The following is an 80,934-nucleotide window of genomic DNA, read 5'->3' as shown; positions in this document are numbered from 1 at the left end:
CCGAAGGGCCTTACCGCTCGACTTGCATGTGTTAAGCACGCCGCCAGCGTTCGTCCTGAGCCAGGATCAAACTCTCCGTTGAAGACTCTCAACCACGCCCAAAAGGCGCAATCGGAAGTATCTCGAACCAGAGTCCGAAAACCTAACTATAAAAACGCCAGCCGGAAATTAGCTGACAAAAATGCCTGTCCCTCACACGGGGGTATGAGGAACAGAACCAAAAATATTTGGCACTGACATTCATCGACACACTATTGAGTTCTCAAAGAACACACGCACACACAATCTCCCAGGCTCTTCACCCGCTCGATCGTGAGGCAACTTTTCCAGCTTAGCTCAGCCCTGGACTCCGATCCAAATCGGGGTCTCGGTCGAGCCAGTGTGATCGTCAGGCGCCTATCGTACATCCTCGTGTCCCCGGCCTTTCGGCCCGGGTCGGTGTCCGTGTCGCTCTGACCTGGAATAAGTTACGTGCCAACCACTTTCGATGTCAAATCGCCTGGTCACACGCCCAATCGCGATCATGGCCGAGAATGGCGAAAGCCGGTCCGCCCGCGGCGAACCGGCTTCGGATTCGGATCAGCCGTTACAGGCCGAGTGGCTGATCACGGCGGGCCCCGATCCCTCGGAACTCAGCGACGGCGGGTGGCCCGGTCCGAGCGCCGCGATCGCGTTCCGCTCGGCCTCCGCTCGGGTCGCGCCCGTTCCCACAGCGTGAATGTCGTCGCGCCGGGAAATGGCGGCGCAGCCGTCGACCGCCCGCACCACGACCACACAGCGCGGCGCGCCCTCCTTCGCGCACTCGTCCCGCGCGTCCGCGTCCGCACTGGCCTGATCCGGGTAATTGAAGGCGGTGCCGATACTCCAGCCGTCCTCCATCGCACCCGACAACGCCATGGCGCCGTACAGGTGACCGTCCGGTCCCCGCTCCGCCTGAGCGGGCGCGGCGACGGAAACGAGAGCACCCGCGCACGCGACCACTCCCAGGGCAATCCTGCCCATCGAAAACATCGTGAAAACCCCTAACGATGGCCCCCGATTGAGGCCAACCGGCAATCATGCAGGACACGGCCGAAAATGTCCACCCCCCAAGGCATCTCGGGCTCACCCGGTGCGCCAGGCCACCTCCGGCCACTGCCCGCTCGGAACCGACTGACCGAGCAGGGCGCCCGCGAGGAACTCCGCTACCAGCGCGCACGTGATCTGGGCGGCCCGGGGCGCGGGGAGCGTGCCGCACAGGTCGGACTGACCGCCGAAGGCGCACAGGTCCGTGGGTGAGTAGTGGCCGCCCCCGCGCACGGTCGCCAGGCGGAACGGGCCGGTGGTTCGGGCGCGGAAGCCGATCCAGGAGGCGTGGACCATATCGCCGTAGGCGACGACCTCCACGGGCCGATCGACCCCCGCCTGCTCGACCGTCGAGCCGTCGTGCCAGCCCGCCGAGCCGTCCAACACCACGCCGGCGCGAATTCGGTTGTCCGCCACCATGGTTGCAATGGTGGTGTAGCCGCCGTAGGAGTGTCCGGCCATCGCCACCCGCCCGAGGTCGAGATGGTCTCCGACGACAGGCAGCGTGGCGAGGCGATCCAGGACCAACCGCGCGTCCGCGACGCGGGTGTCGAGTTCGGCCGCCATGTAGTCGTCGTTGTCGATATCGGGGGCGGTGCCCGTCACCACCCGGCCGTCGGGGAAGGCCACGGCGGGAGACTCCCCCGTGTGATCCATGACGATCGCGGCATACCCGCGGGAGGCCAGATCCGCGGCCAGCCCCGACATGATCCACCGCGGTGCGCCGAGGCCCGGCGAAATGAGCACGACCGGAAGGCGATTCGCGCCGCTGTCCACGGCGGCGGCCTCGATCGCGGCGGAGCGGGCGCCCAGCATGGCCGCGACCGCCGTGGGTGTGTGCAGCCAGTCGGCCGCTCGGGTCACGACCCGGAGCTGCACGTCCGAGGTGGTCGCCGGGACGTAGGCCGCGGGCGTGTCGTCCGCCTCGGAAGCGCCGGCCGCCGGATACCAGACCGACACCATCAGCGCTCGGCTCTCGTCCCCCACCTCGACATCGACCCGTCCTACCGCGTGCGGACCGACCGGGTCGGCCAACGGCGTGGCCCGTGTCGCCGGTAGGCGGCACGCCAGCGCGTCCGCGCCGCACAGCAGCGCGCCGTCGGCGAACGCGGGTTCGATGTGCCCGCCGCCGATCGCGAGCGCGGCGAGCACACTCACCGCCGCGACTCGGCGCGCGATCATCGGGCGGCTCCGAAAACCAAGCGCGCGAACGTGTTCGGCACGATTCATCTCCCCTGTCGACGGCCCACCGGGATCGAGGCCGACGGATGATCATCTCCGACCGCGTACGCGTTGTCCAGATGTGTTCTCGCCCAATCATTTCGGGGAGGTAAACACCGGAGGCCGGTCCACTCGAACGAGTGGACCGGCCTCCGGATCGAAAAGAGGTGCCGGGTGGCAGGACTCAGAAGTCCATGCCGCCCATGCCGCCGGTGGGATCGCCCGCGGGAGCGGCGGTCTTCTCCGGCTTGTCGGCGACGACCGCCTCGGTGGTGAGGAACAGGGCCGCGATGGACGCCGCGTTCTGCAGGGCGGAACGGGTGACCTTGACCGGGTCGGCGACGCCGGCGGCCAGCAGGTCCTCGTAGACGCCCGAGTCGGCGTTGAGGCCCTGGCCGGCGGGCAGGCCCGCGACCTTCTCGGCCACCACGCCGGGCTCCAGGCCCGCGTTGAAGGCGATCTGCTTCAGCGGGGCGGCCAGCGCGACCTTGACGATGTTCGCGCCGGTGGCCTCGTCACCCTCGAGCTTCAGATCCTCGAGCGCGGGGCCGGCCTGCAGCAGGGCCACACCGCCACCGGGGACGATGCCCTCCTCGACGGCGGCCTTGGCGTTGCGCACCGCGTCCTCGATGCGGTGCTTGCGCTCCTTGAGCTCCACCTCGGTGGCGGCGCCGGCCTTGATGACCGCGACACCGCCGGCCAGCTTGGCCAGGCGCTCCTGCAGCTTCTCGCGGTCGTAGTCCGAATCCGAGTTCTCGATCTCGGTGCGGATCTGCGCCACGCGACCCTGGATGGCGTCGGCATCGCCCGCGCCGTCGACGATCGTGGTCTCGTCCTTGGTGACGACCACCTTGCGGGCCTGGCCCAGCAGGTCCACGGTGGCGGTCTCCAGCGACAGGCCCAGCTCCTCGCTGATGACCTCGCCGCCGGTGAGGATGGCGATGTCGGCCAGCTGCGCCTTGCGCCGGTCGCCGAAGCCCGGGGCCTTGACGGCGACGGACTTGAAGGTGCCGCGAATCTTGTTGACCACCAGGGTCGACAGGGCCTCGCCCTCGACGTCCTCGGCGATGATCAGCAGCGGCTTACCGGCCTGGATGACCTTCTCCAGCAGCGGCAGCAGATCCTTGACGGTCGAGATCTTCGAGCCGACCAGCAGGATGTACGGATCCTCGAGGACCGCTTCCTGACGCTCCGGGTCGGTGACGAAGTAACCCGAGATGTAGCCCTTGTCGAAGCGCATGCCCTCGGTCAGCTCCAGCTGGAGGCCGAAGGTGTTGCTCTCCTCGACGGTGATGACGCCTTCCTTGCCGACCTTGTCCATGGCCTCGGCGATCAGCTCACCGATGGACGGGTCGCCCGCGGAGATCGCGGCGGTGGCGGCGATCTGCTCCTTGGTCTCGACCTCCTTGGCCGAGTCGAGCAGGCGCGCGGTGACGGCCTCGACGGCCTTCTCGATGCCGCGCTTCAGGCCCAGCGGGTTCGCGCCCGCGGCCACGTTGCGCAGGCCCTCGCGCACCAGCGCCTGGGCGAGCACGGTCGCGGTGGTGGTGCCGTCGCCCGCGACGTCGTCGGTCTTCTTGGCGACTTCCTTGACCAGCTCGGCGCCGATCTTCTCGTAGGGGTCCTCGAGCTCGATCTCCTTGGCGATGGACACGCCATCGTTGGTGATCGTGGGCGCGCCCCACTTCTTCTCCAGAACGACGTTGCGCCCCTTCGGGCCCAGCGTCACCTTGACAGCGTCGGCGAGGCTGTTCAGGCCCCGCTCGAGGCCGCGGCGGGCCTCTTCGTCGTACGCAATCGTCTTGGCCATTGCGTTGAGATCCTCCAGATCAGGGGATTTGACACGATCTGGCCAGGTTCGGTGCCCGCGACGGACGAGCAGGGTGTCGTGGATCCCGCTCTCACCATCCCGACCTGGCACTCACAGGTCGAGAGTGCCAGCTCCCTTTTTAGCACTCGCGTGTACCGAGTGCAAGGTTGGTCCAGGATCTCACGTATCGGTGACGCGCAGGGCGAGTGCCAGGAACGCGTCGGTGCGGCGTTCCTCCGGCGAGCGCGGTTCGCCGCGGTCGATGGTGACCTGCTCGGCGTCGTTGAGCAGCAGCTCGGCCTCGATGCGCATGATGGCACGGATGAAGGGCGGCGCCACCTCGGGCGGGAGGTCGCCGTTGACGATGTAGCTACCGTCCGGACCGGTCTCGGTCTGGACATATGTGAGCGCCCGCAGCAGGTCGGAGCGTAATTCCCCTGCTATTAGGTCGGAATCGCGATCATCCGCCATAGCGACATCGTATCCGGACAACGCTTGCAATCTCGCATCCGGGCAATACAGTACGTACGTACGGTTTGGTGAATGCGACCCTTTGGAGCCTCCGATGTGGGATCCCCAGCAGTATCTGGCCTTCGACGACCACCGTTCCCGCCCCTTCTTCGAGTTGCTCGCCCGGGTACGCGCCGAGCACCCTCGGCGTGTCGCGGATCTGGGCTGCGGCCCCGGCCACCTCACCGTGGCGCTGCGTGAGCGCTGGCCGGAGGCGGTGGTGGAGGCGTCGGACTCCTCGCCGCAGATGGTGGCCGCCGCCCGGGCGCGCGGGATCACCGCGGAATTGCTGGACGTGCGCGACTGGCGGCCCGAACCGGATACCGGTGTCGTGGTCTGCAACGCGGTCCTGCAATGGGTGACCGGGCATACCGCGCTGCTCACCGAGTGGGCGCGGGCGTTGCCCGCGGGCGCCTGGCTGGCGATCCAGGTGCCGGGCAACTTCGACGCGGCGTCGCACCGGTGCATCCGGGAGCTGGCGGGCGCGGACGCCTGGCGGGAACGGCTCGAACCGACCGGGGTGACCCAGGCGCGCAATGTGCTCGATCCGGAGGGGTACGCGAGCGTGCTCGCCGCCGCGGGATGTGCCGTAGACGCTTGGGAGACAACGTATTTGCAGCGCCTGACCGGTCCCGACCCGGTGCTGAAATGGGTTTCGGGCACCGCGCTGCGTCCGGTGCGGGCCGTGCTCGACGACACCGAATGGGAGCGGTTCACCGGGGAGCTGGGTGCCATGCTGCGGGCCGCCTACCCGCAACAGCCCGACGGGACGACCTGGCTGCCGTTCCGCCGGGTGTTCGCGGTCGCCCGAACCGCCGACTAGTCCGCCGATCCGGCGGGCGACTGATCGGCGACGAGCGACCGCAATTGCGCGGCGATGTCCCGTTCGAGGGTGTCGCGCACCAGGCCCAGACCGGACAGCGGGCCGGTGCCGTTCTCCAGTTCGAGCAGGGCCAGCAGGATGTGCTCGGTCCCGATGTAGTTGTGCCCCAAGCGAAGTGCCTCGCGGAAGGTGAGTTCGAGGGCCTTGCGGGACTGCGCGCTGTAGGGAATGAGCGCGGGCAGCTTCTCGGTGCTGGCGGGCGGCAGGGCCGCGGTGGCGACGCGACGCACGGCGTCCAGACTCACCCCGTGGGCGACGATCGCGTGCGCGGCGAGGGATTCCGGGCCGGCGATCAGGCCGAGGATCAGGTGTTCGGGATGGATCTCGGCGTGCTGCCGGTCGCGGGCCTCCTCCTGGGAGAGGACCACCACCTTGCGGGCGCGGGTGGTGAAGCGCGCGAATCCGGCGCTGGGGTCCATGGCCGCATCGGCCTTGGGCACGAAGCGTTTCTGCGCGGCCTGCTTGCTGACGCCCATGCTGCTGCCGATATCGGTCCAGGACGCGCCGGAGCGGCGGGCCTGGTCGACGAAGTGGCCGATCAGGTGATCGGCCACATCACCCAGATGTCCGGCGACGACCACGGCGTCGGACAGCTGCTCGAGCACATTGTCGGGACGGGCCTTCTTGATGCCATCGATCAGATCGTCGAGGCGGATGTTCTGCGTCATGCGTCAACTCTAAGTTGACAAACAGAGCTACGTCAACCAAAAGTTGACGACGGGTCGAGCCCTACCGCGCGGCGACCCCGATGGCGACGGCGACCGGCTTGTCGGCTTGACTCGACGCCAGGCACACCAGCTTCGCGGTGCCGAGGGCGAGGCTGGGGTTGCCGTCCAGTTTGGAACCCGGATTGTCGGCGAGGACCTGATCGATCACGGCCTTCTCCGATTCGGCGTCGAGGGTCTTGAACTGCGCGCAGGTCGTCTGCGAGCCGAGGCCCTGGGCGCTGTCCTTCGGCGCCTCGCTCGGCGGCTCGATCACCGTGAACGTGGTGGTGGGCGCGGCGGAGGTCGGCGCGGCGGCCGTGGTGGTCCCGTGCTGATGGTCGTGGCCGTCGTGACCGGACGAGTCGTTGCCGCCGCAGGCGCTCAGCGGCAGGGCCAGCGCGGCCACAACGGCGGCGGTCGCCGAAAGTCGTTTCATCACCGTCGATTCCCCATGGTCTCGAGCGCCCGGCGTGTCCGGCGCGCGTCGCAGAGTACCTCAGGGCTCGGTGAGCGCGGATCGCCGCCATTCGCTGGGTGACAGGCCGTACGCGGCGCGGAAGCGCCGGGCGAAATGCGAGGGATCGCGGAATCCGCAGATCCGCCCGACCGTGGCGATCGAGCGGTAGCCGATGTCGAGCCGGGCCAATTCGGCGCGGGCGCGTTCCAACCGCTTGCCGATGATCCACTGCTCGAGGCTGAATCCGCTTCGGCTGCACAGCTTGTAGAGGTGCCGCACCGAGATGTGCTGGGCGCGGGCGATGCGCTCGGGGCTCAGCTCGGCATCGGACAGATGCTCGAGGACATAGCGGCGGATCCGGGTGAGCAGAACCGTGTCGGGCAGCGACGCGCCGTCCGGTTCGGATCCGATCGCGGACAGCAGCAGGGCCCGCACCATTTCCGTACAGGCGTCGCCGAGGGCGGCCTGCGCGGGACCGACGGGCATGTCGTCCAGCGAATCCACCAGGGCCGCAAGGTAATCGGCGACCACCGAATGCAGCGGCGAGGACGGCACGCACAGCAGTGCCCGGCGCAATGTGTCCGACGGCAGGCACAGCGGTTCCACCGGAACCTGCAATGCCAGCGCGCGACAGTCACCGCCCCAATGAATCTGGTAGGGGTTGTTGAGGTCCACGACCACGAACCGGCCGGGATCGCCCACGCTCGGATTGCCGTGCTGTTCGTAGAAGCCGCGGCCCCGCTGTTGCAGGATCAGGGTCAGGACCGCGGCCGGGGAGTCCTTGACCTGCCGGGCCGTCCGCACGATGTGCATGTCGCGCAGCTGCGAGCGATAGACGGTGGCGTCCCCGAGTTGCCAGATCTCGTACCGCCCGCGCACCGATTCGGGATTGTCGAACCGGACGTGCGAGGGTGCGGAACTCTCCTCGGTGAGCGTGACCAGGGCGTCCACCCGGTCCCCGGGGTCGAGCGTGTCGGTATCGAGAACAATGGTCATCGCACCCTCCGGTGGAAACACCCGTACTCGAGGTTCGCTGGCGGTCGCGGTGCACGGACGGTCCACAGGCGTGCACGCACAGCCCATTGTGGGTCACCGTCGGGCCGTATGGTCCAAGAACCGGGAACGATCCTGGCAGATGTTCCGGTACTGACAGTCTGCTGCACGTTCGACGACACCACGTTCGTGCAGCAGACCCGGGCGGTCTCAGTGGATGTGCTCGCGCCAATCCGCCGGAACCCGCTCGCGCGGCCCCGGCACCGACTGCTCACGCGGATGATGGTGCGGCGGAGCGAGTTCCGGGCCGCCGGTGAGGGTCTCCTCGCGCCGGAAGTCCCAGAACCAGTCCTCACCCGGCTCGTAGCTCTGGATGAACGGGTGCCCGGTCGCGGCGAAGTGCCGGGAGGCGTGCTGGGCGGGCGAGCTGTCGCAGCAGCCCACGTGCCCGCACTGCGCGCAGCGCCGCAGATGCACCCACCAGCCTTGTGCCGCTTCGCATTCCACACAGCCGGGCCCGCTCGGCGGGACGGCCGGATCGATGCCCTCGATCGCTTCGGACATTACTCACCTCCGGTATCGGTATCGGTAACCGCTTGCGCCGCTTCGTTTTTCAGGGGCAGCCGGACGATGAACCTGGTGTCGCCCGGTACCGATTCCACCCGGATGTCGCCGCCGTGCTTGTTGGCCACGATCCGGAACGAGATGTCCAGGCCCAGGCCGGTGCCCTCGCCGACCGGTTTGGTGGTGAAGAACGGCTCGAAGATGCGGTGCCGCAGGTCTTCCGGGACGCCGGGCCCGGTGTCGCAGATCTCGACCGCGACGCAGTCGTTCTCGCGGTAGGTGCGGACGGTGAGGGTGCCGTGGCCGTCCATCGCGGCGACGGCGTTGTCGATCAGGTTGGTCCACACCTGGTTCAGTTCGGCCGCGTAGCACGGCACCGGGGGCAGCGTGCGGTCGAACTCCTTGACCACGGTGATGCCGTCGCCGATCTTGCGGGCCAGCATCACCAGCGTGGAGCCGAGCAGTTCGTGAATGTCGACCACCTGGAAGGGGGCCCGGTCCATCTGCGAGTACTGCTTGGCGGCGTTCACCAGTTTCGAGATGCGCGCGGTCGAGTCGGTGATCTCGTTCATCAGCAGCTCGGTCTCGACCGTGTAGTTGAGCCAGCGGATCGCGCCCTCGAACACCGAGGTCTCCGCGCCCTCCAGCGTGGCCGCGACCTTCTCCAGCCAGTCGATGTCGAAGCCCGCCTGCACGAAGGTCGGCGCGATGTCCCAGCCGTTGGCGATGCCGTGCCCGGACAGCCACTCGCCGAGCTCGTCCTCGCGGTCGGCGGCCTCGAGCGGGGTCAGGTCGGGGGCCTTGGCGACCTGGGTGGCCGCCTCCTCCTGGAGCTGGACCAGCGATTCGAGCGAGGCCGGATCGAATTTGCCGTGCGCGATCATCTTCAGCTTGTGCCGCATCCCGGCGACCCGATCGCGCAGCGACGAGGTGGCCCGCACGGCGGCCGCGGCCGGATTGTTGAGTTCGTGGGTCAGGCCCGCCGACAGCGAACCCAGCGCCAGCAGCCGCTCGCGCTGGCCGATGATCTCGTTGGCGTTGCGGTTGCCGAAGAAGATGCCCTCCAGCAGATGCAGGGCCATCGGGAACCATTCCTGCATCATGCGCGAGAAGGTGCCCGCGTCGAGGACGAAGAACCGCGACGGCTGGGTGACGTGGAACGAGCCGGTGTAGTTCTGGTCCCCGCGATCGCCCATATAGGCCGTCCACGCCCCGGCGTAGGAGCCGCGGTGGCTGGTGCGGACCAGCTCGATCTCCTCGCCGCCGGACCGCTTGGTGAGCACCACCTCGCCGTCGAGCAGGACGTAGAAGCAGGTGGCCGGGTCGCCCTCGCGGTAGACCAGGCCGGGTTCGAACTCCTCGACGCGGCCGTCACGGCACAGCCAGGCGAGCTGTTCGTCGTCGAGCTTCTCGAACAGGAACAGCGTGCGCAATTCGTCGGGGTCACAGACCAATCGGGTGCCCATCGGCACACCTCCTACTGCTTGGCGAGGTATCGGTGGACGAGCATGACGGCCATCGCGCCCTCGCCCACGGCGGACGCGACCCGTTTCGCCGACTCCGAGCGCACGTCGCCGGCCACGAAGACGCCCGGCACGCTCGTCTCCAGATGATGCGGGGGCCGCGGCAGTTCCCAGCCCGCCGGGCGGCTGCGGTCGACCATGAGGTCGGGCCCGGCGAGCACGTAACCCGCCTCGTCGCGCTCGACCAGTCCGTCCAGCCACTCAGTCTCCGGGGCGGCCCCGATGAACAGGAACAAACGCTCGGCGTCCACCTTTTCTTCCACGCCGGTGGCATTGTTGCGGAGCACGATCCGTTCGAGGTGGTCGTCGCCGTCGGCGGCCACCACCTCGGTGCAGGTGTGCACCCGGATGTTCGGGATCTCCTCGATCTGCCGGACCAGGTAGTGCGACATGGAGTTCTCCAGCGAATCCGACCGCACCAGAATGTGCACGGCCTTCGCGTTGCGGGAGAGGAACACCGCCGCCTGCCCGGCCGAGTTCGCGCCGCCGACGATGTAGACCTCGCGGCCCGCGCAGTCGGCCGCCTCGGTCATCGCCGAACCGTAGTAGACGCCGCGGCCGGTGAACTCGTCCACGCCCGGGGCCGGATGGTGGCGATAGTTCACGCCGGTCGCGATCAGCACCGAATGGGCCGAGACCGCGCTGCCGTCGTCGAAGCGCACCAGCCGCGCCGATCCGCACACCTCGAGCCCGACCACCTCGCGCGCGGTGATCAGCTCGGCGCCGAACTTGATCGCCTGCCGCCGCGCCCGGTCGGCCAGCTGCGCCCCGGACAGTCCGTCGGGGAAGCCGAGGTAGTTCTCGATGCGCGAACTCTGCCCCGCCTGCCCGCCGGTCGCGGTCCGTTCCACCAGTACCGTGCGCAGGCCCTCCGACGCGCCGTAGACCGCCGCGCCCAGCCCGGCCGGGCCGCCGCCGACCACGATGAGGTCGTAGAAGTCGCCGGTGGGGTCGGTGTTCAGGCCCACGCTCCCGGCCAGTTCGCTGTCGGTCGGAGAGAGCAGGGCCTGGCCCGTCGGATCGATCACGACCGGGCACTGATCCTCGGCCGCCCCGGCCGCCGCCAGCAGCCGCGCGCCCTCGGGCTCGTCGGCGAGATACCAGCGATACGGTAATTGGTTGCGCGCCAAGAACTCTCGGACCTGCGAGCAGCGGGCCGACCAGCGGTGGCCGATCACCTTGGTCTCGTGCACCGGACGGTGCTCGTCCCCGCGCCACGCCTCGAGCAGCGCGTCGACCACCGGATACAGCTTCTCCTCCGGCGGATCCCACGGCTTGAGCAGGTAGTGGTCGAGGTCGACCACGTTGATGGCCTCGATGGCCGCGTTGGTGTCGGCGTAGGCGGTCAGCAGCACCCGGCGCGCGTAGGGGTGCAGGTCCATCGCCTGTTCGAGGAATTCGATGCCGTCCATGCCCGGCATGCGGTAGTCGGCGATCAGCACCGCGACCGGCTGGCCGCGCAGTTTCATCTCACGCAAAGCGTCCAGCGCCGAGGGTCCCGATTCGGCGCGCAGGATGCGGTAGTCCGCGCCGTAGCGGCGGCGGAGGTCACGCACGACCGCTCGGGAGACGCCGGGATCGTCGTCGACGCTCAGAATCGCCGGTTTGGCGGGGGCTGGGGAACTCACATCGAAAGTATGGTCGGTTCGCGCCGAGCCGTCACAGTCGATGCCGTTCCAGCAGTTCGAGTTCGCCCGGGGTCGGCAGGCGTTCGAGCCGCTCGTCGCGGTCGTTCCGCTCGATGAGCGGCAGTCGCGGAACGTCGTGCGCGTGCCGCCGAGGGAGGAGTGAGCGCAAATTCACGATCGATCACCTCGCAGTGGACTCCAGTTGCCGAACCTGCCTGATCTATCACCGCTTTCGCACCCCGTATTACAGGGTAACGACCGGGATCACATCGTGCGATGATCGGGACGAACCACGGAAAATCGAGATCTGCGTCACACCCGCTCCGCGGGGACGGCGGCTAGGATTCCCGGTACCGACCGTCACATCTCTCGGAGGCAGTGTGCCGCAGCCCTTGGAAGCCAGTATCGATATCGCCGCGCCCCCGGACCGGGTCTGGGCCGTGCTGTCGGATCTGAAGCGGATGCCGGAGTTCAGCCCCAACACCGTGCGCATGGTCCCGCTGGGCACGCCGCGCGCAGGCACCTGGACGGTCAACCTCAATCGCGACGGCCGCAAGTACTACCCGACCACCTCGCGCATCGTCCGTTTCGAGCCCGGCCGCGAGTTCGCGTTCCGGATGAACGAGAACGCCACCATCTGGAGCTACACCCTGGAGGCGACCCCCACCGGCACCCGCCTCGTGGAACGCCGGGACGTGCCCAACGGCGTGCGCAAACCGGTCCGCATGATGGTCGAGGCCTTCCTCGGCGGCGAGGCGGCGTTCGAACAGAATCTGGTCGACGGCATGCACGCCACGCTGGCGAAGATCAAGGCCGCGGCGGAAGCGTGACGCACCGGATCATCGCGGCCGCAACGGTTTTCGCGGGTGCGGCCGCCCTGCTGACCGGGTGCGGGAACTCCGGCTCCGACACCGAACGCGAGGTCACGGTCGTCGGAACCGGTGAGGTGCGCGGCGCGCCCGACACCCTGAACGCCGATCTCGGGGTCGCGGTGACCGCGAGCGACGTCTCGACCGCGATCGATACCGCGAACACCCGCGTCCGGGCCGTGACCGACGCGGTGGTCGGGGCCGGGGCGAAGCGCGAGGACGTGCAGACCACCGATGTGACGGTGCAGCCGCAGTACGGCCCCGGCCGCACGATCTCCGGCTATCAGGCCACCAACTCCCTGCACGTGGTGGTGCGCGATCTGCCCAAGGCGTCGGCGGTCCTGGCCGCGGCGGCACAGGCGGGCGGCAACGAAACCCGGGTCCAGGGCGTGTCCTTCGCGCTCGACGACAATTCGAAGCTGCTCGCCGACGCCCGCGCCCGGGCCTTCGACGACGCCAAGGCCCGCGCCGAGCAGTACGCGAAGCTGGCCGGAGTGAAACTGGGCGCGGTCAAGACCGTCGACGAAACCTCCAGTGGCGCAACGCCGAAGCCCGCGCCCCGCTACAACCAGGCACCGGCCTCGGACGTTCCGCTGGAACCGGGCACCCAGACCGTGGGCTTCACGGTCACCGTCACCTGGTCGCTGGGCTGAATGTCATTGCCAGTTGGGCAGTTTCACGACCTGCGCGGCGTAGGACAGCCCGGCCCCGAACGCGACCAGCAGCGCGTCCGCGCCGGGTTTGGTGTCGCCCCGGCGTAACAGCGCCTCCATGGCCAGCGGCACCGAGGCGGCGGAGGTGTTGCCGGTCTCCTCGATGTCGTTGGCCAGGGCGCAGGATTCGGCGAGTTTCAGCTCCCGGGCCATGATGTCGAGGATGCGGCCGTTGGCCTGATGGGGGACGAAGGCGTCGATCTCGGCGGGGGTGAGCCCGGCGCGTTCGATGGCGTCCAGGCACACCTTCTTCAGCGAGTGCGCGGCCCAGCGGAACACGGTCGTGCCCTCCATGGCCAGATACGGCCGGACCGCGTCGGTGCCCCGCTCGTCGATCTCGCGGAAGAACTCCATCCAGTCCTTGTCCTGCCGGATGGCGTGGTGCTGATCGCCCTCCGACCCCCACACCGTGGGCCCGATGCCCGGCTCGTCCGACGGGCCGATCACGACCGCGCCCGCGCCGTCGGCGAACAGGAACGCCGTGCCGCGATCCGCCGGGTTGAACGTATCGGTGAGGCGTTCCACCCCGATCACCAGCGCGTGCCCGGCGGTACCCCCCTTGACGAGATCCGAGGCCAGGGCGACCGCGTGACAGAAGCCCGCGCACCCGGCCGAGATGTCGAACGCCGCCGGGGACTTCATGCCCAGTTCGGTGGCGATCTGGGGGGCGGAGGCGGGCGTGAGCAGCAGCCATGTCGAGGTCGCGACGATGACGCAGCCGATCTGATCGGCGCTCACGCCGGCGGCGTCGAGCGCGTCGCGCGCGGCCGCCGCGCCCATCGCCAGGATGGTCTCCGAGTCCGAGGCGAATCTCCTGGTCCGGATGCCCGAGCGGGTGCGAATCCACTCGTCGCTGGAATCGATCGGACCCGCGACCTCCTCGTTGGTGACGACCCGAGCGGGGCGGTACACGCCGAGCCCGAGCATTGCGGTGTGCTCTGCCCCTGTGACCTGGGCGAGTCGACCTACCATCGTGCTTCTCCTAGGTACCTGCCAAGCACTGAACGAACCTTCATCGGGCCCTCACCGGCTCCGCGAGCCGCAGACATGAGGCCCCCTCATATTAGCTCGGAAGGTTAATCGTATGGGCGGGTATTAGCACAATCGTTTCGGGTATTGCCGGTCTGCAAGCCGGTTGCTCGACGCGCTCGCGTGGCCGGTGCCAACCACTGTTCCAACGAGTGATTCGAGGACACACAATGCTCGGTCTCGGGATTATCGGCTGGATCATCATCGGCGGTCTCGCCGGATGGATCGCCAGCAAGTTCATGGGAACTGATGCGCAGCAGGGCATCTTCCTCAACATCGTCGTCGGCGTCATCGGCGGCCTGATCGGAGGTTTCCTGCTGAAGCTGTTCGGTGTCGACGTCGAGGGCGGTGGCCTGATCTTCAGCTTCCTCACCTGCCTGGGCGGCGCGGTGATCCTGCTGTTCCTGGTGGGTCTGGTCACCGGTCGCCGAAAAGTCGGCTGATCACGTGCCGGATCGCGATGGCCCGTCCCGGTGACGGGCCATCGTCGCGTCCGGCCCCGATCTCGGCCCACCCTCTCCGCGTGCGCTTCCCGTAAGGTGTGAGCGCGGTCCGACAACCGCTTCAGCACACCCCCGCGCACGAAAGAGGAGCTTGTGGCCCGCCGTCCCACCCCGCCCGGCACGCCCGACCGCACCGGGCTCGGTCATGTCGCCGACCTGGTCCGCGACGCGATTCCGCCGCTGCACCCCGCCGGTCTGCCGTTCGTCGCGGCGCCCCTGGCGGTCGCCGTGGCGGGCCGCAAACGCGCCTGGGTGCGTCGCGCCGGATTGACGGCCGCGGCGGCGTCGGCGGCGTTCTTCCGGCACCCGGACCGCGTGCCGCCGAACCGGCCCGGGGTCGTGGTGGCCGCCGCGGACGGGCGGATCGCGCTCGTGGACACGGCCGCCCCGCCCGCCGAGCTGAACCTCGGCCCGGCGGAACTGCCCCGGGTCAGCATCTTCCTGTCGGTGCTCGACGTGCACGTGCAGCGCACGCCCGTCTCCGGCGCCGTGCGTGAGATCGCTTATCGCCGTGGGCAATTCCGCTCCGCCGACCTGCCCGAGGCGAGCGACGCCAACGAGCGCAACTCGATGGTGCTCGAGACCGACGCCGGGCAGCTGGTCACCGTCGTGCAGATCGCCGGGCTGCTGGCGCGGCGCATCGTCTGCGACGCCGCGGTCGGCGACAAGCTGACGATCGGCGACACCTACGGCCTGATCCGCTTCGGTTCCCGCGTCGACACCTACTTTCCCGCCGGGACGCGGCTGCTCGTCGAACCCGGGCAGCGCACGATCGGCGGAGAGACGGTGCTGGCCGAACTGTCATGATCGAGGAAACCGTGCCCGGCACGGGCCGGCGTCGCCGGACGGTCCGCCTGCTGCCCAGCATCGTGACGATCCTCGCGCTGTGCGCGGGGCTGTCCGCGGTCAAGTTCACCCTGGACAATCAGCTCGACGTGGCCCTGGCGATGGTCGGCGCGGCCGCGGTGCTCGACACCCTGGACGGGCGGCTGGCCCGAATGTTGTCCGCCACCACCAAGATCGGGGCGGAGCTCGATTCGCTGTCCGACGCCATCTCCTTCGGCGTCGCGCCCGCGCTGGTGCTCTACATCGGCTTCCTGAAGTCCGACAGCGCGGGCTGGATCATCGCGCTCATCTTCACCGTGAGCGTGGTGCTGCGGCTGGCCCGGTTCAACACGCTGATCGACGACGACACCCGGCCGGACTGGCAGCGTGAGTACTTCGTCGGCGTCCCCGCGCCCGCGGCGGCGTTGATCGCGCTGCTGCCGGTCGCGCTGCTCGAACAGTTCGGCGACGGGTGGTGGACCGGCTTCCCGATGGTGGCGGCCTGGACCGTGCTGGCCGCGCTGCTGGCGGTGAGCACGATCCCGACGCTGGCGATGAAGTCGGTGTCGGTGGCCCCGCAGGCCGCGGCGCTGCTGCTGGTGCTGGTCGCCCTGGCGGCCGCCGCGCTGGTGACCTATCCGCTGATCCTGCTGATGGTGCTGGTGGCGCTGTATCTGGGCCACATCCCGTTCGCCTGGCGCTCGCAGCGCTGGGTGGCGGCGCGGCCCGAGGTCTGGCATCACAAGCCCGCCGAGCGCCGGGCCCAGCGCCGCGCGGCGCGGCGGCGTCCCGCCCTGCGCGTGTCGGTGAACTCGGCGCGGTTGCGGCTGCGCCGACCGGGGCGCTGACCGCCGCGCGGCAGAATGGCAGACGTGTCCCAGCTGTCCCTGACCGCGCGCCTGAATCCGTCCGCCGCCGATGCCCGGCGGGGGGTGGTGCGGTTGCATCCGGAAGCGTTGGCGGCGTTGGGTTTACGCGAATGGGACGGGATCGCGCTGATCGGTTCGCGCCGGACCGCGGCGGTGGTCGGCCTGTCGGCGGAGATCCCGGCCGGGACGGCCCTGCTCGACGACGTGACGCTGTCCAACGCCGGGGTCAAGGAGAACGCGACGGTCGTGATCACCGCCGCGACGGTGTACGGGGCGCGGCAACTGTCGGTCACCGGATCGCGGCAGGCGATGCGGACGATTCCGGAACAGACGCTGCGCCAGGCGTTGCTGGGCAAGGTGGTCACCGTGGGCGACACGGTCTCGCTGCTGCCCCGCGATCTCGGCCCCGGCACCAGCACCGCCGCGGCCTCGCAGGCGTTGTCGCGGGCGTTCGGCATCGCGTGGACCTCGGAACTGCTCACCGTCACCGCGACCGATCCGCTGGGCGATCCGGTGAGCGTGCAACCCAACAGCGCGGTGATCTGGGGCGCCGGGGTGCCCGACGTGGACTCCTCGCACGATCCGGGCGCCGGATCCGCGACCGCGACGGGTCTGCCCGGGACGCGGATGCGGGTGCGGGAGCGGCCGTCGGCGGTGCCGGTCGCCGAACTCGCCGGGGTGCGCGCCCCCGCCGCGAAACTGTCGGAGTGGCTGAGCCTCGCACTCGACGAACCCGAACTGCTCCGAACCCTCGGCGCCCCACCGCATCTCGGCGTGCTGATCACCGGGCCCGCCGGGGCGGGGAAGGCCACGCTGGCCCGCGCGGTGGCCACCCCGCGGCGCATCGTCGAACTCGACGGCCCGACCGTGGGCGCCACCGAGAGCGGCACCCGGCTGCGCGAGGTGAGCCTCGCGGTCGGCGAGATCTGTTCCGGCGCGGGCGGAGTGCTGCTGATCACCGATATCGACGCGCTGCTGCCCGCCGAGCCGGAACCGGTGGCGGCGCTGATCCTCGATCAGCTGCGCGCGGCGGTCGCCACGCCCGGGGTGGCCTTCCTGGCGACGACCGCCCATCCCACCGCCGTGGACAGCCGCGTGCGCGCCCCGGATCTGTGCGACCGCGAGGTCGCGCTCACCCTGCCCACCGCGGCCGTGCGCAAGGATCTGCTCGAACAGCTGCTGCGCAAGGTGCCGACCGAGCGACTCGCCCTCGACGAGATCGCCTCGCGCACACCGGGTTTCGTGGTGTCGGACCTGGCCGCGCTGTGCCGGGAGGCGGCGCTGCGGGCGGCCTCGCGCGCCAGCCGTGAACACACCGACCCGGTGCTCACGCAGGCGGATCTGATCGGCGCGCTCGGCGTCATCCGGCCGCTGTCGCGTTCGGGCACAGAGGAATTGGCGATCGGCAGTCTCAGCCTCGACGACGTCGGCGATATGGTCGAGACCAAACAGGCCCTCACCGAGGCGGTGCTGTGGCCACTGCGCCATCCCGACTCCTTCGCCCGCCTCGGCATCGATCCGCCGCGCGGCGTGCTGCTCTACGGACCGCCCGGCTGCGGGAAGACCTTCCTCGTGCGCGCCCTCGCCGGGAGCGGGCAGCTGAGCGTGCACGCGGTCAAGGGCGCCGAACTGCTGGACAAGTGGGTCGGCTCCTCCGAGCGCGCGGTGCGCGAATTGTTCCAGCGCGCACGCGATTCCGCGCCCTCGCTCATCTTCCTCGACGAGATCGACGCCCTGGCCCCGCGCCGCGGGCAGAGCACCGACTCCGGCGTGGGCGATCGGGTGGTGGCCGCGCTGCTCACCGAACTCGACGGCGTGGAACCGCTGCGCGACGTGGTCGTGGTCGGCGCGACCAACCGCCCCGACCTCATCGACCCCGCCCTCACCCGGCCCGGCCGGCTGGATCGGCTGGTGTTCGTGCCGCCGCCGGACGGACCCGCCCGCGCGGAGATCCTGCGCACCGCGGCGCGCTCGGTGCCGCTGGCCGCCGATGTGAACCTCGCGGAGCTGGCCGACGGGCTCGACGGCTATTCGGCAGCGGACTGCGCGGCGCTGCTGCGCGAGGCCGCGCTGGCGGCGATGCGCCGCGACGTCGAGGCCGCCGACATCACCGTCGCCGACGTGGCCGCGGCCCGCGCGGCCGTCCGGCCGTCGCTGGAAGCCGGGCAGGTCGAGTCGCTGCGGCGGTTCGCCGAGAATCGGGCAAATATCCGGTAAACGGCACGTCGGGCGCGAGCGTGATCACTTTCCCGGGTACCTTTGGCCGGGTGCGGAACCTCCGCGAAGTGGCCGAAACGGGCACGGCATTCCTGTCGACGCTGGTTGCGGGGATGTCGCTGACGCTGCCGATCAACTTCGCCTGGACCTCGGAATCGTCTGCGCTGCAACTGAACATGATGTCCTACAACCTGCCGCGCTCGATCGCGGCGGGCGTGATCATCGCCCTGATCGTGGCGGTCTTCGCGACGACGGTGAATCACGGTCTGGCGGCGTGGGGTTCGGCCCTGTTCGGCATCGCCATCACCTTCGTCAACCATGTGATGGGCCGCCACATCGGACCGTCGACCTCGCTGTCGACGCTGAACTTCATCGACGCCATCGGGGCCGGAATCCTGATCGGCGGCACCGCGGCCGCGATCCTGCACACCCGGCTGCAGGTGTTCGGCTGGACCCTGGGCGCGCTGTGCAGCATCGTGCTCGGCGCGGCCCTGCCCGGACCGCACGGCGAGACCCGCGCGACCGACTCCGGGCTGCCGGTGTACTCCCCGGCCTCGGACACCCCGCCGATGTGGCTGATCGTGGTGACGCTGTTCGCCATCGCCGTCGGCACTTTCGTCAACCGGCACCGCACCGGCATCGAACGCCGAACCTTCGAATTGCCGATGGCCCCGATCCTGGCCGGGACGCTGTTCGTCGGGGTCACCCTGTTCGGCAACGAGTGGCTCGGGCGGCACGAGGCGGGACTGCTCCAGATCGGGCTGGCCGTCGCGGCGACGATCGCGGCCGGGCTCGTCGCCACCGCGCTGCTGCCGCGCCGGGACGGGACGCTCGCGCTGTCGGCCATCGCGCTGGCCGCGGTCGGCGCGGCCCTGATTCCGACCCACATCCCGAGCTGGTCGGCGATACCGCTGATCGCCGCGATCGGGGCGGGCATCCTGCTGGGGTTCCGGCACCCCGCGCCGCTGATCGGGATGATCGCGCTGTGCGCGGTCGCGCTGGCCGGGGCCGAGACCACGGCCTACATCCACACGCCCCTGCACACCGCGGCGTTCGCGACCGCGCTGGCCGCGCTGACCGGCTTCAGCTTCAGCAGTGCCGCGCCGCGCTACAACCCGAGCCGGGTGCTGGGCCTGGCCATCGTGTTCATGCCGTCGGTGGTCGCCTCGCTGCGCGACCGCGCCGAGCACAGCGACTACCGGACCGTCACCGTGCAGGACGGCCGCTGGTCCTACGGGCCGATCCCGGCGCCGGACACCTCGACGCCGTACTGGACCGCCCTGGCGATCACGGTCGGCTGCCTGCTCGGGCTGCTGGCGTTGCGCCGCTGGCGGTCCCCGACGATTCCCGCGACGGGCCAGGCCCTCGCCGACCGATGATTGCGCCGACGTAGCGGTGACCCCGGCATGACGGACGCCATAGCGCCGCCGAACCGGGAATCGGGCGCGCCGCAAGTAGGATCGACACCGCAACACCCCGCCGACCCGACGGAGTGACGTTTGCTCGCAATCCTGTTCGCCCACGCCATCGCCGCCCTCATCGCGCCGGCGTGCGTGCGGACGATGGGCAGGCGGGCCTTCCTCGGACTCGCGCTCGTGCCCCTGGCCGGACTGTGCTGGGTGATCGCCGAATGGGACAGCGGGCGGCAACTGCGCATCGCGTGGGCGCCCGGCATCCACATGAACGTGGATCTGCGCTTCGACTCGCTCGCCTCGATCATGGCCGCGCTGGTGCTCGGCATCGGCGCGCTGATCCTCGTCTACTGCGCGCGCTACTTCGACGACGACGACCGGCAGCGGCTCGGCATCTTCGCCGGATATCTCGTCGGCTTCGCCGGGGCCATGTTCGGTCTGGTCGTCAGCGACAACATGCTGTTGTTGTACACCTTCTGGGAGATCACGACCGTCCTGTCGTTCCTGCTGGTCGGCCACCACGCCGACCGGATCGAGGGCCGTCGCGCGGCATTGCAGGCGCTGCTGGTGACCGGCGCGGGCGGGCTGACCATGCTGGTCGGGTTGATCATGCTCGGGCAGAGCAGCGGCAGCTATCTGCTGTCGGAGGCGATGCGGCGGGCCGATCCGCACAGCTGGTGGACCGGGGTGGCGATCGTGCTGATCCTGGTGGGCGCGTTGAGCAAATCGGCGATCGTGCCGCTGCACTTCTGGCTGCCCGGCGCGATGGCCGCCCCGACGCCGGTGAGCGCCTACCTGCACGCGGCGGCGATGGTGAAAGCCGGTGTGTACCTGGTGGCCCGGCTGTCCCCGGCCTTCGCGGTGGCCGCGCCCTGGCATCCGATCGTGCTCACCCTCGGGCTGTTGTCGATGCTGCTGGCCGGGCTGCGCGCCTTGCAGGTCTACGACCTGAAACTGGTGCTGGCCTTCGGCACGGTGAGCCAGCTCGGCTTCCTGGTGACCCTGCTCGGCCTCGGCACCCCCGACGCCACCCTGGCCGGGGAGACGCTGCTGGTCGCGCACGCCATGTTCAAGGCGTGCCTGTTCATGGTGGTCGGGGTCATCGATCACAGCGCGGGCACCCGGGATCTGCGCAGGCTGTCCGGCGTGGGCCGCCGCGCGCCCGTGCTCTGCGCGATCGCGACCCTGGCCGCGGCGAGCATGGCCGGGATTCCGCCGCTGCTCGGCTTCGTCGGCAAGGAGACCGCGCTCGGCGCGGTGCTGGACGCGGACAATCTCACGGCCCCGGTCAAGGCGGCCGTCACCGCGGGCGTGGTGCTCGGCTCCATGCTGACCGTCGGGTACAGCATCCGATTCGTCTGGGGCGCATTCGGTTCCAACGCCGTGCGGGTCGGCGCGCCCGAACCCGATACGCCCTGGCATCGCCCCGATCCGCTGTTCGTCGCCCCGCCCGCACTGCTCGCGCTGGCCGGCCTGGTCGCGGGATTCGGCGCGCCGCTGGTGGACGGGCTGCTCCGGCCCTACGCGGAAACCGTTGCGGGACAGCATCTCTCGCATCTGGCGCTGTGGCACGGCTGGGGCACGCCGTTGACGCTGACCCTGGTGGTGATCGCCGCCGGTGTGGCGCTGTTCGAGATCCGCGACCGGATCGGCGAATCCGCCCATCCCCGGCTGGGCAACGCCGACCGGGTCTACGACGCGACCCTGCGCGCGATGGACCAGCTGTCGCTGCGCATGACCGGCGCCATCCAGCGCGGGTCGCTGCCGCTCAACCAGGCGCTCATCCTGATCACCACGATCGTGCTGCCGCTGGCCATGCTGCTGACCGGCGCGCGCACCAATGCCCGGCTGCGCCTGTGGGATTCGCCGTTGCAGGCGCTGATCGGGGTGATCATGATGGCGATGGCGTTCGGCGCGACCGTGATGCGCAACCGGCTGGCCGGGGTGCTGCTGGTCGGGGTGACCGGCTACGGCTGCGGCGTGATCTTCGCCCTGCACGGCGCGCCCGATCTGGCGCTCACCCAGTTCCTGGTGGAGACGCTCACGCTGGTGATCTTCGTGCTCGTGCTGCGCAAGTTCCCCGCCGAGATCGAACCCGGGCGGCGCGCGGCGTTCAAGGTGCGCCGCGCGCTGCTGGCCACCGCCGTGGGCGCGACGGTCGCGGTGCTGGCCGCGTTCGCCGCCGCCGCGCGGAACAGCGACCCGATCTGGCGGCGAATCCCGCAGGCCGCCTACGAGTTCGGCGGCGGAAAGAACGCGGTGAACGTCCTGCTGGTCGACATCCGCGCCTGGGACACCCTCGGCGAGATCTCGGTCCTCGTCGTCGCCGCGACCGGGGTGGCCTCGCTGGTGTTCCGCAGCCGCCGCTTCGGCACCCTGCCCCGGGTGGCCGACGCGCCCGGCTACACGCCCGATCCGGATCGGTCCTACTGGCTGCCCGCCGCGCCGCTGCTCCCGCCGCGCGAACGGTCCATGGTGCTGGCCATGACCACCCGCCTGCTGTTCCCGACCATCATGATGCTGTCGGTCTACCTCTTCTTCGCCGGGCACAACGCGCCGGGCGGCGGCTTCGCGGGCGGGCTGACCGCCGGATTGGCCCTGGTGCTGCGCTATCTCGCGGGCGGGCGCTACGAACTGGCCGAGGCGCTGCCGGTGGACGCGGGCCATGTGCTCGGCGCGGGGCTCACCCTGTCGGCGGGCACGGCCACCGGCTCGCTGCTGCTCGGCGCGCCGCCGCTGTCCTCGGCCGTCATCGAGGTCACGCTGCCGGTGCTCGGGCACGTCAAATTCGTCACCGCCCTGCTGTTCGACCTGGGCGTGTATCTCATCGTGGTCGGCCTGGTCCTCGACGTGCTGCGCAGCCTCGGCGCGCGACTCGACGACGCGGAGAGCCTGCCGCCGCGCGGCGAGAAGGCAAGGGAGACACGATGACCGCGAACCTGACGCTGCTGATCCTCATCGCCGTCCTGGTGGCCTGCGGGGTGTACCTCGTGCTGGAGCGGACCGTGTCGAAGATGCTGCTGGGCCTGCTGCTGTTCAGCAACGCGGTGAATCTGCTCATCCTCACCGTCGCCGGGCCGGACGGGCGCGCGCCGATCCTCGGCGAATCCGATCGGGTGCACCACGACACCGCCGACCCGCTCGCCCAGGCCATGGTGCTCACCTCCATCGTGATCACCATGGGCATGGCCGCGTTCATCCTCGCGCTCGCCTACCGCGCCTACATCCTGACCCTGACCGAACAGGTCGAGAACGATCCCGAGGACGTGAAGGTCGCCACCCGCCGCGAGGGCGAGGACCCCGAACAATGACCCTCTTCCCCGCCCTCACCCCGCTGCCGGTGCTGATCCCACTGCTCACCGCGGCCGCGACCCTGATCGCGGGCCGCAGACCTCGTGTCCAGCAGGGCATTTCGATCGCGGCGCTGACGGCGGTCGTGGTCGTGGCGGGTCTGCTGCTGCATCAGGCGGACCGACACGCCATGGCCGCGGTGCAGGTCGGCGGGTGGGGCACCCCGATCGGCATCACGCTCGTGGTGGATCGGCTCTCGGCCGCGATGCTGCTGGTGTCGGCGATCGTGCTGCTGGCCGTGCTCGTCTTCGCCGTCGGGCAGGGTATCAGCGACGGCAGCGAACGCCAGCCCACCTCGATCTTCCAGCCCACGTATCTCGTGCTCTCCGCGGGGGTTTCGATCGCCTTCCTGGCGGGCGACCTGTTCAATCTGTTCGTCGGCTTCGAGGTGCTGCTGACCGCGTCGTTCGTGCTGCTGACCCTCGGCGCGAGCGCCGAACGGGTGCGGGCCGGGGTGTCCTACGTGATGGTCTCCATGGTGTCGTCGATGATCTTCCTCATCGGCATCGCGCTGGCCTACGCGGCGACCGGCACCCTGAACCTCGCGCAGATGGCGGAGCGCATGGGCACGGTGCCCACCGGAACTCGCGGCGGGATCTACGCGATGCTGCTGGTGGCGTTCGGCATCAAGGCGGCGGTGTTCCCGCTGTCGAACTGGCTGCCCGACTCGTATCCGACCGCGCCCGCGCCCGTGACGGCGGTGTTCGCCGGGTTGCTGACGAAAGTCGGTGTGTACGCGATCATCCGGATGCACACGCTGCTGTTCCCGTCCGGGCGCTTCGACCGCGTTCTGCTCATCTGCGGGCTGCTGACCATGCTGATCGGCATCCTGGGCGCGATCGCGCAGAGCGATATCAAGCGGCTGCTGTCGTTCACCCTCGTCAGCCACATCGGGTATCTGATGTTCGGGGTGGGTCTGAACTCTACCGCTGGGCTCACGGGCACCGTCTTCTACGTGGCCCACCACATTCTGGTGCAGACCACGCTGTTCCTGGTGGTGGGCCTGATCGAACGGCAGGCCGGGTCGGCGTCGCTGAGTCGGCTGGGCGGGCTGCTCGCCGCGAGTCCGGCGCTGGCGGTGCTGTTCGGCATCCCGGCGCTGAATCTCGGTGGCATACCGCCGCTTTCGGGGTTCATCGGCAAGGTGACGCTGTTGCAGGCCGGGGTGGCCGACGGCAGCGTGACGGCCTGGGTACTGGTCGCGGGCGCGGTGCTCACCAGCCTGCTCACGCTGTACGCGATGGCGCGGGTGTGGAGCAAGGCGTTCTGGCGCCCGCGCGTGCAGGCGCCACAGGGCGATCTGTCCGACGCCGCGCCCTCGGCGCTGATCGACGAGTCCACCGATGTCCTGTTCGACGAGCGGGCCGACGTCGGCCGGATGCCGCGGCTCATGCTCGCCCCGACCGTCGCCCTGCTCGCGGTGGGCCTGGCCATGACCGTGTTCGCCGGGCCCATCCTCGGCATCGCCGGGCGCGCGGCCACCGAACTGCGCGACCGGTCGGCGTATCTGGAAACCGTGCTGGGACCGCCGGATTCGCGAACGGGTGCGACCCGATGAACCGCGAACGGCTGGTCCGCGTCGGGGTGCTGCTGTGGCTGACGGTCGTCTACACCGCGCTGTGGGGCGATCTGTCGGTCGGCAACGTGCTCGCCGGACTGGTGATCGGCGCGCTGATCATGGTCGCGCTGCCGCTGCCCCGGGTGCCCATCCACGGGCGGCTGCATCCGCTGTCGCTGCTCGAATTGATCGCCGTCACAAGCTATTACGCGATCGAGTCGAGCCTGCAGATCGCCTGGTTCGCGGTGCGCCCGGCGGGCGCCCCCGTGTCGGGCGTGCTGCGGGTGCGCCTGGCGATCCGCTCCGATCTGGTGCTCGTGTTGTGCGCGAACGTACTCAATTTGATTCCCGGCACGATGGTCCTGGAGCTGGATCGGCAGACCCACACCGCGTGGGTGCACGTGCTCGACGTCGGCAGCGAGGCGGCGGTGGACAAGTTCTATCGCACCACCCGGCGCCTCGAGGGGTTGCTGATCCGTTCGTTCGAGCGTCCCGCCGAATGGCACGAGGAGGACAGATGACCGTCGTCGCGATCGTCGCCGCGGCCCTGTTGGGCGGCGCGGCCCTGTTGACGAGCTATCGAATCCTGGCCGGGCCCGACACCTTGGACCGGGTGGTCGGCATCGATTCGCTGGTCGCCGTCGCCGCCGCCGGACTGGCCGTGTGGGCCGCCTACAGCGACGACACCATGGTCCTGCCCGCCATCGTGGTGCTGGCCCTGGTCAGCTTCCTGGGCTCGGCCGCCGTCACCCGCTTCCGCGTTCGGGACGACCGATGAACACCGTATTGAACTGGATCTCCTACGTGAGCATCCTCTTCGGCGCGGGGCTCAATCTGACCGCCGCGATCGCGATGGTGCGCTTCCCCGACACCCTCACCCGCATGCACGCCGCCACCAAACCCCAAGTGGTCGGCCTGGTTCTGGTGCTCAGCGGGGCCGCGATCCCGCTGCGGGGCCATCCGAACATCTGGCTGCTGCCGCTGGTGGGCCTGTTCACCCTGCTCACCGCACCGGCCATCGCGCATCTGATCGGCCGCACCGCCTACCGCGAACAGCGTCACCGCGACGGACTGCTGGTGATCAACGAATTGGGCGACGACGTGGACTGATTCGGGAACCAGGTGGTGGCGAACGCGTACGCGTAGGCGCCGCACAGCCCGAGCAGCAGCACCCCCGCCGGGAACGGATGGGCCGCGAACCACACCGCCAGGAAGCGGTAGGACAGCAGCAGTCCCGCGAGCAGCGTCGCGCCGCCCGCGACCAGGCCGATTCGCGATGTGTCCCAACCACGTTCGGGGTCGCGCAGCGCCGACTCGACGGTCAGGCACAGCACCGCGCCCGCGAGCAGATCCGCGCCGTAGTGATAGCCGAAACCCAGTGTGGCCGTGACGGTCGCGAGCACCCAGAAGGCGCCGCCCCAGCGCAGCCAGCGCGGCGCGGGCGACCCGTCCGCCGCCCGGCGCGAATGCAGGAAAACCGCTGTGGCCCAGGCGGTGTGCATGGAGGGCATGCAGTTGCGCGGCGTCCCCCCGTCGAACGGCAGCGCGGCCGGGACGTGATCCAGCGGCGGAATCGTGTGCGGCCAGTAGTTCCCGATCTGCAATCCGTGCCCGTCCGGACCGAAGGCGAACATCGGCCCGACCACCGGGAACAGCACGTACACCACGGGACCGACCACGCCGAGCACCAGGAACGTCCGCACCAGATAGTGCCTCGGCCACACCCCCGACGACACCACGCGGCGCAGCTGCCAGACCGCGACAACCATTGCGGCTACCGGTAATTCGATGTACACCCAGTGCAGGATCCCGCTCGGCACCGGACCGAGCGCCGCCAGCGCCCGCCCCAGCAGCCAGGACGGTTCGCCGAGCGCGTGGTCGGCGAGCAGCACGTACCGGTCGAGCACGCTCGGCCCCGCCATGACGGTGACGTGCAACCACACGTCGCCGACCTTGGTCGCGAGGATCAGCAGTGCGCCGAGCGCGGCCGCGTGCAGGGCGTCGCGCCGGACCCGGCCCTCCCAGCCCAGCCACGCCACCAGCGCCAGCCCGGTCAGCGCGAGGACCGCGCCGTTGCCCAGCGCGGGCGCGCCGCCGCCCAGTACCCGGACGACGGAGACGATCGCATCGATGCCGACCGCGACCCCCAGCGTGACGAACCGCCGCCGCCACGACACCCCCACCAACGCCAGCGCCAGCCCGGCCCACGGCACCGACACCGACTTCGGCGTGCCCGCGTAGTCGTTCCACAGGCTGCGCAGCGGACCCTCGAAACCGTTGCGCCAGGCCACGATCTGTAAGGCCACCAACAACACCGGCACGGCCGCGATGCCCGCCCACACCGCGGCCCGGCGCATCGATATCCGCGACCGCAGGCGGTCCTCATCGTCATAACCGGAGCGCGGATCGTCGAGCAGCACGACGACCATAGTAAACAGACCGTGAACGCCACCCCGCTGACCAGCTGAACCGCAGGCTACCGAACGGCCGTGGTAGTCAGCCCTCGAGCTCCTTCACCAGGGCGTCGACGACGGCCACCAGATCGCCCTGCGCCGCGGCCGCGACCCGGCGCTGCCGCTGATAGGACGCCCCGCGCTCCGGGATCTCGGCCACCAGCGCGAGTTCGTTCTCGCAGCCGAGCAGTTTCGCGGTGGGCTCGAGCCGGTTCAGCAGATCGGTCAGATCGTCGGTGACCAGACGCTCGTTGCTGTCGGCGTCGGTGATGACGATGGCGTCGAGTCCGTAGCGGGCCGCGCGCCACTTGTTCTCCTGTACGTGCCACGGCGGAATCGTGGGCAGGGTCTCCCCCGCCTCCACCCGCCGATCCAGATCCACGATCAGGCAGTGGATGAGCGCCACCATCGCGGAAAGCTCCGGCCAGGAAGGGATTCCGTCGCACACCCGGACCTCGATGGTTCCCCACTTGGGCGCGGGGCGGATGTCCCAGTGCATCCCGCCGAGCTGTTCGAAGACCCCGGTCTTCATCTGGTCGTGCACGAACGCCTCGAACTGCGTCCAGTTCTCGAACTGGAACGGCAGCCCGGCGGTGGGCAACTGCTGGAACATCAGCGACCGGTTGCTGGCGTACCCGGTGTCGATGCCCGCCCACATCGGCGAGGACGCCGACAGCGCGAGCAGATGCGGATACGACAGCAGCATCGTGTTCAGGATCGGAAAGACCTTCTCCGGGTGCGAGATTCCCACGTGCACGTGCACGCCCCAGATCAGCATCTGCCGCCCCCACCACTGGGTGCGCTCGATCAGCTCGTCGTAATGCGCTGTGCGCGTGAGCTGTTGGGTCGACCACTGGGCGAACGGATGGGTGCCCGCGCAGAACAGATCGACTCCGACCGAATCGGCCGCGCGCCGGACCGCGTTCATGGTGCCGCGCAGATCGTCGACGATCTCGCCGACCGTGGTGTGCACGCCGCTGACGATCTCGACGGTGTTGCGCAGCAGCTCCTTCGTGATCTGCGGCGTGCCGTCGTGGGCGCGCAGATCACCGGCCGCGTCGAAGACCTCGGCGGCCTTGCTGGACAGATCGCGGGTCTGCTTGTCGACCAGCGCGATCTCCCATTCCACGCCCAGTGTCGGGCGGGGCGAGCTGTTCCAGTGGACGTTCCGAGTGCTTGCCCCACCCATGGCTGTCCGCCTTATCCGACCACGCCGCAGGCGATGCGGCCGCCCGCGTCACCGGTCGCCAGGGTCTCGGCGTCCGGCCCGGCGGTGCCGTTGGCCTGGGTGTACCGACTGGGAATGTTGCCGAAGTTGTCCGCCCCGGCGTGGATCATCAGGGCCTTGCCCTTCAGATCGTCGAGGGTGACCGAATCGGTGGTGGTCACCAGGTGCGCGGTGCCGTCCTGCCGGACCTGCAACGAGGACAGGTCGCCGCTGGAGGGATGCGCGTTCTGATCGCCGACCTGCAGATGCCCGCCCGCGGACAGGAAGTCGCCCGCCGGGCCGCCCGTGGGGGCGGTGGAATTGGCCTCGCACTTGCCGAACTGGTGGAAGTGCAGCCCGTGGAAGCCCGGCTTGATGCCGTGCACGTCGACGGTCAGCTCCAGGTGGTTGCCCGACTTGGCGATGGTCGCGGTCCCGACCTGAGCGCCCGCGGGATCCTTGAGCTGCACCGACACCGAGTCCCCGGCGGGCGCGCCGCCGTGTTCGGTGGAGGCGTGCTCGCTCCCGGTGCTCGGCGCCGCCGCGCCCGTCCACACCGGCGGGTTGGTCCCCTTGACGTCACTCGACTCCTGGCTGTTGGTGCAGCCCGCGAGGCCGAAGACCGCGAGCGCCAGCACCGGGGTCACAGTCCGCCAGGACGGGCGACGAATTGTGGACGGGGCCATCGGGGAACTCCTTTACGAGTACCGAGTTTACGAGTAATGCACGGTGGGCGGATTCGTTACCGGACACGATGATGCCAGAGCCGGTATACAGATCGGCGGTGGGGCTCAATTGCCTGTGACGATGACGATGATTCCGGGCGGTGCGTCCGCGATTCCGGCGAATCGGGGTTCGGCCGCGACACCGAGCTGCGTGGCGATCTCCCGGGCCGCCGCCTGTTCCTGCGGCGAATCCCCGTAGTACACGGTCGTTTTCGGGATGACACCGTTGGCGTAGTTGCCCGTCTCGGTGACATTCCAACCCTGCGAGGTCAATTGGCCGCCGGTGCGCGCGGCCAGCCCGGCGACGGTGCTGTTGTTCAGCACGCGCACCGGGATCGTCTTGTCCGGCCCCGCGGGCGGTGGGGGTGGGGGCGGGGTCGTAGGGGTTGTGGTCGTGGTGGTGGCGGGAGCCGTCGTGGTGGTGGTCGCGGGCGTCGCGACCGAGGTGGCCGCCGGTGCCGCCGCCGTGGTCGGCTTGGGAGCGGCCGTCGTCGTCGCCTGCGCCTGCGGGGTGGAACCCGAACTCTCCGAGTGGGAATTCGACAGCGACATCGCGCCCAGCCCGGCGAAGACGATGGCCAGCGCGATCAGCACCATCGCGAGCGCGCGCAGCGGCGGTCCGCCGGAGGGCGGATTCGGATTGCTCACCTCGTCGAGCCTAGTCACACGTTGAAGCCCAGCCGGCGCGCCGCCCGCGCCTTCTGCCGGCTGGCCCGCAGCCGCCGAAGTCGTTTCACCAGCATGGGATCCGCGGCCAGCGCCTCGGGCTTGTCGACGACGGCGTTGAGTACCTGGTAGTAGCGGGTCGCGGACATGTCGAACAGTTCGCGAATGGCGTCTTCCTTGGCGCCCGCGTACTTCCACCACTTGCGTTCGAAATCGAGGATGTCGAGTTCGCGCCGGGAGAGTCCGGCGGCGTCCGCCGGAGTCGTGCGGGCGGCGTCGGAAGTGCTGTCCTCGCTTGCGGATAGGTGCCGGGCCGCTGCGCTGTCCATATCGCTCCCTCGCCAGAGGTCAACACTGAGGTGCTCGTATACGTCGTCGCTCATTGAACCACGGATGCCCGGGTTGTCAGGTGCGTCGTTCGGCGTGTCGGCGGGGACCGGCAGCAGCGCGGCGCGGGGGTCCGGGCGGCCCCCAGTACAGTGTGTGACCATGGCGATTCTCCCGATCCGCATCGTCGGTGACCCGGTCCTGCACAACCCGACCGAACAGGTGACGAAGTCGCCGGAGGAGCTCGCCGAGTTGATCGGCGACATGTTCGACACGCTCGACGCGGCGCGCGGGGTGGGGCTGGCGGCCAATCAGGTCGGGGTGCCGCTGCGGCTGTTCGTCTACGACTGCCCCGACGTCGGCTCGGACGGCAAGGTCAGCCGCCGCCGCGGCGTGGTGGTCAACCCGGTCCTGGAGACCTCCGAGATCCCCGAGACCATGCCCGACCCCGACGATGACGAGGAGGGCTGCCTGTCGGTTCCCGGCGAGCAGTTCCCCACCGGCCGCGCGGACTGGGCCCGCGTCACCGGCACCGACGAGCGCGGCGAGCCGGTCGAGATCGAGGGCAAGGGCTTCTTCGCGCGGATGCTCCAGCACGAGGTGGGCCATCTGGACGGCTACCTCTACGTCGACGTGCTGATCGGCCGCAACGCGCGCGCGGCGAAGAAGGCCATCAAGCGAAACGGTTGGGGCAAGCCGGATCTCAGCTGGGTTCCGGGCACCGTGCCCGATCCGTTCGGTCACGACGACGAGGACTGAGTGCATCCCGAGATCCCCCTCGGCACGCGCGTGGTGATCCGCCACCGCCTGCCCGCCGACGAACCCCAGCAGTTCACCGACGTCATCGGCGAACTGCTCGCGTACGACCCGCTCACGATCCGCACCGCCGACGGCCGCACCGTGCAGGTCGCCGCGGACACCGTGGTCGCCCTGAAAGCCTTGGGTCCCAGGCCGATTCGCACCAGCGAGATCCGACGACTGGAGGCCGCGGCCTGCGACGGCTGGCCCGGCACCGAACGCGCCTGGATCGACGGCTGGCTGCTGTCGGCCGGGAACGGGTACAGCGGCCGCGCCAATGCCGCTGTGCCGGTAGGCAGTTCGGCCGAACCCGCCGGTCTCGACGAGCGCACGCTGGCCCGCGTAGTCGACTGGTACGTCCAGCGCGGCCTGCCGCCCCGGCTGCGGCTGCCCGACCGGCTGGCCCCGGTCCCCGCCGGGTGGCGCACCTGGAACGAGACCGCCGTCCTGGCCATCGACACCGACAATTTCGTTCTCCCGCAAGGCCCTTCGATGGTGCGCGTGGAACCGAAGCCGTCCCCAGCGTGGCTGGAACTGCACCGCTTCCGCGGCGAGGACGCGATCGATGTCGCCCCGCCCGTCCCGGACGTCTCGGTGCTGACCGCCGTCCGGGAAGGCGAATTGGGTTTCGCCACACTGGGTCTGCCCGACCCCCTGGCCATCGGCCGCGGCGCCCTCACCACCGCCCCCGACGGCCTGCGCTGGATCGGCGTGACCTGCGTGGCCGTCGCGGCCCCCCACCGCCGCCACGGGCTGGGCACCCTGGTCTGCGCGGAGCTGATCCGCTGGGGTCACCGGCACGGCGCCACACACGCGTATGTCCAAGTGGAGCTGGACAATCCGAGCGCGCTGGCGATGTACCGGGAGATGGGCTTCATCGACCATCACCACTACCGCTACGCCGCGCCGGAGTGAGAGGAGTACGCCCGTGCGCCTGGCCACCTGGAACGTGAACTCGATCCGCTCCCGGCTGGACCGAGTGCTGTCCTGGCTCGACCGCGCCGGCATCGACGTGCTCGCGCTACAGGAGACCAAGTGCCGCGACGACCAGTTCCCCTCGGAGGCGTTCGAGCAGGCGGGTTACGAGGTCGCGCACACCGGCTTCAGCCAGTGGAACGGCGTGGCGATCGCTTCCCGTATCGGCATGGACGACGTGGAGATCGCCTTCCCCGGCCAACCCGGCTTCGACAAGGATGCACAGAGCTCGCTGTTGCCCGCGCCTGTCGTGGAGGCGCGCGCTTTGGGCGCCACCTGCGCGGGGACTCGGGTGTGGAGCCTGTACGTTCCCAACGGCCGTTCCCTGCGTGATCCGCACTACGAGTACAAACTGGAATGGCTTGCCGCGCTGCGTGATTCGGGGGCGCGGTGGCTGGCTGAGGATCCGGCCGCGCGGATCGCGCTGTGTGGCGATTGGAATATCGCGCCGACCGATGACGATGTGTGGTCGGTTGATTTCTTCCGGGGCCGCACCCATGTTTCGGAACCGGAGCGAAACGCGTTCCGGGCCATAGTGGATGCGGGCTACACCGATGTCCTCCGCCGCTTCGCTCCCGGGCCGGGCGTGTACACGTACTGGGACTACACCCAACTGCGCTTCCCGCGTCGGGAGGGCATGAAGATCGATTTCGTGCTTGCCTCCCCGGCCCTCAATGCCTTGGCGAAGGACGCGATGGTCGATCGTCAGGAGCGAAAGGGCAAGGGGGCCAGTGATCATGCGCCGGTGATCGTGGACATCGCCGACTGACGCCTGCTACACAGCGACGAGGTTGAGGAACGGCTCCAGACCCGTGAAGTCATCCGGGTTGCGCGTATAAAGCGGTAGCCCGTTGGCGACAGCCGTGGCCGCAATCAGCAGATCGCCGAACCGCTTTCGCGGCTTGCGCCCCATCCCTTCGACCAGCAGTGCGAGCGACCCATAAGCACGAGCCGCGTCGGCATCCAGAGGCAACGGCTCCAAGGCGGCTTCCACCCAGCGCAGCCTGAACTGACGTCGCGCTTGCTCCACCGGATCTTTGGTCGCATGCACCCCGGCTCCGAGTTCGGCAAGAGTGATCACGCTGATGGCCGCCTCTCCAGCGAGTTCCTTGCCTACTACCTCGAAGTCGATGATCACCGAGGTGTCGAGCAGGATCCGCTGACCGCCGACAGGCTCACTCATCGTGAGGATCCTGGTCGATCATGGCATCCAGATCGGCGCGGAATGTGGTGTAGTCGACCGGCGGCAGATGTGCGGCCGTCCGGAGCAGTTCGGCGATGGGCACGAACGCACGACGACCCACCGGCCGGAGTTCGCCGACAGGCTTGCCGTTGCGGCTGATGGTGTAAATCTCCCCGGCCTCGACGGCGTCGAGGATTTTGCCACTGTCATTGCGCAAGTCACGCTGGCTGATCGTCTTCATGTACTCAAGTGTAGCGAACCGCTACACTTGGGTACCGAATGCTACACAGGCAATGTAGCAACTGTTGCTGGGACTACACCCAGCTGCGCTTCCGCGCCGGGAGGGGCATGAGGATCGTTTCGTGCTCGCCTCCCCTGCCCCTCAACGCCTGGCGAAGGACGCGATGGTCGGGCACCAGGAGGGCAAGGGCGCCAGCGATCATGCGTCGGTGGTGGTGGGGTTCGGCGACCAGATAGTCCACATCGAAGAACACATCGGCGACCTCTACCTCGAACGAGCCCAAGAGATTGCCCGCTACAAAACCGCCATCACCGAACCTCGGCAGTGCCCTTGGGCCTTCGACCCTGCTGAAACGAAAGCCCCAGTCGAAGCTGGAGCTTGCGGGCACACGTGCGCTTGTGAACGAGAAGGCTCGCGCGACATTACGTTTCGCGTCGAACTCGCAGCTCAGACACCCCGGCAATGAACGCCGCACCCCTCGGAATGCCCCGAGCCGCAACGGGATTTCGTGCCATCTCTCATCTTGATGTCTCGATGCCGGATCGAACTGCGCGATCGAAAGCCCTTCGATGTTTCTGTTGCAGCGATCCGTTCGAGCGGACCTATCCGAACACGCCGGGAAATCGTTCGCGGAATTCGACATCGGCGGCCAGGTCCTCGACGTCGGCGCGGGTGAAGCGTCCGAGGAGGTTGGGCCGGATCCGTTCGGTGTACACCGCAATCAGCAGCTGCCCGCCGGTCCAGCCGAGGACCTCGCAGGCCTCGTTCTCGCTGAGAGTGTCGACCACCTTGGTCACCCGCGCGATGAGGGCCGCCTCGGCGGCGGCGACCTCGATCCGGTCGACTTGGGCGGGGGCGAACATCGCGTGGGCCTCCCAACGGCTGTCGGGTGGAGTGAAGGTACCGACGACGTCGAGGTGGCCGCGTTCGGCGAGAACACGGATGTCGTCGGGATGCACACGGCGGCCGAGGCGGTCGGCGAGCCGGTCGGCGCAGAATGTCGCCCCGCGCGGCTTCTCGGCACCGAACCGTTGGCGGATCCGCGGCGCCAGGGCGCGGGCCTGCTGAGCCTGTTCGGCGGTCCAGCCCTGTTCGTGCTCCGGGGGTGGCAGCATTCCCACGAACTCGGCGGCGTCGATCTGCCACTGGTACAGCCCGGTCTCCTGCGTCAGCGCGGCCCGGTCTCGATAGGCGGTCATGGTTCCTCCCTGCTGCACGAGCTCCCCTGATGGCTCGCAGTATGCGCCGCCCCTCCGACACGGTGTGGTGCGCAGGAGCAGCGTCGCGCGGTCGAACAGGTTGCGCGGCAAGGCTGTTGGAGCGGCGGCGCGTTCGGGAAATCCGTCGACCGCAGGCGAGGAGACCGGCGGCCAAGCCGCTGCCGCCCGCGGCGGCGGGCAGGAGGTATTTGGTCGGGTAAACGTACCCGTGGACGAGGAGGAGTCCGGCGAGGACGCAGAAGATGTTCGTGGCGGCCGCACGGCTGGTGGCTATCAGTGTCACGAGGCGATCGATCAGGTCGCAGACGCCGGTCGGGGGGTCTCGGCGCGCAGTACGACGGGGCGTTCGGGGTCGGTGTGGTGTCGTTGGGCCGGGCACCAAGGTGATGGTGTAGTTCGCGGCGCGGCAGGTCGCGTAGTCGGCGCCGGTGAGGACCGCGATCCGGCACTACGGCCGAGGTGAACCCTCTAAACGAGCACATCCGCCTGCTGTCCAGGGGAAGGGTTCAAAATATACGTGCCGTCGTCCTGTTGAATCGAGCGCGCACGAATCTCTTCCGCGACGAGGCCCCAACCGGTTTTCGACGACCACTTCACCACCAATAAGTGGTCGAATTCCGGTAGGTCCGCGCCGCTCAGGTCCGCACCGCGCAAGTCCGCGACATGCAAGACAGCGCCGTGCAAGACCGCGCTGCGCAGGTCCGCGTCGCGCAGGTCTGCGGTGCGCAGGTCCGCCTCGATCAGGTCCGCGCCGCTCAGATTCGAGCCGCTCAGGTCCCCGCCACGCAGGTCCACGGACATCAGGTTCGCATCGCGCAGGTCCGCGCCGCTCAAGTCCGCAGCGCGCAGGTCCGCGCCGCTCAAGTCCGCACCGCGCAGGTCCGCGTCACGCAGGTCCGCACCGTTCAGGTCCGCGAAGCGCAGGTTCACGCCGCTCAGGTCCGCGCCGCTCATCGCGCCCTGGCGGATGGCGACCACCAGTTCACCAACGGTGTCGAACCGAGCAGCGGCGGAGTTGCTTTCCGCAACCCGGCGCTGTGTTTCGCGATAGTGTCGGTACTCGTCGGGGTGTCCCGGAGTGAAGGCTGGAGTGGTCCCGGCCAACGCCGCCAGGAATCGCCGCGCGACGGGTGTTTCCTCCGTCGCGATCGGAGTGAAGGCGGGGGTGGATCCGGCCAGCGCCGCCAGCAGGTCACGGCCGAAACGAAAGACGCTCATGACACGGCCCCCGGGCCGCCGCGGTTCCTCTTACCGGTGTCGTCGTCGGATTCGTCCTGTCCGGGCACGAGTGTTTCCACGTACTGGCTGATCTTCTTCACCACCACCGGTGTGGCCGTGCCGATTCCGAATGCCAAGCCGTTCGCGGCGACGGTGGTGACGATCAGCCCGCTGTCGAGCACCGCCGCGGCGGTCGCGGCACCGATACCCCACTGCACCAGAACCGACACCGCGTACGGGCCTGCCCCCGGTCCTTTGGGCCGAGGCCACGGCCACCCCTTGACTCTCTTGGTCGCCTCGAGGAACACCACCCCGCAGTTGACGGCCGCGCCCACGCACCCCCACACGGCATACAGCCACATACCTGAAACGATAAGCCGCTAGGACCGAACACATTGTCGGACGGCGTAATGCACACCAACCGCACCGCGCGGCGCTCCGACTCCGGATCAGAAGGTTGAGAGTCCGGGCCGTCGGCCCAGGGCAATCACCCCTCCACGAACAACTCCGAGGGCAGATCCAATCGCGCCTTGATGTGTACTTCACGGCCGTCGATGCCACGATGACGCATTTCAGGCTGAACATGCGTGTCATCTCCTGCTGCCGGCGAAGCCGCCCTCGCATGGCAGCGGCAACAGCTGGAACTCGCGAAACAGCGCGGCTACGCTCCCGAGCTGCGAGCAATCATGGAGTTGATGAACAAGGGCAGACCCGCCCCCGGCATAGCGCTCCAGGCCCCGGAGGTCGTCCGAGACGGGCGCGAAACAGCAGGCCCTCGAACTCGAGCGCAAGCGTGGCCTCGGCTCAATTGCTGTGTCGACCACAAACATTGGTAGCGGCGTGGCGGGCGGAACTGCCCTCGGTTGATTCGATCTCGCGTGATGGTCGCGTGCCTTCGTCGGAACCTGAAATTGTCACGTCGCCGAGGAGAAGGCGTCGGGGTGGCGCTGTCGGTACTCGGCGGCGACGGTGACGAGCATGGGTATCGGTTCGGGCTTTACGTCGGGGAGTTGTTCGGCCCAATGGGTGAGTAGGTCGGGGTCTACGAGGAGGCGCTGGGCTGCGGTGACGCTGCGGGGGCGAGGTTTGGCGATGACGACGGGGCCCGAGTCGGCCGGTGTTCCGCGGGTGGAGAAGTTGTGGGTGACCTCGGTGACGGTGAGATACAGTTCGAGCTCGTCGCGGGCGTCGAAGTAGAGTTCTTCACCGACGCGGGGGAGGTAGGGGCTGGTCACTTCGAGCGCGAACAGTGCGGTGGACTTGTCGTAGAGGTAGAGGTCCGGTGATGGCATCTCCACGATTACTCGGTACCGGCCGGCGGCTGGCGGGTGCCCTTGGTGGGCTTGCTCGGTGGTGTGCACTGCGCCAGTATCGGGCTCGTCGATGGGTGAGGGCATCGTCTTCGGCGAATCGGGTTACGCACACCCATCGGCCGAGAGCGGCCATACGTTCGGATGGACGGTAGGGGCGACTACGCGACGAGCTCAACCGGCTCTGTTCAGTCGGGTGGTCACACTGACGGTCGGACGAGCAGAGTTGGTCGAAAGTGATTGAAATACTGGGTGAGTGGCTGCAAAGATGCAGGTCAAGAAGTGTGCTCCCCGCACGCGCGGGGATGAGCCGGCACCGGTGAGGGGCTGGCGCTGTGTCTCGTGGTGCTCCCCGCACGCGCGGGGATGAGCTAGTGGCGCCCGCGGACACAGAGATACAAGTGAAGCGCCACAGGCGAAGTAGTCGATGCAGCCGACCAACGACACATGCTGACCGAACACGCGGTACCACAACCGATTTCGTACCTCCGCACCCCCACCCGACAACTACACCGGCCGAGTCTTGATCGCATCCCGAGAGATGAACACGTCATAAGTCCCCGGCACCGAAATCACAGCGTTCCCATAAGCCGACCGCACGAACGGCCTAGTCGTCCAATCCTGCTTCCGCATGTCCTCGAAGAAGTCCTGATCACTCCCATTGAGCAAAAACTGGTTCTGCTTGACCGCCACCCCGTCCAACCGCTGCCCGTAGATCCGGGTGACCTTGTACCCCGAGTGGAACCCCAGCGCGTTCACCCACGGCTCGAGCTCGACGATGTTCGCTTGCAGCACCCACATATCCCCCTCGATCCGGTACGTCTGATGCTGCTCCGCGTGGTTGCCGTCGCCGAACAGGGTCAGCTCGACGTCGAGCGTATGTGGGCTGTCCGCAACGGATTTGGCGACGACGTGGGCTGCCTTCACCTCGCCGGTCAACCCCAGGAAGCTCTGGAGGAGGGTGGTTACCCACAGGACCAGGACCGCTACCAGCAGGACCGACGCGGCGCCAGCGCCGCGGCCGATCATCGCGCGCATCCCCACCCTGCGCGCCTTGAGCAGCGCCGTCACGAGGAGGGCGATGCCGATCACGAACAATACGACGATCAGCGTTTGCAGCCAACCGAAGTCCACCGGGAAGACCATGCGGTAGTTGTACCCCTATTCCGCCCGGTCATCCCGGTGATTGGGGGGACACGGAGGCCGCCACGCCCAACCCGTTCAACCGCACGAGGACGGGACACTGGAATCCCGCCACGCTCAACCGTTTCCAGCGCACCCGCCACGCCCAACCGGCTACACCGACTGTGGACGCTAGAACGCCCCCTCATCCAACTGCATGATGTCGATGTCCAAGTTCTCCAACACCGCCCGCACCGACGTCAACAACGGCAACTGATTCTTCGCGAACCACGAAGCCACCCCGACCTTCCCGGTGTAGAACAGCCGATCCCGCTCCGACGGCTGCCCCTCCAGCGCGCCGAGCGCGATCGCGGCCTGTTCCAACAACCGCCAGCCGATCACGAGATCCCCTGCGGCGTGCAGGAATCGGACCGAGCCGAGACCCACCTTGTAGATCTCCTCCGGCGTCTGCTGCGACGCCCCGAGGTATCCGCCCAACGCGGTCGCCATCGCCTGCACATCGGCCAGCGCGGTGCCCAGCAGCGCCCGCTCGGTCTTGAGGCGGCTCTCGTCGGTGTCGACGAAGCGCTGGATCAGCCCGGCCACGTGGCCGAGCGCCACGCCCTGATCGCGAACGATCTTGCGGAAGAAGAAGTCCTGCGCCTGGATGGCGGTGGTGCCCTCGTAGAGCGAGTCGATCTTGACGTCGCGGATGTACTGCTCGATCGGATAGTCCTGGAGATACCCGGAACCGCCGAAGGTCTGCAATGTCTCGGTCAGCGTCTGGTAGGCGCGCTCGGAGCCGACGCCCTTGACGATCGGCAGCAGCAGGTCGTTCACCCGCGCGGCGGTGTCCGCGTCCGCGCCGAAGGCGGCCGCGGCGATCTCCGGGCTCTGATAGGCCGAGCAGTACAGGTACAGCCCGCGCAGCCCCTCCGAATACGCCTTCTGCAACGCCAGACTGCGGCGGATGTCGGGGTGGTGGGTGATCGGTACGCGCGGGGCGGTCTTGTCGGTCATCCGCGTCATGTCCGCGCCCTGCACGCGAGTCTTGGCGTACTCCAACGCGTTCAGATAACCGCTGGACAGCGTGCCCGCCGACAGCACCCCGACCATCATGCGGGCGTGCTCGATCACCTTGAACATCTGGGCGATGCCGTTGTGCACGTCGCCGACCAGATAGCCGATCGCGGGTTTGTCCGCGCCGTAGGTCAATTCGCAGGTGGGCGAGGATTTGATGCCCATCTTGTGCTCGAGGTTGGTCACCAGCACGCCGTTGCGTTCGCCGAGCGCCATCGTCTCACTGTCGAACAGGTACTTCGGCACCACGAACAGCGACAGCCCCTTGGTGCCCGGACCCGCGCCCTCCGGCCGGGCCAGCGTGAGATGGAAGATGTTCTCGGCCGTGGCGCCGACGTCACCGGCGGAGATGAACCGCTTCACACCCTCGATGTGCCAGGTGCCGTCGGGCTGGCGGGTGGCCTTGGTGCGGCCCATGCCGACGTCGGAGCCCGCGTCCGGTTCGGTGAGCACCATCGTTCCGCCCCAACGGTTCTCCCACGCGTGCCGCGCCCAGCGCCGCTGCTCCTCGGTGCCCTCCACGAACAGGACCTGGTGCATGAGCGGGCCCATATTGTAGAAGGCGGCCGAATTGTTCGCCGCCACAAGCATTTCCTGCGTCGCCCACGCCAGCGGGGAGGGCGCCCGCACGCCGCCCATCTCCTCGGGCATCCCCAGCGCCGACCAGCCCGCCTCGTTGACCGCCGCGACGGTCTTGCGCAGCGACTCGGGCACCACCACCTCGTGGTTCGCGGCGTCGAACGTGGCCGGATCGCGGTCGGCGTCGACGAACGACGCCGCGACCGGACCCTCGGCGAGGCGCAGCACCTCGCTCAACATCCCGCGCGCGGTCTCGGTGTCCAGATCCCCGAAGACCCCCGCGTCCAGTTGCTCCCCGATTCCCAGCACCTCGAACAAGTTGAACTCGATATCCCGAAGGTTCGCCTTGTAGTGCGACACGGATCGGCCTCCTGCCTGAGGGTGATGTTTCACAGGAGGTTGCCGTACGTCCGTTCGGTTACGCAACCGTAGGCGCGAAACGCCAGGCAAACTCTTTCTACGTTGTACGAAACCGCCCGATCAGCCCGTTTGCCCACGGCGCGCCGGGCGGCGTGTCGCCCCGCTGATATCTTGTCGTCATGGGTTCGAGATCCGCCGTGCGGCCGCGTCAGCGCGCCCAGCACCTCGGCCCGGAGCGCCGTCGTCCCCAGGTTCTCGACGCCGCCCTGCGGATCGCCGTGGAGGACGGCATCGCGGCCGTCACCGTCGCCGCCGTCGCCGAGCGCATGAACGTCACCCGTCCGGTCGTGTATGCCTGCTTCGCCGACCGGGTCGAACTGCTAGAGGCGCTCATCCGACGCGAGGAGCGCGTCCTGCTCGACGGCATAGTGGCCGCCCTGCCGCGCCGCCGCGTGGAGGCCGACGAGGAGGTGTTCGTCGAGGGTTTCCGCGCGCTGCTGGAGACCGTCGCCGCCCGCCCGGACACCTGGAAACTGTTGTCGGGCAATCCCGATCCGGCCGTGGTGCACTCCTTCGGCCGCGGTCGGCAGGTCGCGCTCGAGCGCTGCACCCGGCGGCTGCGGCCCACCCTGCGGGCGTGGGGGATCGCCGACGCCGAGCGCAAGCTGCCCGCGCTGGTCGAGCTGTGGGTGTCCGCGGGCGAGGGCGCGGTCCGCACGCTGCTGTCCGGGGAGGGCGACTGGACCCCGGAGGATCTGGGCGCGTTCGTGGGCGCGGCGGTCTACCGAGCGCTGCGCGGGGCCTGAATATCGAAAGCGGCCTTCGCGCGACAATCCGCATAGCTACGATGGAAATATGTGACCATCCGACCAGCAACCTGGCGGGAGTGCGGGCATGGCGTTCTATCGACGAGTGGGGTCGGTGCCCCCGAAGCGGCACACCCAGCACCGTGACGCTCAGGGGCGGCTGCACTACGAGGAGTTGATGGGTGAGGAGGGTTTCGCCAGCGACTCCGCCCTGCTCTACCACCGCGCGCCGCCGCCCGCGATCGTGGACTCGACGGTCTGGCCGCTCCCGGATCAGCGCATCGTGCCCAATCATCCCCTGCGCCACCGGCATCTGCGCCTGCACGAGCTGTTCCCCGGCGACGCCTGGACGACCGCCGACGTGGTGACGGGCCGCCGCCTGCTGCTCGGCAACGACGACGTGCGGCTGTCCTATGTCGCGGCCGGTCGCGAATCCCCGCTGTACGGCAATGGTCTCGGCGACGAGCTGGTGTATGTGGAATCCGGCTCCGGCACGGTCGACACGGTCTTCGGTTCGCTGCCGGTCCGCCAGGGTGACCACGTTCTGCTGCCCCGCGCGACCACGCACCGCTGGCGACCCGACGGCCCGGAACCGTTGCGCGCCTACGTGATCGAGGCGACCGGGCACATCGCGCCGCCGAACCGCTACCTGTCCCGCGGCGGCCAGTTCCTCGAGCACGCGCCCTATTGCGAACGAGATCTGCACGGCCCCACCGAGATTCGCACAGAGGAGGGCGCGGACGTGGAGGTCCTGGTCAAGCACCGGCCGGGCCGGGAGGTGCTCGGTACCCGGCTGGTGTACGCCACCCATCCGTTCGATGTGGTCGGCTGGGACGGCTGCCTGTACCCGTACACGTTCAATATCGCGGACTTCGAGCCGATCACCGGCCGCGTGCACCAGCCGCCGCCCGTGCATCAGGTGTTCGCGGGGGCCAACTTCGTGGTGTGCGATTTCGTGCCGCGCAAGGTCGACTACCACCCGCTGTCGATTCCGGTGCCGTACTACCACTCCAATGTGGACTCCGACGAGATCATGTTCTATTGCGGCGGAAACTACGAGGCGCGCAAGGGTTCCGGGATCGCGCAGGGTTCGGTGTCGGTGCATCCGGGCGGTTACGCGCACGGCCCGCAGCCCGCGGCCTACGAGGGCAGTATCGGGGCCGAGTTCTTCGACGAACTGGCCGTCATGGTCGACACCTTCCGCCCGCTCGGCCTCGGCGAGGGCGCGCTGGCCTGCGAGGACCCCGGCTACGCGTGGACCTGGTCGGGCCGCGGCCCCGACGCGGGCCGATGACGGGCACGCGCCGGGTGGCGGTCGCGGCCGATTCCCCGTTCGGTCTGGGCAATCTGCCCTACGGGGTGTTCGCCCCGCCCGGCGGGGAGTACCGGATCGGCGTGCGGTACGGCGACGACGTGGTGGATCTCGCTGTGCTGCTGGACGATTCGACCTTCGTGCGGTCGACTCTGAACGATTTCCTGGCCCGCGGACCGCGGCACTGGCGCGAGGTGCGCGAACGTGTGCGGGAGCTGCTCACCGGCCCGCTGCCCGAGACGGCCGTGCACCCGGTGGCCGACGTGCGTCTGAAACTGCCCGTGGCCGTGGGCGATTACGTCGACTTCTACGCCAGCATCGACCACGCCACCAATCTGGGCCGCCTGTTGCGTCCGGACGGGGATCCGCTGCTGCCGAACTGGCGGCATCTGCCCGTCGGATATCACGGCCGCGCTGGGACGGTGGTCGTCTCCGGCACCGACGTGATCCGCCCGCGCGGCCAGCTCCGAACCGCCTCGGGCACACCGGAATTCGGGCCCACCCGCCGACTGGACATCGAGGCCGAGGTCGGTTTCGTGGTCGGTGTCGGATCCGAACCGGGACGGCCGATCCGGACCGAGGAGTTCCCCGTGCACGTCTTCGGCGTGGCCCTCGTCAACGACTGGTCCGCCCGCGACATCCAGGCGTGGGAGTACCAGCCGCTGGGCCCGTTCCTGGGTAAATCGTTCGCCACCTCGCTGTCGGCGTGGGTGACGCCCCTCGCGGCGCTGACCGAGGCGCGGATACCGCTGCCCGGCCAGGATCCCGAACCGCTGCCGTATCTGCGCGAGCGTGACGCGTGGGGGCTCGACATCGATCTCACCGTCCGGTGGAACGGTGTGCCGGTCGCGCACCCGCCCTACCGGCGCATGTACTGGTCGCCCGCGCAGATGCTCGCACACCTGACCGCCAACGGCGCGTCGGTCCGCCCGGGTGATCTGTACGCCTCCGGAACCGTCTCCGGCCCCGAGCGCGACCAGCGCGGCAGCCTCATGGAATTGTCTTGGGGCGGAACGGAACCCGTCGAGGTGAACGGCGAGCGCCGCGCCTTCCTCGAGGACGGCGACGAGGTCGTCCTCACCGCCACTGCCCCCGGCGCGGACGGCGCGCGCATCGCGCTGGGCGAGGTCGCCGGGCGCGTCCGGCCCGCCCGCTAACCCTCGCGCGCCCGCCGCCCGGCGTCGACGGTGGCGAAGAAGTGCGTGAGGTCACCCGCGAGGGTTTCCACCGCGTCCGGCGAACCGCCGTCGTCGTGATGATGCAGCCAGTCCGCCACCAGCTCGAACATGCCGCCGATGGTGCCCAGCGCGAACGCGATTCGCCGCCGCTGCGCCTCGGCGTCCGGATCCGGCTCCCCCGCCCACTGCGCGTCCAGGAACGCCGCCGCCCACCGGCGGTTGCCGCGCCGCTGCCGCTCGACCGTCGCCGAGATGCCGCCCGCCTCACCGAAACTCGCGCGCGCCAGCCGGGGATCGTCGGCGATGGCGTGCACGAAGGCGGCGATGACGGCCGCGGCACGATCCGGCCACGACAGCTCGCGCGACTGTTCGGCCGCCGCCGTGACCCGTTGCTGGATCTGCGCCGTGATCTGTTCGAGCAACGCGATGTAGCACGCCTCCTTGCTGTCGAAGTGGTCGTAGAACCCCTTCGTGCCCACATAGGCCGCCTGGCAGATCTGCTCGATGGAGGTGCCCGAAAAACCTTGCCGGGCAAACAGTTCGGTGGCCGCGTCCAGAAGTTGACGACGACGCTGCGCGCTGCGCTCCGCGGCGTCGAGACCGCGGATCCGGCGCCGCGCCGGGGTGGAAGCGGGCCGCGCGGCGGGATTGCTGCGGGTCATAGTCCGACTGTAGTAGGCAACGTTTCAAAAAGGTGCCTTGTTGATAACCGGTAGTCATGTTGTAATTCCTGTCACACTGATGAGGGAAGGGCAGGACATGTCTCGAAGGGCGCTGTCGACCGTGCTGACCATCGCCGCCGCGCTGCTGCTGGGGCTCGTCCCGGCCGCGCCCGCACCGGCGGATCCGCCTGTGCCGCAGGCGGATTCGTTCTACCTGCCACCGGAGGGCTTCGAAGCCGCGGAGCCTGGCGCGATCCTGCGCTCGCGTCCGGTGCGGTTGGGCGTCGCGACCGTCCTGCCGGTGCGGGTGCGGTCCTGGCAATTGCTCTATCGGACAACCGATCTCGACGGCCGCCCGACGGCCGCGGTCACCACGGTCGTCATGCCGGAGGGCGCCGACCCGCGACGGCACCGGCCGCTGCTGTCCACCCAGTTCTATTACGACAGCGCCGCACCCCAGTGCGCGCCGTCCTATGTGCTCCAGCAGGGTACGGGCCTGACGGGGCTGGAGGGCATCCACTCCGACAGCGAATACCTCGGGCTCGCCGCCGCCATCGCCGAGGGCTACGCGGTGTCGATTCCGGATTACGAAGGGGTCGAGGGGCATCTGGCCGTGGCGAGGGAACCCGGCTATCTGGTCCTCGACGGTATCCGCGCGGCCGAGCGCTTCGAACCCCTCGGGCTGGACGGCGCGAACACCCCCGTCGCGCTGTGGGGGTACTCCGGCGGCGGCATGGGCAGCGGCTGGGCCGCGCAGATGCAGCCCGGCTACGCGCCGGAACTGAACGTCCGGGGCGTGGCGCTGGGCGCGCCGACCTCCGATGTGCGCTCGCTGCTGCACGTGAACGGCTCGATGTTCTCGAGCCTCATAGCGATCGGGGTCGCCTCGCTGATCAAGGCGTATCCGGAGTTCGCCGAGGTGACCAACCGGTACCTGACCCCCGAGGGCCGGGCGCTGATGGATCGCACCAATCGCCAATGCCTTTCGCGCAACGCGCTGACCACGATGTTCGTCGACTATCAGCGATTGCTGACGATCCCCATCGAGGAGTACCTCGCGCTGCCGGAGATCCGCTCGGTGTTCGACTCGCTCGTGCTCGGCGACACCGCGCCGACCGCACCGACATTCGTCTATCAGGGCGTGTTCGACGAGGCGGTGCCGGTGTGGACCAACGACCGGCTGGTGCGGCAGTGGTGCGACGGGGGTACCTCGGTGCGCTACACCCGTGATCATCTCAGCGAGCATCTGAGTCTCACCACGCTGGGGATGGGCGCCGCCTTCAACTGGATCAAGTCCCGGCTCGCTCCCGGCGCGCCCGACCAGACCGGTTGCCGCACAGACGATGTCGTGTCCATGTACGCCGACGTCGACGCCTTCGTGGAGCAGACGATCATCAATCTGAACGCGCTCGCGGGCGCGCTCGGCTGGCCGATCGGTCCGCACGAAAACTGACGGGCGGCGCGGCGACCGGTGTACCCTCGGCCGGGACAACCACATATGCCAACGGGGGCTCGCACCAGCGGGCTGAGAGGACGGCTAGCCCATTCCGGGCGGATCAGGGCCGTCGACCGTACGAACCTGACCGGGTAATGCCGGCGTAGGGAGGATTCACCGATGTCATCCAGGCACGTCTCGACCGCGGTCGACACCGTCACCACGGGTCCGATCCAGGGCAGCGCCAAGCACTACGAACACCTCGACGCGGACGGCACGACGCTGCGCGTGCCGTCGCGGCGCATCGCGCTGACCAACGGCGAGCATTTCGACGTCTACGACACCTCGGGCCCGTACACCGACGAGGCCGCGGCCATCGACCTCGAGGCCGGATTGCCGAAACTGCGCGACGCGTGGGCCAAACCCGATGTCCCCGGACCGCGCACCCAGCTGGCCTGGGCGCGCCAGGGCATCGTCACCACGGAGATGCGCTATATCGCGGCGCGCGAAGGGGTTTCGCCCGAACTCGTGCGCGACGAGGTCGCCGCCGGGCGCGCGGTGATCCCCGCCAACCACAACCACCCCGAATCCGAGCCGATGATCATCGGCAAGCGGTTCGCGGTGAAGATCAACGCCAATATCGGCAACTCGGCGGTCAGCTCCTCCATCGCCGAGGAGGTCGAGAAGATGGTGTGGGCCACCCGCTGGGGCGCCGACACCATCATGGACCTGTCCACCGGGCGCAATATCCACGAGACCCGGGAGTGGATCCTGCGCAACTCCCCCGTCCCGGTCGGGACCGTGCCGATCTATCAGGCGCTGGAGAAGGTCGACGGCGATCCCACGAAGCTGACCTGGGAGGTCTACCGCGACACCGTGATCGAGCAGGCCGAACAGGGCGTGGACTACATGACCGTGCACGCGGGCGTGCTGTTGCGCTACGTGCCACTCACGGCGAAACGGGTCACCGGCATCGTCTCGCGCGGCGGGTCGATCATGGCGGCCTGGTGCCTGGCGCATCATCGAGAGTCGTTCCTGTACACCAACTTCGCCGAGTTGTGCGAGATCCTGGCGCGCTACGACATCACCTTCTCCCTCGGCGACGGCCTGCGGCCCGGCTCGATCGCCGACGCCAACGACGAGGCCCAGTTCGCCGAGCTGCGCACGCTGGGCGAGCTGACGAAGATCGCGAAATCGCATGGCGTGCAGGTGATGATCGAGGGCCCGGGGCACGTGCCCATGCACAAGATCGTGGAGAACGTGCGGCTCGAGGAGGAGCTGTGCGAGGAGGCCCCGTTCTACACCCTCGGCCCGCTCGCCACCGATATCGCGCCCGGTTACGACCACATCACCTCCGCGATCGGCGCGTCCATCATCGCCCAGGCGGGCACGGCCATGCTCTGCTACGTCACCCCCAAGGAGCATCTGGGCCTGCCCAACCGCGACGACGTCAAGACCGGCGTGATCACCTACAAGATCGCTGCGCACGCCGCCGACCTCGCCAAGGGCCACCCCCGCGCCCAGGAGCGCGACGACGCGTTGTCCAAGGCGCGCTTCGAGTTCCGCTGGCGCGATCAGTTCGCCCTGTCCCTGGACCCGGACACCGCCCGCGACTTCCACGACGAGACCCTGCCCGCCGAACCCGCCAAGACCGCGCACTTCTGCTCCATGTGCGGCCCGAAGTTCTGTTCGATGCGCATCTCCGCCGATGTCCGCGAGTACGCGGCCCGGCAGGGACTCACCGACGAACAGGCGCTGACGGCGGGTATGGCCGAGAAGTCGGCGGAGTTCGCGGACGCGGGCAATCAGGTGTATCTGCCGGTCGTGTCGTAGCGTTCGGGGCCCGCTCGCCCTCCCTCTCGCTGCCCCGGGCGGAGCCCGGGACCCCGCCTGGTTCCGGACTCCGTCCGGGGTGGCGAGCGAAAGGTCAAGCGCGCGTGGAGATCTGCTGCACCGCCCACCCGTTCCCATCGGGATCGGCGAAGAAGAAGAACGCCACATTGTCCAGCGGATCCGGAACCGGATGCGGATTGGTGCCGATGATCTGGATCTCACCGACCTCGACGCCGCGGTCGGTGAGTTCGGCGTGCGCGCGGCGGATATCGGGGACCACCAGTTGCAGACCCTTCAGCGAGCCCGGCGGCATCGCGGGCACCGCGCCCTTGCCGATCACGACCGAACACCCCGAACCCGGCGGGGTGAGCTGCACGATGCGAACGTCGTCGCCGGGGGCGATGTCGAAGTCGACCGCGAAGCCGAGGCCCTCGTGATAGAACTCCACCGCGCGATCGATATCGGAGACCGGCACGGTCACCACTTCCAGGGTCCAGTTCATCGGCGCATCCTTTCGGTCCGGGGGTTCATATCTGCCGACGCCGCGGTCGGGGGAAAATCATCGCCCGGGTCGCTGCCAGCGCTGGGCGAATTCGCCCGGTCGCGGGGGCGGACCCGGCAGTTCACCCCCTACCGTCAGGCCGTCGATCAAGACGGCCAGCACGCGTCGGCGCAATTCGGCCGTGCGGGCGGGGTCGGGCGCGGTGATGGCCGCGCAGGACTCCAGGATCAGACCGAGATCCTGTGCGGTGGCTCCGGCGCGCAGGCGGCCCGAGGCGCGGGCGCGCCGGATGATCTCGTCGTTGAGTTCCCCGGACCGCTGGACCTGCGGAACGAAACTCTCGTCGGGGGTGAAGGTTCCGGCCAGCCGCACGGTCAGCGAATGCACGTCGGCGTCCACCACCCGCCGCAGGAACTCGACCAGCACCGTCCAGTCGTCCGAATTGTCCAGCGCCGCTTCGGCTTCCGCGTTGTATCGGCACAGCCCCTCGTAACACAGCGTGCGCAGCAGCACCTCCTTGGAGGCGTACCGGCGATACAACGCGCTGATCCCGACCCCGGCGCGTTCGGCGACCGCGGCGATGGGCGCGCCCGGATCGGCGAGGAAGACCTCGCGCGCGGCGGCGAGGATGATGCCGTCGTTGCGAGCGGCCTGGGCCTTGCGGCCGGGCAGGCCCTTGGCGGGGGAGGCGATCTCGGACATGTCCCGACTCTAACACTCGAACGGAATGATCCGTTCTATTACAGGATTGTAGGCTCCGACTCGTGAAACTCTTGCCGCTCACCCCCGACGGACAGACCCCGGTCCGCGTTCTCACCATCGCCGGGACCGACTCCGGCGGCGGCGCGGGGATCCAGGCCGACACCCGCACGATGGCGCTGCTGGGCGTGCACGCCTGCGTCGCGGTGGCGGCGGTGACCGTGCAGAACTCGGTGGGCGTCAGCGGTTTTCACGAGATTCCGCCGGAGACGGTGGCGGGGCAGGTGCGGGTGGTGGCCGACGATATCGGCGTCGGCGCGGCCAAGACCGGGATGCTCGCCTCCACCGCGATCATCGAGGCGGTCGCCGCGGTCTGCGGCGAGGTCGGCATCGGGCGGGCGGGTTCGATTCCGCTGGTGGTCGATCCGGTGGCGGCGTCCATGCACGGCGATCCGCTGCTGCACGCCTCGGCCCTGGACGCGTTGCGGCACACGCTGATTCCGCTGGCGACGCTGGTCACCCCAAATTTGGACGAGGTGCGGCTGCTCACCGGCATCGAGGTCACCGACGACCGCTCGGCCCGCGCGGCCGCCGAGGCGCTCATCGCGCTCGGCCCGCGCTGGGCGATCGTGAAGGGCGGGCATCTGCGTTCGTCGGCGTTCAGCACCGACATCCTCTTCGACGGGGACCGCTTCCACGAACTGTCGGCCCCGCGCATCGCCACCGGCAACGATCACGGCGGCGGCGACACCCTGGCCGCGGCCACCGCCTGCGCGCTCGCGCACGGGTACGAGGTGCCCGAGGCGGTGGCCTTCGCCAAGGAGTGGACCACCCGCTGCCTGGCCTCGGCCTACGACCTCGGCGCGGGCCACGGCCCGGTGTCACCGCTGTGGCGGCTGCGCGCCTGAGTTCCGGCTCCCAGGAATCTCCCAGCTCGACCGCAGCGCCGCCCAAGGCTGATCGCCGAATGTGGTTGCATGTCCGAGACAGTGACGGCCGTTCAGGCGAACCCCACCACCGACGCGGTACGCACTCCCGTACTGGACGTCGTGATCCCGGTCTACAACGAGGAGCGCGACCTCGCGGGCTGCGTGCGCCGGTTGCACGCCTTCCTCCGCGACGGCTTCCCGTTCTCGGCCCGAATCACCATCGCGGACAACGCGTCCACCGATGCCACGCTCGCCGTGGCCGACGCGCTCGCCGCCGAACTCGGCGGGGTGCGGGTGATGCATCTGGACCGCAAGGGCCGCGGCCGGGCGCTGCGCGCGGTCTGGGAGAGCTCCGACGCCCAGGTCGTCGCCTACATGGACGTCGATCTGTCCACCGACCTCAACGGCCTGCTGCCGCTGATCGCCCCGCTGGTGTCCGGGCACTCGGATCTGGCCATCGGCACGCGGCTGGCACGGTCCTCGCGTGTGGTGCGCGGACCCAAGCGCGAGATCATCTCCCGCTGCTACAACCTCATCCTGCGCGCCTCGCTCCAGACCCGATTCTCCGACGCCCAGTGCGGATTCAAGGCCATGCGCACCGACGTCGCCCGCCGACTGCTGCCCCTGGTGCAGGACGGCGAATGGTTCTTCGACACCGAACTGCTGGTGCTCGCCGAACGGGCGGGCCTGCGCATCCACGAGGTACCCGTCGACTGGATCGACGACCCCGACTCCCGCGTCGACATCATCGACACCGCCCGTAAGGATCTGCTCGGTGTGTGGCGGGTCGGGCGCGGACTGGCCTCGGGCACCCTGCCCGTCAACGAACTCCGCGCCGCCATCGGCCGCGAACCCCTGGTCGACGGGGTGCCACTCGGCATGGTCGGACAACTCGTCCGATTCGGCATCATCGGGGTCGTCTCGACGCTGGCCTATATGGTGCTGTACGTGCTGCTGCAAGGATTCACGGGTCCGCAGGTGGCCAACTTCGCCGCGCTGCTGCTCACCGCGATCGGCAATACCGCGGCCAATCGGGCGTTCACGTTCGGGGTGCGCGGTTCGAGTCGGGCGGTGTCACACCACTTCCAGGGTCTGTTGATCTTCGGATTCGCCTGGGTGCTGACGAGCGGCTCGCTGTTCGCGCTGCACCACTGGGCGCCGAGCGCGGCGGTGCATCTGGAACTGCTGGTGCTCGTGGTGGCGAACCTGGTCGCCACCCTCACCCGGTTCGTCGGCCTGCGCTGGGTCTTCCGCAACGCGGTCACCGGCTCGAGCGCGGAGCTCGCCCGATGAGCACGGCGACCCTCGACCCGGCCGTCCCGGCCGCCGGATCCCCGGCGCGGCCGCGTGGCGCGCGGTGGGAGTACCTCGCCCTGGCCGCGCTGCTGGTGGGCACCGCGATCGCCTACTTCTGGAATCTCGGTGCCAACGGCTGGGCGAATTCGTTCTATGCCGCTGCGGCACAGGCGGGTTCGGTGTCGTGGAAGGCGTTCCTGTTCGGTTCCTCCGACGGCGGCAACACCATCACCGTCGACAAGACGCCCGCCTCGCTGTGGCCGATGGAGCTGTCCATCCGGATGTTCGGATTGAGCAGCTGGAGTCTGCTGGCCCCGCAGGTGCTCATGGGGGTCGGGGCGGTGGCCCTGCTGTGGGCGACCGTGCGCCGGACCTTCGGCGGCGCGGCCGGTCTGATCGCCGGGCTCGTGCTGGCGCTGACGCCCATCGCGGCGGTGATGTTCCGCTTCGACAACCCCGACGCGCTGCTGGTGTTGATGATGGTCGCGGCCGCGTGGGCGATGACGCGCGCGGTCGAGGACGGCCGCACTCGCTGGCTGGTGCTGTGCGGGGTGTTCGTCGGGGTGGGCTTCCTGGCCAAGCAGTTGCAGGTGATGCTCGTCGTTCCGGCGCTGGCGCTGACCTATCTGCTGGCCGGGCCGCCCAAGCTGGGCCCGCGGATCGCGCAGCTGTTCGCCGCGCTGGCGGGCGTGGTGATCGGCGCGGGCTGGTGGGTGCTGATCGCGGAGCTGTGGCCCGCCGGGTCGCGGCCGTATTTCGGTGGCTCGCCGCACAATTCGATCCTCGAGCTGACGCTGGGATACAACGGGCTGGGACGGCTCAACGGCGACGAGTTCAACGGCGGCGGCGGTCCGGGTGGCGGCGGTGGCCGTCCGCCGGGTGGTGGCGGCGGCTTCTTCGGCGGCACGCCGGGCATCACCCGGTTGTTCGCGCCCCAGCAGGGTGGGCAGATCGCCTGGTTGCTCCCGGCGGCGCTGATCCTGCTCGTGGCCGGAATCGTGCTGTGCGGCAAGGCCGTTCGCACCGATCGGCGGCGCGCGGCGTTCGTGCTGTGGGGCGGCTGGGTGCTGGTCACCGGGCTGGTGTTCAGCTTCATGCGCGGGATCTTCCATCAGTACTACACGGTGGCACTGTCCCCGGCGATCGCGGCGCTGATCGGCGCGGGCGCGGTCCTGCTGTGGCGACGACGGGATCTGCTGTGGGTGCGGTGCGTGGCCGCCTTGACGGTCGCGGCGACGGTGGCGACGGCGTGGATGTTGTTGTCCCGCACGGCCTCGTTCGTGCCGTGGCTGCGCTGGGTGCTGCTGTTCGCGGGCATCGTCGCGGCCCTCGCGCTGCTGATCCCCGCGCCGCGCCGGGTGGCCGCCGGTGTCGCGGCGCTCGCGGGCGTCGTGGGTCTGGCGGGTCCGCTGGCCTACACCGCCGACACCCTCGCCGGAAGCAATGCCGGGCCCATGCCGATGGCAGGGCCGCGCATACCGGGACAGTTCGGTCCGGGCGGAATGCCCGGCGGCGGTCGGCAGGACCGCGGGCGCGGCGAAGACGCTGCCGCGCAAGGCAATCCGGGCCAGCCGCCGACGCCGGGTGGCGCCCCGCCGGAAGCCGGTGCGCCGCAGGGCGATCCGGGCGCTCCCCCGCAGGGCGGCGGCCCCGGGATGGGCGGGCGCCCGAGCGCGCAGGTGCTGCGCTTGCTGACCGACGGCGGCGACTCCTACACCTGGGCCGCGGCGACAATCAGCGCCATGGGCGCGGCGGACTACCAGCTGGAGACCCAGCTGCCGGTGATGCCGATCGGCGGATTCAACGGCCACGATCCGGCCCCCACCCTCGAGCAGTTCCAGCGCGACGTCGCCGACCACCGCATCCACTACTTCATCGCCGGTCGCAACGGCGGACCGGGCCGCGACAACAACAACTCCTCGGAGGGCGGCAAGATCACGGCCTGGGTGACGGCCAACTTCCCGTCCCAAGTGGTGGACGGCGTAACCCTCTACGACCTGACACAACGAAAATGAGTAGTCCCGACGGGATTTGAACCCGCGCTACCGCCTTGAGAGGGCGGCGTCCTAGGCCGCTAGACGACGGGACCAGAAACGAAGCCCCGCAAGAGTAACCGCCACCCGGTCCCCCGACCAAATCGCCCTCCCTGGCCCTGACCCACGGCCCAGGCCCCACGACCCAGCCGCCACGGCCTGGACCCCACGGCCCAGGCCCTCCGGCCCCGACACCACGACCCAGCCGCCACGGCCCAGGCCCTCCGGCCCCGTCAGCACGGCCCAGCCGCCGCAGCTCAGGCCCTCCGGCCCCGACACCACGGCCCACGCGCTCCGGCCCAGCGGCCGGTAGGCCGGGGCCGGTGTCATCGGGTCAGCGCGGTGTGCAGGGTGGCCGACCACTGTTGGACGATCTCCTTGCGGCGGGCGGAGTCGTCGGTGAGGACGTCGGCGAGGCCGAGGCCGCGGGCCAGGTCGAGGGTGGCCTGGACCAGGTGGTGGGCCACGGGGTCGGAGTCGTCGACGCCGAGGGCCTCGACGGCCAGTCGGTGCGAGGTGCGGCCGAAGCGGGACTCGAGGGGGACGATGCGTTCGCGCAGTACGGGATCGGCGGCGGCGTGGGTCCAGACCTGCAAGGCCGCCTTGAACAGCGGGCTGGTGTAGGACTCGACGAGCCCGGCGACCACGGCCTGAGTGCGGCCGACGCCCTCGGCGACCCCGTCGAGGGCCGTCGCCTCGGCCTTGGCCTGCGCCATCCGGATGTCGAACATGTGCTCGAGGGCCGCGGTGATCAGATCCTCCCGGGTCGGGAAGTGGTGCTGGGCCGCCCCGCGCGAGACCCCGGCCCGCTCGGCGACCACGGCGACCGTGGCCGCGGCCCAGCCCATATCGGCCAGGCAGTCGATGGTCGCCTCGAGCAGCCGCTGCCGGGTGGCCCGGCTGCGGTCCTGCTTGGGTTCGTGCGGGGTAGCCATGACCGACTATTGTGCCCAGGCCGGCGGACGCCGCTGGAAGAAGGCCGTCATACCCTCCACCACCTCGGGCGTGCCGAAGAACGATCCGGACCGCCGCGCGAGTTCGTCGGCGGCGCGCTCGAATTCGGCGAGCACCCCCGCGTTGACCAGCCGCTTGCTCTCGGCCAGACCCTGCGGTGAGCCCAATCGCAGTGCGGCGCAGAGATTTTCGACCTCAGCGGCGGCGTCCTCGGCCGCCACCGTGATCAGCCCGGCACGCTCGGCCGTCGCGGCGTCGAAGGTCTCCCCGGTCTGGAAGTAGCGCGCGGCCGCCCGAGAACCCATCCGCGGCAGCAGCGTGAGCGAGATGATGAACGGCGCCAACCCGAGGCGCGCCTCGGTCAGCGCGAAACTGCTGCCGGGCCCGGCGACCGCGATATCGCAGGCCGCCACGATCCCCATACCGCCCGCGCGGACATTGCCGTCCACCCTCGCCACCACCGGCTTGGGCAGTTCGAGAATCGTCCGCAGCGCCTCGACCATCCAGCGGGTGCGGATATCGGCGGCGGCGGCCGGGTCGGCGTCGAGCGCCTCCTTGAGATCCGCGCCCGCGCAGAACGTGTTGCCGGTGTGGGTGAGCACGACCCCGCGCACCCGCTCGTCCGCACCGGCGTCCCGCAGGCCGGTCAGCAGCTCCTGAACCAGCCTGGCGGACAAGGCGTTCCGATTGTGCGGCGAGTCCAGCGTCAGGATCGCGAACCCGTCCCGGACCTCGGACCGCACGAAGGGCGCGTCACTCAACGAAAATCTCCTCAGTACGACTTGGGCAGCCCGAGCGAGTGCTGGGCCACGAAGTTCAGCACCATCTCCCGGCTGACGGGCGCGACCCGGGCGATGCGCGCCGCGGCGAGCATCCCCGCCAGACCCACATCACTGGTCAGCCCCGAACCGCCGTGGGTCTGGATGGCCTGGTCGAGGGCCTTGATACTGGCCTCGGCCGCGGCGTATTTCGCCATGTTCGCCGCCTCCGCCGCGCCGAAGTCGTCACCGGAGTCGTAGAGCACCGCCGCCTTCTGCATCATGAGTCTGGCCAGTTCCAGTTCGATCTTGACCTGGGCCAGCGGATGCGAAATGCCTTGGTGCGCACCGATCGGCGTCTTCCACACCTGGCGTTCGCGGGCGTAGGCGACGGCCCGGTCGATGGCGTAGCGGCCCATGCCCACGGCCATGGCCGCGCCCATGATCCGTTCCGGGTTCAGGCCCGCGAACAGCTGCGCCAGCGCCGCGTCCTCCTCGCCCACCAGGGCCTCGGCGGGCAGCCGCACATCGTCGAGGAACAGCGTGAACTGGCTGTCCGGCTCGATGATGTCCATCTCCTGCCGGGTCTTCTCGAACCCGGGCGCGTCGGTCGGCACGATGAACAGCGCCGGTTTGAGCTTGCCGGTCTTGGCGTCCTCGGTGCGCGAGACGATCAGCACCGCCTCGGCCTGGTCCACGCCGGAGATGAAGATCTTGCGCCCGTTGAGGATCCAGTCGCCGCCGTCGCGGCGGGCGGTGGTGGTGATGTGGTGGGAGTTGGATCCGGCGTCGGGTTCGGTGATGCCGAAGACCATCTTCGACGAGCCGTCGGCCAGCCGGGTCAGCCAGTGCCGCTTCTGCTCCTCGGTGCCGTACTTGGCGATGATGGTGCCGCAGATGGCCGGGGACACCACGGCCAGCAGCAGGCCGCAGCCCTGGGCGGACAGTTCCTCCTGCACCAGCGCCAGTTCGTAGATGCCCGCGCCGCCCCCGCCGTACTCCTCGGGCAGGTTCACGCCGAGGAAGCCGAGTTTGCCCGCCTCGTCCCACAATTCGGACAGCGGCTCGTTGCGGCGCGCCTTGGCCGAGACGTAGTCGCGGAAGTTGTATTTGGCGGCGAGCTTGGCGACGGCGGCCCGCAGCTGTTTCTGCTCGTCGGTCTCGACGAAACTCATGGTCACTCCTCGGTGTTCTCATCCGTGCGGACCACGGCCAGCACCGCGCCCACGTCGACCTGTTGTCCGGCGGCCACATTCAGTTCGGCGAGCACCCCGTCGGCGGGCGCGGCGATGGTGTGCTCCATCTTCATCGCCTCGAGCCACAAAATCGGCTGGCCCTTGGCGACCCGCTCCCCGGCCGCCGCGCCGAGCCGGATGACCGCGCCGGGCATGGGCGCGAGCAGCGAGCCCTCGGCGACGTGCTCGGCGGGATCCTCGAAGCGCGGCAGGCGGCGCACGGTGACCGGTCCGAGCGGCGAATCGATCGCCACCAGATCGCCGTAGCGGGCGATGTCGAAGCGCCGCCGCACCGGGCCGCGTTCGCCGGGCACCAGCAGCGTCACCGAATTCGGTGTGGCCTCGACCGATTCGAGGCCGTCGAAGCCCTCGACGGTCAGCCCGTCCCGGGTGAGCGCGTAGCGGATCTCGTGCCTGCCGGTGACCCGGCTCTCGTAGGACTTCGACTGCGGCTGCGAGGGTAGGTTCCGCCACCCCGAGGGCAGGCCGCCGCCGATGCGCGCCCGCGCGCGGTTGTGCGCGGCGTCGGCCAGCGCGGCCGCGGTGATCGACAGCCGCTCGTCGTGCTCGGAAACCAGTGGGGCCGAGAGGTTTTCCAGCCCGTACCGGTCGAAGAACGCGGTATCGGTGTCCCCGGCCAGGAACGCCGGATGTTCGAGCACCCGCACCAGCAGATCCCGGTTGGTCACCAGACCGTGGATCCGGGCGCGCCGCAGCGCGGCCGCCAGCAGTCGCGCCGCCTCCGCGCGGGTGTCGCCGTAGGAGATGACCTTGGCCAGCATGGGGTCGTAGAACACGCCGACCGCCGAGCCGTTCTCCACCCCGGAGTCCAGCCGCACGCCGGGCCGGTCCAGGATCGCGAATTCCGTTGTGCCCGAACCGAGGTCGATGCGGTGCACGGTCCCGCTCTGCGGCTGCCAGTCGTGTGCCGGATCCTCGGCGTAGAGTCGCACCTCGATCGAATGTCCGTGCGCCGCGGGAGGTTCGGCGGGCAGCCGGTGGCCCTGGGCGATCTGGAGTTGCAGCCGCACCAGATCCAGGCCGGTGGTGTTCTCGGTGACCGGATGCTCCACCTGCAGGCGGGTGTTCATCTCCAGGAAGAAGAACTCGCCCCGATCGTCGGCGAGGAATTCGACGGTGCCCGCGCCCGTGTACCCGATGGCCCCGGCCGCCAGCCGCGCCGCCTCGAACAGCCGCGCCCGCATGCCGTCGATTCGTTCCACCAGCGGCGAGGGCGCCTCCTCGACGACCTTCTGATGCCGCCGCTGGATCGAGCACTCGCGCTCCCCGACCGCCCACACCGTGCCGTGCGTGTCGGCCATGACCTGCACCTCGATGTGCCGCCCGGTCTCGAGGTAGCGCTCGCAGAACACCGTCGGATCGCCGAAGGCCGATTCCGCCTCGCGCCGGGCGGCTTCCAGCTGGCCGGGCAGGTCGGCGAGCGCGCGCACCACCCGCATGCCGCGCCCGCCGCCGCCCGCGGACGCCTTGATGAGCACGGGCAGCATCGACTCGGTGACCTCGGCCGGATTCAGTTCGGCGAGCACCGGCACCCCGGCCGCGTCCATCATCTTCTTGGCCTCGACCTTGGAGCCCATCTGTTCGATGGCGGTCACCGGCGGGCCGATCCACACCAGCCCGGCGTCGATCACCGCGCGCGCGAATTCGGCGTTCTCCGAGAGGAATCCGTAGCCGGGATGAATCGCGTCCGCCCCCGCCGCCCGCGCGGCGGCGATGATCAGATCACCGCGCAGATACGTCTCGCCGGGGGTGTTGCCCGGCAGCCGGACCGCCGCGTCGGCCTCGCGGACGTGCGGGGTGGCGGCGTCCGCGTCGGAGTACACCGCGACCGTGCCCAGGCCCATGCGGCGGCAGGTGGCGAACACGCGCCGCGCGATCTCGCCGCGGTTGGCGACCAGAACCGTGGATATCATCGTGCCGCCCTCACATTCGGAAGACGCCGAAGCCCTCGGCGCCCTGGATCGGGGCGTTGTGGATGGCCGACAGGGCCATTCCCAACACCGTGCGGGTGTCGCGCGGATCGATCACGCCGTCGTCGTAGAGCCGCCCGGACATGAACATCGGCAGCGATTCAGCCTCGATCTGCGCCTCGATCATCGCGCGCATGTTCGCGTCGGCCTCCGCGTCGAACGGCAGCCCCTTCGCCTCGGCCGCCGCCCGGCCCACGATCGAGATCACCCCGGCCAGCTGCGCGCCGCCCATCACCGCGGATTTCGCGCTGGGCCAGGCGAAGACGAATCGCGGATCGTAGGCGCGCCCGCACATGCCGTAGTGGCCCGCGCCGTAGGAGGCGCCCATGAGCACCGAGATGTGCGGCACCTTCGAATTGGAGACGGCGTTGATCATCATCGCGCCGTGTTTGATGATGCCCTTCTGCTCGTACTCCTTGCCGACCATGTAGCCGGTCGTGTTGTGCAGGAACAACAGTGGCGTATCGGACTGGTTGGCCAGCTGGATGAACTGCGCCGCCTTCTGGGCCTCCTCGGAGAACAGCACGCCGCGCGCGTTGGCGAGGATGCCGACCGGATAGCCGTGCAGTTCGGCCCAGCCGGTGACCAGGCTCGACCCGTAGAGGGGTTTGAACTCGTCGAAGTCGGAGCCGTCCACGACGCGGGCGATGACCTCGCGCGGATCGAACGGGATCTTGAGGTCGGTCGGCACGATGCCGAGCAGATCCTCCTGGTCGTACAGCGGTTCGATGACCTCGCTCGCGGGACGCGGGGCGGGCCCGCGCTTGGACCAGTTGAGCCGCTTGACGATCGAGCGGCCCAGCCGGATCGCGTCGGCCTCGTCCACGGCCAGATAGTCGGCCAAGCCGGAGACGCGCGCGTGCATCTCCGCGCCGCCCAGCGATTCGTCGTCGGACTCCTCACCGGTGGCCATCTTCACCAGCGGCGGCCCGCCGAGGAACACCTTGGAGCGCTCCTTGATCATGACCGTGTAGTCGGACATGCCCGGAATGTAGGCGCCGCCCGCGGTCGAGTTGCCGAAAACCAGTGCGATGGTGGGGATTCCGGCCGCCGACAGCCGGGTGAGGTCGCGGAACATCCGCCCGCCCGGCACGAAGACCTCCTTCTGCGTGGGCAGATCCGCGCCGCCCGACTCCACCAGCCCGATCACCGGCAGCCGGTTCTCCAGCGCGATGTCGTTCATGCGCAGGTTCTTGCGCAGCGTCCACGGATTGGAGGTGCCGCCGCGCACGGTCGGATCCGGCGCGACGATCATGCATTCGACGCCCTCGACGATGCCGATGCCCGCGATCACGCTGGCCCCGACGTGGAATTCGCTGCCCCACGCCGCCAGCGGGGCCAGCTCCAGGAACGGCGAGTCCTCGTCGAGGAGCAGTTCGATGCGTTCGCGCGCGGTCAGCTTGCCGCGCTTGCGGTGCCGGGCGAGTTTGTCCGGACCGCCGCCCGCGATGTTCTTGGCGTACTCGGCCTGGACCTCACCGAGTTTGGCGAGCATGGCCTCGGCCGAGGCCCGGTAGTCCGCGGAGTTCGGATCCACGGTGCTGCGCAGGATACTCAAGACTGGAACCCCAATCGCTTGGCCGCGAGGCTGGTCAGGATCTCGTTGGTGCCGCCGCCGATGCCGAGGATGCGCACGTCGCGGTAGTGCCGCTCGACCTCGGACTCGCGCATGTAGCCGAGCCCGCCGAACAGCTGAACCGCTTGGTGGGCAACCCATTCCGCGGTCTCCACGGCGGTGTTCTTGGCGAAGCACACCTCGGCGATGAGGTCGGTCTCGCCGCGGGCGGCGCGTTCGACGACGTGGTGGGTGTAGACACGGGCGACATCGATGCGCCGGGCCATCTCCGACAGCGTGTTCTGCACGGCCTGGCGACTGATCAGCGGGCGGCCGAAGGTCTCGCGGTCGCGGCACCACCGCAGGGTCAGGTCCAGGCAACGCTGCGCGTGCCCGTACGCTTGGGCGGCGAGGCCGGCGCGCTCGCTGACGAACGCCTGCGCGATCTGGGCGAAGCCGGAGTTCTCCGGGCCGACCAGATTCGAAACCGGCACGCGCACATCGACATACGACAGTTCGGCGGTGTCCGAGGCCAGCCAGCCCATCTTCTCCAGCTTACGGCTGACCGTGAAGCCGGGGGTGCCCTTCTCCACCACCAGCAGCGACACCCCGGACGCGCCCGGCCCGCCGGTGCGCACCGCGGTCACCACGAAATCGGCGCGCACGCCGGAGGTGATGAAGGTCTTGGACCCGTTGACCACGTACTCGTCGCCCTCGCGCACCGCGGACGTGCGCAGATGCCCGACGTCGGAGCCGCCGCCCGGTTCGGTGATGGCCAGCGAACCGATCTTCTCCCCCGCCAGGGTCGGGCGCACCCAGCGCTCGATGTGCTCCCGGTTGCCCGACGCCACGAGGTGCGGGACCGCGATGCCGCAGGTGAACAGCGAGGCGAACACCCCGCCCGAGCAGCCCGCGTAGTGCAACTCCTCGCACACGATGGCGGCGTCGATGCCATCACCCCCGGCCCCGCCCACGTCCTCGGGGAACTGGATGCCGAGCAGGCCCAGCGCCCCGGCCTTCTTGTGCAGTTCGCGCGGGATCTCCCCGGCGCGCTCCCACTCGTCGAGGTACGGCAGCACCTCGCGTTCGGCGAAACCGCGCACGGTGGCGCGCAATTCGCGGCGTTCGGGGGTGTCCCAAGGGTTCACAGCAGCTCCACGGGGATGTCGACGTGCCGGGAGCGCAGCCATTCGCCGAGCCCCTTGGCCTGTGGATCGAATCGGGCCTGATAGGCGACGCCCTGGCCGAGCAGCCCCTCGACGACGAAGTTGAGGGCCCGCAGATTGGGCAGGACGTGCCGGGTGACGGTCAGTTTCGCGGTCTCGGGCAGCAGGCGGCGCAGTTCGTCCACGGTCAGCGTGTGGGCCAGCCAGCGCCACTGCTCGTCGGTGCGCACCCAGACCCCGATATTGGCGTTGCCGCCCTTGTCGCCGCTACGGGCCGCCACGACGGTTCCCAGAGGGAGGCAGCGAGTCTCGGTGCGCGGCAGGGGTTCCGGCAGTTCCGGCTCGGGCACCTCGGCCAATTCGGTTGTCCGCGAGCTGGATTCGATCTCCACTCGGCCGCCGTCGGGCAGTACGGCCACCTGCGTGACGGCCGTGGCGTCGACGTAGCCGGGGGTGAAAACCCCGTAGGGCGAACCGTTTCCGGGCGGAGAGGTGAGGGTGAAGCCGGGATAGCTGGCCAGCGCGAGTTCCACCGCGACATTGGAGAACGCGCGACCCACCCGCTTGGGATCCGGATCGCGCACCACGCAGCGCAGCAGCGCGCTGGCCTGCTCCTCGGTCTCGGCGTCGGGTCGGTCCGAACGCACCAGGGTCCAGTCCAATTCGGCCGGGTGCTCGGGCAGCCAGCGCTCGAGTTGCCGCCGCGCCAGGTCCGCCTTGGCCTCGATATCGAGTCCGGTCAGCACGAAGGTCATCTCGTTGCGGAATCCGCCCAGGGTGTTGAGCGAGACCTTCAGCCGCGGCGGCGGGGCCTCACCGGTGACGCCCTCGATCAGGACGCGGTCCGGACCCTGCGCGGCGAGCCGGATGCTGTCCAGCCGGGTCGTGACGTCCGGCCCGGCGTATCGCGCGCCCTGGATCTCGTACATCAATTGCGCCGCAACGGTATCCACCGTGACCACGCCGCCGGTGCCCGCGTGCTTGGTGATCACGCTGCTGCCGTCGCGGCGGACCTCGGCGATCGGGAACCCCGGCCGGTCGAGATCCTCGAGTTCGGTGAAGAAGGCGAAATTGCCGCCGGTCGCCTGGGTGCCGCATTCGATGACGTGCCCGGCCACCACCGCACCCGCCAGCGCGTCGAAATCGTCTCGCCCCCAGCCGAAATGGGCCGCGGCGGGACCGACCACCAGCGCGGCGTCGGTGACCCGCCCGGTCACCACCACATCGGCGCCCGCGCGCAGGCACTCCGCGATACCCCACCCGCCCAGATAGGCGTTGGCCGTCAGCGGTGAACCCAGCCCGAGCTCGCCCGCGCGGGCCAGCAGATCGTCGCCCTCCACGTGCGCGACCCGCGCGGACAGCCCGAGCCGGTCGACCAGCTCGCGCACCCGCCCGGCGAGCCCGGCCGGATTGAGGCCACCGGCGTTGGCGACGATGCGCACGCCCCGCTCGAGCGCCAGGCCCAGGCAGTCCTCGAGCTGGCGGAGGAAGGTCTTGGCGTAGCCGAGGTCGGGGTCCTTCATCCGGTCGCGGCCGAGGATGAGCATGGTGAGTTCGGCGAGGTAATCCCCGGTGAGCACGTCGAGGTGCCCGCCCTCGAGCATCTCCCGCATGGCGCTCGCCCGGTCCCCGTAAAACCCGGAACAGTTGCCGATCCGGATGACCTCCGGGTCGGCGGCCAGGGTGGGTGCGGTCATGGCAGTAGCGTCACACCCGCCCCAGAAAAAATCAAGCCCGCGTGCTTGTTATTCTCCGGAGGCGGGGCTGGCATGATGGGCGGGTGTCCCATTCCGTGATCGTGATCTTCCTGCTGGCCCTCGCCGGATTCCTCGTCGGCGGGGCCGTGAGCACCTGGAAGAACAATCGCGTCGTCGCGGTCGCCCTCGGGGTGTGCGCGGTGTTGGCGGCCGTGGGCGCGTTCACGTGGTGGGGGTGACGGCTCCGGCGCGCGGGCGGTCCAGGCGGAAGATGCGCAGATCCTCGGGTACGCCGCTGAGCGGGGCGGCGAACAGGCCGCGTCGGTAAGGCCGTGCGGCACGGCCCAATTCGGGCAGCGTGTCCGGATCGAGCGCCCGCAGGGTGGTCTCGGAGAGCATGAGGTTGCCGTTGCCGCCCGCCTCCATGACCCGGGCCGCGATGGTCACGTCGACGCCGAGCCAGTCGCCGCCGATCTCGCGCGGGGAGCCGGTGTGCAGGCCGATGCGCATGCGCGGGCGATAGCCCTCGACCTCCACGCGGGCGAGATTGTCCCTGGCGGCCACGGCCGCGCGCACGGCCCGGTCCGGCGAGGTGAACACGGCCATCACGCCGTCGCCCATGCGCTTGACGACGTGCCCGCCGCGCTCGACGATCGGCGGTTCGATGGCCTTGGCCACCCGCCGCAGCAGTTCGAGGGTCGCCTCGTCCCCGGCCGACAGCGACCAGCGCGAGAACGCCACCAGATCGGTGAACATCACCGTCACCTGCTGATCGCCCTTGCCGCGGCCGACCCGTTCGAGCACGGCCTGCCACACCTGCAACGCGCCGAGGCCGATCTCCTTGGCGGCGCTCGGTGTATCGCCCACGAGTTTGTCCGCGGCACGGGCCACCGCGCGCGGGCCGCCGGGCCCCGACAGCGACAGCGGATCGCCGAACGAGGGATCACCCGGCAGGTTCTGGCGGGCCTTGCGGATCGCGCCGATGAGATCCGCGCGCTGATTCGCCGCCATGAGCGCCGACAGCTGGCCCGCCCGCAACCGGGCGCCCGAACGCCGGCCCGGCTCGTCGGCGGGGGTGAGCGGGATGACGAGCTCGGGATCCGCTTCGGCCCGTTCGCGACTCGTGTCCTCGCCGTCCCCGGAGGGTCTTTCGCTCACGCCCCGAGCGTAGCCCAGGCACCGCGATGGGTTGGACCCGTAATTTTCGCCTGGGGGGATCCCTTGGACACGCCACCGGCCCGAGGTGGGTCAGCCGAACTCCCTTGGACACGCCACCGGCCCGACGCGGGTCCACCGAACTCCCTTGAACACGCCACCGGCCCGATGCGATTCGCATCGGGCCGGTGTTGCCACGTCGGACGGGCAGTGTCCGAGGTGACCCGGGCGCGGCGACCCCCGACGGGTCGCGCACCCTTCCCGGGGCGGCGAGGGAATGACGCCCCGAGCTCGGGTGGGCTGGTGGGTTACGCGTCGCGCTTGTTCACTACGAAGATCGCGGCGCCGAAGACGAGCGCAACAATTGCCAGGAAATACAGCAAACCACCCCACGGTCCCCAGTGCCAGGGCAATTCGTCACCCCCGGCGGTGCCCAGGAAACGACCGGCGTTCTGGAACGGCAGCAGCACCTGGATCTCGCGGCCGACCTTGCCGAACGCGCCGACGATCGGTTCGATCAGCACGGGCCACACGATCAGCAGCGTCAGCGCGCCCGCCGACTGCCGGATCAGGGCGCCCACGCCGACGGCGAGGAACACCACCAGCGCGATGAAGATCGGCACCGCGTAGAACACGTGCATATCCCCGTGGGTGAGGCTCAGCTTCTGGCCGCCCTCGTCGGACACGATGGCCTTGAAGATGAAGAAACACACGAACGTCAGCACCGCCGAGAGCACCGCCGCCGCGACCGCGATCAGACCGGCCTTGGTGACCAGCACGACCGTGCGGTTGGGCACAGCCATGAAGGTGGCCTTGATGGTCCCGAACCGGTACTCGCTGGTGATGGCGAGCGCGGCCAGGATCATGATCATGATGTAGCCGAAGCCCGGAATGCCTTGGGACGCACCGGTTATCCCGAGCGCGGCGATGCCGTTGGCCGGGTAGGGGGGCTCGCTCATCGTCGGGTGACCGCTGGCGAGTTCCTTGTGGTACTCGTTCACGCTGACATTGATCAGCAAGCTGAACAGGGCCGCGATGCCGAGCGCGAACACGGCGGTCAGCGCCGTGCACCACGCCGGGGAGCGGACCGAGGTGAGCTTGATGCGTTCGGCCGTCAACACGCTCATCAGAGCGCACCTCCCATCACCTGGTCGAATCCCTCGCCGTGGTACTGCACGGCGCCGCCGGTCATCCGCATGAACGCCTCCTCGAGCGAGGCCCGTTGCGGCGCCAGCTCGTACAGGGTGATGTTGTTGGCGCCCGCGAGTTTGCCGACGTTGTCGCTGGTCTCGCCGACCACGATCAGGGCCGGGCCCTCGTCCTCGCGCACGGTCATGCCGCCGGAGGTGAGCAGGCTGCGCAGCTGATCCAGCTGCGGGCTGCGCACCCGCACGGTCGCCTCGGAGGCGCGTTCGATGAAGTCCTTGGTGCTGGTGTCGGCGATGAGCTTGCCGCGCCCGATGACGACGAGGTGGTCGGCGGTCTGGGCCATCTCCGAGAGCAGATGGCTCGACACCAGCACGGTCCGGCCCTCGGCGGCCAGGCGCTGCATGAACCGGCGGATCCACAGGATGCCCTCCGGGTCGAGCCCGTTGACCGGCTCGTCGAACAGCAGCACGGGCGGATCGCCGAGCAGCGCGCCGGCCAGCCCGAGCCGCTGCGACATGCCGAGCGAGAAGCCGCCCGCCCGCTTGTCGGCGACCTCGGTCAGGCCGACCAGCCGCAGCACCTCCTCGACCCGCTCGCCCGGCAGGTTGTTGGACGCGGCGAGCCAGCGCAGATGAGCGCGCGCGGATCTGTTGGGGTGCACCCATTTCGCGTCGAGCAACGCCCCGACCTTGCGCAGCGGCTGATCGAGCTGCTGATAGGGCACCCCCTCGATCAGCGCCTCGCCCCCGGTGGGCCGATCCAGTCCGAGGATCATCCGCATCGTGGTCGACTTGCCCGCGCCGTTCGGCCCGAGAAAGCCGGTCACCTGCCCGGGTTTGACCGTGAACGACAGATCGTCGACCGCGACCGTCGTGCCGAACCTTTTGGTCAGGCCTCTCACTTCGATCATGCGCCACAGTCTTCCCGAAGACCGCCGCCCCCACCATCGCTCACAGGTCGCGTCACCGGTCATCCTCGAGAACTACCCGCACCCCGAACCCCTCCCCCACTCGGCCCTGATCAGGCCGGACGAGGTTCACAAACCGGGCGAAGAGGCCTGCGCCCAGAAGCGTTTCGGGATGCGGCCCGCCTGGCGGGCCAGGCAACCGGCCTCGACGGCGGCGGCCATGGCGGCGGCCATGACGGCCGGGCGGCGGGCGCGCGTGACCGCGGTGGCCAGCAGGACCGCCGAGCAACCCAGTTCCATGGCGAGGGCGGCGTCGCTGGCGGTGCCGATGCCCGCGTCGAGGATGACGGGGACCTCCGCGGCGGCCACGATCATCTCGATGTTGTGCGGATTGCCGATGCCCAGGCCGGTGCCGATGGGCGCGCCGAGGGGCATGACGGCCGCGCAGCCGATGTCCTCGAGCCGTTTGGCCAGGACCGGATCGTCGTTGGTGTAGGGCAGCACGGTGAATCCGGCGTCGACCAAACGCTCTGCGGCCGTGACCAATTCGACGGCGTCGGGCAGCAGGGTGCGTTCGTCGGCGACCACCTCGAGTTTCACCCAGTCGGTCTCGAGGGCCTCGCGGGCGAGGGTGGCGGTGAGCACGGCCTCGGCGGCGGTGCGGCAGCCCGCGGTATTGGGCAGGGGCGCGATGTCGAGGCGCCGCAGCAGGTCCAGCACGCCGGTGCCGCCCGCGGCGTCGACGCGGCGCATGGCGACCGTGGTGAGTTCGGTGCCCGAGGCGAGCAGCGCCTCCTCGAGCACGGCCAGATTGTCGGCGCCGCCGGTGCCCATGATCAGGCGGGAGCCGAACTTCCGGTCCGCGATCTGGAGCGGTTCCATCGACTCAGCCACCCTGCACCGCCGTGAGCACCTCGATCGCCCAGCCGCGGCCGACCGGTTCGTCCCAGCGCGACTTGGGGAAGACCGCGCCGTCCACGGCCACCGCGATGCCCTTGTCGGGCAGGTCCAGTCGCCGCAGCAGTTCGCGCACGGTCGGCGGCTCGGCGAACTCGTGGTCCTCGCCGTTGACCGTGACCCCGACGGGAATCGCCGTCATGTCCTACCTCCTGATGAAAAACGTTGCGGGTCGGCGGCTTTCGCCTCGCCGAGGGTGTCGCCGTCGAGCAGGGCCGCGACCGCGTCGACCGTGATCGGCACGCCGAGGATGCCGTTGCGGCCATGGCCGGTGGCCACGACGACGCGGTCGTCGAGCCGCCCGAGCAGCGGCAGGTTGTCCGGGCTGCCCGGCCGCGAACCGGCGATGGCCTCGGCGAACTCGTATTCGCCCAGCGCGGGCAGGACGGCCTCGGCGTCGGCGATCAGATCGCGCACCCCGGCCACGGTGACGGCGGTGTCGAATCCGGCCTCGTATTGCGTTGCGCCGACGACGATTCCGTCGGCGCGCGGGACGAGGTAGACCGCGCGGCCGTGCACCCGGGCCCGGATGACGTGTCGCGGGGGCGGCGGCGCGCCGGGCCGTCGCCGCAGGCGCAGAATCTCGCCCTTCACCGGGCGCACCGGCAGGCCGGGCCACAGCGCGGCCGAGGCGGCCCCGGCGGCGAGCACGATCCGATCCTGATCCAGGTCGGCCAGATCCTTGACCCGCTGGGCGCGCACCGCGACCCCGGCGCGGTCGCAGCCCTCGCGCAGGGCCGCGACCACCGCGCGATTGTCCACCGCGGATTCGGTGGGCGAGAGCAGTCCGGCGCGGACCGTGCGGGCCAGCTCGGGTTCGCGTTCACGCACCCCGGCTCGGTCCAATACCCGCAGGTCGTGTCCGCGGGTGCCGCAGAACTCGGCGATCGTGCGCAGGTCGGCGGCGTCCGCGGCGTCCAGCGCCACGGTCAGCGTGTGGTCGGCGACGACGACCGAACGCCCGGTGACCGCGCGCAGCCGCTCCCCGAATTCGGGCCAGCGGGCGAGCGAGGCGGCCCCGAAATCGAGGGCGGCCTCCTCGCCGGGCCAGCCCTCCGACAGCGGCGCGAGCATCCCGGCGGCCACCCACGAGGCCCCCGCGCCCACCTCCGGATCGAAGATCGTGACGGCCCAGCCCGATTCGGCGGCCCGCCAGGCCACCGCCAACCCGATCACACCCCCACCCACGACGGCCAGCGTCCGCATCAACCTTCCACCTCGCTCGGTGCCGAACGCACCGCGATCGCTCCCCGCGCGGCCGCCTTCGCGCCGGGGATGCACACCTGTTTCGCCTACCCACGGTAGCGCGGCTACCGTCGAGGGCGTGCAACCGTCCCACCCGAACCGATCGGTCGCCCCCCGCGATCGGCTGGCCACCGCCCGGCTCTATCTGTGCACCGACGCCCGGCGCGACACGGGCGACCTGGCCGAGTTCGCCGAGGAGGCGCTCGCGGGCGGGGTCGACATCATCCAACTGCGCGACAAGGGCTCGCGCGGCGAGGCCGAGTTCGGGCCGCTCGAGGCCGAGGCCGAACTCGGCGCGCTGGCCGAGCTGCGGGCCGCGACCCGGCGGCACGGCGCGCTGCTCGCCGTCAACGATCGCGCCGATATCGCGCTGGCCGCCGGGGCCGATGTGCTGCATCTGGGGCAGCGGGATCTGCCGCCCTGGTACGCCCGCAGGATCCTCGGCCCGAACGTGGTGATCGGCCGCTCCACCCACAACCGCGACCAGGCCGGGCTCGCGGCCATCGACGAACACATCGACTACTTCTGCACGGGCCCGGTGTGGGCCACCCCGACCAAACCGGGGCGCGCGGCCGCGGGCCTCGAGCTGGTCCGCGCGACCGCCGAATCCCGGCCCAGCCGACCGTGGTTCGCCATCGGCGGCATCGATCCGGGACGACTGGACGAGGTGCTGGCCGCCGGGGCCGAACGGGTGGTCGTGGTGCGCGCGATCACCGCGGCCGACGATCCGCGCGCGGCCGCGCGGGCGCTGAAACAGCGCCTGCTGGAAAGCGCTCCCGCCTAACCGTTTTCGGCCGGGACCAGCGCCTCCACCCGCACCGGAACGCCGTTGAGGTGCGCCATCCCGGCCAGCCGCTCGACGTCGGCGATCTCGGTCGACATCAGCAGGTTGACGTTCGCGCCCCCGGCCTCGGCCGCGCGCCGCCAGCCGCCGCGGTGTCCCCAGCCGTGCGGCAGCGCCACCGTGCCCTCGATGAGATCCTCGCTGAGCAGGGCGGTCACCTCGACGCTGCCGTGCGCGGAACTGATTCGGCAGCGGTCGCCGTCGGCGAGTCCCGCCACGGCGGCGTCCTTCGGATGGATGCGCAGCGCGTGTTCGCGCCGGGCCACGAGCGCCTCGACATTGTGCATCCAGGAGTTGTGCGACTTCGGCTCGCGCATGCCGATGAGCCGCAGCGGATACGCGGGATCGGCGGATTGTTCGGTGAGCCCGGCCAATTCGGCGATGAGCTGTGGCGCGGCCAGCCGCACGCGGCGGTCGGGGTTCCGGACCACGCGCCGGAGCACATCGGTCGGCGCGTGCTCGGCCAGCAGCAGCCCGTGCGGATGCTCGCGAAGCCGGGCCAGACTGATGCCCTTGGGGCGCAGGCCGAACCAGTCGCCGTAGGGGCCGGTGCGCAATGCCAGGTCGAGCAGCAGTTGGGGTCTCATCCGCAGCGCACCGGCCTGCGGCAGCCGCCGCCGCAGCGCGCTCAGCGCCCGGCCGCCGAGGCGGGCGGGCCCGACGGCGAAGGGCTGCACGCCCATTCGGGTCGCGATCTCGTCGATGATCTCCCATTCCTGCCTGGCCTCGCCGTAGGGCCGCACCACCGCCTCGGTGTACTGCGTGTAGGGGATGGGGGCCAGCGCCGCGAACGGCAGCGGGGCGTCGTCGCGTTCGAGGAAGGTGGTCGCCGGGAGCACGTAGTCGGCCATCCGGCTGGTCTCGGTGAGGTACAGGTCGATCGCGACGAACAGATCCAATTCCCGCAGCGCCGAGGCCAATTCGCCGCCGTTGGGCACCGACATCATCGGATTGCCCGCCGAGGTGAACAGCGCCCGCAGCCGCCCGGGTCCGGGCGTGGTGATCTCCTTGGCCATGATCGCGGCGGGGAAGGTGCCCAGCACGTCCGGGAAATCGCCGACGCGCGAACGCTTTCGGTCGTAGCCGATCAGGCCGAGCCGCGCGTTGAGTTCCGAGACCGCCACCAGCTCCTTGCCGAACACCGAACCGCCGGGCCGATCCAGATTCCCGGTTACCGCCGCCAGCGTATCGATCAGCGCGGCCACCAGCGTGGCGTGCCTGCCCAGGCAGGTTCCGGTCCGCCCGTACACCGCCGCCCGGCGCGCCCCGGCCAGATCGCGGGCCAGCGCGCGCACCGTCCCGGGATCGACGCCGGTCACCGCGGCCGTGCCCTCGGGGGTGAATCGGGCCACCGCCGAACGCAATTCGGCGACCCCGCTGGCCTGATCGCGCAGCGCCGCCGCGTCCTCGAGCCGTTCGGCGAAGATCACCTGCAACAGCGTGGCCAGCAGCCACGCGTCCGAGTCCGGGCGCACCGCGATGTGCTCGAACAACTTCGCGGTCTCGGTGCGGCGCGGATCGACCACGACCACCCGGCCGCCGCGCTTGATGATGCCGCCGAGTCGATCGCGGATGCGCGGCGCGCTGATCACACTGCCGTGCGAGACAACGGGATTGGCGCCGAGCATCAGCAGGAAGTCGGTGCGGTCCAGGTCGGGCACCGGCACGCTGGTCGGCGAGCCGTACAGCAGGTTGCTGGCCACGAACCGGTTGTTGACGTCCTGTGAGCCCGCCGAGTACACGTGCCGCAGTCCGGCGGCGAGCTGGAAACCGCCCAGCCACAACGTGTGTGAATAGGAGAACGTCGCCGGATTGCCGAAGTACCAGCCCAGGCTCTCCCGGCCGTGCGCGGCCGTCACCACGCGCAGCCGCGCGGCGATCTCGTCCAGGGCCGTCTCCCACGAGACGCGCTCGAACTCGCCGGAGGCTGTGCGCCGCAACGGATACAGCACCCGGTCCGGGTCGTTCTGGACGTCGGCGAACGCGATCCCCTTGGGGCAGGCGAATCCCCGGGAGAGCGGGTGTCGCTTGTCGGGGCGCAATCGGATCAGCCGGTCGTTCTCGACCGTGGCGATCAATCCACAGAGCGGCTCACAGATCCGGCAGTAGGTGGGCACCTCGCGTGCGGTCATCCCTCAAGACAACACCTGCTCAAGAGTGAGAAACAAAACATTTCCGGTCATCTCATCCGGCCCGTCCTGTGCCTCGGCGATCCGCGCCGGACGGCCCCCGTCGCCGTTGCTGTGCAGCCAGACGAAACCGCGATCGGCGAGGTCGAGCGTGCGCGGCAGCGCGGCGGCCACCGTGTCGGCGGCGGCGACGCGGGTCAGGTCGACCCGCGCGGACTCGGCCCGCAGCGACGGCCAGGCCGCGGCGAAGGCCGGATGCAGCGGGCGGTCGGTCACCTGTTCCTCGGGCACCCAGGCGAGTTCGGCGCTCTCCTTGTTGGCGGTGGTGGGCAGCACCTCGGTGACGTCGGCGACCACGGTCGTGTAGGTCCAGCCGCTGGGCATGGTGGCCGTCACCCGGCACGCCCGCACCCGCACCGCCTCCGGATCGATTCCGGTCTCCTCCTGCGCCTCTCGCACCGCGGCGTGCACGCTCGACTCGTGACTGTCGCGCGCCCCGCCGGGCAGCGCCCAGGTGCCGCCCTGATGACTCCACGGCGCGCGATGCTGCAACAGCACGACCGCCCCGCCCTCGGCGCGCGGCGCGCGCAGCAACAATCCGGCGGCGCCGAACAACCCCCAGTTCCGGGAGCCGTCCGGATTCGTCACGAACCCGTCTCCATCACCACGCATACTCACCCTCGTCCCGTTCCCGCCGACGCCGTTGCCGCCCCGAAGGCCCCGAGAAGCAGGGTCTTCACCCGGGTGACACCCGAAGCGGCGTCGCTACGACCACAATAAGCTCAGTTCCGCCGGCGCAGGCCGGTGACAGCAGGGAGGTGGATATGGCTCGGACGGGACAGCCGAGGCTGGACGAGCTGTCGCCACGGGCCGCGGCCGCCGCCGTGCGCCGCCAACTCGATGCCACCGACCTGCGCGCCTTCGTCCGTTCCTCGCCCGCCCGGCTGATTGCCGTCGGATTGCTGTTGCTCGGGCTCTGCGTGATCGCCGGGGTGGTGACCGCCACCGCGGTGAGCAGTCGCCAGCACGCGCTGGACCAACTGCTGGATCAGGCCGAGCCGGACGCGAATTCGGCGCAGCGCCTGTACACCTCGCTGTCGGTGGCCGACGCGGCCGCGGGCACGGCGTTCATCTCCGGCGGCCTCGAACCCAAGCCGGTGCGCGACCGCTACGACCAGGCGGTCGGGGAGGCCGCGGCCGAACTGGTGACCCAGTCCAGCAGCACGGGCGCGGCCGATCCGGACAGCCGGTTGCGCGCGGGCATAGCCGCGGCGCTGCCGGTCTACTCCGGACTGGTGGAGACCGCGCGCGCCAACAATCGGGAGGGACATCCGGTCGGCGCGGCGTATCTGAGCGAGGCGTCCAATCTCATGCAGACCCGAATGTTGCCGATGGCCCGCGAACTTCAGGAACATCGGTCCGCCGCGATCGTGGCCACCCAGCGTCATCACGTGCGCCCGCCGTGGGCGGCGATCATCCTGCCGATCGTCGCGCTGGCCGCGCTGGCGGGGGCGCAGTGGTATCTGGCGCGGCGCTGGCATCGGGTGCTCAATCCGGGGCTGTTGCTGGCCTCGGCGACGCTGGTGGCGCTGCTCGGCTGGATCGTGATCGCCGGGTCGATCTCGGCGGTGTCGACCGTGCACGGCCGCGACGACGGCAGCGTCCCGACCGCGGATCTGACCGAGAGCCGAATCCTGGTGCAGCAGGCCCGGACCGCGGAGACGCTGAAGCTGGTCCGCCGCGACGCCAGCGGCGACTACGACCACACCTACGACGACACGACCGCGAAGCTGACCGCGCTCCTCGGCGAATACCCCGGCGGCGCACCGGGTTCCGGGAACGTCGGCACCGCCCGCGAGGCGCTGGACCGCTGGAAGGGGGCGCATCAGCGGATGAACGACGCGCTGGCGCGCGGGGATTTCCCGGGCGCGGGTTCGATCGCCATCGGGCCGGGTGCGAACGAGGCCGCCGCCTCGGTCGACGCCCTGGACGCCGCCCTCGCCGACGGTCTCGGCGGGACCCGGAACACATTGCGCGCCAACGTCTCCGACGCGGCGCGGGTGCTCGACGTGCTCGCCCCGGGGGCGTTGATCCTGGCGTTGCTGGCGGCGGGCCTCGTGCTGGCGGGTCTGTGGCCTCGACTGCGGGAGTACCGATGAGCCCCACCCGGACCCTGGCCGTCGTGCTGGCCGCGATCGCGCTGCTCGTGGCGGGCTGCGCGAGCGAGCCGCCCCCGCCGCGGGCGAGCCGCACCGACAGCTACACCGAACCGCCACTGCCCGCCAAAGCGGCTCCCGCGCAGACGGATTCGCCGCTGCCGCCGGAGACCGACCCGCAGTGCCCCGACGCCACGGCCAGCCTGCGGCCCGCGAGCGGCGGGCCGACGATCGACGCGATCCGGGCGCGCGGGCGGCTGCTGGTGGGGCTGGATCCGGGCAGCAATCTGTTCAGTTTCCGGGCGCCCATCAGCGGCACGCTGGCCGGCTTCGACGTGGACATCGCCAAGGAGATCGCGCGGGATCTGTTCGGCGATCCGGAGCGGGTGGAGTACCGGATGCTCAGCTCGGCCGAACGCGAGCGGGCGTTGCAGGAGCACACCGTGGACGTGGTGGTCAAGACCATGACCATCACCTGCGACCGCCGCCAGCGGGTGGACTTCTCGACCACGTATTTCCTGTCGCACCAACGGATTCTGGCGATGCGGAACTCCGGGATCACCGGGCTGGGCGATCTGGCGGGCAAGCGGGTGTGCGTGGCCGCGGGGACCACCTCGCTGAATCTGATCCGACGGCGGCAACCGGCGGCGTCGATCCTGACCGTGCCCGCCTGGGCGGACTGCCTGGTGGTGTTGCAGCAGCGGCAGGTGGACGCCATCAGCACCGATGACGCGTTGCTGGCCGGGCTCGCGATCCAGGACCCGTACACGACGATGGTCGGCGACAATCTCAGCGACGAGCCGTACGGGGTGGGCATTCCCAAGGGCAACGACGACATGGTGCGGTTCGTGAACGGGACGCTGGAGCGGATCCGCTCCGACGGCACCTGGAACCGGCTGTACCAGGCGTGGGTGCTGCCGGTGCTCGGGCCGTCGGCCGGACCGCCGCAACCGACGTATCGGGACTGAGTTCGAATGACCGTTCCCGGCGAGCCCACCCAGGCGCAGACCCAGATCCAGAGCACCCAGCCCTCCGGGCGCAGCGGGCGCACGGCGCGCACCCGTCCGGTGCGGCGGCTCGGGGCCGGGCTGGTGCAGATCCCGCCGGTGCCGCCGGTCGATCCGCGGTCGGCGGTGCTCACCGATCCGGTGGTGGCGGAGAACCGTCGATTCTGTTGGCGCTGCGGCAAACCCGTGGGCCGGGCGGGTGCGGCGGTCGGGGTGTGCGAGACCTGTGGGGCGCGGTTCGATTTCCGGCCGTATCTGCGCGCCGGGGACATGGTCGGCGGGCAGTACGAGATCCAGGGCTGCATCGCGCACGGCGGGCTGGGATGGATCTATCTGGCGATCGACCGCAATGTGAGCGATCGGTGGGTGGTGCTCAAGGGGCTGTTGCACGGCGGCGACGCCGAGGCGCAGGCGGTGGCGGTCGCGGAGCGGCAGTACCTGGCCGAGCTCGCGCATCCGAGCATCGTCAAGATCCACAATTTCGTGGAACACGCCAGCCCCGAGGGGATTCCGATCGGCTACATCGTCATGGAGTACGTGGGCGGGCGGTCGCTGCGCGGGATGCTCGCCGACTACCCGAAGCCGGAGCGGATGCCGGTGCCGGAGGCCATCGCCTACATCCTGGAGGTGCTGCCCGCGCTGGAGTATCTGCATTCGCTGGAGCTGGCGTACAACGATCTCAAGCCGGACAACATCATGGTCACCTCCGATCAGGTGAAGCTGATCGATCTGGGTGCGGCCACGGTGTTCGAATCGTACGGAAACCTGTACGGCACCAGAGGTTTTCAGGCGCCGGAGATCGCCCGGACCGGGCCGACGGTGGCGACGGACATCTATTCGGTGGGGCGCACGCTGGCGGTGCTGACGATCGATATGCCGATGGCGCGGGGCCGGTATCTGGACGGGATCCCCGATCCGGCCGACGCGCCGGTGCTGGGACGGCACGAGTTCTTCCATCGGCTGCTGCTGCGGGCGACCGATCCGGATCCGGACCGCCGGTTCCCGTCGGCGCGGGCGATGGCCACCCAGCTGGCCGGGGTGCTGCGCGACCTGCTGGCGGCCGAGACGGGGAACGAGCATCCGCAGTTGTCGACCGTATTCAGCCCGACCCGAACGAGTTTCGGGACCGAGGAGCTGATCGCGGAGACCGACGCCTGCGCCGACGGTGTGCCGCGCACCCGGGAGTTGCGGGCGCGGGCGGTGGTCGCGGCGCTGCCGGTGCCGTTGATCGATCCGGCCGATCCGGCGGCGGCGCTGCTGGCCGGGACGGCGCATCCGGAGCCGGAGCACGCGCTGGACGCGATCCGGGTGGCGCGCGAGCGGGCCGCGGCCGAACCGGGGGAGATATCCGAAAGTTTCGGTGTGGAGAGCGCTTTCGCGGAGATCCGGGTCCATGTGGATCTCGATCGTACGGCGGCGGCTCGGCGGTTGTTGGCCGGAATGGATGCCGCGGAGTGGCGGGTGGAGTGGTACCTCGGGGTGGTGGGTCTGCTCGAGGGGGAGTTCGAGCGCGCGTTCGATCATTTCGACGCGGTCCTGTCCGCGCTGCCGGGTGAGATCGCCCCCAAGCTCGCCTTGGCCGCGACCGCGGAACTCGTTTTGCAACAACGGGGTTCGGCCGCGGGTGAGCGCTGGGAGGATTGCGCGGAGAAGTACTACGCCACGGTCTGGCGCACCGATCGGGATGTGGTGAGCGCCGCGTTCGGGTTGGCCCGCCGCCTCGCCGCGGGGGGCCGCACCGGCGAGGCCGTCCGCGCGCTCGACGAGGTTCCCGCCGCCTCCCGCCACCACACCGAGGCCCGCATGACCGCCATCCTGCTCCTGCTCACCGCGGTCCCCACCCCCGACCTCGACGAATCCACCCTCCACCTGGCAGCGACCCGCATCGAAGCCCTCCCACCCACCGACCGCCGAACTCCCCAGATCCGCATCCTCCTCCTCGGCATCGCGCTGGCCTGGCTCCAATCCGGCCGCGCCCCAACCGATCCCACCGTCCCCCTCCTGAACGCCCCCTTCACCGAACGAGACCTTCGCCAGGCCACCGAATCCACCCTCCGCCACCTGGCCCGCTCCGCCCCCGCCCGAACCCACCGCTACGCCCTCGTGGACCTGGCCAACGCCATTCGCCCGTCCACCTGGTTTTGACCCGGCGATGAATTCCACAGCCCGGCGTCGTCTGATCAACCATGTCTGTATCAGTGCTGGATATGTCGATGTCGCTCGACGGGTATATCGCGGATTCCGATGACTTCCTGGGCGGGGAGGACGGGGAGCGCTTGCATCGGTGGGCCGAGGACGCGGATGGGCCGGTCGTCCGGTTTCAGGAGGAGTGGAACGGCGCGGGGGCGGTGTTGTCGGGGCGGCGGACCGCGGAGCTGATGGACCACTGGGGTGGCGATCACAATGGCCAACCGATCTTCGTGCCCAGCCACCGCCCGCCCGCCCCGGCGGCTCGCTGGGGTTATCCGCTGGTGACCTATGTGCGGGACGGCATCGAAAGCGCGATGGCACAGGCGAAAGCCGCTGCGGGGGAACGGAATGTGCAGATTCGCGGCGGCGCCTACACCGTGCGCGAGGCGTTGGCGGCGGGCGTGCTGGACGAACTCCAGATCCATGTGATCCCGGTACTGCTCGGTCGCGGCCATCGCCTGTTCGACACCTTGCCCGCGGAAATCGAACTCGACATCATCGAGGTCATCAACACCCCCGAGGCCACCCATATCCGCTACCGCGTCCGACGCTGATCCCCACGCGTGCGGCAACACAAGCCGCACCCTTTATTTGGATCCGCACCCCTTGTAAGGCCCTGCAACGGGTGCGGATTCGAATAAAGGGTGCGGCTGGGTTGCCGAGCCTGGGGTTAGGTGATCAGGTGGGCGGCGGCTCGGGCTATGGCCAGTTCTTCGTTGGTGGGGATTACGAAGACCTTGGTGCGGGAGTCGGGGGTGGAGATGGGGCGGGGGGAGTGGGAGGGGGTGGTGTTGCGGGTGGGGTCGAGGGTTATGCCGAAGGGGGTCAGGGCGGCCAGGGCGTCGGCGCGGACTCGGGGGGTGTTCTCGCCTACGCCGGCGGTGAAGGTTATGGCGTGGACTTCGCCCAGATCTATGAGGTAGGCGCCGATGTAGTGGCGGAGGCGGTGGATGTAGACGTCGTAGGCGAGGCGGGCGGCGGGGTCGCCGGAGTCCACCCGTTCGGCGAGGGCGCGGAAGTCGTTGACGCCGGAGAGGCCCTTGAGGCCGGAGTCGCGGTTGAGGAGGTGGTCGATGGCGTCGATGTCCATATCCGCGGTGCGGGCCAGGTGCGGGATGATGCCGGGGTCGAGGTCGCCGGAGCGGGTGCCCATGACGAGGCCCTCGAGGGGGGTGAGGCCCATGCTGGTGTCGACGGCGCGGCCCGCGCGGATGGCGGAGGCGGAGGCGCCGTTGCCGAGGTGCAGGACGATCTGGTTCACCTCGGTGAGGTCGCGGCCGAGCAGGCGGGCGGCCTGGGCGGCGACGTATTCGTGCGAGGTGCCGTGGAAGCCGTAGCGGCGGATGCCGTGCCGCGCGGCCACTTTCGCGTCGATGGCGTAGGTCTTGGCGGCGTCGGGCAGGCCGTGGAAGAAGGCCGTGTCGAACACCGCCACCTGCGGCACGTCCGGCAGCAACTCCCGAATCGCCCGAATCCCGGTGGCATTCGCGGGATTGTGCAGCGGCGCCAGCGCGGACAACTCGTCGATGGTCCGCACCACCTCGTCGGTGATCAGCGTCGGCTCGTAGAACACCTCCCCGCCGTGCACTACCCGATGCCCCACCGCGGCCGGTCCCGCCCCGCTCAGATCGTGCCCGCCGCGCGCGAACAGCTCGAACACCACCCGCAGCCCCTCGGCGTGATCGGCGATCGCCCCGTCGTGGGTGAGCGTTTTCCCGTCGCTGTGGTGTTCGACGGTGACCGTCCCGTCCGCGACCGACTCCCCGATCCGCGACACCTGCCCCGACGCCGCCACCGATCCCGAATCCGGTTCCAGCAGTTGATATTTGATGGACGACGACCCGGAGTTGATCACCAGGACCTGCATCGCGCCTCCTCGCTCCTCGATCCGGTCAGCGCGCCTGCGCCTGGATGGCCGTGATCGCCACGGTATTGACGATATCCGCGACCAGCGCCCCCCGGGACAGGTCGTTGACCGGCTTGCGCAACCCCTGCAAAACCGGCCCGATCGCCACCGCGCCCGCGCTGCGCTGCACGGCCTTGTAGGTGTTGTTGCCGGTGTTCAGATCCGGGAAGACGAACACCGTCGCCCGCCCGGCCACCCGCGAATTCGGCAGCTTCGTCGTGGCCACCGACGGTTCGATCGCCGCGTCGTACTGGATCGGCCCCTCCACCAGCAGCTCCGGCGCCCGCTCGTGCACGAAACCCGTTGCCGCGCGCACCTTTTCGACATCGGCGCCGCTGCCCGACTCCCCCGTGGAGTACGACAGCATAGCCACCCGCGGCTCGATGTCGAACTGCGCGGCGGTGCGCGCCGAGGAGATGGCGATATCGGCCAGCTGCTCGGCGGTCGGATCCGGCACCACCGCGCAGTCGCCGTAGGCCAGCACCCGATCGGCCAGGCACATGAGGAACACGCTCGACACCGTCGACACCCCGGGCTCGGTCTTGATGATCTCCAGCGCGGGCCGGATGGTGTGCGCGGTGGTGTGCGCCGCGCCGGACACCATGCCGTCGGCGATCCCCTCGTACACCATCATCGTGCCGAAATACGATATGTCGCTGATGAGTTCGCGCGCCCGCTCCAGCCGCACACCCTTGTGCTTGCGCAGTTCGGCGTAGGTCTCGGCGAACCGATCGCGCAGATCCGACGTGCGCGGATCCAGCACCTGCGCGGCGTCGATGTCCACGCCCAGCTCCGCGGCCCGCCCGCGCACCGCGGCCTCGTCGCCGAGGATGGTCAGATCGGCGATCTTGCGCTGCAACACCCGCCCGGCCGCGCGCAGGATGCGGTCGTCGTCGCCCTCGGGCAGCACGATCCGCCGCCGGTCCTCCCGCGCCCGCTCGACGAGCTGGTACTCGAACATCTGCGGCGTCACCACGGTCTGCACCGGAACCTCGATGAGCCCCACCAGTTTTCGCCCGTCCACCCGCTGCTCCATCAGCGCCAGCGCGGTGTCGACCTTGCGGATGCTCGACAGCGAGACCCGCCCGCGGGTCCGGGCGGCGGCGTTGGCGGTGTCGAAGGTGCCCAGTTCGGTGGTCAGGATCGGCAGCCGCGGCTTGAGCCCCTGGATCAGGCGCGCGATGGCCGGATCGGGCGGCAGGCCGCCGTTCATGATGATGCCCGACAGCGACGGGAAACCCTCGGCCTCGTGCGCGTTCACCAGCGCCAGCAGCGCGTCGGAGCGGTCGCCGGGCACGATGACGGCCACCCCGTCGGTCAGCCGTTCCAGAATGTGCTCGGCGGTCATGCCGCCGACCATCACCGACAGCGCCTCGCGCTGCATGAGTTCCGGGTCGCCGGAATACATTTCGCCGTGGATGGCCTGACACAGCTCGGTCATGGTCGGCGCGGTGAGCAACGGCACCTCCGGCAGCGTCCACGACGGCGTCCCGATCGCGCCCAGCGCCGCGTCCACCGCGTCGAGCGCGTCCGGATCGCAGCGGTTGACGACGATCGCCATCGCCTGGGCGTGCTCGGCGGCGAGTTCGCTCTCGCACAGCTCGGCGACCTGGACGATCTCGGCGGGCGAGCGACCCGCGCCGCGCAGCACCAGCAGCACCGGCGCGCCGAGGTTCACCGCGATGCGGGCGTTGTAGCGCAACTCGCTGGGGCTGGCGACGTCGGTGTAGTCGCTGCCGACGATCACCACCGCGTCGCAGACCTTGGCGACCTCGTGGAAGCGCATGACGATCTCGCTGATGGCCGCGTCCGGATCGGTGTGCACCTCCTCGTAGGTGACCCCGACGGCCTGGTCGTAATCGATATCGGCCGTGCAGTGTTCGAGCAGCAACTCGAGGATGTAGTCGCGGTCGCTGCCCGAGCGCATGATCGGCCGGAACACCCCCACCCGCGGGGTGGTCGCGGACAGCAGATGCAACATGCCCAGCGCCACCGTGGACTTGCCGGTGTCTCCCTCGAGGGAGGCGATGTACACGGTGGACGGAGCGGGATCGGCCATGATCACGAGCTTAATGACGGCGAGCGCCGGAACCGGTGGACCATGGGGCAACTTTCCGGAAAATCACATTCGAACGCGCCCCGAGCAGTGGCGAGCCGATCGGACATACTTCTGCGTCAGCCGAGCATTGGCCCGCTCGAGCCCTCGCCGTAGCGTCGATCGCGAACAGGACGAAAGGTTTTCGACATGTCAGTGCGACTCGGCGCGTTCCTCCCCACCTCGACCCCGGATCCGGCCCGGCCGGTGCTCGGCGACGTACGGCTCGCGGCCCGTCTCGCCGAGGACGGCGATCTGGACTCGGTCTGGGCCACCGACCATCTGATCGCGAGCGCGCCCATGCTCGACAGCACGGTCACCCTGGCCACCGCCGCCGCGGTCACCGAGCGGATCGGCATCGGTTACGGCGTCATGCTGCTGGCGTTGCGGCCCGCGGCGTGGGCGGCCAAGGCGGTGAGTTCGCTGCAGTACGTGTCCGGCGACCGGCTGCTGCTTGGTGTGGGCACCGGCAATCCGGCGCACGGCGATATCGGCTGGCGCGCGGCCGAGCGCTCCTTCCCCGATCGGGGCCGCCGCACCGACGAGAGCCTGCGCGTACTGCCCGATCTCATCGCGGGCCGCCCGGCGACGCTGCCCGACGGCACCGAGGCGACGCTCGCGCCGGGTGCGACGGTGCCGCCGATCCTGGTGGCGGGCGACGGCTCCCGCGCGCGGCGACGGGCCGCGGAATTCGGCGACGGCTGGGTGGGGATCGGGCAGACCCCGGCGCAGGTGCGCGACGCGGCGGTCGAATTGGCCGAGCTGGCAAGCGGTTTCGGCCGTCCGGCGCCCACGATCACGATCGTCGCGTTCGGTTCGGGTGAGGTGAACGCGGCGGTCGACGAATTGGGCCGGTTCGGGGACGCCGGGGTGGAACGGGTGCTGCTGGCGGGCGGCGACGACTGGCGGGCGCACCTCGATTTCCTGGTCAAGGTGCGCGCCCAGTTGTGAAACACGTTGTATGACAATAGGTTCCGGGCAG

Annotated in this window: 78 protein-coding genes, 1 tRNA gene, 1 rRNA gene and 1 riboswitch; of the genes, 33 read left to right on the top strand and 47 right to left on the bottom strand. The window is 69.7% G+C overall.

What is annotated here, in order from left to right:
• The 5 genes from ACFYTQ_RS33270 to ACFYTQ_RS33250 form a co-directional block, all read right to left on the bottom strand.
• Positions 1-82: ribosomal RNA gene (locus ACFYTQ_RS33270) — 16S ribosomal RNA — on the bottom strand; the annotation flags it as partial.
• A gap of 497 nt (positions 83-579) precedes the next feature.
• A complete protein-coding gene (locus ACFYTQ_RS33265) occupies positions 580-1,002 on the bottom strand; it encodes a DUF4189 domain-containing protein (protein WP_387369484.1) in 423 nt (140 codons plus the stop codon).
• Positions 1,003-1,104: 102 nt separating this feature from the next.
• The gene (locus tag ACFYTQ_RS33260; RefSeq protein WP_387369482.1) at positions 1,105-2,247 is read right to left on the bottom strand and encodes an alpha/beta hydrolase family protein; all 1,143 of its coding nucleotides are present in this window, start codon (positions 2,245-2,247) and stop codon (positions 1,105-1,107) included.
• 223 nt (positions 2,248-2,470) lie between these two features.
• Positions 2,471-4,096 (bottom strand): chaperonin GroEL, encoded by a 1,626-nt coding sequence (groL, locus tag ACFYTQ_RS33255; RefSeq protein ID WP_387369480.1) that lies wholly within the window; start codon positions 4,094-4,096, stop codon positions 2,471-2,473.
• Positions 4,097-4,276: 180 nt separating this feature from the next.
• The gene (locus ACFYTQ_RS33250) at positions 4,277-4,567 is read right to left on the bottom strand and encodes a hypothetical protein (protein WP_387369478.1); all 291 of its coding nucleotides are present in this window, start codon (positions 4,565-4,567) and stop codon (positions 4,277-4,279) included.
• 94 nt (positions 4,568-4,661) lie between these two features.
• On the opposite strand from ACFYTQ_RS33250, the gene ACFYTQ_RS33245 reads away from it, so the two are divergent.
• The gene (locus ACFYTQ_RS33245) at positions 4,662-5,429 is read left to right on the top strand and encodes a trans-aconitate 2-methyltransferase (RefSeq protein ID WP_387369476.1); all 768 of its coding nucleotides are present in this window, start codon (positions 4,662-4,664) and stop codon (positions 5,427-5,429) included.
• Here the strand turns inward: ACFYTQ_RS33245 and ACFYTQ_RS33240 are convergent.
• The 7 genes from ACFYTQ_RS33240 to ACFYTQ_RS33210 form a co-directional block, all read right to left on the bottom strand.
• Complete coding sequence (locus ACFYTQ_RS33240) at positions 5,426-6,157, bottom strand: Clp protease N-terminal domain-containing protein (protein ID WP_387369474.1); 732 nt, start codon at positions 6,155-6,157, stop codon at positions 5,426-5,428. The two genes, ACFYTQ_RS33245 and ACFYTQ_RS33240, sit on opposite strands and share 4 nt — an antisense overlap.
• A gap of 61 nt (positions 6,158-6,218) precedes the next feature.
• The gene (locus ACFYTQ_RS33235; protein WP_387369472.1) at positions 6,219-6,632 is read right to left on the bottom strand and encodes a hypothetical protein; all 414 of its coding nucleotides are present in this window, start codon (positions 6,630-6,632) and stop codon (positions 6,219-6,221) included.
• A 60-nt stretch (positions 6,633-6,692) separates the two neighbouring features.
• Positions 6,693-7,649: a helix-turn-helix domain-containing protein gene (locus tag ACFYTQ_RS33230; RefSeq protein ID WP_387369470.1), complete on the bottom strand. Its 957-nt coding sequence runs from the start codon at positions 7,647-7,649 to the stop codon at positions 6,693-6,695.
• A gap of 207 nt (positions 7,650-7,856) precedes the next feature.
• Positions 7,857-8,210: a UBP-type zinc finger domain-containing protein gene (locus ACFYTQ_RS33225; RefSeq protein ID WP_387369468.1), complete on the bottom strand. Its 354-nt coding sequence runs from the start codon at positions 8,208-8,210 to the stop codon at positions 7,857-7,859.
• Positions 8,210-9,676, bottom strand: a complete 1,467-nt coding sequence (locus ACFYTQ_RS33220) for an ATP-binding protein (protein ID WP_387369466.1) — start codon at positions 9,674-9,676, stop codon at positions 8,210-8,212. The genes ACFYTQ_RS33225 and ACFYTQ_RS33220 overlap by 1 nt, the downstream gene beginning before the upstream one ends.
• 11 nt (positions 9,677-9,687) lie before the next feature.
• A complete protein-coding gene (locus ACFYTQ_RS33215) occupies positions 9,688-11,361 on the bottom strand; it encodes an FAD-dependent oxidoreductase (protein WP_387369464.1) in 1,674 nt (557 codons plus the stop codon).
• Positions 11,362-11,392: 31 nt separating this feature from the next.
• Entirely contained in the window at positions 11,393-11,536 is a 144-nt protein-coding gene (locus ACFYTQ_RS33210; RefSeq protein WP_387369462.1) for a hypothetical protein, read from the bottom strand.
• A gap of 205 nt (positions 11,537-11,741) precedes the next feature.
• On the opposite strand from ACFYTQ_RS33210, the gene ACFYTQ_RS33205 reads away from it, so the two are divergent.
• Positions 11,742-12,191, top strand: a complete 450-nt coding sequence (locus ACFYTQ_RS33205; protein ID WP_387369460.1) for an SRPBCC family protein — start codon at positions 11,742-11,744, stop codon at positions 12,189-12,191.
• Entirely contained in the window at positions 12,188-12,883 is a 696-nt protein-coding gene (locus ACFYTQ_RS33200) for an SIMPL domain-containing protein (RefSeq protein WP_387369458.1), read from the top strand. The genes ACFYTQ_RS33205 and ACFYTQ_RS33200 overlap by 4 nt, the downstream gene beginning before the upstream one ends.
• A gap of 3 nt (positions 12,884-12,886) precedes the next feature.
• On the opposite strand, the gene ACFYTQ_RS33195 is transcribed toward ACFYTQ_RS33200, so the two are convergent.
• Positions 12,887-13,915 carry a beta-ketoacyl-ACP synthase III gene (locus ACFYTQ_RS33195; protein ID WP_387369456.1) on the bottom strand — a complete coding sequence of 343 codons (1,029 nt, stop codon included), beginning with the start codon at positions 13,913-13,915 and terminating at the stop codon, positions 12,887-12,889.
• Positions 13,916-14,142: 227 nt separating this feature from the next.
• On the opposite strand from ACFYTQ_RS33195, the gene ACFYTQ_RS33190 reads away from it, so the two are divergent.
• From ACFYTQ_RS33190 to mnhG, 11 genes are all read left to right on the top strand, one after another.
• Positions 14,143-14,415, top strand: coding sequence for a GlsB/YeaQ/YmgE family stress response membrane protein (locus ACFYTQ_RS33190; protein ID WP_387369454.1), 273 nt, complete (start codon positions 14,143-14,145; stop codon positions 14,413-14,415).
• 153 nt (positions 14,416-14,568) lie between these two features.
• Positions 14,569-15,282: a phosphatidylserine decarboxylase gene (locus tag ACFYTQ_RS33185; protein WP_387369452.1), complete on the top strand. Its 714-nt coding sequence runs from the start codon at positions 14,569-14,571 to the stop codon at positions 15,280-15,282.
• Positions 15,279-16,148 (top strand): CDP-alcohol phosphatidyltransferase family protein, encoded by an 870-nt coding sequence (locus ACFYTQ_RS33180; RefSeq protein ID WP_387369450.1) that lies wholly within the window; start codon positions 15,279-15,281, stop codon positions 16,146-16,148. Before ACFYTQ_RS33185 ends, ACFYTQ_RS33180 begins: the two co-directional genes overlap by 4 nt.
• Positions 16,149-16,172: 24 nt before the next feature.
• Entirely contained in the window at positions 16,173-18,386 is a 2,214-nt protein-coding gene (locus tag ACFYTQ_RS33175) for an AAA family ATPase (RefSeq protein ID WP_387369448.1), read from the top strand.
• 50 nt (positions 18,387-18,436) lie between these two features.
• Entirely contained in the window at positions 18,437-19,765 is a 1,329-nt protein-coding gene (locus tag ACFYTQ_RS33170; RefSeq protein ID WP_387369446.1) for a hypothetical protein, read from the top strand.
• A gap of 120 nt (positions 19,766-19,885) precedes the next feature.
• On the top strand, positions 19,886-22,729 hold the full coding sequence (locus ACFYTQ_RS33165; protein WP_387369444.1) for a Na+/H+ antiporter subunit A: 2,844 nt from the start codon (positions 19,886-19,888) through the stop codon (positions 22,727-22,729).
• The gene (locus tag ACFYTQ_RS33160; RefSeq protein WP_387369442.1) at positions 22,726-23,109 is read left to right on the top strand and encodes a Na(+)/H(+) antiporter subunit C; all 384 of its coding nucleotides are present in this window, start codon (positions 22,726-22,728) and stop codon (positions 23,107-23,109) included. The genes ACFYTQ_RS33165 and ACFYTQ_RS33160 overlap by 4 nt, the downstream gene beginning before the upstream one ends.
• Entirely contained in the window at positions 23,106-24,707 is a 1,602-nt protein-coding gene (locus ACFYTQ_RS33155) for a Na+/H+ antiporter subunit D (RefSeq protein ID WP_387369440.1), read from the top strand. Before ACFYTQ_RS33160 ends, ACFYTQ_RS33155 begins: the two co-directional genes overlap by 4 nt.
• Positions 24,704-25,228 (top strand): Na+/H+ antiporter subunit E, encoded by a 525-nt coding sequence (locus tag ACFYTQ_RS33150; protein WP_387369438.1) that lies wholly within the window; start codon positions 24,704-24,706, stop codon positions 25,226-25,228. Before ACFYTQ_RS33155 ends, ACFYTQ_RS33150 begins: the two co-directional genes overlap by 4 nt.
• Positions 25,225-25,485 (top strand): monovalent cation/H+ antiporter complex subunit F, encoded by a 261-nt coding sequence (locus ACFYTQ_RS33145; protein ID WP_387369436.1) that lies wholly within the window; start codon positions 25,225-25,227, stop codon positions 25,483-25,485. Before ACFYTQ_RS33150 ends, ACFYTQ_RS33145 begins: the two co-directional genes overlap by 4 nt.
• Entirely contained in the window at positions 25,482-25,817 is a 336-nt protein-coding gene (gene mnhG, locus ACFYTQ_RS33140) for a monovalent cation/H(+) antiporter subunit G (protein WP_387369434.1), read from the top strand. The genes ACFYTQ_RS33145 and mnhG overlap by 4 nt, the downstream gene beginning before the upstream one ends.
• Here the strand turns inward: mnhG and ACFYTQ_RS33135 are convergent.
• The 5 genes from ACFYTQ_RS33135 to ACFYTQ_RS33115 form a co-directional block, all read right to left on the bottom strand.
• Entirely contained in the window at positions 25,766-27,064 is a 1,299-nt protein-coding gene (locus tag ACFYTQ_RS33135) for a DUF5933 domain-containing protein (protein ID WP_387369494.1), read from the bottom strand. The genes mnhG and ACFYTQ_RS33135 overlap by 52 nt on opposite strands.
• A 139-nt stretch (positions 27,065-27,203) precedes the next feature.
• The gene (locus tag ACFYTQ_RS33130) at positions 27,204-28,349 is read right to left on the bottom strand and encodes a glutamate--cysteine ligase (RefSeq protein WP_387369432.1); all 1,146 of its coding nucleotides are present in this window, start codon (positions 28,347-28,349) and stop codon (positions 27,204-27,206) included.
• An 11-nt stretch (positions 28,350-28,360) separates the two neighbouring features.
• Positions 28,361-29,053 carry a superoxide dismutase family protein gene (locus ACFYTQ_RS33125; protein ID WP_387369430.1) on the bottom strand — a complete coding sequence of 231 codons (693 nt, stop codon included), beginning with the start codon at positions 29,051-29,053 and terminating at the stop codon, positions 28,361-28,363.
• 105 nt (positions 29,054-29,158) lie between these two features.
• Complete coding sequence (locus ACFYTQ_RS33120; RefSeq protein WP_387369428.1) at positions 29,159-29,740, bottom strand: LytR C-terminal domain-containing protein; 582 nt, start codon at positions 29,738-29,740, stop codon at positions 29,159-29,161.
• 14 nt (positions 29,741-29,754) lie between these two features.
• Complete coding sequence (locus ACFYTQ_RS33115; RefSeq protein WP_387369426.1) at positions 29,755-30,087, bottom strand: DUF3263 domain-containing protein; 333 nt, start codon at positions 30,085-30,087, stop codon at positions 29,755-29,757.
• A gap of 160 nt (positions 30,088-30,247) precedes the next feature.
• Here ACFYTQ_RS33115 and ACFYTQ_RS33110 point away from each other — a divergent pair, with 160 nt between their 5' ends.
• Genes ACFYTQ_RS33110 through ACFYTQ_RS33100 form a run of 3 tightly spaced genes read left to right on the top strand, consistent with a single transcriptional unit; the run spans position 30,248 to position 32,627 of the window.
• The gene (locus tag ACFYTQ_RS33110) at positions 30,248-30,844 is read left to right on the top strand and encodes a peptide deformylase (RefSeq protein ID WP_387369424.1); all 597 of its coding nucleotides are present in this window, start codon (positions 30,248-30,250) and stop codon (positions 30,842-30,844) included.
• Positions 30,845-31,798: a GNAT family N-acetyltransferase gene (locus ACFYTQ_RS33105; RefSeq protein ID WP_387369422.1), complete on the top strand. Its 954-nt coding sequence runs from the start codon at positions 30,845-30,847 to the stop codon at positions 31,796-31,798. It abuts the gene before it with no gap.
• A gap of 13 nt (positions 31,799-31,811) precedes the next feature.
• Complete coding sequence (locus tag ACFYTQ_RS33100) at positions 31,812-32,627, top strand: exodeoxyribonuclease III (protein WP_387369420.1); 816 nt, start codon at positions 31,812-31,814, stop codon at positions 32,625-32,627.
• A gap of 6 nt (positions 32,628-32,633) precedes the next feature.
• Here the strand turns inward: ACFYTQ_RS33100 and ACFYTQ_RS33095 are convergent, their stop codons facing one another.
• Both ACFYTQ_RS33095 and ACFYTQ_RS33090 read right to left on the bottom strand, forming a co-directional pair.
• Positions 32,634-33,041: a type II toxin-antitoxin system VapC family toxin gene (locus tag ACFYTQ_RS33095; RefSeq protein WP_387369417.1), complete on the bottom strand. Its 408-nt coding sequence runs from the start codon at positions 33,039-33,041 to the stop codon at positions 32,634-32,636.
• Entirely contained in the window at positions 33,034-33,282 is a 249-nt protein-coding gene (locus ACFYTQ_RS33090) for a type II toxin-antitoxin system Phd/YefM family antitoxin (RefSeq protein ID WP_387369415.1), read from the bottom strand. Before ACFYTQ_RS33090 ends, ACFYTQ_RS33095 begins: the two co-directional genes overlap by 8 nt.
• A gap of 121 nt (positions 33,283-33,403) precedes the next feature.
• Here ACFYTQ_RS33090 and ACFYTQ_RS33085 point away from each other — a divergent pair, with 121 nt between their 5' ends.
• Positions 33,404-33,748: a hypothetical protein gene (locus tag ACFYTQ_RS33085; RefSeq protein ID WP_387369413.1), complete on the top strand. Its 345-nt coding sequence runs from the start codon at positions 33,404-33,406 to the stop codon at positions 33,746-33,748.
• A 136-nt stretch (positions 33,749-33,884) separates the two neighbouring features.
• On the opposite strand, the gene ACFYTQ_RS33080 is transcribed toward ACFYTQ_RS33085, so the two are convergent.
• The 6 genes from ACFYTQ_RS33080 to ACFYTQ_RS33055 all read right to left on the bottom strand — a co-directional run bounded on the left by ACFYTQ_RS33080 (position 33,885) and on the right by ACFYTQ_RS33055 (position 40,171).
• Entirely contained in the window at positions 33,885-34,481 is a 597-nt protein-coding gene (locus tag ACFYTQ_RS33080; protein ID WP_387369411.1) for a hypothetical protein, read from the bottom strand.
• Between the two features lie 489 nt (positions 34,482-34,970).
• On the bottom strand, positions 34,971-35,720 hold the full coding sequence (locus ACFYTQ_RS33075) for a pentapeptide repeat-containing protein (RefSeq protein ID WP_387369409.1): 750 nt from the start codon (positions 35,718-35,720) through the stop codon (positions 34,971-34,973).
• A complete protein-coding gene (locus tag ACFYTQ_RS33070; protein WP_387369407.1) occupies positions 35,717-36,082 on the bottom strand; it encodes a hypothetical protein in 366 nt (121 codons plus the stop codon). Before ACFYTQ_RS33070 ends, ACFYTQ_RS33075 begins: the two co-directional genes overlap by 4 nt.
• 552 nt (positions 36,083-36,634) lie before the next feature.
• Entirely contained in the window at positions 36,635-37,018 is a 384-nt protein-coding gene (locus ACFYTQ_RS33065) for a hypothetical protein (protein ID WP_387369406.1), read from the bottom strand.
• Positions 37,019-37,537: 519 nt separating this feature from the next.
• Entirely contained in the window at positions 37,538-38,176 is a 639-nt protein-coding gene (locus ACFYTQ_RS33060; RefSeq protein ID WP_387369404.1) for a hypothetical protein, read from the bottom strand.
• A 168-nt stretch (positions 38,177-38,344) separates the two neighbouring features.
• Positions 38,345-40,171, bottom strand: a complete 1,827-nt coding sequence (locus ACFYTQ_RS33055; RefSeq protein WP_387369402.1) for an acyl-CoA dehydrogenase — start codon at positions 40,169-40,171, stop codon at positions 38,345-38,347.
• Between the two features lie 179 nt (positions 40,172-40,350).
• Here ACFYTQ_RS33055 and ACFYTQ_RS33050 point away from each other — a divergent pair, with 179 nt between their 5' ends.
• The 3 genes from ACFYTQ_RS33050 to fahA all read left to right on the top strand — a co-directional run bounded on the left by ACFYTQ_RS33050 (position 40,351) and on the right by fahA (position 43,446).
• Positions 40,351-40,977, top strand: a complete 627-nt coding sequence (locus tag ACFYTQ_RS33050; RefSeq protein WP_387369400.1) for a TetR/AcrR family transcriptional regulator — start codon at positions 40,351-40,353, stop codon at positions 40,975-40,977.
• A gap of 88 nt (positions 40,978-41,065) precedes the next feature.
• Positions 41,066-42,271 carry a homogentisate 1,2-dioxygenase gene (locus tag ACFYTQ_RS33045; protein WP_387369398.1) on the top strand — a complete coding sequence of 402 codons (1,206 nt, stop codon included), beginning with the start codon at positions 41,066-41,068 and terminating at the stop codon, positions 42,269-42,271.
• Complete coding sequence (gene fahA / locus ACFYTQ_RS33040) at positions 42,268-43,446, top strand: fumarylacetoacetase (protein ID WP_387369396.1); 1,179 nt, start codon at positions 42,268-42,270, stop codon at positions 43,444-43,446. Before ACFYTQ_RS33045 ends, fahA begins: the two co-directional genes overlap by 4 nt.
• Here the strand turns inward: fahA and ACFYTQ_RS33035 are convergent.
• Positions 43,443-44,129, bottom strand: coding sequence for a TetR/AcrR family transcriptional regulator (locus ACFYTQ_RS33035; protein WP_387369394.1), 687 nt, complete (start codon positions 44,127-44,129; stop codon positions 43,443-43,445). The genes fahA and ACFYTQ_RS33035 overlap by 4 nt on opposite strands.
• Positions 44,130-44,226: 97 nt before the next feature.
• Between ACFYTQ_RS33035 and ACFYTQ_RS33030 the strand changes: the two genes are divergently transcribed.
• Positions 44,227-45,582 carry a lipase family protein gene (locus ACFYTQ_RS33030; RefSeq protein ID WP_387369392.1) on the top strand — a complete coding sequence of 452 codons (1,356 nt, stop codon included), beginning with the start codon at positions 44,227-44,229 and terminating at the stop codon, positions 45,580-45,582.
• A 41-nt stretch (positions 45,583-45,623) separates the two neighbouring features.
• Positions 45,624-45,751: riboswitch (TPP riboswitch) on the top strand.
• Complete coding sequence (gene thiC, locus ACFYTQ_RS33025; protein WP_387369390.1) at positions 45,745-47,397, top strand: phosphomethylpyrimidine synthase ThiC; 1,653 nt, start codon at positions 45,745-45,747, stop codon at positions 47,395-47,397. It overlaps the preceding riboswitch by 7 nt.
• A 94-nt stretch (positions 47,398-47,491) precedes the next feature.
• Here the strand turns inward: thiC and ACFYTQ_RS33020 are convergent, their stop codons facing one another.
• Together ACFYTQ_RS33020 and ACFYTQ_RS33015 are read right to left on the bottom strand one after the other, a co-directional pair.
• Positions 47,492-47,899, bottom strand: a complete 408-nt coding sequence (locus tag ACFYTQ_RS33020) for a VOC family protein (RefSeq protein WP_387369388.1) — start codon at positions 47,897-47,899, stop codon at positions 47,492-47,494.
• Between the two features lie 57 nt (positions 47,900-47,956).
• Positions 47,957-48,601 (bottom strand): TetR/AcrR family transcriptional regulator, encoded by a 645-nt coding sequence (locus ACFYTQ_RS33015; protein WP_387369386.1) that lies wholly within the window; start codon positions 48,599-48,601, stop codon positions 47,957-47,959.
• A gap of 62 nt (positions 48,602-48,663) precedes the next feature.
• Here ACFYTQ_RS33015 and thiD point away from each other — a divergent pair, with 62 nt between their 5' ends.
• The 3 genes from thiD to ACFYTQ_RS33000 all read left to right on the top strand — a co-directional run bounded on the left by thiD (position 48,664) and on the right by ACFYTQ_RS33000 (position 52,838).
• Positions 48,664-49,506, top strand: coding sequence for a bifunctional hydroxymethylpyrimidine kinase/phosphomethylpyrimidine kinase (gene thiD / locus ACFYTQ_RS33010; RefSeq protein WP_387369384.1), 843 nt, complete (start codon positions 48,664-48,666; stop codon positions 49,504-49,506).
• A 69-nt stretch (positions 49,507-49,575) separates the two neighbouring features.
• On the top strand, positions 49,576-50,820 hold the full coding sequence (locus ACFYTQ_RS33005; RefSeq protein ID WP_387369382.1) for a glycosyltransferase: 1,245 nt from the start codon (positions 49,576-49,578) through the stop codon (positions 50,818-50,820).
• Positions 50,817-52,838 (top strand): ArnT family glycosyltransferase, encoded by a 2,022-nt coding sequence (locus tag ACFYTQ_RS33000; protein WP_387369380.1) that lies wholly within the window; start codon positions 50,817-50,819, stop codon positions 52,836-52,838. Before ACFYTQ_RS33005 ends, ACFYTQ_RS33000 begins: the two co-directional genes overlap by 4 nt.
• Before the next feature lies 1 nt (position 52,839).
• Here ACFYTQ_RS33000 and ACFYTQ_RS32995 read toward each other — a convergent pair.
• The 8 genes from ACFYTQ_RS32995 to ACFYTQ_RS32960 form a co-directional block, all read right to left on the bottom strand.
• A tRNA-Glu gene (locus ACFYTQ_RS32995) sits at positions 52,840-52,912 on the bottom strand.
• A gap of 270 nt (positions 52,913-53,182) precedes the next feature.
• The gene (locus ACFYTQ_RS32990; protein WP_387369378.1) at positions 53,183-53,791 is read right to left on the bottom strand and encodes a TetR/AcrR family transcriptional regulator; all 609 of its coding nucleotides are present in this window, start codon (positions 53,789-53,791) and stop codon (positions 53,183-53,185) included.
• 6 nt (positions 53,792-53,797) lie between these two features.
• A complete protein-coding gene (locus ACFYTQ_RS32985) occupies positions 53,798-54,571 on the bottom strand; it encodes an enoyl-CoA hydratase family protein (RefSeq protein ID WP_387369376.1) in 774 nt (257 codons plus the stop codon).
• Between the two features lie 11 nt (positions 54,572-54,582).
• Positions 54,583-55,743, bottom strand: coding sequence for an acyl-CoA dehydrogenase family protein (locus ACFYTQ_RS32980; protein ID WP_387369374.1), 1,161 nt, complete (start codon positions 55,741-55,743; stop codon positions 54,583-54,585).
• A 2-nt stretch (positions 55,744-55,745) separates the two neighbouring features.
• Positions 55,746-57,737 (bottom strand): acetyl/propionyl/methylcrotonyl-CoA carboxylase subunit alpha, encoded by a 1,992-nt coding sequence (locus ACFYTQ_RS32975; protein ID WP_387369372.1) that lies wholly within the window; start codon positions 57,735-57,737, stop codon positions 55,746-55,748.
• 10 nt (positions 57,738-57,747) lie between these two features.
• Entirely contained in the window at positions 57,748-59,352 is a 1,605-nt protein-coding gene (locus ACFYTQ_RS32970; RefSeq protein WP_387369370.1) for an acyl-CoA carboxylase subunit beta, read from the bottom strand.
• A complete protein-coding gene (locus ACFYTQ_RS32965; protein WP_387369367.1) occupies positions 59,349-60,497 on the bottom strand; it encodes an acyl-CoA dehydrogenase family protein in 1,149 nt (382 codons plus the stop codon). The genes ACFYTQ_RS32970 and ACFYTQ_RS32965 overlap by 4 nt, the downstream gene beginning before the upstream one ends.
• Positions 60,494-62,212: an acyclic terpene utilization AtuA family protein gene (locus tag ACFYTQ_RS32960; RefSeq protein WP_387369365.1), complete on the bottom strand. Its 1,719-nt coding sequence runs from the start codon at positions 62,210-62,212 to the stop codon at positions 60,494-60,496. Before ACFYTQ_RS32960 ends, ACFYTQ_RS32965 begins: the two co-directional genes overlap by 4 nt.
• A gap of 83 nt (positions 62,213-62,295) precedes the next feature.
• On the opposite strand from ACFYTQ_RS32960, the gene ACFYTQ_RS32955 reads away from it, so the two are divergent.
• Positions 62,296-62,451 carry a hypothetical protein gene (locus ACFYTQ_RS32955; protein ID WP_387369363.1) on the top strand — a complete coding sequence of 52 codons (156 nt, stop codon included), beginning with the start codon at positions 62,296-62,298 and terminating at the stop codon, positions 62,449-62,451.
• Here the strand turns inward: ACFYTQ_RS32955 and ACFYTQ_RS32950 are convergent.
• The 6 genes from ACFYTQ_RS32950 to thiO form a co-directional block, all read right to left on the bottom strand.
• Positions 62,435-63,223, bottom strand: coding sequence for an adenylate/guanylate cyclase domain-containing protein (locus tag ACFYTQ_RS32950; RefSeq protein WP_387369492.1), 789 nt, complete (start codon positions 63,221-63,223; stop codon positions 62,435-62,437). The two genes, ACFYTQ_RS32955 and ACFYTQ_RS32950, sit on opposite strands and share 17 nt — an antisense overlap.
• 452 nt (positions 63,224-63,675) lie before the next feature.
• Positions 63,676-64,494, bottom strand: a complete 819-nt coding sequence (locus ACFYTQ_RS32945; RefSeq protein WP_387369361.1) for an ABC transporter permease — start codon at positions 64,492-64,494, stop codon at positions 63,676-63,678.
• Entirely contained in the window at positions 64,494-65,426 is a 933-nt protein-coding gene (locus ACFYTQ_RS32940; RefSeq protein ID WP_387369359.1) for an ABC transporter ATP-binding protein, read from the bottom strand. The genes ACFYTQ_RS32945 and ACFYTQ_RS32940 overlap by 1 nt, the downstream gene beginning before the upstream one ends.
• A gap of 126 nt (positions 65,427-65,552) precedes the next feature.
• Positions 65,553-66,305, bottom strand: coding sequence for a thiazole synthase (locus ACFYTQ_RS32935; RefSeq protein WP_387369357.1), 753 nt, complete (start codon positions 66,303-66,305; stop codon positions 65,553-65,555).
• A gap of 4 nt (positions 66,306-66,309) precedes the next feature.
• Positions 66,310-66,522: a sulfur carrier protein ThiS gene (gene thiS, locus ACFYTQ_RS32930; RefSeq protein WP_387369355.1), complete on the bottom strand. Its 213-nt coding sequence runs from the start codon at positions 66,520-66,522 to the stop codon at positions 66,310-66,312.
• Entirely contained in the window at positions 66,519-67,586 is a 1,068-nt protein-coding gene (thiO, locus tag ACFYTQ_RS32925) for a glycine oxidase ThiO (RefSeq protein WP_387369353.1), read from the bottom strand. Before thiO ends, thiS begins: the two co-directional genes overlap by 4 nt.
• A 118-nt stretch (positions 67,587-67,704) precedes the next feature.
• Here thiO and thiE point away from each other — a divergent pair, with 118 nt between their 5' ends.
• Entirely contained in the window at positions 67,705-68,409 is a 705-nt protein-coding gene (thiE, locus tag ACFYTQ_RS32920; RefSeq protein ID WP_387369351.1) for a thiamine phosphate synthase, read from the top strand.
• Here the strand turns inward: thiE and ACFYTQ_RS32915 are convergent.
• Both ACFYTQ_RS32915 and ACFYTQ_RS32910 read right to left on the bottom strand, forming a co-directional pair.
• Positions 68,406-70,601: a molybdopterin-dependent oxidoreductase gene (locus tag ACFYTQ_RS32915; RefSeq protein ID WP_387369349.1), complete on the bottom strand. Its 2,196-nt coding sequence runs from the start codon at positions 70,599-70,601 to the stop codon at positions 68,406-68,408. The two genes, thiE and ACFYTQ_RS32915, sit on opposite strands and share 4 nt — an antisense overlap.
• A gap of 3 nt (positions 70,602-70,604) precedes the next feature.
• Positions 70,605-71,270, bottom strand: a complete 666-nt coding sequence (locus ACFYTQ_RS32910) for an NUDIX domain-containing protein (RefSeq protein ID WP_387369347.1) — start codon at positions 71,268-71,270, stop codon at positions 70,605-70,607.
• 152 nt (positions 71,271-71,422) lie between these two features.
• Between ACFYTQ_RS32910 and ACFYTQ_RS32905 the strand changes: the two genes are divergently transcribed.
• Genes ACFYTQ_RS32905 through ACFYTQ_RS32890 form a run of 4 tightly spaced genes read left to right on the top strand, consistent with a single transcriptional unit; the run spans position 71,423 to position 76,505 of the window.
• Entirely contained in the window at positions 71,423-72,757 is a 1,335-nt protein-coding gene (locus tag ACFYTQ_RS32905) for a hypothetical protein (RefSeq protein ID WP_387369345.1), read from the top strand.
• Positions 72,754-73,722 carry a glutamate ABC transporter substrate-binding protein gene (locus ACFYTQ_RS32900; RefSeq protein ID WP_387369344.1) on the top strand — a complete coding sequence of 323 codons (969 nt, stop codon included), beginning with the start codon at positions 72,754-72,756 and terminating at the stop codon, positions 73,720-73,722. The genes ACFYTQ_RS32905 and ACFYTQ_RS32900 overlap by 4 nt, the downstream gene beginning before the upstream one ends.
• Positions 73,723-73,728: 6 nt before the next feature.
• On the top strand, positions 73,729-75,906 hold the full coding sequence (locus ACFYTQ_RS32895; protein ID WP_387369342.1) for a tetratricopeptide repeat protein: 2,178 nt from the start codon (positions 73,729-73,731) through the stop codon (positions 75,904-75,906).
• A gap of 41 nt (positions 75,907-75,947) precedes the next feature.
• Entirely contained in the window at positions 75,948-76,505 is a 558-nt protein-coding gene (locus ACFYTQ_RS32890; RefSeq protein ID WP_387369340.1) for a dihydrofolate reductase family protein, read from the top strand.
• Between the two features lie 116 nt (positions 76,506-76,621).
• Here the strand turns inward: ACFYTQ_RS32890 and ACFYTQ_RS32885 are convergent, their stop codons facing one another.
• Positions 76,622-77,818 (bottom strand): acetate kinase, encoded by a 1,197-nt coding sequence (locus ACFYTQ_RS32885; RefSeq protein WP_387369338.1) that lies wholly within the window; start codon positions 77,816-77,818, stop codon positions 76,622-76,624.
• A 25-nt stretch (positions 77,819-77,843) separates the two neighbouring features.
• The gene (pta, locus tag ACFYTQ_RS32880) at positions 77,844-79,916 is read right to left on the bottom strand and encodes a phosphate acetyltransferase (protein WP_387369336.1); all 2,073 of its coding nucleotides are present in this window, start codon (positions 79,914-79,916) and stop codon (positions 77,844-77,846) included.
• A gap of 186 nt (positions 79,917-80,102) precedes the next feature.
• Here pta and ACFYTQ_RS32875 point away from each other — a divergent pair, with 186 nt between their 5' ends.
• On the top strand, positions 80,103-80,903 hold the full coding sequence (locus ACFYTQ_RS32875; RefSeq protein ID WP_387369334.1) for an LLM class flavin-dependent oxidoreductase: 801 nt from the start codon (positions 80,103-80,105) through the stop codon (positions 80,901-80,903).
• Positions 80,904-80,934 lie beyond the last annotated feature (31 nt).

Source organism: Nocardia sp. NPDC004068, from assembly GCF_042874315.1.
Classification (GTDB): Bacteria; Actinomycetota; Actinomycetes; order Mycobacteriales; family Mycobacteriaceae; genus Nocardia.
The sequence above is the reverse complement of the archived record's forward strand: the minus strand, read 5'-3'. Positions and strand labels throughout refer to the sequence as shown.

Excerpts from the sequence above, each read along its gene's own strand:
- ACFYTQ_RS33265 (WP_387369484.1), bottom strand. The coding sequence starts at position 1,002 with ATGGGCAGGATTGCCCTGGGAGTGGTCGCGTGCGCGGGTGCTCTCGTT.
- ACFYTQ_RS33260 (WP_387369482.1), bottom strand. The coding sequence starts at position 2,247 with ATGATCGCGCGCCGAGTCGCGGCGGTGAGTGTGCTCGCCGCGCTCGCG.
- groL (WP_387369480.1), bottom strand. The coding sequence starts at position 4,096 with ATGGCCAAGACGATTGCGTACGACGAAGAGGCCCGCCGCGGCCTCGAG.
- ACFYTQ_RS33250 (WP_387369478.1), bottom strand. The coding sequence starts at position 4,567 with ATGGCGGATGATCGCGATTCCGACCTAATAGCAGGGGAATTACGCTCC.
- ACFYTQ_RS33245 (WP_387369476.1), top strand. The coding sequence starts at position 4,662 with ATGTGGGATCCCCAGCAGTATCTGGCCTTCGACGACCACCGTTCCCGC.
- ACFYTQ_RS33240 (WP_387369474.1), bottom strand. The coding sequence starts at position 6,157 with ATGACGCAGAACATCCGCCTCGACGATCTGATCGATGGCATCAAGAAG.
- ACFYTQ_RS33235 (WP_387369472.1), bottom strand. The coding sequence starts at position 6,632 with ATGAAACGACTTTCGGCGACCGCCGCCGTTGTGGCCGCGCTGGCCCTG.
- ACFYTQ_RS33230 (WP_387369470.1), bottom strand. The coding sequence starts at position 7,649 with ATGACCATTGTTCTCGATACCGACACGCTCGACCCCGGGGACCGGGTG.
- ACFYTQ_RS33225 (WP_387369468.1), bottom strand. The coding sequence starts at position 8,210 with ATGTCCGAAGCGATCGAGGGCATCGATCCGGCCGTCCCGCCGAGCGGG.
- ACFYTQ_RS33220 (WP_387369466.1), bottom strand. The coding sequence starts at position 9,676 with ATGGGCACCCGATTGGTCTGTGACCCCGACGAATTGCGCACGCTGTTC.
- ACFYTQ_RS33195 (WP_387369456.1), bottom strand. The coding sequence starts at position 13,915 with ATGGTAGGTCGACTCGCCCAGGTCACAGGGGCAGAGCACACCGCAATG.
- ACFYTQ_RS33190 (WP_387369454.1), top strand. The coding sequence starts at position 14,143 with ATGCTCGGTCTCGGGATTATCGGCTGGATCATCATCGGCGGTCTCGCC.
- ACFYTQ_RS33180 (WP_387369450.1), top strand. The coding sequence starts at position 15,279 with ATGATCGAGGAAACCGTGCCCGGCACGGGCCGGCGTCGCCGGACGGTC.
- ACFYTQ_RS33160 (WP_387369442.1), top strand. The coding sequence starts at position 22,726 with ATGACCGCGAACCTGACGCTGCTGATCCTCATCGCCGTCCTGGTGGCC.
- ACFYTQ_RS33155 (WP_387369440.1), top strand. The coding sequence starts at position 23,106 with ATGACCCTCTTCCCCGCCCTCACCCCGCTGCCGGTGCTGATCCCACTG.
- ACFYTQ_RS33150 (WP_387369438.1), top strand. The coding sequence starts at position 24,704 with ATGAACCGCGAACGGCTGGTCCGCGTCGGGGTGCTGCTGTGGCTGACG.
- ACFYTQ_RS33145 (WP_387369436.1), top strand. The coding sequence starts at position 25,225 with ATGACCGTCGTCGCGATCGTCGCCGCGGCCCTGTTGGGCGGCGCGGCC.
- mnhG (WP_387369434.1), top strand. The coding sequence starts at position 25,482 with ATGAACACCGTATTGAACTGGATCTCCTACGTGAGCATCCTCTTCGGC.
- ACFYTQ_RS33135 (WP_387369494.1), bottom strand. The coding sequence starts at position 27,064 with ATGCGCCGGGCCGCGGTGTGGGCGGGCATCGCGGCCGTGCCGGTGTTG.
- ACFYTQ_RS33130 (WP_387369432.1), bottom strand. The coding sequence starts at position 28,349 with ATGGGTGGGGCAAGCACTCGGAACGTCCACTGGAACAGCTCGCCCCGC.
- ACFYTQ_RS33125 (WP_387369430.1), bottom strand. The coding sequence starts at position 29,053 with ATGGCCCCGTCCACAATTCGTCGCCCGTCCTGGCGGACTGTGACCCCG.
- ACFYTQ_RS33115 (WP_387369426.1), bottom strand. The coding sequence starts at position 30,087 with ATGGACAGCGCAGCGGCCCGGCACCTATCCGCAAGCGAGGACAGCACT.
- ACFYTQ_RS33110 (WP_387369424.1), top strand. The coding sequence starts at position 30,248 with ATGGCGATTCTCCCGATCCGCATCGTCGGTGACCCGGTCCTGCACAAC.
- ACFYTQ_RS33095 (WP_387369417.1), bottom strand. The coding sequence starts at position 33,041 with ATGAGTGAGCCTGTCGGCGGTCAGCGGATCCTGCTCGACACCTCGGTG.
- ACFYTQ_RS33090 (WP_387369415.1), bottom strand. The coding sequence starts at position 33,282 with ATGAAGACGATCAGCCAGCGTGACTTGCGCAATGACAGTGGCAAAATC.
- ACFYTQ_RS33080 (WP_387369411.1), bottom strand. The coding sequence starts at position 34,481 with ATGACCGCCTATCGAGACCGGGCCGCGCTGACGCAGGAGACCGGGCTG.
- ACFYTQ_RS33075 (WP_387369409.1), bottom strand. The coding sequence starts at position 35,720 with ATGAGCGTCTTTCGTTTCGGCCGTGACCTGCTGGCGGCGCTGGCCGGA.
- ACFYTQ_RS33070 (WP_387369407.1), bottom strand. The coding sequence starts at position 36,082 with ATGTGGCTGTATGCCGTGTGGGGGTGCGTGGGCGCGGCCGTCAACTGC.
- ACFYTQ_RS33060 (WP_387369404.1), bottom strand. The coding sequence starts at position 38,176 with ATGGTCTTCCCGGTGGACTTCGGTTGGCTGCAAACGCTGATCGTCGTA.
- ACFYTQ_RS33050 (WP_387369400.1), top strand. The coding sequence starts at position 40,351 with ATGGGTTCGAGATCCGCCGTGCGGCCGCGTCAGCGCGCCCAGCACCTC.
- ACFYTQ_RS33045 (WP_387369398.1), top strand. The coding sequence starts at position 41,066 with ATGGCGTTCTATCGACGAGTGGGGTCGGTGCCCCCGAAGCGGCACACC.
- fahA (WP_387369396.1), top strand. The coding sequence starts at position 42,268 with ATGACGGGCACGCGCCGGGTGGCGGTCGCGGCCGATTCCCCGTTCGGT.
- ACFYTQ_RS33035 (WP_387369394.1), bottom strand. The coding sequence starts at position 44,129 with ATGACCCGCAGCAATCCCGCCGCGCGGCCCGCTTCCACCCCGGCGCGG.
- ACFYTQ_RS33030 (WP_387369392.1), top strand. The coding sequence starts at position 44,227 with ATGTCTCGAAGGGCGCTGTCGACCGTGCTGACCATCGCCGCCGCGCTG.
- thiC (WP_387369390.1), top strand. The coding sequence starts at position 45,745 with ATGTCATCCAGGCACGTCTCGACCGCGGTCGACACCGTCACCACGGGT.
- ACFYTQ_RS33020 (WP_387369388.1), bottom strand. The coding sequence starts at position 47,899 with ATGAACTGGACCCTGGAAGTGGTGACCGTGCCGGTCTCCGATATCGAT.
- ACFYTQ_RS33015 (WP_387369386.1), bottom strand. The coding sequence starts at position 48,601 with ATGTCCGAGATCGCCTCCCCCGCCAAGGGCCTGCCCGGCCGCAAGGCC.
- ACFYTQ_RS33005 (WP_387369382.1), top strand. The coding sequence starts at position 49,576 with ATGTCCGAGACAGTGACGGCCGTTCAGGCGAACCCCACCACCGACGCG.
- ACFYTQ_RS33000 (WP_387369380.1), top strand. The coding sequence starts at position 50,817 with ATGAGCACGGCGACCCTCGACCCGGCCGTCCCGGCCGCCGGATCCCCG.
- ACFYTQ_RS32990 (WP_387369378.1), bottom strand. The coding sequence starts at position 53,791 with ATGGCTACCCCGCACGAACCCAAGCAGGACCGCAGCCGGGCCACCCGG.
- ACFYTQ_RS32980 (WP_387369374.1), bottom strand. The coding sequence starts at position 55,743 with ATGAGTTTCGTCGAGACCGACGAGCAGAAACAGCTGCGGGCCGCCGTC.
- ACFYTQ_RS32975 (WP_387369372.1), bottom strand. The coding sequence starts at position 57,737 with ATGATATCCACGGTTCTGGTCGCCAACCGCGGCGAGATCGCGCGGCGC.
- ACFYTQ_RS32960 (WP_387369365.1), bottom strand. The coding sequence starts at position 62,212 with ATGACCGCACCCACCCTGGCCGCCGACCCGGAGGTCATCCGGATCGGC.
- ACFYTQ_RS32950 (WP_387369492.1), bottom strand. The coding sequence starts at position 63,223 with ATGGCGGCGAATCAGCGCGCGGATCTCATCGGCGCGATCCGCAAGGCC.
- ACFYTQ_RS32945 (WP_387369361.1), bottom strand. The coding sequence starts at position 64,494 with ATGAGCGTGTTGACGGCCGAACGCATCAAGCTCACCTCGGTCCGCTCC.
- ACFYTQ_RS32940 (WP_387369359.1), bottom strand. The coding sequence starts at position 65,426 with ATGATCGAAGTGAGAGGCCTGACCAAAAGGTTCGGCACGACGGTCGCG.
- ACFYTQ_RS32935 (WP_387369357.1), bottom strand. The coding sequence starts at position 66,305 with ATGGAACCGCTCCAGATCGCGGACCGGAAGTTCGGCTCCCGCCTGATC.
- thiS (WP_387369355.1), bottom strand. The coding sequence starts at position 66,522 with ATGACGGCGATTCCCGTCGGGGTCACGGTCAACGGCGAGGACCACGAG.
- thiO (WP_387369353.1), bottom strand. The coding sequence starts at position 67,586 with ATGCGGACGCTGGCCGTCGTGGGTGGGGGTGTGATCGGGTTGGCGGTG.
- ACFYTQ_RS32915 (WP_387369349.1), bottom strand. The coding sequence starts at position 70,601 with ATGACCGCACGCGAGGTGCCCACCTACTGCCGGATCTGTGAGCCGCTC.
- ACFYTQ_RS32910 (WP_387369347.1), bottom strand. The coding sequence starts at position 71,270 with ATGCGTGGTGATGGAGACGGGTTCGTGACGAATCCGGACGGCTCCCGG.
- ACFYTQ_RS32905 (WP_387369345.1), top strand. The coding sequence starts at position 71,423 with ATGGCTCGGACGGGACAGCCGAGGCTGGACGAGCTGTCGCCACGGGCC.
- ACFYTQ_RS32900 (WP_387369344.1), top strand. The coding sequence starts at position 72,754 with ATGAGCCCCACCCGGACCCTGGCCGTCGTGCTGGCCGCGATCGCGCTG.
- ACFYTQ_RS32895 (WP_387369342.1), top strand. The coding sequence starts at position 73,729 with ATGACCGTTCCCGGCGAGCCCACCCAGGCGCAGACCCAGATCCAGAGC.
- ACFYTQ_RS32890 (WP_387369340.1), top strand. The coding sequence starts at position 75,948 with ATGTCTGTATCAGTGCTGGATATGTCGATGTCGCTCGACGGGTATATC.
- ACFYTQ_RS32885 (WP_387369338.1), bottom strand. The coding sequence starts at position 77,818 with ATGCAGGTCCTGGTGATCAACTCCGGGTCGTCGTCCATCAAATATCAA.
- pta (WP_387369336.1), bottom strand. The coding sequence starts at position 79,916 with ATGGCCGATCCCGCTCCGTCCACCGTGTACATCGCCTCCCTCGAGGGA.
- ACFYTQ_RS32875 (WP_387369334.1), top strand. The coding sequence starts at position 80,103 with ATGTCAGTGCGACTCGGCGCGTTCCTCCCCACCTCGACCCCGGATCCG.